The 114160-nt window shown below is 68.9% G+C and carries 108 protein-coding genes, 1 tRNA gene and 2 pseudogenes (1 of these 111 cut by a window edge); 68 read left to right on the top strand and 43 right to left on the bottom strand.

Translation table 11 applies throughout. The features are described 5' to 3' along the window. Together ABZ552_RS09935 and ABZ552_RS09930 are read left to right on the top strand one after the other, a co-directional pair. A protein-coding gene (locus tag ABZ552_RS09935; RefSeq protein ID WP_281917504.1) for an FAD-dependent oxidoreductase crosses the window boundary here: on the top strand, positions 1-829 show its 3' portion. Its footprint begins 431 nt before the window's first position; the window shows 829 of its 1260 coding nt (coding positions 432-1260); its start codon lies beyond the left edge, outside the window; it ends in the stop codon at positions 827-829. A 2-nt stretch (positions 830-831) separates the two neighbouring features. Beyond that, positions 832-1593, top strand: a complete 762-nt coding sequence (locus ABZ552_RS09930) for an alpha/beta fold hydrolase (protein WP_281917503.1) — start codon at positions 832-834, stop codon at positions 1591-1593. Between the two features lie 22 nt (positions 1594-1615). Here ABZ552_RS09930 and ABZ552_RS09925 read toward each other — a convergent pair whose 3' ends face one another. Beyond that, positions 1616-1990, bottom strand: a complete 375-nt coding sequence (locus tag ABZ552_RS09925; protein WP_281878051.1) for a helix-turn-helix domain-containing protein — start codon at positions 1988-1990, stop codon at positions 1616-1618. A gap of 104 nt (positions 1991-2094) precedes the next feature. Here ABZ552_RS09925 and ABZ552_RS09920 point away from each other — a divergent pair, with 104 nt between their 5' ends. Together ABZ552_RS09920 and ABZ552_RS09915 are read left to right on the top strand one after the other, a co-directional pair. After that, positions 2095-2589 carry a luciferase family protein gene (locus tag ABZ552_RS09920; protein WP_281917502.1) on the top strand — a complete coding sequence of 165 codons (495 nt, stop codon included), beginning with the start codon at positions 2095-2097 and terminating at the stop codon, positions 2587-2589. A 17-nt stretch (positions 2590-2606) separates the two neighbouring features. Beyond that, a complete protein-coding gene (locus tag ABZ552_RS09915; protein WP_281878049.1) occupies positions 2607-3041 on the top strand; it encodes a lipocalin-like domain-containing protein in 435 nt (144 codons plus the stop codon). Here ABZ552_RS09915 and ABZ552_RS09910 read toward each other — a convergent pair. Together ABZ552_RS09910 and ABZ552_RS09905 are read right to left on the bottom strand one after the other, a co-directional pair. Beyond that, the gene (locus ABZ552_RS09910) at positions 3002-3472 is read right to left on the bottom strand and encodes a biotin/lipoyl-containing protein (protein WP_281917501.1); all 471 of its coding nucleotides are present in this window, start codon (positions 3470-3472) and stop codon (positions 3002-3004) included. The two genes, ABZ552_RS09915 and ABZ552_RS09910, sit on opposite strands and share 40 nt — an antisense overlap. A 15-nt stretch (positions 3473-3487) precedes the next feature. Beyond that, positions 3488-4270, bottom strand: a complete 783-nt coding sequence (locus tag ABZ552_RS09905) for an SDR family NAD(P)-dependent oxidoreductase (protein WP_281878046.1) — start codon at positions 4268-4270, stop codon at positions 3488-3490. A gap of 171 nt (positions 4271-4441) precedes the next feature. Between ABZ552_RS09905 and ABZ552_RS09900 the strand changes: the two genes are divergently transcribed. The 4 genes from ABZ552_RS09900 to ABZ552_RS09885 all read left to right on the top strand — a co-directional run bounded on the left by ABZ552_RS09900 (position 4442) and on the right by ABZ552_RS09885 (position 9775). Then, positions 4442-4861, top strand: a complete 420-nt coding sequence (locus ABZ552_RS09900) for a nuclear transport factor 2 family protein (RefSeq protein WP_281878045.1) — start codon at positions 4442-4444, stop codon at positions 4859-4861. A gap of 111 nt (positions 4862-4972) precedes the next feature. Then, the gene (locus tag ABZ552_RS09895) at positions 4973-7114 is read left to right on the top strand and encodes a glycosyltransferase family 39 protein (RefSeq protein ID WP_281917500.1); all 2142 of its coding nucleotides are present in this window, start codon (positions 4973-4975) and stop codon (positions 7112-7114) included. Positions 7115-7520: 406 nt separating this feature from the next. Next, complete coding sequence (locus ABZ552_RS09890) at positions 7521-8237, top strand: response regulator transcription factor (RefSeq protein ID WP_281917499.1); 717 nt, start codon at positions 7521-7523, stop codon at positions 8235-8237. Next, positions 8234-9775, top strand: a complete 1542-nt coding sequence (locus tag ABZ552_RS09885; protein WP_281917498.1) for a HAMP domain-containing sensor histidine kinase — start codon at positions 8234-8236, stop codon at positions 9773-9775. Before ABZ552_RS09890 ends, ABZ552_RS09885 begins: the two co-directional genes overlap by 4 nt. A gap of 40 nt (positions 9776-9815) precedes the next feature. On the opposite strand, the gene ABZ552_RS09880 is transcribed toward ABZ552_RS09885, so the two are convergent. Together ABZ552_RS09880 and ABZ552_RS09875 are read right to left on the bottom strand one after the other, a co-directional pair. Next, entirely contained in the window at positions 9816-10616 is an 801-nt protein-coding gene (locus ABZ552_RS09880; protein WP_281917497.1) for a PIG-L family deacetylase, read from the bottom strand. 22 nt (positions 10617-10638) lie between these two features. Next, on the bottom strand, positions 10639-11034 hold the full coding sequence (locus tag ABZ552_RS09875) for a hypothetical protein (protein WP_281878040.1): 396 nt from the start codon (positions 11032-11034) through the stop codon (positions 10639-10641). 786 nt (positions 11035-11820) lie between these two features. Here ABZ552_RS09875 and ABZ552_RS09870 point away from each other — a divergent pair. Continuing rightward, the gene (locus tag ABZ552_RS09870) at positions 11821-12414 is read left to right on the top strand and encodes a hypothetical protein (RefSeq protein WP_281878037.1); all 594 of its coding nucleotides are present in this window, start codon (positions 11821-11823) and stop codon (positions 12412-12414) included. A 4-nt stretch (positions 12415-12418) separates the two neighbouring features. On the opposite strand, the gene ABZ552_RS09865 is transcribed toward ABZ552_RS09870, so the two are convergent. Further along, positions 12419-13744, bottom strand: coding sequence for a deoxyribodipyrimidine photo-lyase (locus tag ABZ552_RS09865; RefSeq protein WP_281917496.1), 1326 nt, complete (start codon positions 13742-13744; stop codon positions 12419-12421). A gap of 159 nt (positions 13745-13903) precedes the next feature. Then, positions 13904-14467, bottom strand: coding sequence for a lipocalin family protein (locus tag ABZ552_RS09860; RefSeq protein ID WP_281880793.1), 564 nt, complete (start codon positions 14465-14467; stop codon positions 13904-13906). Positions 14468-15065: 598 nt separating this feature from the next. Here ABZ552_RS09860 and ABZ552_RS09855 point away from each other — a divergent pair. Further along, a complete protein-coding gene (locus ABZ552_RS09855) occupies positions 15066-15911 on the top strand; it encodes a MerR family transcriptional regulator (protein ID WP_281917495.1) in 846 nt (281 codons plus the stop codon). A gap of 738 nt (positions 15912-16649) precedes the next feature. Here the strand turns inward: ABZ552_RS09855 and ABZ552_RS09850 are convergent. Next, complete coding sequence (locus ABZ552_RS09850) at positions 16650-17999, bottom strand: TIGR01777 family oxidoreductase (protein ID WP_281878033.1); 1350 nt, start codon at positions 17997-17999, stop codon at positions 16650-16652. A 168-nt stretch (positions 18000-18167) separates the two neighbouring features. Next, positions 18168-18959: a 3-oxo-5-alpha-steroid 4-dehydrogenase gene (locus tag ABZ552_RS09845; RefSeq protein WP_281878032.1), complete on the bottom strand. Its 792-nt coding sequence runs from the start codon at positions 18957-18959 to the stop codon at positions 18168-18170. Between the two features lie 114 nt (positions 18960-19073). Here ABZ552_RS09845 and ABZ552_RS09840 point away from each other — a divergent pair, with 114 nt between their 5' ends. Continuing rightward, the gene (locus ABZ552_RS09840; RefSeq protein WP_281878031.1) at positions 19074-19880 is read left to right on the top strand and encodes a nuclear transport factor 2 family protein; all 807 of its coding nucleotides are present in this window, start codon (positions 19074-19076) and stop codon (positions 19878-19880) included. A gap of 186 nt (positions 19881-20066) precedes the next feature. On the opposite strand, the gene ABZ552_RS09835 is transcribed toward ABZ552_RS09840, so the two are convergent. Next, positions 20067-20993 carry a sterol desaturase family protein gene (locus ABZ552_RS09835; protein ID WP_281917492.1) on the bottom strand — a complete coding sequence of 309 codons (927 nt, stop codon included), beginning with the start codon at positions 20991-20993 and terminating at the stop codon, positions 20067-20069. Between the two features lie 223 nt (positions 20994-21216). On the opposite strand from ABZ552_RS09835, the gene ABZ552_RS09830 reads away from it, so the two are divergent. Further along, positions 21217-22374, top strand: coding sequence for a histidine kinase (locus ABZ552_RS09830; RefSeq protein ID WP_281878029.1), 1158 nt, complete (start codon positions 21217-21219; stop codon positions 22372-22374). Continuing rightward, positions 22371-23042: a response regulator transcription factor gene (locus tag ABZ552_RS09825; RefSeq protein ID WP_281878028.1), complete on the top strand. Its 672-nt coding sequence runs from the start codon at positions 22371-22373 to the stop codon at positions 23040-23042. The genes ABZ552_RS09830 and ABZ552_RS09825 overlap by 4 nt, the downstream gene beginning before the upstream one ends. Positions 23043-23096: 54 nt before the next feature. Here the strand turns inward: ABZ552_RS09825 and ABZ552_RS09820 are convergent, their stop codons facing one another. After that, complete coding sequence (locus ABZ552_RS09820; RefSeq protein WP_281878027.1) at positions 23097-23903, bottom strand: VOC family protein; 807 nt, start codon at positions 23901-23903, stop codon at positions 23097-23099. A 635-nt stretch (positions 23904-24538) separates the two neighbouring features. Here ABZ552_RS09820 and ABZ552_RS09815 point away from each other — a divergent pair. From ABZ552_RS09815 to ABZ552_RS09800, 4 genes are read left to right on the top strand one after another with little or no spacing between them, the layout of a single operon-like run. Then, a complete protein-coding gene (locus ABZ552_RS09815) occupies positions 24539-24964 on the top strand; it encodes a hypothetical protein (RefSeq protein ID WP_350356368.1) in 426 nt (141 codons plus the stop codon). Then, complete coding sequence (locus tag ABZ552_RS09810) at positions 24961-25260, top strand: SH3-like domain-containing protein (RefSeq protein ID WP_350356367.1); 300 nt, start codon at positions 24961-24963, stop codon at positions 25258-25260. The genes ABZ552_RS09815 and ABZ552_RS09810 overlap by 4 nt, the downstream gene beginning before the upstream one ends. Then, entirely contained in the window at positions 25257-25967 is a 711-nt protein-coding gene (scnC, locus tag ABZ552_RS09805; protein ID WP_281878025.1) for a thiocyanate hydrolase subunit gamma, read from the top strand. The genes ABZ552_RS09810 and scnC overlap by 4 nt, the downstream gene beginning before the upstream one ends. Continuing rightward, the gene (locus ABZ552_RS09800) at positions 25964-26293 is read left to right on the top strand and encodes an SH3-like domain-containing protein (RefSeq protein WP_281878024.1); all 330 of its coding nucleotides are present in this window, start codon (positions 25964-25966) and stop codon (positions 26291-26293) included. Before scnC ends, ABZ552_RS09800 begins: the two co-directional genes overlap by 4 nt. A gap of 124 nt (positions 26294-26417) precedes the next feature. Here the strand turns inward: ABZ552_RS09800 and ABZ552_RS09795 are convergent. Then, positions 26418-26491, bottom strand: a tRNA-Met gene (locus tag ABZ552_RS09795). Between the two features lie 533 nt (positions 26492-27024). Between ABZ552_RS09795 and ABZ552_RS09790 the strand changes: the two genes are divergently transcribed. Continuing rightward, complete coding sequence (locus ABZ552_RS09790) at positions 27025-27570, top strand: transglycosylase family protein (RefSeq protein WP_281878023.1); 546 nt, start codon at positions 27025-27027, stop codon at positions 27568-27570. Positions 27571-27658: 88 nt separating this feature from the next. Here ABZ552_RS09790 and ABZ552_RS09785 read toward each other — a convergent pair whose 3' ends face one another. Next, positions 27659-30658 (bottom strand): UPF0182 family protein, encoded by a 3000-nt coding sequence (locus ABZ552_RS09785; RefSeq protein WP_281878022.1) that lies wholly within the window; start codon positions 30656-30658, stop codon positions 27659-27661. A gap of 210 nt (positions 30659-30868) precedes the next feature. Here ABZ552_RS09785 and ABZ552_RS09780 point away from each other — a divergent pair, with 210 nt between their 5' ends. Further along, positions 30869-31450, top strand: coding sequence for a PPA1309 family protein (locus ABZ552_RS09780; protein WP_281878021.1), 582 nt, complete (start codon positions 30869-30871; stop codon positions 31448-31450). Between the two features lie 152 nt (positions 31451-31602). On the opposite strand, the gene ABZ552_RS09775 is transcribed toward ABZ552_RS09780, so the two are convergent. After that, positions 31603-32628 (bottom strand): PDZ domain-containing protein, encoded by a 1026-nt coding sequence (locus ABZ552_RS09775; RefSeq protein ID WP_281878019.1) that lies wholly within the window; start codon positions 32626-32628, stop codon positions 31603-31605. A 127-nt stretch (positions 32629-32755) separates the two neighbouring features. Between ABZ552_RS09775 and ABZ552_RS09770 the strand changes: the two genes are divergently transcribed. The 3 genes from ABZ552_RS09770 to ABZ552_RS09760 all read left to right on the top strand — a co-directional run bounded on the left by ABZ552_RS09770 (position 32756) and on the right by ABZ552_RS09760 (position 36521). After that, positions 32756-34168, top strand: a complete 1413-nt coding sequence (locus ABZ552_RS09770; RefSeq protein ID WP_281878018.1) for a zinc-dependent metalloprotease — start codon at positions 32756-32758, stop codon at positions 34166-34168. A gap of 85 nt (positions 34169-34253) precedes the next feature. Further along, the gene (locus ABZ552_RS09765) at positions 34254-35129 is read left to right on the top strand and encodes a hypothetical protein (RefSeq protein ID WP_357436420.1); all 876 of its coding nucleotides are present in this window, start codon (positions 34254-34256) and stop codon (positions 35127-35129) included. A gap of 48 nt (positions 35130-35177) precedes the next feature. Then, positions 35178-36521, top strand: coding sequence for an AarF/UbiB family protein (locus tag ABZ552_RS09760; protein WP_281917486.1), 1344 nt, complete (start codon positions 35178-35180; stop codon positions 36519-36521). A gap of 367 nt (positions 36522-36888) precedes the next feature. Here ABZ552_RS09760 and ABZ552_RS09755 read toward each other — a convergent pair whose 3' ends face one another. From ABZ552_RS09755 to ABZ552_RS09735, 5 genes are all read right to left on the bottom strand, one after another. Beyond that, positions 36889-37173, bottom strand: a complete 285-nt coding sequence (locus ABZ552_RS09755) for a WhiB family transcriptional regulator (protein ID WP_281880792.1) — start codon at positions 37171-37173, stop codon at positions 36889-36891. Positions 37174-37800: 627 nt separating this feature from the next. After that, entirely contained in the window at positions 37801-39948 is a 2148-nt protein-coding gene (locus ABZ552_RS09750; RefSeq protein WP_281919512.1) for an ATP-dependent DNA helicase UvrD2, read from the bottom strand. Between the two features lie 255 nt (positions 39949-40203). Continuing rightward, the gene (locus ABZ552_RS09745; RefSeq protein WP_281917485.1) at positions 40204-40668 is read right to left on the bottom strand and encodes a MarR family transcriptional regulator; all 465 of its coding nucleotides are present in this window, start codon (positions 40666-40668) and stop codon (positions 40204-40206) included. A gap of 9 nt (positions 40669-40677) precedes the next feature. After that, entirely contained in the window at positions 40678-41088 is a 411-nt protein-coding gene (locus ABZ552_RS09740) for an EVE domain-containing protein (RefSeq protein ID WP_357436807.1), read from the bottom strand. 158 nt (positions 41089-41246) lie between these two features. Further along, positions 41247-41669: an SRPBCC family protein gene (locus tag ABZ552_RS09735; protein ID WP_281917483.1), complete on the bottom strand. Its 423-nt coding sequence runs from the start codon at positions 41667-41669 to the stop codon at positions 41247-41249. 87 nt (positions 41670-41756) lie between these two features. Between ABZ552_RS09735 and ABZ552_RS09730 the strand changes: the two genes are divergently transcribed. After that, the gene (locus ABZ552_RS09730; protein WP_063024381.1) at positions 41757-42020 is read left to right on the top strand and encodes a mycoredoxin; all 264 of its coding nucleotides are present in this window, start codon (positions 41757-41759) and stop codon (positions 42018-42020) included. 42 nt (positions 42021-42062) lie between these two features. On the opposite strand, the gene nudC is transcribed toward ABZ552_RS09730, so the two are convergent. Both nudC and ABZ552_RS09720 read right to left on the bottom strand, forming a co-directional pair. After that, positions 42063-42968, bottom strand: coding sequence for an NAD(+) diphosphatase (gene nudC, locus ABZ552_RS09725; protein ID WP_281878008.1), 906 nt, complete (start codon positions 42966-42968; stop codon positions 42063-42065). A gap of 47 nt (positions 42969-43015) precedes the next feature. After that, complete coding sequence (locus tag ABZ552_RS09720) at positions 43016-44071, bottom strand: potassium channel protein (RefSeq protein WP_281878006.1); 1056 nt, start codon at positions 44069-44071, stop codon at positions 43016-43018. 478 nt (positions 44072-44549) lie between these two features. On the opposite strand from ABZ552_RS09720, the gene ABZ552_RS09715 reads away from it, so the two are divergent. Continuing rightward, positions 44550-44963, top strand: coding sequence for a hypothetical protein (locus ABZ552_RS09715; protein ID WP_281878005.1), 414 nt, complete (start codon positions 44550-44552; stop codon positions 44961-44963). Here ABZ552_RS09715 and ABZ552_RS09710 read toward each other — a convergent pair. Continuing rightward, positions 44920-49146 (bottom strand): ATP-dependent DNA helicase, encoded by a 4227-nt coding sequence (locus ABZ552_RS09710; protein ID WP_357436415.1) that lies wholly within the window; start codon positions 49144-49146, stop codon positions 44920-44922. The genes ABZ552_RS09715 and ABZ552_RS09710 overlap by 44 nt on opposite strands. A gap of 43 nt (positions 49147-49189) precedes the next feature. Then, a complete protein-coding gene (locus ABZ552_RS09705) occupies positions 49190-52585 on the bottom strand; it encodes an ATP-dependent DNA helicase (RefSeq protein ID WP_357436413.1) in 3396 nt (1131 codons plus the stop codon). Positions 52586-52678: 93 nt separating this feature from the next. Between ABZ552_RS09705 and ABZ552_RS09700 the strand changes: the two genes are divergently transcribed. The 14 genes and pseudogenes from ABZ552_RS09700 to ABZ552_RS09635 all read left to right on the top strand — a co-directional run. Continuing rightward, positions 52679-53455: an alpha/beta fold hydrolase gene (locus ABZ552_RS09700; protein ID WP_281878000.1), complete on the top strand. Its 777-nt coding sequence runs from the start codon at positions 52679-52681 to the stop codon at positions 53453-53455. Between the two features lie 4 nt (positions 53456-53459). Then, on the top strand, positions 53460-53771 hold the full coding sequence (locus tag ABZ552_RS09695) for an MGMT family protein (RefSeq protein ID WP_281877999.1): 312 nt from the start codon (positions 53460-53462) through the stop codon (positions 53769-53771). Positions 53772-53825: 54 nt separating this feature from the next. Continuing rightward, on the top strand, positions 53826-54581 hold the full coding sequence (locus ABZ552_RS09690; protein ID WP_281917480.1) for a VOC family protein: 756 nt from the start codon (positions 53826-53828) through the stop codon (positions 54579-54581). An 82-nt stretch (positions 54582-54663) separates the two neighbouring features. Further along, positions 54664-56406, top strand: a complete 1743-nt coding sequence (locus ABZ552_RS09685; RefSeq protein ID WP_357436410.1) for an NTP transferase domain-containing protein — start codon at positions 54664-54666, stop codon at positions 56404-56406. A 488-nt stretch (positions 56407-56894) separates the two neighbouring features. Next, positions 56895-57065, top strand: a complete 171-nt coding sequence (locus tag ABZ552_RS09680) for a hypothetical protein (protein WP_281877996.1) — start codon at positions 56895-56897, stop codon at positions 57063-57065. A 171-nt stretch (positions 57066-57236) separates the two neighbouring features. Beyond that, complete coding sequence (locus ABZ552_RS09675; RefSeq protein WP_281877995.1) at positions 57237-57578, top strand: DUF1330 domain-containing protein; 342 nt, start codon at positions 57237-57239, stop codon at positions 57576-57578. A 75-nt stretch (positions 57579-57653) separates the two neighbouring features. Then, positions 57654-59351: an S-methyl-5-thioribose-1-phosphate isomerase gene (gene mtnA / locus ABZ552_RS09670; protein WP_357436408.1), complete on the top strand. Its 1698-nt coding sequence runs from the start codon at positions 57654-57656 to the stop codon at positions 59349-59351. Continuing rightward, positions 59348-59923, top strand: coding sequence for a cupin (locus tag ABZ552_RS09665; RefSeq protein ID WP_281877993.1), 576 nt, complete (start codon positions 59348-59350; stop codon positions 59921-59923). Before mtnA ends, ABZ552_RS09665 begins: the two co-directional genes overlap by 4 nt. Beyond that, a complete protein-coding gene (mtnC, locus tag ABZ552_RS09660; RefSeq protein ID WP_281917477.1) occupies positions 59920-60612 on the top strand; it encodes an acireductone synthase in 693 nt (230 codons plus the stop codon). The genes ABZ552_RS09665 and mtnC overlap by 4 nt, the downstream gene beginning before the upstream one ends. 203 nt (positions 60613-60815) lie before the next feature. Further along, positions 60816-61139, top strand: coding sequence for a WXG100 family type VII secretion target (locus ABZ552_RS09655; RefSeq protein ID WP_281917476.1), 324 nt, complete (start codon positions 60816-60818; stop codon positions 61137-61139). A gap of 8 nt (positions 61140-61147) precedes the next feature. Then, complete coding sequence (locus ABZ552_RS09650) at positions 61148-61450, top strand: WXG100 family type VII secretion target (protein WP_281917475.1); 303 nt, start codon at positions 61148-61150, stop codon at positions 61448-61450. An 8-nt stretch (positions 61451-61458) separates the two neighbouring features. Further along, positions 61459-62925 carry an ADP-ribosyltransferase gene (locus ABZ552_RS09645; RefSeq protein WP_281917474.1) on the top strand — a complete coding sequence of 489 codons (1467 nt, stop codon included), beginning with the start codon at positions 61459-61461 and terminating at the stop codon, positions 62923-62925. 9 nt (positions 62926-62934) lie between these two features. Continuing rightward, positions 62935-63138, top strand: coding sequence for a hypothetical protein (locus ABZ552_RS09640; protein WP_281917473.1), 204 nt, complete (start codon positions 62935-62937; stop codon positions 63136-63138). 181 nt (positions 63139-63319) lie between these two features. After that, positions 63320-63613: pseudogene (locus ABZ552_RS09635) on the top strand (class II aldolase/adducin family protein); the annotation flags it as partial. Here ABZ552_RS09635 and ABZ552_RS09630 read toward each other — a convergent pair. Continuing rightward, positions 63610-63945, bottom strand: a complete 336-nt coding sequence (locus ABZ552_RS09630) for a hypothetical protein (RefSeq protein ID WP_357436405.1) — start codon at positions 63943-63945, stop codon at positions 63610-63612. The pseudogene ABZ552_RS09635 and the gene ABZ552_RS09630 sit on opposite strands and share 4 nt — an antisense overlap. A 544-nt stretch (positions 63946-64489) precedes the next feature. On the opposite strand from ABZ552_RS09630, the gene ABZ552_RS09625 reads away from it, so the two are divergent. From ABZ552_RS09625 to narI, 4 genes are read left to right on the top strand one after another with little or no spacing between them, the layout of a single operon-like run. Then, positions 64490-68200, top strand: a complete 3711-nt coding sequence (locus ABZ552_RS09625) for a nitrate reductase subunit alpha (RefSeq protein WP_357436403.1) — start codon at positions 64490-64492, stop codon at positions 68198-68200. A gap of 10 nt (positions 68201-68210) precedes the next feature. Beyond that, positions 68211-69962, top strand: a complete 1752-nt coding sequence (gene narH, locus ABZ552_RS09620; RefSeq protein ID WP_281880790.1) for a nitrate reductase subunit beta — start codon at positions 68211-68213, stop codon at positions 69960-69962. Further along, on the top strand, positions 69959-70639 hold the full coding sequence (gene narJ, locus ABZ552_RS09615) for a nitrate reductase molybdenum cofactor assembly chaperone (RefSeq protein WP_281877981.1): 681 nt from the start codon (positions 69959-69961) through the stop codon (positions 70637-70639). The genes narH and narJ overlap by 4 nt, the downstream gene beginning before the upstream one ends. Further along, the gene (narI, locus tag ABZ552_RS09610; RefSeq protein ID WP_281877980.1) at positions 70636-71394 is read left to right on the top strand and encodes a respiratory nitrate reductase subunit gamma; all 759 of its coding nucleotides are present in this window, start codon (positions 70636-70638) and stop codon (positions 71392-71394) included. The genes narJ and narI overlap by 4 nt, the downstream gene beginning before the upstream one ends. Before the next feature lie 75 nt (positions 71395-71469). Here narI and ABZ552_RS09605 read toward each other — a convergent pair whose 3' ends face one another. Next, positions 71470-71925 (bottom strand): VOC family protein, encoded by a 456-nt coding sequence (locus tag ABZ552_RS09605; protein WP_281877979.1) that lies wholly within the window; start codon positions 71923-71925, stop codon positions 71470-71472. 320 nt (positions 71926-72245) lie between these two features. Between ABZ552_RS09605 and ABZ552_RS09600 the strand changes: the two genes are divergently transcribed. The 10 genes from ABZ552_RS09600 to ABZ552_RS09555 are packed head-to-tail and all read left to right on the top strand — an operon-like array spanning position 72246 to position 77661. Then, positions 72246-73022 (top strand): hypothetical protein, encoded by a 777-nt coding sequence (locus ABZ552_RS09600; RefSeq protein ID WP_281917468.1) that lies wholly within the window; start codon positions 72246-72248, stop codon positions 73020-73022. Between the two features lie 6 nt (positions 73023-73028). Then, positions 73029-74210: an SRPBCC family protein gene (locus tag ABZ552_RS09595; RefSeq protein ID WP_281877976.1), complete on the top strand. Its 1182-nt coding sequence runs from the start codon at positions 73029-73031 to the stop codon at positions 74208-74210. Further along, positions 74207-74614 (top strand): gas vesicle protein GvpJ, encoded by a 408-nt coding sequence (gvpJ, locus tag ABZ552_RS09590; RefSeq protein ID WP_281917467.1) that lies wholly within the window; start codon positions 74207-74209, stop codon positions 74612-74614. The genes ABZ552_RS09595 and gvpJ overlap by 4 nt, the downstream gene beginning before the upstream one ends. Then, complete coding sequence (locus tag ABZ552_RS09585; protein ID WP_281877973.1) at positions 74614-75375, top strand: GvpL/GvpF family gas vesicle protein; 762 nt, start codon at positions 74614-74616, stop codon at positions 75373-75375. Before gvpJ ends, ABZ552_RS09585 begins: the two co-directional genes overlap by 1 nt. 4 nt (positions 75376-75379) lie before the next feature. Next, positions 75380-75613 carry a gas vesicle protein GvpG gene (locus tag ABZ552_RS09580; RefSeq protein WP_281917466.1) on the top strand — a complete coding sequence of 78 codons (234 nt, stop codon included), beginning with the start codon at positions 75380-75382 and terminating at the stop codon, positions 75611-75613. A 28-nt stretch (positions 75614-75641) separates the two neighbouring features. After that, a complete protein-coding gene (gene gvpO / locus ABZ552_RS09575) occupies positions 75642-75974 on the top strand; it encodes a gas vesicle protein GvpO (protein WP_281877971.1) in 333 nt (110 codons plus the stop codon). After that, entirely contained in the window at positions 75971-76354 is a 384-nt protein-coding gene (locus ABZ552_RS09570; RefSeq protein WP_281877970.1) for a gas vesicle protein, read from the top strand. Before gvpO ends, ABZ552_RS09570 begins: the two co-directional genes overlap by 4 nt. Beyond that, the gene (locus tag ABZ552_RS09565; protein ID WP_281877969.1) at positions 76351-77142 is read left to right on the top strand and encodes a GvpL/GvpF family gas vesicle protein; all 792 of its coding nucleotides are present in this window, start codon (positions 76351-76353) and stop codon (positions 77140-77142) included. Before ABZ552_RS09570 ends, ABZ552_RS09565 begins: the two co-directional genes overlap by 4 nt. Further along, positions 77139-77369: a gas vesicle protein gene (locus tag ABZ552_RS09560; RefSeq protein ID WP_281877967.1), complete on the top strand. Its 231-nt coding sequence runs from the start codon at positions 77139-77141 to the stop codon at positions 77367-77369. Before ABZ552_RS09565 ends, ABZ552_RS09560 begins: the two co-directional genes overlap by 4 nt. Then, positions 77362-77661 carry a gas vesicle protein K gene (locus tag ABZ552_RS09555; RefSeq protein WP_281877966.1) on the top strand — a complete coding sequence of 100 codons (300 nt, stop codon included), beginning with the start codon at positions 77362-77364 and terminating at the stop codon, positions 77659-77661. Before ABZ552_RS09560 ends, ABZ552_RS09555 begins: the two co-directional genes overlap by 8 nt. Positions 77662-77701: 40 nt before the next feature. On the opposite strand, the gene ABZ552_RS09550 is transcribed toward ABZ552_RS09555, so the two are convergent. After that, a complete protein-coding gene (locus tag ABZ552_RS09550) occupies positions 77702-78124 on the bottom strand; it encodes a hypothetical protein (protein WP_357436398.1) in 423 nt (140 codons plus the stop codon). A gap of 234 nt (positions 78125-78358) precedes the next feature. On the opposite strand from ABZ552_RS09550, the gene ABZ552_RS09545 reads away from it, so the two are divergent. After that, a complete protein-coding gene (locus ABZ552_RS09545) occupies positions 78359-79093 on the top strand; it encodes a TVP38/TMEM64 family protein (protein ID WP_357436396.1) in 735 nt (244 codons plus the stop codon). Between the two features lie 31 nt (positions 79094-79124). Here ABZ552_RS09545 and gcvH read toward each other — a convergent pair whose 3' ends face one another. Beyond that, a complete protein-coding gene (gene gcvH / locus ABZ552_RS09540) occupies positions 79125-79517 on the bottom strand; it encodes a glycine cleavage system protein GcvH (RefSeq protein ID WP_281877962.1) in 393 nt (130 codons plus the stop codon). A 491-nt stretch (positions 79518-80008) separates the two neighbouring features. Further along, positions 80009-80455, bottom strand: a complete 447-nt coding sequence (locus ABZ552_RS09535; RefSeq protein WP_281877961.1) for a cupin domain-containing protein — start codon at positions 80453-80455, stop codon at positions 80009-80011. Positions 80456-80609: 154 nt separating this feature from the next. Between ABZ552_RS09535 and ABZ552_RS09530 the strand changes: the two genes are divergently transcribed. Together ABZ552_RS09530 and ABZ552_RS09525 are read left to right on the top strand one after the other, a co-directional pair. Then, on the top strand, positions 80610-81317 hold the full coding sequence (locus tag ABZ552_RS09530) for a TetR family transcriptional regulator (RefSeq protein ID WP_350356432.1): 708 nt from the start codon (positions 80610-80612) through the stop codon (positions 81315-81317). 339 nt (positions 81318-81656) lie between these two features. Continuing rightward, a complete protein-coding gene (locus ABZ552_RS09525) occupies positions 81657-83360 on the top strand; it encodes a metallophosphoesterase (protein ID WP_281917462.1) in 1704 nt (567 codons plus the stop codon). A 6-nt stretch (positions 83361-83366) separates the two neighbouring features. Here the strand turns inward: ABZ552_RS09525 and ABZ552_RS09520 are convergent, their stop codons facing one another. After that, the gene (locus ABZ552_RS09520; protein ID WP_281877957.1) at positions 83367-83702 is read right to left on the bottom strand and encodes a TfoX/Sxy family protein; all 336 of its coding nucleotides are present in this window, start codon (positions 83700-83702) and stop codon (positions 83367-83369) included. 379 nt (positions 83703-84081) lie between these two features. On the opposite strand from ABZ552_RS09520, the gene ABZ552_RS09515 reads away from it, so the two are divergent. Beyond that, complete coding sequence (locus ABZ552_RS09515; protein ID WP_281917461.1) at positions 84082-86403, top strand: hypothetical protein; 2322 nt, start codon at positions 84082-84084, stop codon at positions 86401-86403. A 55-nt stretch (positions 86404-86458) separates the two neighbouring features. Here ABZ552_RS09515 and ABZ552_RS09510 read toward each other — a convergent pair whose 3' ends face one another. Together ABZ552_RS09510 and ABZ552_RS09505 are read right to left on the bottom strand one after the other, a co-directional pair. After that, the gene (locus tag ABZ552_RS09510; protein ID WP_281917460.1) at positions 86459-87433 is read right to left on the bottom strand and encodes an alpha/beta hydrolase family protein; all 975 of its coding nucleotides are present in this window, start codon (positions 87431-87433) and stop codon (positions 86459-86461) included. 518 nt (positions 87434-87951) lie between these two features. After that, the gene (locus ABZ552_RS09505) at positions 87952-88863 is read right to left on the bottom strand and encodes an NAD-dependent epimerase/dehydratase family protein (RefSeq protein ID WP_357436392.1); all 912 of its coding nucleotides are present in this window, start codon (positions 88861-88863) and stop codon (positions 87952-87954) included. Between the two features lie 141 nt (positions 88864-89004). On the opposite strand from ABZ552_RS09505, the gene ABZ552_RS09500 reads away from it, so the two are divergent. Then, entirely contained in the window at positions 89005-90012 is a 1008-nt protein-coding gene (locus tag ABZ552_RS09500; protein WP_281877952.1) for a helix-turn-helix domain-containing protein, read from the top strand. A 36-nt stretch (positions 90013-90048) separates the two neighbouring features. On the opposite strand, the gene ABZ552_RS09495 is transcribed toward ABZ552_RS09500, so the two are convergent. Beyond that, the gene (locus tag ABZ552_RS09495; RefSeq protein WP_281877951.1) at positions 90049-92919 is read right to left on the bottom strand and encodes a TIR domain-containing protein; all 2871 of its coding nucleotides are present in this window, start codon (positions 92917-92919) and stop codon (positions 90049-90051) included. 446 nt (positions 92920-93365) lie between these two features. Between ABZ552_RS09495 and ABZ552_RS09490 the strand changes: the two genes are divergently transcribed. Next, the gene (locus ABZ552_RS09490) at positions 93366-94142 is read left to right on the top strand and encodes an SDR family oxidoreductase (protein ID WP_357436389.1); all 777 of its coding nucleotides are present in this window, start codon (positions 93366-93368) and stop codon (positions 94140-94142) included. Between the two features lie 141 nt (positions 94143-94283). On the opposite strand, the gene ABZ552_RS09485 is transcribed toward ABZ552_RS09490, so the two are convergent. The 6 genes from ABZ552_RS09485 to ABZ552_RS09460 all read right to left on the bottom strand — a co-directional run bounded on the left by ABZ552_RS09485 (position 94284) and on the right by ABZ552_RS09460 (position 102270). After that, positions 94284-95042 (bottom strand): sirohydrochlorin chelatase, encoded by a 759-nt coding sequence (locus tag ABZ552_RS09485; RefSeq protein WP_357436387.1) that lies wholly within the window; start codon positions 95040-95042, stop codon positions 94284-94286. Next, positions 95039-96280: a uroporphyrinogen-III synthase gene (locus ABZ552_RS09480; protein WP_357436385.1), complete on the bottom strand. Its 1242-nt coding sequence runs from the start codon at positions 96278-96280 to the stop codon at positions 95039-95041. Before ABZ552_RS09480 ends, ABZ552_RS09485 begins: the two co-directional genes overlap by 4 nt. Positions 96281-96286: 6 nt before the next feature. Then, a complete protein-coding gene (nirD, locus tag ABZ552_RS09475) occupies positions 96287-96688 on the bottom strand; it encodes a nitrite reductase small subunit NirD (protein ID WP_159849573.1) in 402 nt (133 codons plus the stop codon). Between the two features lie 64 nt (positions 96689-96752). Continuing rightward, positions 96753-99278: a nitrite reductase large subunit NirB gene (gene nirB, locus ABZ552_RS09470; RefSeq protein ID WP_357436383.1), complete on the bottom strand. Its 2526-nt coding sequence runs from the start codon at positions 99276-99278 to the stop codon at positions 96753-96755. Between the two features lie 29 nt (positions 99279-99307). Continuing rightward, positions 99308-100771, bottom strand: a complete 1464-nt coding sequence (locus ABZ552_RS09465; protein ID WP_357436804.1) for a nitrate/nitrite transporter — start codon at positions 100769-100771, stop codon at positions 99308-99310. Between the two features lie 350 nt (positions 100772-101121). Next, positions 101122-102270 (bottom strand): MFS transporter, encoded by a 1149-nt coding sequence (locus ABZ552_RS09460; protein WP_350356401.1) that lies wholly within the window; start codon positions 102268-102270, stop codon positions 101122-101124. Between the two features lie 173 nt (positions 102271-102443). Between ABZ552_RS09460 and ABZ552_RS09455 the strand changes: the two genes are divergently transcribed. The 3 genes from ABZ552_RS09455 (at position 102444) to ABZ552_RS09445 (ending at position 105376) form a co-directional block, all read left to right on the top strand. Continuing rightward, the gene (locus tag ABZ552_RS09455) at positions 102444-103115 is read left to right on the top strand and encodes a FadR/GntR family transcriptional regulator (protein WP_281877945.1); all 672 of its coding nucleotides are present in this window, start codon (positions 102444-102446) and stop codon (positions 103113-103115) included. A gap of 191 nt (positions 103116-103306) precedes the next feature. Continuing rightward, positions 103307-104788 (top strand): MFS transporter, encoded by a 1482-nt coding sequence (locus ABZ552_RS09450; protein ID WP_281877944.1) that lies wholly within the window; start codon positions 103307-103309, stop codon positions 104786-104788. A gap of 231 nt (positions 104789-105019) precedes the next feature. Next, positions 105020-105376, top strand: coding sequence for a nuclear transport factor 2 family protein (locus tag ABZ552_RS09445; RefSeq protein WP_281877943.1), 357 nt, complete (start codon positions 105020-105022; stop codon positions 105374-105376). A 66-nt stretch (positions 105377-105442) separates the two neighbouring features. Here ABZ552_RS09445 and ABZ552_RS09440 read toward each other — a convergent pair whose 3' ends face one another. Both ABZ552_RS09440 and ABZ552_RS09435 read right to left on the bottom strand, forming a co-directional pair. Next, positions 105443-106216 carry an ESX secretion-associated protein EspG gene (locus ABZ552_RS09440; RefSeq protein ID WP_281877942.1) on the bottom strand — a complete coding sequence of 258 codons (774 nt, stop codon included), beginning with the start codon at positions 106214-106216 and terminating at the stop codon, positions 105443-105445. Between the two features lie 11 nt (positions 106217-106227). Beyond that, positions 106228-106389, bottom strand: a complete 162-nt coding sequence (locus tag ABZ552_RS09435) for a hypothetical protein (RefSeq protein WP_281877940.1) — start codon at positions 106387-106389, stop codon at positions 106228-106230. Here ABZ552_RS09435 and ABZ552_RS09430 point away from each other — a divergent pair. Then, positions 106388-106906 carry a hypothetical protein gene (locus tag ABZ552_RS09430; protein WP_281877939.1) on the top strand — a complete coding sequence of 173 codons (519 nt, stop codon included), beginning with the start codon at positions 106388-106390 and terminating at the stop codon, positions 106904-106906. The genes ABZ552_RS09435 and ABZ552_RS09430 overlap by 2 nt on opposite strands. 38 nt (positions 106907-106944) lie before the next feature. Next, positions 106945-107862, top strand: coding sequence for a hypothetical protein (locus ABZ552_RS09425; protein WP_281877937.1), 918 nt, complete (start codon positions 106945-106947; stop codon positions 107860-107862). 89 nt (positions 107863-107951) lie between these two features. Here ABZ552_RS09425 and ABZ552_RS09420 read toward each other — a convergent pair whose 3' ends face one another. Then, positions 107952-108464 (bottom strand): DUF3558 domain-containing protein, encoded by a 513-nt coding sequence (locus ABZ552_RS09420; protein WP_281877936.1) that lies wholly within the window; start codon positions 108462-108464, stop codon positions 107952-107954. Between the two features lie 261 nt (positions 108465-108725). Between ABZ552_RS09420 and ABZ552_RS09415 the strand changes: the two genes are divergently transcribed. Beyond that, positions 108726-109148 (top strand): hypothetical protein, encoded by a 423-nt coding sequence (locus tag ABZ552_RS09415; RefSeq protein ID WP_281917445.1) that lies wholly within the window; start codon positions 108726-108728, stop codon positions 109146-109148. 109 nt (positions 109149-109257) lie between these two features. Here ABZ552_RS09415 and ABZ552_RS09410 read toward each other — a convergent pair whose 3' ends face one another. Then, the gene (locus tag ABZ552_RS09410; RefSeq protein ID WP_281877932.1) at positions 109258-109473 is read right to left on the bottom strand and encodes a DUF397 domain-containing protein; all 216 of its coding nucleotides are present in this window, start codon (positions 109471-109473) and stop codon (positions 109258-109260) included. Beyond that, a complete protein-coding gene (locus tag ABZ552_RS09405) occupies positions 109470-110711 on the bottom strand; it encodes a helix-turn-helix transcriptional regulator (protein ID WP_357436378.1) in 1242 nt (413 codons plus the stop codon). The genes ABZ552_RS09410 and ABZ552_RS09405 overlap by 4 nt, the downstream gene beginning before the upstream one ends. A 245-nt stretch (positions 110712-110956) precedes the next feature. Here ABZ552_RS09405 and ABZ552_RS09400 point away from each other — a divergent pair, with 245 nt between their 5' ends. The 4 genes and pseudogenes from ABZ552_RS09400 to ABZ552_RS09385 form a co-directional block, all read left to right on the top strand. Next, positions 110957-111286, top strand: a complete 330-nt coding sequence (locus ABZ552_RS09400; RefSeq protein ID WP_281877929.1) for a hypothetical protein — start codon at positions 110957-110959, stop codon at positions 111284-111286. Between the two features lie 127 nt (positions 111287-111413). Further along, the gene (locus ABZ552_RS09395; RefSeq protein ID WP_281877928.1) at positions 111414-111968 is read left to right on the top strand and encodes a hypothetical protein; all 555 of its coding nucleotides are present in this window, start codon (positions 111414-111416) and stop codon (positions 111966-111968) included. Positions 111969-112251: 283 nt separating this feature from the next. Beyond that, positions 112252-113442, top strand: coding sequence for a Cmx/CmrA family chloramphenicol efflux MFS transporter (locus ABZ552_RS09390; protein ID WP_357436376.1), 1191 nt, complete (start codon positions 112252-112254; stop codon positions 113440-113442). A gap of 326 nt (positions 113443-113768) precedes the next feature. Further along, a pseudogene (locus ABZ552_RS09385) lies at positions 113769-114160 on the top strand (DNA-directed RNA polymerase subunit beta); the annotation flags it as partial.

Raw genomic sequence — 114160 nt, 5'->3', positions numbered from 1 at the left:
GACCGGCGTCCGCGCCACGACGGCCGGCGGACCGCTGGAGGTCACCGCCGACCTGGTCATCGCGGCCGACGGGCGGCATTCGATCGTGCGCCGGTCGGGGCTGCTCGAGGTCGCCGCCAGCGCGGCGCCGATGGACGTGCTCTGGTTCCGGGTCGGCAAGCCGGAGGGCGAACGGCTGCCCACCGTGCGCAGCGGGAAGGGGTTCTTCATCGTCTGCATCGACCGCGGAGACTATCTCCAGGTCGCGTACATGATCCCGAAGGGTGGCTTCGCGACGATCCGGGAGGCGGGGCCCGCACGGTTCCGCGCGGATCTGGCCGCCATCTATCCCGTGCTCGCGCCGTATCTGGAGGCGGAGATCCTGGGCTGGGACGACGTGAAGCCGCTCGACGTCCGGGTGGACCGGCTGCGCCGCTGGTACCGGCCGGGGCTGGTGGCGATCGGGGACGCGGCGCACGCGATGTCCCCGGCGGGCGGGGTCGGGATCAATCTGGCGGTGCAGGATGCGATCGCCGCCGCCCGGCTGCTCGCGCCGATCCTCACCGCGGGCGCGACGCCGACCACGGCCCAGCTGCGCGCCATCCAGCGCCGCCGCGAGTTCCCTATGCGCGTGGTGCAATTCGCGCAATTGCGCCTGCTGGCCGACCTCTACCCCAGCGCGGGACGCCCGGGGACCGACAACCCGCTGCTGGTCCGGCTGCTCCGCCGTTTCCCGCGGCTGCCCCGCCTGGTCGCCCGGGTGATCGGCGTCGGCATCCGCCCCGAACCCGTGCCGCCCGCCGCGTCGAACCAAACCGGCACGGCACTGACGAAACTCAGGGAGAACTGATCGTGTCGACCTACCTGCTCATCCACGGCGCCTTCCACGGCGGCTGGGTCTGGCAGCGGGTGACCCCGCTGCTGGAAGACGCGGGCCACCGCGTCCTGGCTCCTTCGCTGGTCGGCCTCGGCGACCGCGCGCATCTACTGACCGCCGACGTGGGCCTCGACACCCATGTCCAGGATCTGGTCGACCTGGTCACCGCCGAGGACCTGACCGACATCGTCCTGGTGGGTCACAGCTATGCGGGCATCGTCGTCACCGCCCTGGCCGACGCCGTGCCGGAGCGCATCGCCGGCCTCGTCTACCTCGACACCTTCGTGCCGCGTGACGGCGAGGCGGTGGCCGACATCATGCCGGGCATGGTCCAGGCGTTCGCCGCCGCGGCGGCCGCCACCGGCGACGGCTGGCGGGTGCCGCCGCAAACCGAACCGACCGGCGACGGCGGACTGTACGGCGTCACCGAGGAACCCGATCTCAGCTGGCTGGCGTCCATGCAGACGCCGCAATCGCTGAAGACCTTCCAGCAGCCCGTGCGATTGACGAATCCGGAAGCGCTGGAGGCGATTCCGGTGACGCACGTGCACTGCAGCGAAGGCGGCGAGGACTTCAAGGCGATGCGCGCGGCCATGCCGCGCACCCTGCCGCCCGCGGACCTGCCCGCCGACCGCCTCCACGTGCTACCCACCGGGCACGACTGCATGATCACGATGCCGCGCGAGCTGGCCGGATGCCTGATCACGTCGGCGTCGCATCCAGCGTCCGCCCGATGATCTCGGGTCCCGTGGCCACGGGTCAGCTCGCGCGCTCCCCCGCGTCGTAGGCGGCGCGGGCCGCGAGAACCTCGCCGAGGTGTTCGGCGGACCAGTCCACGATGCTGCCGAACACCGGCGTCAGCGTCCTGGCCAGCGCGGTCGCCTCGTATTCGACCCGGGGCGGCACCTCTGGGTGGTAGGTGCGCGCGACCAGGCCGTCGCGTTCCAGCTGACGCAGGCGCTGGGTGAGGACCTTGGGCGTCAGGCCGGGGATGCGCTGTTGCAGTTCGGTGAACCGAAGCCGGCCGTCGTGGGTGAGCACCCAGAGCACCTGGGTGGACCAGCGGCCGAACACCAGGTCGATGACCGGCGTGATCGGACAGGGATCGATGGGCGTCTCGGGCCCGGCGGTCATACATCCTCCCGGGTAAGTCACTTTCCCCTTGGTTACTACTATACTTTGGAAAGTAACGTGGTCCCAAGGGTCGCCAGAATGCGAAATCCGAAGGGAGCACAGTCATGACGACGACAACACCGGACGGGCGCCTGGAGCTGCCGCCTCGCTCCGGCGACCGGCCGCGCACCCGGGAACACAATCCGCACCAGCAGCTCAGCCAGACCGCGCCACCCGAGCTGCAAGAGGAACTGTGGTCGCGGATGACCACGCTCGACGGCGTCCTGCCCGGTCGCAGCGGGGTGTCTGTGCCCGACACCCGCGCCCTGCACCTGCGGCCGACGATCGCCCACGGGCCCGCCGAGGCGTATCTCGTCGGCACCGAATTCGCCCACCTGCACGGGCACGGCGACGGCAGTCTGCACATGTGCCTGCCGAAAGGCGTTGTCGCCGAGGCCGTCCGGCAGGGCTGGGCGGAACCGCATCCGATGGCTCGGCAGGGGTACCTGCCCGGGACGCTGGTGATGATCTACGGGCCGCGCGATCACGCGGAGCTGGACATCGTCTGGCGACTGGTGCGGGTCAGTCACCGGTTCGCCCGGCAACCGGCTACAGCGTGATCAGAGCGGCGGCCGCCATGAACGCAAGCGATCTCGTGGGTACTTGGGAACTGGTGTCCTACTACGACCTCGATGAGCAGAACGGCACCAGCCAGGGCCCGCTCGGCGACGCCCCCCGCGGCCTGCTGATCTACGGCGCGCACGGCTACATGTCGGTGAGCATGATGCGCACGGACAGCGCCGCGGGAGCCAACCCGTTCATGGGTTACGCGGGCACCTGGCGATTGACCGGCGCGGAGGTGGTGCACGCGATCAGCGTGTGCTCCAACCCGGCGTGGGCGCAGACCGAGCAGGTGCGGCGAATGTCGCTGGACGGAGACGTGCTGACGCTGATCGGCGCCGCACAGGTCGGCGGGCGGACGCAACGCCGGGTGCTCACCTGGCGCCGCAGCCGCCCGCCCCAACCGAACCGTCATTCCGGGGAGTACGAGAACAACGGCTCGTCGAACTGAACCGGCTCACCGTCTTCTTTGAGAATCCCGGTGATCACGCCCGCCTGGGCCGTCACCGGGATCATCAGCTTCATCGCCTCGACGATGCCGACCTGCTGCCCGGCGCTCACGCGGTCGCCTACCTCCACGAACGGGTCCGCGCCCGGCTCGGGGCATCGATAGAACACGCCGACGCTGGGAGCGCGCACCACGGCGCCGAGCGCCGGAACCTCCGGCGCGGCAACGCCTTCCACCGGAGCAGCCGCGTGCGCGGCCGGGGCGGCTGCTTGCCACTCGGCCTCGACGGTCACCTCCCCCACCTGGAAGCGCAACGCGCTCGGCTGCTGCGGGAACCCCGCGAGCAACTGCAGCGCACCGGTCTGGATCGCTTCCAGCACCCGGAGATAGTCCTCGTGCCCGGTGGCGGGGGCATTTTCCTCTACTGCGGTCATCGCCGTCCCTCCTCGTCAGTAGTTGCCCAGTCCGCCACAGACGTTCAGCGCCTGCGCGGTGACCGCCCCCGCCCCGGGGCCGATCAGGTAGTCGACCATCGCCGCCACCTCGAACGGCTGCACGTAGCGGCCGATGGGCACCCGCGCGCTGACCCTGGCGTGCACCTCGTCGGTGTCCACGCCCCACAGCCCGGAATACACCTCGCGGACCCGCTCGGCCATCGGCGTCTCCACGAATCCGGGGCAGACGGCGTTCACGGTGATTCCCGTCTTGGCCAGTTCGAGGCCCAGCGCCTTGGTGAAACCCACGACGCCGTGCTTGGACGCGGAGTACGGAGCGCCGTGCACCACGCCCTGTTTGCCGCCGGTGGAGGCGATGTTGACGATGCGGCCGCTGCCGCGTTCCAGCATGCCGCCCGCGTTCAGCACCGCCTTCGTCATCAGGAACACGCTGTTGAGGTTGGTGTTGATCACGTCGAACCACAGGTCGTCGGGCACCTGCGCGGTGACGCCGCCGCCGCTGCGGCCCGCGTTGTTGATCAGGATGTCGATGGGGCCGTAGCGCCGCACACCCGCGTCGACGTACTCGCGCACCTGCGCGGCGTCGGCGACGTCGCAGACGGTGCCGTCCACCTCGTGACCGTCGTCCTGCAGGCTCTTCACCGTGTCGGTCACCCGCTGCTGATCGCGAGCGCACAGGAACACCGCGATTCCCTGCGCGGCAAGGTTTTTCGTGATCTCCAGGCCCATTCCACTGGTCGCTCCGGTGACCAGCGCGACGCGCCGATTCTCCGCCATGACTCCTCCATCGGTCGAACTTCCGAACTCGCCCTTCTCGACCACCAGGGTCGACCCGCGTCCTATAGATCCGGTCAACCGCCGGTCGCCGGATTCGGCTCGACCGAAGCTCTAGCGGCGTCGGTCAACCTGGCGTGCGACCCGAACCCCGCCGCGACCACAGGAGCAACCATGACGACCGTCGCCAGCCGCACCGAGTTGTACGCCGAGGTCCAGCAGTTCTACGCCGAGCAGATGCAGCGCCTGGACAACCGCGACATTCCCGGTTACGCCGCGACTTTCACCGAAGACGCGGAATTCGAGCACACCCCCGGCATCCCGCCCGCCCGCACCAGGGCGGGCATCATCGCCGACCTGGTCGAGTTCCACAAGCGTTTCGAGCACGACCCGATGCAGCGCAGGCACTGGTTCAACATGATCAACCTGCAGCCGCAGGACGACGGGACCATCGTGTCCACCGCCTACTGCCTGGTGGTGAAGATCCGCCCGAACAGCAAGCCGGAGATCGCGCCGAGCTGCGTCGTGCACGACGTGCTCATCCGCGCCGACGGCGCGTTGCTGACCCGCTCGCGGCGCGTCGTCCACGACTGAGCCGAGGCCCGCCCGGCCCGCACAGCGCACTCCCAGCTTTGCCCCAGGTTGTGGGCAGCCGGCCTTCCTAGCCTTCGAAAGAGGTGCACACGAGAAGGAAGGCGAACATCCATGGCGTCGATTACGACCGTCCCGCCGGGCGTGGAGGCCGTCGCGAGACCCGTCGGCGCCCATCGCGCCCCGGCCTCCCGGCGATCCCGGGCGGATCGCGTGTTCTTCGGGCCGTCGACCCAACCGCGGTGGGCGCGTCCGGCGTTGCTCGCGCTGCTCGTCGCGACCGCGGTGCTGTATCTGTGGAATCTGACGGTATCCGGGTGGGCGAACGAGTATTACGCCGCCGCGGCGCAGGCGGGCACGCAGAGCTGGAAGGCACTGCTGTTCGGCGCGCACGACGCGGGCAACGCGATCACGGTGGACAAGCCGCCCGCGGCCCTGTGGGTGATGGGGCTGTCGGGGCGGCTGTTCGGCTTCGGCTCGTGGTCGCTGCTGGCGCCCCAAGCCTTGATAGGCGTCGGCTCGGTGGCCCTGCTGTATGCCGCGGTGCGGCGATGGAGCGGGCCCGGCGCGGGCCTGCTGGCCGGTGCGGCATTGGCGGCGACTCCCGTCGCCGCGTTGATGTTCCGCTTCGACAACCCGGACGCGCTGCTGACAGTGCTGCTGGTCGCGGCGGCGTACTGCACGGTGCGAGCGATCGACGCGCCCGGCCCGCGCTTGCGGGCGGCGAGTACCGGCTGGCTGGCGCTGGCCGGTGTCGCCATCGGTTTCGCGTTCCTGACCAAGATGATGCAGGCGTTCCTTGTCCTCCCCGCGCTCGGGTTGGTGTTCCTGGTCGCCGGGGCGGGGGGCTTCTGGTCCCGGATCGTCAAATTGGTCACCGCCTGCGCGGCCATGGTGGTGGCGGGCGGGTGGTATGTGCTGCTGGTCGAACTGTGGCCCGCGGATTCGCGCCCCTACATCGGCGGGTCGACCGACAACAGCCTGTGGGAACTGGCACTCGGCTACAACGGCATGGGCCGCTTGCTGGGCGGCAGCGGCAACCCGAGCGGTGGATCCGGCGGACCGGGCGGCGGCGGCATGGGCGGCGCGTTCGGCGGCGACACCGGGTTGGCCCGGCTGTTCAGCGGCACCATGGCCACCGAGGTGTCCTGGCTGCTGCCGGTGGCGCTGATCGGCTTGGTCGCCGGGCTCTGGCTCAGTGGACGCGCGCCGCGCACCGATCGAGTGCGGGCGGCGATGATCCTCTGGGGTGGCTGGCTGCTCGGCACCGGCCTGGTCTTCAGCTACATGAGCGGCATCATCCACCCGTACTACACGGTGGCCTTGGCGCCGGCCGTCGCCGGTGTCGCCGCGGTCGCGGTGACGCAGTTGTGGCGGCGGCGCGGGCACGTGGCGGCCCGGCTCACCTTGGCGCTGCTGTCGGCGGCCACCGGCGCGTGGGCTTTCGTCCTGCTGCATCGCACGCCGGACTGGCTGCCCTGGCTGCGCTGGACCGTGCTGATCGTGACCGCGATCGCCGCGATCGCGCTGGTCATCGGCGCGCATCGGTCGCGCCGGATCGCCGTCGTGATCGCGGCCACGGCGTTGGTGGCCGGGTTCGCCGGATCGACGGCCTACGCGGTCGAAACGGTCACGCACGCGCACAGCGGCGGCATCCCGGCCTCCGGACCCGCGCAGGCGGGTTCTATGGGCGGCCCCGGCGCGGGCGGGCGCGGTGGACCCGGCCAGGGCGCGGCGGCGGACGACGGCCGCGCCGACGCCGCCGACGGAGCGTCCGGCACAACCGGAGACGCGGCTACCACCGGCACCGAACCGCTGACCAGCGATGCGGCTCCCACCGGCACCGAACCGCCCACCGAAGACGGAGTTCCTGCGGGTGGCGCTCCCGGCGGCGGACCGGGCGGCAGCGCGGACAACGCCGAACTGGACGCCCTGCTGGAGAACACCGACAGCCGGTGGTCGGCGGCGAGCATCGGCTCCGGCACCGCGTCGAGCCTGGAATTGCGCACCGGCACGTCGGTGATCGCGATCGGCGGTTTCAGCGGCGGCGACGACGCGCCGACGCTGGCTCAGTTCCAGCGATATGTGGCGAATGGCGAGGTGCACTACTTCATCGCGCAGGGGCAGGGCATGCGGCCCGGCTCCGGTGGCGAGAGGTCGGCGGCGGACGAGATCACCGAGTGGGTCAAGGCCCACTACACCGCGAAGACGGTCGGCAACGTCACGGTCTACGACCTGACCGCGCCGATCAGCTGACCGATCCGGTCCGCGATATCGCCGCGTCCCACGACGCGGCGATATCGCGTGCGCGGTTCGGGGACCGTGCGGCGTCACGACCGCTCAACAATGCCGCTGGCAGGAACGTCGGCACACGGCCACCGTCCGGGGCATGGCCTGCGACGCCGACACCCATCGACGCTCCGCTGGGGGCCGCCCTGACGCCGAGCACCGACATCCGCCGGGGCATTGCTGTCGGTCTGTGACCGAGCCGTTCAGACGGACCACCCCGCTCGGCGCGCGTAGCCGGTTGTGCATCATGGGTGGCAGCGGCAGCAGCAAGCCGCGCTGCCCGGGCCGCAGCACACGCGACGGTCGACGCGTTCACAGGAAACATCCAGCTTGCTCGCAGATTGCTCAGGGCTCGCAGCGTAACCATGGGTGCATGACCGGTACCGAACCCGAAGCCCGCGTCCTCATCGTGGACGACGAACCCATGATCATCGAACTGCTCGCGGTCAGCCTGCGGTTCCAGGGATTCGAAGTGGCCACGGCGCTCAGCGGAACCGAGGCGCTGGACCGGGTGCGCGGATTCCGGCCGGACGCGCTGATCGTGGACGTGATGATGCCCGGCATGGACGGATTCGGGATGCTGCGGCGGCTGCGCGCCGACGGGGTCACCGCGCCCGTGCTGTTCCTCACCGCCCGCGACGACGTCGACGACAAGCTCACCGGGCTCACCCTCGGTGCGGACGACTACGTCACCAAGCCGTTCAGCCTGGAGGAGGTCATCGCGCGCCTGCGGGTCATCTTGCGCCGCAGCGGAAGACAGTCCGCCGAGGCGGGCGTCAACCGGATGACGGTCGGCGATCTGGTGCTCGACGACGACAGCCACGAGGTGTGGAAGGCGGGCGTGCCGGTGTCGCTGTCGCCGACCGAGTTCACCCTGCTGCGGTACTTCATGGTCAACGCGGGCAAGGTGCTGAGTAAGCCGAAGATCCTCGACCACGTGTGGCGCTACGACTTCGGCGGCGACGCGGGCGTCGTCGAGTCGTACGTGTCGTATCTGCGGCGCAAGGTCGACACCACCGAACCGAAACTGCTGCACACGCTCCGCGGCGTGGGATACGTGCTGCGTGAACCACAGGCGAGCCGGGCGTGAGCGTACGGGAGAAACTCGCGCGGCGGATCTCGGCGGTCCCGCTGCGGGTAGGGCTGGTGATCGTGCTGCTGCTGCTGACGACAGCGGCGCTGTTCGCGTCGGGCGCGGCGGTGACCTCGGCGCTGAGCCGGTCGCTGACCCAACGCACCGACGAGCAACTCTACGACGCGGCCCGGTCCTGGGCGGAGCCGCGGCCGATGCGGCAGGTGACGACCAGTGACGGCCGCACGCAATGGATTCCGGCCGATTTGCCGGCCGCGCCCGTACCGCCGAGGTCGCCGGGCGAGCAGCCGCGCCGGTTCTTCGAACTGCGCACCGGAGCCGACGGGCAGGTGTATCAAGACCTACCCGGCGCCGGCAGCGCGGCGGGGACCCCGGATCTCGACGGCGCGAACGCGCATACCCCGCGCACGGTGGATTCCTCGGACGGTTCCCCGGTGCGCTGGCGCGTTTTGACCACCACCAACCAGTACGGTTCCACCACGGTCGGCCTGCCGCTGACCGACAACCAGGAGACGGTCTCGCGGCTGATCTTCTTCGAGATCGGCACCGGAGCCGCGGCTCTGCTGGCCCTGGGCGCCATCGGCTACCTGGTGATCCGGCGCAGCCTGCGGCCGCTGCGCGAGGTGGAGCAGACCGCCGCGGCGATCGCGGGCGGCGATCTGCACCGGCGGGTCCCGGTGCGCGGCGTCGACACCGAGGTCGACCATCTGGCGCGGTCGCTGAACGAGATGCTCGCGCAGATCCAGCACGGCGTCGCGGCGACCGAGGCCTCGGAGGAGGCGGCCCGCCGTTCGGAGGCGCGGATGCGCCGCTTCGTCGCCGATGCCAGCCATGAGCTGCGCACGCCGCTGACCACTATCCGCGGGTTCGCCGAGCTGTACCGGCAGGGCGCCAGCACCGACGCGGGAATGGTGGTGGGCCGGATCGAGGCCGAGGCCGAGCGGATGGGCCTGCTGGTCGAAGATCTGCTGCTGCTCGCGCGACTGGACGAGAAGCGGCCGCTGGAGCGCAGACCCGTCGACCTGCTCGCGCTCGCCGGTGACGCCGTGCACAACGCCCGGGCCATCGCCGCCCGCCAGAAACCCGCACCCGACGCGCCGGACCGGCCGATCACGCTGGTGGTGGGCGACGGCTCGGGCACCATGGACGTCGTCGGCGACGAGGCCCGCCTGCGCCAGGTGCTGGGCAACCTGCTCGGCAACGCCCTCACCCACACCCCACGCGAAGCGGCGATCACCGTGCGACTCACACCCGCGCCCGATCGCGTCCGCATCGATGTCATCGACGCGGGACCCGGCCTGTCACCCGAGGCCGCCGCCCGGGTGTTCGAACGCTTCTATCGCGCGGACGCCTCCCGCACCCGGGCCAGCGGCGGTACCGGCCTCGGCCTGTCCATCGTCCAAGCGCTGGTCACCGCCCACGGCGGACGGGTATCGGTCGACAGCGAACCCGGGAGTGGGGCGACCTTCACGGTGGTGTTGCCGCGCGAGCGCGCCGATCCGCAGCCCCGGGTCGACCGAACACCATCCGGGTAGCCGGTGTATCCGGCCATCGCCGACCCAGCGGCGGAACCGCTCAACGGGACGCGGGCCGGAAGATGTCGTCGAGCGGGACCGCCGGTGCGGAAATGACGCCTTCTTCGGCATACCATTCCCAGCGCATCACCCGGGCGAGAAGTGGGGTGGGCATGCGCAGGAGCACCTTCGCGATGGTGGCGAAGCGGCTGGAGCCCTCGAGGATCGAGCGGTGCGCCGCCAGTGCGGTCTTCCGTTGCGCGGCGTGAGCGCCGACGTCGACGCGGTGCGTGATCGCCGAGCGTGGGCTGTACAGCGAGTCGAGGACCGACGGGTCGTAGTTCACCGGGACCCGCAACCGCCGCGACAGATGAACCAGGCGCGTATAACCCTCACGCGGCAGGGTCGCGTCCAGGACGCGCGACACTCCTGCGAGTTCGGCCGCGCGCTTGCCCACTTCGTGCACGCGGACGTGGTCGCGGTGCCCGTACCCGCCGTTGCGGTCGTAGCTGAGCAGAATCTCGGCGCGCTCCTCGCGCAGGATCGCGGCCAACCGCCGAGCCGCCTCCTCCGGGTCCGCGCGGGCGAACCGCATCCGGTCCGGCGGGTCGGCGTACAGCACCGCACCGTGTCCGCTGTCGGCGTAGCCGAGGTGCACCACTCGGTGCACGCCGAGCGCTGCCGCGCTCGCCTCCAGCTCGCTGAGCCGCAGCGGTTCGCGGCCGTCCAGATCGGCCATGTGGCCGTCGGTGGCCACCACGATCACGGTCCGGTGCCCGGCGGCGGACAGCCTCGCCAGCGTCCCGCCGGTCAGCAGCGTCTCGTCGTCGGGGTGCGCGTGGAATGCCACAACGGTCGCCATCGCACCAGTGTGCCAAAGACTTTCACCACAGGTCCGTGGCCAGCCGGGTCGCGCCGACGAGCATGTAACCGCCGGTCAGAGCGACCAGCGCGACGGCGGTCGGCCGGGGGACGTCGCTGCGCAGGATCCGCACCCCGCCGTGTGTGGTGTCCAGGATGTCCACCAGCAACGCCAGGCGCTGCCAGCGCGGCAGCTCCTCGGCCGGCGCCGTCAGATATCCCAGGCCCAGCGCGATCGCCCGCGCGCCGAAGATCCGGGTCATGTACTCGAGTTCGGGTGTGGGGCGCACACCCAATCTTTTGCTCAACGTTCGCGGGGCCAGGACAGCGGCCGACCCCAGCGCGATCCGTCCGACCGCGAGGCCGCGCAGCGCACCAGCCAAGGGGGAGCGGGTTTGCCGCATGTTGTTCGTCGCCATGCCCCGAGCCTCGCCCAGAACGCCGCTCAGGTCGATTACCTGCGAGGTAATCGACCTGACAGCGGTGTGCCCGGGAAGACACCTGCATACCTGCCTTCATCCGGCCCGTCGGGCCCTCGGCCGCACTTCGACCGCGGAAACGATCCTCGACGCGGGATCTCGAGACAGCCCGATACCCTGCTGGGAAACTCCTGGCAACTGAATCGGTATCCGTATCGGCACGTGCTACTCCAACCGGCAGGTGCTCGATACCGCGCGGGAAATCACCGGCCACGACTTCCCGTGCACTACGGCTCGCGCAGGCGGGGGATCCGGCCGCGAGCGGCAAGGCGGGCAGCAGGCTCGGCTGGAAGACGCGGCGCCCGGGCTTGGCCGACACCGTCTCCGACGCAGGGGAATTCCACCGGTCGGTGTCCGGCGACTGATCGACCGAAGAATAATTCGAGGTATTCGGTGATTCTCGGGCAACCTTCGTCAGGGCGCCCGGCTTCCCGAGTCGATCAGAGAATGAGCAGGATCAGCGCCTTCTGCAGCGTGTCCACGATGCGGCCGATGGTGATCGCGATTTCGACGGTGCCCATGACAGGCCCCTTTCCTCGGGCGTGGCAGATCCTCGACATATCAATTCAAGCGCGCCCGAACGGGATTCGGAAGCTCACGCCCGGGTGGATCCACGAGATTTCATCCGCGGTGTCTCGCTCTTCGAATCATCTGTGTCGCGGCGCCGGTCGCGGCCGTGGAATCCCCACACCACGCAGACATCTCGATCCACCGTCAGGAGTATCTGTGGCGTCATCGCAACCGTTGATCCGGGAGGACTCGCACGACTGTTTCCGGTCCGTGGCGGGCACGGTCGGGCAAGCCGCGGCGATACTCGGCATGCTGTGTCGCGACCCCGCAGACCTCGCGGCGGCGCACGCGCGGCTCGTGGTGGTCGCCGATCGCAGCGACGCACTCGTGTGCGAACTGTTCGGCGTGCCGGATGCGGCTGGCCGGTGCGCGCTCGGCCGGGCGTTGCACAGCGTCGTCGTCCACCTGCGCACGGCGGCCGAGCGCGCGAGCGGGCACCGCGCGACGACGCTCGTGGACGAACTCACCGAGGTGATCGGCATCGTCGAGGAATGCGGGCAGCACACGGCCCGGTCACTGACTGCCCCGCTGAATTCCATCGAGGCGCAGAGATATCGAGCGGAGATCCGGCGGCTGGCGGACGACGCCGACGACGCTTTCCGCCGCCTGTTCGCGCGATGGTACTTCGACACCGACGACCTCATGGCGGTCGCCGAGATGCGTGACCTCGGCGACGAACTGGAGAACGTGGTGCAGGCCTTCGAGTCGGTCGCCGACGCAATGCTCGTCACGGACCGTCGACCCGGGTGAACCGCTACATTCCGACGAAGTCGATGATCGGCGCCGGATAGTCCGCCGGACCGACGTGTTCGCGCCACGGCCGGTGGATACGTCCGCCGGGCAGGTGCGCCAGCTCGGGAACCCAGCGCCGGACGTACTCGCCGTCCGGGTCGTAACGCTCCGCTTGGCGCAGCGGGTTGAGCACCCGATTCGGCCTGGTGTCGGTCCCCGTGCCGGCCACCCACTGCCAGTTGAGCTGGTTGTTCGCCAGGTCGCCGTCCACCAGCCAGCGCAAGAAGTGCTCCGCCCCCACCCGCCAGTCGACGCGCAGCGACTTGGTGAGGAAGCTGGCCGTGATCAGCCGCGCGCGGTTGTGCATCCACCCCTCCGCGCGCAACTGCCGCATACCGGCGTCCACGATCGGATGCCCCGTGCGGCCTTCGCGCCAGGCGTCGACGGCCCGCTCGTCGTCACGCGGGCGAACCGAGCGGGGCCGATAGTCCGACCAGGCCGACGACGGGCGGGCGGCCAGCAACTGGTGGTGGAAGTCGCGCCAGGCCAGCTGGCGGGCGAACGCGTGCCCGCCCGCGGTGGACAGGTCGAGCCGGTGCACCAGCTCCACCGGCGACACGCAACCGAAATGCAGATACGGCGACAGCCGCGAGGTGTCGTCGGCGGCGAGGTCGTCGTTGTCGCGCGCGTACTGCTCGACCGGCCCGGACAGCCGATCGCGCACGATTTCTCGCCCGGTCGTCTCACCGCCCACGGCAAGCTGCGGCGACGTCGGTCCCGGGCACAGCTCGCCCGCGTCCGGCAGAGGCAGGCTCGGCACCCGCGGCACCATGAGGCTGCGCGGTTTGCCCAGCGGCTTGCGCTGCGGCGCGTCGGACCAACGCCGGAAATACGGGCTGAAGACCGCGAAGTGGTCACGCCCGGTTGCGGGCAGCAGCGTCGCCGGATCGGCGACGGTGACGGTGGCGGAATGGGTGTGCAGCAGGCAGCCGCGCCGCGCGAGACGCTCCCGCAGCGCCCGTTCGCGCCGCCGGCTGTAGCCACTGACGTCGGCCGCCACGTGCACGCTCTCGGCGTGCACCTGCGCGGCCACGCGGTCGACCTCCGCGGCCACGTCGCCGCGGCGCAGCACCAGGCCGCCTCCGAGGGCGCGCAGTTCGACGTCGAGTTCGGCGAGGGCGGCGACGAGGAACCGGGCGCGGTTCGGCGCGGCGAAGCGCCCGGAGAGGATGGCATCGTCGAGCACGAACAACGGCAACACCGCGGCGCCTTCCCGGTGGGCGGCGGTCAGCACCGGGTTGTCTCGCACCCGCAGGTCCCGGGTGAACAGAGCGATCGTGACGGTCATCGCGCACGCTCAGGCTGTGTGGCAGTGACAGTCATCGAGCCTCCTTGTCGAACGAGCGCGGTCGTGCTCGGCGCCCGTGAGGGTTCGCGCCGGCGCGGCGTCGGGCGGCTCAGCCCCACCGCCGCCGACGCGACACTCGCGAGCGCCGAACATGCCGGATCACCCCGCGCACAGCGGGACGATGCGCGACTCACCGCCCGTCGTCGGCGAGGTCAGGTACAGGCACGGGTTCTGGCCCGCCGCGACGATCGCGGCGCGCACCTGCTGCCAGGCATTCGCGTCCAATGACGCGGCGCGCGCCAGGACGAATCCGGATATCCGGCTCGGGTCGGTGACCACCGCCCACGAATAGTCCGGGCCGAGCGCCGTGACGATGTAGTTGGTCGGCCCGTCCAGGCGATCCTGGGTCGGCACGCCGGGGAAGCTGACGTGCAGCTGGGCGCCGGTCTCCCGGTCGTTGACCGTCGCGGTGCCGTTGATCTCGTTCTGCGTGCCGGTCCACGTGGTGCAGGTGTTGCGCACCGCGATGTCGCCCGCCGCGTCGAGTGCGTAATTCGCCTGGGTATCACGCGCGCAGGCGAGGTTGAAGTACTGCGGGACGGCCGCGAGCTGACGCCACGTCCCCGTGTACCGCTCCAGTTCCAGCCGCGGCACCGGCGCGGGGCCGCCGAGCGGGTTCGGAGCCGCGGAGGCGCCACCCGCCGCCAGAGCGGTCGCGGACAGCGCCGACACCAGCCCGGCGAGCAGGCGGGTCGACGTACGCAGCAAGTTGCGACGGTGCACGCTAACTCCTCGGAAATCGGCGATGCCGACCACTCTAGCATAGAACGATGCACAATTGATGCAACGCATTCGCATCCCGGAGGAGCAATGACGCGGAGGACAGCGCCGAGCATCGAGGGCCCCACGCCTGCCGGAAACCGGTTCGCACACGCCCCGGGAACCAGCTGCGCGCCCGGCCGCACGACACCCACCCCGGCGCTGCCGCAGCATCACGCTTTCCAGAACTCGCACCGATGAGCCCACACACGCGAGCAGCCCTGGCGGTCGGCCGACGCGAGAGGCCGCCCAGCCGGCGGATCGCCCCTCTGCCCGTGGCAGTGGGGCCGTGCGGATGGGCCAGGCCGTCGCACCGGCCCGCCGCCGCTGCTCACCCTCCCGAACGGCGGCGGCCGACCTGCACGCGTCCGGGCAAGCACCGCCGGGGTGGCCCGCATGAACGCCCCGGCACGAAATCGACGGTGACCTGATGCCGCCGCGCGGACCCACCGATCAGCCGGGTGGAGCGGATCCCGTCGGCGGCGGCGGGCAGAATGGGGCGATGCCCACCGGTCCCGTCCCCGTGTCCGACGCGGCGGGATACACGGTGCGCGCGGTCGCCGAGCGTCTCGGTATCCCGACCGCCACGCTGCGCAGCTGGAACCGCCGCTACGACATCGGCCCGCCGCAGCACCGCCCGGGTCGGCACCGCCTGTACACCGAGGCCGACATCGCCATGCTCGAACGGATGCTGGCGCTGATCCGCGCGGGCGCGAGCCCGGCGGGCGCGGCGGCCGCGGTGCGCGGGCCCGCGCCCACGCTCGGCCGCCGGGAGGCGCTGCTGGCCGCGGCCTTCGCGCTGGACACCACCGCGGTGTCGAACCAGATCGAAGCGCACGTCCGCGCGTTCGGCGTGGTGGACACCTGGAATCTGCTGTGCCGCCCCGCGTTCGCCGACATCGTCGATCGGCAGCTCGGCGGCGAGGGATGCATCGATGTGGAGCACTTGCTTTCCTGGTGCGTCGTCTCGGTGCTGCACCGGACGAACCCGCCGCCGGTCCCGGACGGCATGGCGCCGGTGGTGCTCGCCTGCACCAGCGGGGAGACGCACTCGCTGCCGCTGGAGGTGCTGCGCGCGGCACTCGCCGAACGCGGCGCCGGGGCGCGGATGCTGGGCGCCGACGTGCCCGCCGCCGCGCTCGCCGACACCCTCGCCCGGTTCGACCGCCCCGCCGCCGTACTGCTGTGGTCGCAGCAGGAGTCCACGGCGTTGACCTCCGCGGTGCGCGCCTGCCTCGGCGCGGGCGCCCGCGTGCTGGTCGGCGGCCCGGGGTGGGAGGCGGTCTTCCTCCCCGAGGACGTGGAACGGGTCGAGAGCCTGGTCGACGCCGCCGACCGGCTCGCCTGAGCACCCCCGGGCGAATCCCGCCGAACCGCCCCTATCAACGGACACGCCGCGATCCCGCGTCGGCACACCGTCCCGGCTCGGATCGGCGACCCGCAGCCGCCACGACCTTGGGGTCTACCAGGCCGGTCGGCCGGACGCCTTCGGGCCGGGCGAGTACGCGCTGAGCGAACTGGCCGTCATGGAACTCGACAAACCCCGAGGCGGCGATGGCCGCCCTCGGGGGTTCATTTCCGGGCACAGCGAAGGCGGCGTGGCGCGACTTCACACTGTGCCGTCACGTCCGTTCAGCGCGGTGGGCTGGGGGCCGACCACCTCGGTTGGCCACCCTTTCCACCCAGTCGGCAGTACGATGCAAAATCGATGCATCATGGGATCTCGGCACCGGCGCATCAGCAACGCCCAGCGGTAGCGGACCTCGTCGTGCGGCAAAGCTCCGCACCGGTCACCGGTGAGCGCTGTGCACACACCGCGCCTGCGATTCTCCGGCCGCACCGACCATGCCGCCCCGGCTCGGCCGGGTTCGATCATCCGGCGGGCGGCGGCATCTCGCGCACGCCGATTCAGCGGCTGCCCGTGCCTGACAGATCCTTCCGCGCTCGGGCCGCATCCTGGCACAGCGTGCAGCCGGATCGCTGCGTCGCGGGCGCGGACCGCCGGCCGCATCGATCGGGCCCCACGCGAGCACACGCCGCCGGACTCGGCACGCCCGTTCGCCCACCGAAGCACACGCCCCCGGGCTCAGTCCGCGAGCCTGCCGAGCAGGTGCCGTAACGCCGGTTCCAGGGCGGGGGTGCGGAACTGATGCCCGGCCTCCGCCAGCCGCGCGGGAACGACGCGTTGGTTCGCGGACGCCACCTCCCGATTGCCTTCGCGGCCCAGTAGCAGAGCGGGACCGAATGCGGGCACCGGGAACAGGGTGGGCCTGTGCAGCACGCTCGCGAGGATCTTGGTGTATTCCGCGTTCCGGACCGGTTGCGGCGCAACGGCATTGACCGCGCCGGACAGGCCCGCATCCCAGAGCGCCCGGTGATAGATGTCGATCAGGTCATCGATCCCGATCCACGACAGCCATTGCCTGCCGTTGCCGATGCGCCCGCCCAGCCCGGCGGTGAACAGCGGGCGCAACAACCGCAGCGTGCCGCCGCGCGGGGACTGCACGATGCCCGTACGCACGCGCACCACTCGCACACCGGCTTCGGCGGCGGGAGCCGTCGCGTCCTCCCACTCCTCGACCACATCGGCGAGGAAACCGGCACCGCGCATCGACCGCTCGGTCAGCGCCTCGTCGCCGCGATCGGCGCCGTAGTAGCCGATCGCGGAGGCGCACACGAAGACCGGCACCGCCGCGCGCGCCGCCACCTCGGCGAGTTTCCGGGTCGGCCCGATCCGGCTGCCCGCGATCGCGCGCTTGTGCCCCTCGGTGAACCGGCCTGCGATGGAGGCCCCCGCCAGATGCACTACGGCGTCCACACCGTCCAGCAGGTCCGGCGCGGGGTCGGCGGTGTCCCAGAGCCTTTCGTCGGCGGCGCGCGGCGCGTGCCGGACCAGCCGCACGACACGGTGCCCGCCGGTGGACAGGAACGCGGTCAGCGCCGAACCGACCAGGCCGGACGCTCCGGTCACCGCGACGGTCCTGGACACGAAGCCCGCTCCGGCCGCCCGCGCATGGGCCGCGAGATCGTCGGCGAGCTGCCGGTGCCGGTAGGCGAACATGGGGCGCAGCACCGTGGCGGGAACCGGCGCGTCCACCCGGTCCACCACCCGCGTACGCGTCTCGTCGACGACCTCGAAGTCGTGGGTGTGCCGCCACGGCAGCAGTCCGGCAGGCAGCGAGCCGATTCCGTCGACGGTGACCGCGTCCACGAACCGGCGCGGCGGGTCGTACTCGCCCGGATCGTGCCGCGCCACCCAGCGCAGGCCACCGGGCAGTCCGAGCACCGCCTGCCCGTCGCAGAGCGAGTCCGATTCGGCGCGGGGCGACACCGGCTGCCAGGGCGGCGCCAGGCGGGCCAGCGCGCCGGGGCGACCGTGCCAGGCGAACACCTCGGACCGGGGTAGATCGATGACGCTCGCGTACTCGATACCCATGACCCGACTCTAGTCCGAAACCGACGGAGTGCATCGGTTATGCATCGGTCATTGGCACACAGTTTCAAACACCAGATATTTGCCTGCTACTAGTAGTTATTCCGATGCAAATCGATGACTCGATCGTTGGGCAATCGATGGATAGACGACCCCGGTTCGGCAAGGAGGTCAGACCACGAACGGAATCAACGCCTTCCGGTCCACGGGATAGTCGGCGAACTTCTCCCGGTACCACTTGTGCGTGGCGAGGGCACGCGGCACAAGATTGCCCGCCGTGATCAGGAAGATGACCACGCCGGCCAACGACCAGGTCGCCAGCGCGAAGCCCGCCCACGCGATCAGCTCGCCCAGATAGGCCGGGCTGCTGACGAACCGGAATCCCGCGCCGTAGGGGATCCGATACTCGGCCGCACCCGGATCCGCCTTGTCCCGCAGGTTGCGCACGATGGATTCGGAGCGCACCAGCAGAGCGAAGCCACTCAGATAGACCACGAGCCCGAGCAGGAACCGCGGATCGGTCAGCCATTCCGGCCCGTACTGATCGAGGTAGTCGTGACTGAACAGGGAGCCGTTGAGATAGCCGTGCAGCGCCGTGACGAACATACCGGCGGCGAGCACCGAGACATTGAAGCTGCCCCGCTTGCCGGGCACCTGCCGGATGGCCAGCGGGAAGAACCAGCCACGGTTGCCGTAGTGCAGCACCCAGATGGCCGCGAGGGCGAGCGCCGTGGGTTCCAAGCGGTTCGGGCCCGCGAGATAGCAGAGGGCGAACACCACCGTCGCCGGGATCTCCATCAACCACCACCCCAGACGGGGATTGAGATTGAAACCGACCTTGCCGGAGGCGAAGCGGCCGTAGGGACTCTGCGCGAACAAGCCGCCGACCACGACGAACGCCGCGAACGCGAAGCCGATCGTCAGTACTGTGTCGTACACGGTGTTGCCGGTATACCAGTCCATCGAGTTCCCTTGTCCTGCGGACGCGACCGGCGGGACACCGGAACGCGACGCCAAAATTAGAACTTGTTCTACCATGTGTCCAGTCCGGCTCGCGTCTACGGAGGTTCTGTCATCATGCCGCTGGATCCCTCGGCCGCAGCGCTGCTGACGGCCGTCGAGGCGTCACCGCGCGCGGTCGCGGCACACGACAAGTCCGCGTGGGTGGGTCTGTTCGCCGCCGGGGCGGAGGTCAACGACCCGGTGGGGTCCCGCCCGCACGTGGGCCGCGCCGCCATCGAACGGTTCTACGACACCTTCATCGGGCCGAACACCATCGCGTTCCGGGTAGACCGCGACCTGGTCCATCCGCCGACGGTGCTGCGCGATCTGACTGTCGTCACCACGATGTCGACCGGCGCCACCGTCCTCGTCCCGATGCACCTGCGCTACCGGCTGGTCGAGCAGGACGGCGTCTGGAAGATCGCCTCTCTCGCCGCGCACTGGGAACTGGCGAACATGATCTGGCAACTGCTGCGCACCGGGCTGCCCGGGATCGCCGCGGCGCTGAAGCTCGGGCCGCAGCTGATCGTCAACCAGGGCGTCGGTGGCGCGCTGGGCATGATGCGGGCGCTCGGTGGCGTGGGCCGCCGCGGAAAACGAGCTACCACAAGGCTTTTCGCCGCCGCGGCGAGCACCGATCTGAGCCGGGCGCGCGAGCTGCTCGGGTCTCGGGCGGAGATCGAATTGCCCGCGGGCACGCCGGTGTCGGTGGAGGAATTCACCAATCGGGTGCGGAACATGCGCTGGAGCAAGGTGATCGCCGCCGGCCACACCGTCACGGCGAGCGTCCGGCTCGGCGCGGTATTCGGAGTCGCCGTCGTGGAGTTCGCGAGCAGCGGGGAAGGCATCGCGCGCGTGACGTTCTATCTCGACGGCGACTGACCCGGCGAATCGCCCGCCGCGGAGTCGTCGCCATCGGCCGATGCCCGCGCCCCCGTGGTCGCCTGCCCGGACCGTCACGCGTCAGTTCGGCGCCTCCGAGCACGCGCGTCGGTAGCCGGATGCACCGAAGCACCCGGCTACCGGATTCAAGGCAAGCTCAGATCGGTGAACGAACTCCGCACCCGGTCACGACGCGAGCTGTCCGGCGTGTTCCCGGGCCCGCCCCGACACCGGAGTTTCGACCGGCTCGGGCACCGGCACGGCATGCTCGGTCCAGCCGGGCGGGCCGAAGATGTATCCGAGCCGCCCCCGCCAGGTGCTCGCGCCGCGCACGTCGCGGATCAGCGCCGCCAATTCGTGATAGTTGACCTTCAGCGGGTTGTCGGTGCCGATGTTCTTGGTGAGGCCGTAGCGGACCGGTTCGGATTCGGCGGCGAAGCTGCCGAACAGGCGATCCCAGATGATGAAAATGCCGCCGTAGTTCTTGTCGATGTAGGGCTGGTTCGAGCCGTGGTGGACACGGTGGTGCGAGGGCGTGTTGAACAGGAACTCGATCGGACGCGGAAGCGTCTCGACGCGCTGGGTGTGAATCGGGAACTGGTAGAGCAGCCCGATGCCCTGCAACAAGAAGATCATCCACGCGGGGAAGCCCAGCAGCGCCGCGGGCACCCACGCCAGCCCGCGCAGGATATTCGGGATCGGATGCAGCCAGGAGAGGCGCAGCGCGGTGGAGAGGTTGAAGTGCTGGCTGGAGTGGTGCACGTTGTGCGCGGTCCACATCAGCCGGACCCGGTGGTCGGCACGGTGCGCCCAGTAGTAGCACAGATCCGTGACGATCAAGCCGAGCACCCAGACCCACCAGGATCGCGGCGACAGGTGCAGCGGCGTGATCGCCGCGGCCACGACCACGGCCGAGAACGGCACCAGATGCTGCATCAGCGGCTTGACCAGCCTGCCCACCGTGAACGTCGTCAGGTTGGAAGCGGTGTCACGGGCCGATCCGCCGTTGCCGGACCGGTCGGGATCGCGCCGGTAGGCGATCCACTCCACCAGCATGAGCACCGCGAACGCCGGAATGGCGTAGGTCAGCAACTCGAACTCCACACGACCCATGAGTTCTCCTTCTTCCTCTGGCCTCGGCCTTCGACGCTACGTGCCCGGGCCTGGGGAAACATCGCGCCGGCGAGGGACTTCGCGTCCCCCGCACGGGGGACGCGAGCGCGCCCGCGCGCGGGCAGAGTTGTCGTCCGTGCGGCGTCTCCGATCAGCCGGATCACTAGGATCGCCCCAGGACCCGGCACCGGAACCGGACGGAGGCGGTGACGAACTGTTGGACGTGAGCAGATCGCTGGCCCGCCAGTCGGTGGTGGTCGCCGTGGTGGCCGCCGTCATCGACGCGGTGGTGCTGGGTCTGTGCGGCGTCTTCGCGGTGGCGCCGTGGCAGACGGTCGCCGCTGTCACGGCCATCGTCGCCGCCGATCTCGCCTTGGCCGCCCCGCCCCGGACCGCAGGCGTGGTCGCGGTGGCGCAAGTGCTCGTGCGACTGCTGGCCGCGCTGCTGCTGTATCGGCACGGATTCCCGGTGCGGTTCGCCGACGTGGGGTTCCTGGTGGCCGGATACCGCGCGGGGGCGTGGCTCGCCGGACCGAGTTCGGTGCTGACCATGTTGTCGCTGTGCGCCGGAGTCGCCGGGGCGCACCTGGTCACCGACACCGCCGCGGCGCAGGACTGGCGGCTGCTGCTGGCCGCGACCGTCTCCGCGGGCTGCGTCCCGTGGCTCGTCGGCCGCTACACCGCGGCGCGGGGCGCCTACATCGCCGATCTGGAGCAGCGTGCCCGCCTGCGGCAGCAGGAGCACCGGACGGCGTTGGAGCGCGCGGTCACCGAGGAACGGGCGGCCATCGCCCGCGACCTGCACGACGTGATCTCCCACCACGTCAGTGCGATCGGCATCCACGCGGGCGCGGCGCGGCTGGCCCTGGGCGGCACGGCGAACGCGGCCGCCGCCCGATCGTTGTCGGCGGTGGAATCCAGCAGCCGGGCCGCGATGGTGGATCTGCGCCGCCAGCTCGACCTGCTGCACGGACGGGAGGACGAGGGGCAGCGCCAGCCGGGACTAGCCGACATCGACGGGCTGATCGAACATGTCCGCGCGGCCGGGCTGCAGGTCGAGACGACCGTGCGCGGTGACGCCGTCACACTGCCGGACTCGCTGAATCTCACCCTGTACCGCATCGTGCAGGAGATGCTGACCAACGCGCTCCGGCACGGCGACGGCACGCACGTCCGCCTGGACGTGGAGTACCTGCCGAAGCGAGTGGTGCTGAGCGCGACCAATCCCCTCCCCCGTGAGCCGGTCTCCGCCGACCCCTCGATCCAGCGCGGCCTGAACGGAATCCGCCGCCGCGCCGAGCTGTTCGACGGCGCGGTGGACTACGGCCGTGACGCCACGCACTGGCACACCACGGTGTCTGTGCCGATCGGAGGATCGTGAACCCGCCCATCCGCGTCCTGATCGCCGACGACCACAGCGTGTTCCGCTCCGGCCTGCGCGCCGTCGTGGACAGCCAGCCGGACCTCGATTGCGTCGCCGAGGTGAGCGACGGCCGCGCAGCGATCACGGAGACCGCCCGGCTGCGACCGGATGTCGCGATCCTCGACGTCCGCATGCCGAAACTCGACGGCTTGGCCGCCACCGCCGCGATCGTCGGCGCGGGCGGCACGCATGTCCTGGTGCTCACCACCTACGACAGCGACGCCAACCTGTATCGCGCCTTGCAGGCGGGCGCGAGCGGGTTCCTGCTGAAGAGCCTGCCGCCCGAAGAACTCGTCACGGCGATCCGGATCGCGGCACGCGGCGACGCGCTGATCGACCCGTCGATGACCCGCCGCCTGGTCTCCCGCTTCGCGAGCACGCTCGCGCCGCCGCGCATCCCGCCGGAAGTCCAGCAGCTCACCGCGCGCGAACTGGAGGTGCTGCTCCTGCTGGCCGACGCGCGCAGCAACGCCGAGATCGCCGCACAGCTGGGTGTCGGCGAGGAGACGGTGAAGACGCACGTCTCCCGCATCCTCGCCAAACTCGGCGTGCGCGATCGCATCCACGCCGTCGTCTACGCCCATCAGCACGGTCTGGCGTCGCCCGAATCGGCACGCCCCGACTGACCCCACGCGGCAGCGACAACCGAGCGCGGTGGCTCGGTTGTCGCTGCCGATGGCTCACCCGCCGGTCGGCGGTTCCCCGACGGTCGTCGTCGGATCGATGATGCCGAAGACCTCGCCCTGCGGGCCCTGGACGATGCCCATGCGGCCGAAGGGGCTGTCGTCGGGGCCCGACATGACGGTCGCGCCGAGTTCGCCCGCCTTGGCGAGCGCGTCGTCGGTGTTGTCGACCTGGAACCAGGCCAGCCAATACGACGGGTTGTCACCCGGCATCTTCGTCGAGTCGTTCACGCCGCCGACGGCGTCGCCGTCCTGCGCCAGGCTGAACGTGGAGTACACGAAGTGCTCGCCGTCGCCGATCTCGGTGTAGTGCCAGCCGAACACGTCGGCGTAGAACTGTTGCGCCTGCTTGTAGTCGCTGGTGTGCAGCTCGTTCCAGCAGTAGGCGCCGTGCTCGTTGTAGATGCCAGCGCCGGCGTGTGCCTTGGCCTCCCAGACCCCGAATACCGCTCCGGTGGGATCGGCGCCGACGACCATGCGGCCGACGTCGAGCACGTCGAACGGTTGCATCATCAGCGAGCCACCCGCGGCGCCGACCTTCTGCGCGACGGCGTCGGCGCTGTCGGCGGCGAGATAGGTGGTCCACACCGACGGCATCGGCATGCCTTCCGGCTTGGGTCCGATGCCGGCGGCCGGGCGGCCGTTGCGCATCGCCATCAGATATCCCCCCGCCTCGGGCGGGCTGTCCTCGATCTCCCAGCCGAAGAGAGCGCCGTAGAATTCGCGGGCGCGCGCCGGGTCGTCGACCTGGCAGTCGACCCAGCACGGCGTTCCCTGCGGCCAGCTTCCGTCATGAGTGGGCATTGCGGGTGCCTCCTGACATGGGTTGCCGATGTGCGGGCCGAGACAGCCGGCACACGGCTAGTCAACCATCAGCATTCCGTTGGAGTGAGCCGATTCGGCCGGAGCGCCGCGTCGCGCTCGCGCGCCTGGAACCCAGGTGAAAAACCCCCTACACAGATCAGTCCCCGGTAGTCTCGTCGAAACCGTGAGCCTCAGTCGTCGCTGAATACTCCGGTATTTCGGCTGGCTTGCCGGGGGCCTAGCCGGATCCTGGGTCGGTTGCCTTCACTGCCTGCCGACGTCTCAGCTGGCAGTGCGCTCACCTACCGGTGTTCCGGTGTAATGACTAGTCTCCTCCACATTTCCGGCTAGTCAAGAGCCTGATCCGAGAGGATGCGCGCCGTCGCCCCGCGCCGCAGTCATCCTTCAGCAAATCGATCTTGACGTGTACCCTTGGCTTCCGAACCATGTGATTGTGACTGGGGTCACACCCCCCCGCCTGACTGCACCCGCCTGCCCGATGGCCGGGCCGGCCGTCCCGCTGGAGTCCCCATGGCGCTCGTTTCCACTCCCGCCTCGATGAGTGGCGGCGCGTGCCCATACACCCGCCGCGAACGCCGCGCCGGAGACACCGGATCCGTCACTTCGGAGACATCATGAGCGCACCGAACCGATTCGACGAGTTGCAGCATCGCGTCGCGGACCTCGCACCGGTCTTCCGCGAACCGCTGGACTCCCCCTACGAGATCTCCAACGAATTGTTCGCCGCCCTCCGGCACGTGCTGCACGACGTGGGCGGACAGCCGGACATCCCGGTCGAATACCGGGAGAAGGAGGAACAGCCCTGGGAGATGAGCACCTACGTCACCTGCGAATGCCTCGGCTGGCGCGGCGTGTGGAATTCCGAAGAACGCAGGCGAGCGGAGAACGACCTGGGCGCGACGTTGTACTTCGGTCTCCCCTACTACGCGCGCTGGGCGACCGTCGCCGCGAAGACCTTGGTCGCCAAGGGTCTGATCACCCCCGACGAACTGTCGGCCAAGCTGGACGAAGTACGCGCCCGACTGGAGGCGCGCGCATGAGCAGGAAGTACCGAATCGGCGATCGTGTGCGGGTCCGCGACGCCACGTCGATGTTCCACACCCGCACCCAGGCCTACACCCGGGGGCACACCGGGGTCGTCGTCGAGCACCGCCCGGAGTGGATCATCCCGGAGGACGAGGCGTGGGGACGCGAGGACGGTCGCGTCGAACCGTTCTACGTCGTGCGATTCCGTCAGAGAGATTTGTGGCCCACATACACCGGCTTCGACGTCGACACCCTGGAGACGGAGGTCTCCGAGCGCTGGCTCGAGCCCGCGGAGGAGGATGCCCAGTGAGCCGGACCCACGATCACGACGCGCACGCGCCGATCCGGACGAGCGAGGAGATCAGCGAGTTCGAAGTGCTCGAGACGGCGGTCCGGGAACTCGCCATCGAGAAGGGCCTGTTCTCCCAGGAGGACCACCGCCGGTTCAGCGAGTGGGCCGAATCGGTCGGGCCGCACGGCGGGTCGAAACTCGTGGCCAAGGCGTGGACCGATCCCGAGTTCAAGGCGCGCCTGCTCGCCGACGGGACCGAGACGTGCAAGGAGGTCGGCATCGACTGGCGCGATCCGACCGGGTCCGGGACACCGAGCGACTACACCTACTTCTACGTACTGGAGAACACGCCGCAGGTGCACAACGTCATCGTGTGCACGCTGTGCTCGTGCTATCCGCGGCCGGTGCTGGGGATGTCCCCGGATTGGTATCGCACGCCCAACTACCGTCGCCGCATGGTGCGCCGGCCCCGCGAGGTGCTCGCCGAATTCGGCTTGCATTTCCCGCCCGACGTGGAGATCCGGGTGCACGATTCGAACCAGAAGTCGCGGTTCATGGTGCTGCCGATGCGCCCCGAGGGCACCGAGGGCTGGACCGAGGAGCAGCTGGCCGCCATCGTCACCCGGGACACCATGATCGGTGTGGCGCTGCCCCAGGTCGATTGGACCGCGCAGCAGCCACCGAACCGAGTCGAGTCCGCCACGAGGAAGGAGGGACGCCGGTGACGAGCGGTCCGTACGAAGTCCTGCTGAGCGCCTTGGATCCCGCGGCGCGCCGGGAGAGTGCGCTGCCCGAACTCGATCGCGCACCCGACCCGTGGGAGTCGAGCATGCAGGCCACCTGCGAATGCCTCTCTTGGCGCGGCGCCCTGGACAACCTGGAACGCCGTCATGCCGAGGACGCCCTGGGCGAGACGATCTATCAGGATTTCCCGGTACGCAGTCGCTCGGTGGTCGTCACCGCGCACACGCTGATGGAGCGCGGCGTGATCACGCCGGAGGAGCTCCGCGCCCGCATGGACGCCGTGCGGGAGCGCTTGCACCGGCAATAGCCGCAACCGGGACCAGCGGGAGGGTCGGAGCCGCATGTCGGCCGACTCCTCGATGGCCACCCGCTGGGGCATCGAACGCAAACGAAACGGCCCGGAACCTCGTGGTTCCGGGCCGTTTCGCTAGTAGCGGGGACAGGATTTGAACCTGCGACCTCTGGGTTATGAGCCCAGCGAGCTACCGAGCTGCTCCACCCCGCGTCGGTGAACACAACATTACACACGCGTTCGCTGAGACTGCAAATCGCCAGCTCAGGTGCGGTTTCGGGAAGGTGAACAGGCCGCGGAACGCCGGCCAGGAGCCGACGCCGGCGCCCCGGAAATACCAGGCCGCAACCGCGGCCCGGAAGACACGCCCCGACGCCGCGCCCCACAAGATTTGCCACGAGATAACCACTTCAAACGTGATGTACTTCACTATATCGCAGTGATCTCACTCACATAACGATGCGATAACGTACGATCACCACAGCGTGTTGATGACGTTTCCCACCAGGAAAAACGGGGATATTCGGGTTATTCGCTTCATGCAATTCCGACGTTATCCAGATGTGATCTGCTGAGATTTCTTCGTTACCGTCACTCCACGGCCCGGATCATCCGAGACGGGCTCGAACTCGAACCGCCGAACACCGGTGACCCTGTCCCGCGGTTCGAGGATCCCCGACGACCTGGGGACAGGGACACGGCAGTAATTCGTCGCCGTGCCGGCGGGCGCAGGGAGGGAAACGACCATGACTGAGAACCGGAAGATCAGCACCCGCGCCTTCGGCCTCGCCGCCATCACCGGCGCACTTGTTGCCGTCCCGTTCGCATTCTCCACCGCTTCCGCCTCCGCGGCGACCCACGACTGGGACGGCGTCGCGCAGTGTGAGAGCGGTGGCAACTGGGGGATCAACACCGGAAACGGCTACTACGGCGGCCTGCAGTTCTCGCAGAGCACCTGGGCGGCCAACGGTGGCAAGGGCTCGGCCCACACCGCGAGCAAGGAAGAGCAGATCCGCGTAGCGGAGAACGTGCTCGCCACCCAGGGCCCCGGCGCCTGGCCGTCCTGCGGCAAGTACCTGCGCCCGGGCACCTCCGCGCCCGAGCCGCTCGTCGAGGCGGAGGAACTCCCCGCCGTGCCCGAACCCGCCCAGCCCGCCGTGAGCGCCGCGCAGTCGGTGATCGAGCAGGCCGAGTCCGCCGCGGCCGACCTCGCCGAGCAGTACGGCGTGCGGGACCAGCTCCAGCAGATCCTCAGCCAGAACAGCGCGCTGATCGACTCGCTCGGTCGCTGACGTCTCCCGCGTCACGAATACGAAGACGCCGCCATCGGCACGATGGCGGCGTCTTTCGTATCAGTGCCTCTCCGACCGGTGTCGCCGGTCAGCGACCCGCGTCCTGATACGCCTTGACGGCGGCTTCCAGCTCGTCCAGCGCCCGGCCGAAGTCCTGGAAGTTCCCGCTGCGCATGGCGTTTCGCACGTTCTCGATCTTGCGGTTGAGCTCGGCCGCCGCGGCGTCCTTGGCCGAGGACGATCCCGGCGCGGGCGGCGGCACCGACGCGGGCGGCGGGGTCGACGCGGCGCCGGTCCCGTTGTTGCCCTCGGCGGGCGCCGGAGCGGTGCCCGGCTTCGGCCTGGTGCCCGAGTCACCGCCGAACGGTGTCGCCAGCGTGCCCGCGCCCGGGATGACCTGGTTCAGCGCGTCCGTCAAGGTCGAGGCGTAGCCCACCTTGACGTTGCCCGCCTCGTCCCGATAGCTCACCAGCACCCGCAGCAGCTGCGGGAAGGTCGCCGTGTTCGGCCCGGTGTTGCGTTCGTTGTAGAACGGCTCCACGTAGAGAATGCCGCCGTCGGCGACCGGCAAGGTCAGCAGATTGCCATATTTGATTTTGTTCGAATTCGACAGCAGCGTCTTCTCGCGTGACACATCCGGCGAGGTCGTCATCCGGTTCTGCGTCTGCTGCGGACCCAATGTCTGTGTGTCCGTGGGCAATCGGAGAATCGTGAATTTGCCGTACCCGTCCGGGTCGGAGCGCACCGAGATATAGGCGGCGAGATAAGGCCGGTTGTAGCCGGTCATCGCGCTGGTCAAATTGAACGTCGGCTTGTTGGTTTTCGGGTCGCCGAGCAGCACGTAATACGGCGGCTGGTTGGCGGTGGTGCCGCCCTCGGTGGTCGGATCGGCGGGCACCGACCAGAAGGCGTTGTTGGTGAAGAACTCTCGGGGATCGTCCACGTGATACTTCGACAGCATCTCGCGCTGCACCTTGAACAGATCCTCCGGGTAGCGGAAGTGCGCCCGCAGTTCCGGCGAGATCTCGCTCTCCGGCTTCACCGCGCCCGGGAACACTCCGCGCCAGGCCTTCAGCACCGGGTCCGACGAGTCCACCTCGTAGAGCGTGACGCTGCCGTCGTACGCGTCGACCGTCGCTTTCACCGAGTTGCGGATGTAGCTGACCTCCTTGCGCGGCAGCAACCGCCCGGTCTTCTTGTCGATGCTGTCCTCCAGCGCGCCCTCCAGCGAGGTGGTCTGCGCGTACGGGTAGTTGTCCAGTGTGGTGTAGGCGTCCACGATCCAGACGATCCGCCCGTCGACAACCGCGGGATAGGCGTTCCCGTCGGTGGTCAGCCATGGCGCGACCTTCTGCACCCGTTCGCGCGGGCTGCGGTTGAAGATGATCTTCGAGTCCTCGGCGATGGCGGAGGAGAACAGGATGTTGCGCTCGGCGTACTTGGCCGCGAAGGCGAGGCGGTTGAACCAGTTGCCGATCGGCACGCCGCCCTTGCCGGTGTAGGTGTATTGCGCGACGTCCGAGTCGTATTCGCGCGGACGCTGGCCGTCCGTCGCGCCGACGATCGCGTAGTCCGGGTTGGCCTGCGAGATCAGCTCCCCGAAATACACCCGCGGCTGGTCCACCTTGATCCGCTGCTTGTCCGCGGGCGTGAACAGGTCGCTCACCATGAAGATCGGGTAACCGCCGTCGCCGCTGCCGCCCGCGGCGTTCGGATCGTCCGACGGCGGCTTGTTCACCCGGTTGGCGGGAGCGGCGACGAAGCCGTTGCCGTGGGTGTACACGGTGTGCCGGTTGATCCAGTCGGTCTGGTTGCCGCTCAGCGCCGCGGGCGAGAGCTCCCGGGCGGCGACGATGTAGTCCTGCACGTCACCGTCGAGGTTGTAGCGGTCGATGTCCAGCGACTCCGGGAAGCCGTAGAAGTTCTTCAGCTGGCGCAGCTGCGTGAAGGTGGGCGAGAGGATGTTCGGGTCCAGCAGCCTGGCGTTGCCGATGGTCGCGGCGTCCACCGGTACCTCGAGCGGGCTCTTGCTGCTCTCGCCCTTGTAGTCCTTGTAATCGATCCGGTCGTTGGTGATGCCGAACGCCTGCCTGGTGGCGGCGATGTTGCGTTCGATGTACTCGCTCTCCTTGTCCGCGGCGTTGGGCCGCACGGAGAACTGTTCGACCACCAGCGGCCACACCGCGCCGACCAGGATCGAGGACAGCACCAGCAGCGCGGCGGCCATCGCGGGCACCCGCAGATCGCGCAGCACGATGCCGGCGAAGAAGGCCAGCGCGCAGATCACCGCGATGGACAGCAGGATGAGCTTGGCGGGCAGCACCGCGTTGATGTCGGTGAACGAACCGCCGGTGAAGGTGGGTTCCTTCCGGCTGCTGGAGAGCAGTTCGTATCGGTCGAACCAGTACGCGATCGCCTTGAGCAGCACGAAGGTTCCGGCCAGCAGCGCCAGCTGGATCCGCGCGGCGCGGGTGAGCGTGCCCTCGCGGCCGGTCAGGCGCAGCCCGCCGAAGACGTAGTGGGTGACCAGGCTGGCGAAGAACGCGATGACCACCGCGACGAACAGCCAGTTCAGCACCATGCGGTAGAAGGGCAGGTCGAAGGCGTAGAACCCGACGTCGAGGCCGAATTCCGGGTCCTTCTCGCCGAACGATCCGCCGTTGAGGAACAGCTGCACCGTCACCCAGTTCGACTGCGCCACCAGACCCGACAGGAGGCCGAGCAGCACCGGGATGCCGACGCCGAACAGCCGCAGCCTGCTCATCACCGTGGTGCGGTAGCGCGCGATGGGATCGTTCGGGCCCGCCACCGGCACGAACACCGGCCTGGACCGGTAGGCCAGCAGCAGCGCCAGCCAGACCACCAGCCCGACGAAGGCCGCCACGGCCAGGAATAGCAGGACCCGGGTCCGCAACACCGTGAGGTACACGTTGCGGAAGCCGACCTCGCCGAACCACAGCCAATTCGTGTAGGTGTCCGTCAGCCGCGGCCCGAGCAGCAGCAACGCCGCGAGGACGATGGCCGCCACCAGCAGCACACGGCTGCGTCGGGACAGCGAAGGTAAGCCGGTGGGGGGCCGCATGCCCACGATGCCACTCTCCAAGGTCCGGCGACGCTCGCACCGATACGCCCGGCCGATGCGTCGCAGTCCGATGTTGCGGGTGGTCCTTCCGGACCGTCCCGGCCCACTCTACGGAAATCGGACACCATCCAGCTGGCAGGGTTGCGCTTGCCGCGCCGGGGAACCGATCGTCCGGGTTTCCGGCGGCTCCGGCGGGCGGTTTGATTGGATATTCGCGTGACCCCAGACCTGCACGCCGAACTCGTCCTTGCCCGATCCGTCCGGGAGGTGGCGGAATTCGTCGACGCCGAGGGGTGGGGCCGTCCCCCGCAGATGTTCGCCCTGGTGCCGACCGCGGACCTGGTCGCGGCGCAGCCGGAACTGGAGGACCAGCTCGACGGCGGCGACGAGCTGACGCCGGTCGCCCAGGAGGCTTTCCCGGACGACATCACCGGCGGCTCGATCGCGTTGGACGAATTCCTGGCCACCACCAGCTGGCCGCCCGCGGTCCGGGGTTGCGTGCTGGTGCAGGAGATCGTGGTGCTGCCGCCGGACGCCGAATCGACGCTCGACGACGCGCTCGCCCCGTTGCTGGCCGACCATGACGCGGCCGACGCGGCCGCGCGCGCCGCCGCCGAAGCGCACCCGGAGCGCCGGGAGGCCCGGTTGTTCGCCGCCGTGCTGCGCGACGGCGCGTCGCTGTGCCTGTTGCAGCTGCGCCCCGAGGACGACGCCGACGATTTCGGCGATCTCGACCTGCGCACCTACCCCAACCTGGCACCGAATCTGGTCGAGGCGCTGCACCATACGCTCGAGTGAACTACTGCCCGGTGCCGGTCGGGCGCGCCGCGGCACCGGCTGCGCCGGGCGAGTGCGCGCGACCTGCACCTGCGGTGCGGCCCACACTCTTGCGGGTGACTACCCGGTCGCCCCGAGCGCCTGGAGCGGGTCACCGACCGCACGGTGCCGCATCAGCCGCAGCTGACCGGCTCCTTGCCCGCGCTGATCTCATTGAGCGACTGCACGGCGCCGGTGAGGTTCTCGACGCGCACCAGCCGCAGGCCGTCCGGGGTCCGCTGCTTGGCTTCGTTGCAGTTGGCGGCGGGAACCAGGAAGGTCTCCGCACCGGCCTCCCGCGCGGCCATCATCTTGTACTGGATGCCGCCGATCGGGCCGACCTTGCCGTCCTGATCAATGGTCCCGGTGCCCGCCACGAATTTGCCGCTGTCCAGCTCGCCGGGGGTGAGCTTGTCGATCAGGGCCAGGCTGAACATCAGGCCCGCCGAGGGTCCTCCGATGTCGGCGAGGTTGAAGGCCACCTGCATCGGCGGGCGGGCGCCCTCGCCCGGCGTCACGCCGAGGTAGCCCTTGGCCGGGTCGCCGGGGCGGGCGCCGAGGACGATCGTCGCGGTCTGCTCGGCGTTGTCGCGCCGGTACACCACGGTCAGCGTGCTGCCGGGCGCCTGGGCCCCGACCGCGGTGACGACGTCCTTGGGCGTCGCGACCGGGGTGCCGTTGATGCTGACCAGTTCGTCACCGGCACGCAGCGCGTCATGGGCGGGCCCGTCGTCGGCCACCTTGCGCAGCAGCACGACCGTGGGCAGGTTCAGGTAGTGCAGGGCGGCGACCTCGGCGTTGCCCTCGGAGTCCTTGAAGTCCTCCTGGTTGGACTTGTCGATCTCCTCGCGGGACACGCCCGGCGGGTAGACCTCCGAGCGCGGCACCAGGCCGTGCTTGCCGCTGGCCCAGAAGCCGAACGCCTCGAAGATGCTCAGCCCGTCCCGCACCGACACCGTGGTCATGTTGAGATGGCCCGTGGTCGGATCGACCTCGGTGCCCCGGACGTCGACGACTTCCTTGCCGTCCACTTGGCCGAGGGTGTTGAAGGTGGGCCCGGGACCGAGTGCGACGTACGGCACAGTCAGCACACTGCCGGCGACACCGAGCACGAGCACCGGGATCAGAGCGGCGACCAGGGTGAGGATCCGACGATTCACCCGGACCACAGTAATGACAACCGGCGGCGCGAGGCACCGGAGGCGGTCATTTCACCCGGGCGCGCCGCCACCGGTTTCGCGCCGCGCGAACACGGGGACGCTGTGCTACGCGCGTAACGTGAAGGGCATGAACGACCTCCCCTTCGGATTCTCGAACCGCGACGACGACGATCGCAAGCGCGGTGACGAGCCGAGCGGTCCCGGCCCGAACGATCCGTTCGGGTTCGGTATCGGTGGGTCCGGCGCGGGCGGATTCGACCCGGCGCAGCTCGGGCAGATGCTGACCTCGCTCGGCCAGATGCTCAGCGGCATGGGTCAGCCGGGCTCCGCGCAGGCCGGGCCGGTGAACTACGACGTCGCCAAGCGGCTGGCCCGTCAACAGCTCGGCTCGGCCGTCGCCCCGGTGACCGCGGGCGCCGCGAGCGCCGTGGCCGACGCCGCGCACCTCGCCGAACTCTGGCTCGACAGCGCGACCACCCTCCCCGCCGGTGCAGGCAAGACCGTGGCGTGGACCGCCAACGATTGGATCGAGCAGACTCTGTCCACCTGGCAGCGCCTGTGCGACCCGGTCGCCGAGCAGATCTCGGGGATGTGGACCGCGGCGCTGCCGGAGGAGGCCAGGCAGTTCGCCGCGCCGATGGTCGGCATGCTGGGCCAGATGGGCGGTCTGGCGTTCGGTTCGCAGCTCGGCCAGGCGCTCGGGCAACTCGCCAAAGAGGTGCTGACCTCCACCGACATCGGCCTCCCGCTCGGGCCCACCGGCACCGCGGCGCTGCTGCCCGCGGCGATCTCGGAATTCAGCGCGGGGCTGGAACAGCCGGAGAGCGAGATCCTGGTCTTCCTCGCCGCGCGAGAAGCCGCTCACCAGCGCCTGTTCGCGCACGTGCCGTGGCTGCGCCAGCAGGTGCTCGGCGCGGTCGAGGACTACGCGCGCGGCATCCGGATGGACTTCTCCGCGATGGAGCAGGCCGCGCAGGGCATCGACCCGATGTCGCTGACCGATCCCGCGAAGCTCGAGGAGATCCTGGCGCAGGGCACCTTCGAGCCGCAGACCACACCCGAGCAGAAGCAGGCGCTGGAACGCCTGGAGACGCTGCTGGCGCTCATCGAGGGCTGGGTGCAGGTAGTGGTGGCCGACGCCGTCGGCGATCGGTTGCCCGGCGCGGGCGCGCTGGCCGAGACGCTGCGCAGGCGGCGGGCCACCGGCGGCCCCGCGGAGCAGACCTTCGCGACGCTGGTCGGCCTGGAATTGCGTCCGCGCAAGCTGCGTGAGGCGGCCGCGTTGTGGCGCAGGCTCACCGACGACGCGGGCATGACCGCGCGCGACCGCGTGTGGGCGCACCCGGACCTCCTGCCGGATTCCGACGATCTGGACTCCCCCGCGGGCTTCATCGACTCGGTGATCGGCGGCGGCGCGGCCGTGTTCGACGATCCGCTCGCGCAACTAGCCGAAACCGAGGCCCGCGAGCAGGCCGCGCGCGAACGCAAGGACGACGACGGCGGCACCGACCTGGGCGAAGAGGGCGGCGCATCGTCCTGATCCACACTGTGGATGAAGCGAAACCCTGTGGATAACTACGGGTTTCGGTGTAGGTCGGCCGCCACGCGGTCCGCATACTGATGACATGACAACGATGTGTCGCGGTCCGCGATTGCGGCCGAGGGTGACCGTGCTGGTCCGCCCGAGTGGTGTCGTGCAACTCGGGTGCGATCCGGAAACCGCGGTGGTGCTCGATCCGGAAGGCATGGACGCCGAGACCGTCGTCACGTTCCTGCGCCTGCTCGACGGTCTGCGTACCAAGCCGCAGATCGTCTGGCGAGCCGGCGAATGCGGGATCGAGGCCGAACGCGCCGTGGCATTGCTCACGCTGGTCGACGAAGCCGGCCTGCTGGACCATCCAGAGGATCGCGCCGCGCAGGTGCGGGCGGTGCGGGTGCACGGGCTCGGTCCGCTGTCGGACGCGGTGTCGGCCGGGTTGCGCGCGCTCGGCTTGCGGCCGAGCCGTTCTCGCGACTACCCCTCCGGCACGGCCACGGTACGGTCCTGGGGAGCGGACCTCGTGGTGCTCGCCGACACACTGATGCCCGATCCACGGCTGGTGAGCGATCTGGTGCTGCACCGGATCCCGCACCTGCAACTGCGCATCCGCGACAACAAGGGCGTCATCGGGCCCTTGGTACTCCCCGGCGTCACCAGCTGCCTGCGCTGCGCGGACCTGATCCGCGCGCAGAACGACGCCGAATGGCCGCATCTGGCGGCGCAGCTGCTGGGCCGCGTCGGACACGCGTCCCCCGCCGGGATCGCGGCGACCGCGGCCGTCGCGCTGAGCGAGTTGGAGGCGATCATCGACTGCTCGCCGCGACGCGCTCCGGCTACGTTGGACGCCACGCTGGAACTGGATCTGGATTCACACGTCCTCGATCGGCGCGAGTGGGACCGCCATCCCACATGCGCGTGTGTGCACGTTTCCGCAGGACACAGCCTCGGAAGCCGACCGTGATCAAGATTGCGATGGCCGATCGGCCGGTCTGTCCGCCATGATGGGTACGTGTCTGAGATCGTGCGCCGTCGCTCGTCCCGTAACGCCAAGTTGGCCAAGATTCCGCTCGGCATCGCCGGTCGGGCGGCCGTGGGGTTCGGCAAGAAGCTCGCCGGAGGCGACAAGTCCGAGATCAACGCGCAGCTCAATCAGAAGGCCGCCGAGCAGCTGTTCACGGTCCTGGGTGAGCTGAAGGGCGGCGCGATGAAGTTCGGGCAGGCACTCAGCGTGATGGAGGCCGCGGTACCGGAGGAGTTCGGCGAGCACTACCGGGAGGCACTCACCAAACTGCAGGCCGCCGCGCCGCCGATGCCGGCCGCCACCGTCCACCGGGTGCTCGACCAGCAGCTCGGCACCCAATGGCGTACCCGCTTCCGCGAGTTCGACGACAGCCCGGCGGCGTCGGCCAGCATCGGGCAGGTGCACCGGGCGGTGTGGTCGGACGGGCGCACCGTCGCGGTGAAGGTGCAGTACCCCGGCGCCGACGAGGCGCTGCGCGCGGACCTCAAAACGTTGTCCCGGATGTCCGGTCTGGTCGCGTCCGTGATCCCCGGGGCGGACGTCAAGCCGATCCTCGCCGAGATCACCGAACGCACCGAGGAAGAGTTGGACTACCGCAACGAAGCGGCCAACCAGCGCGCCTTCGCCAAGGGCTTCGACGGGCACGGCGAGATCGTGGTGCCGAAGGTGGTGGCGAGCGCGCCGAAGGTGATCGTCACCGAATGGCTGGACGGTGTCGCCGTCTCCTCGATCATCAAGCAGGGCGCCGAGGATCCCGCGGGCACCCTCGCGCTGCGCAACCGTGTCGCGGGACTGATGGGCCGGTTCCACTTCTCGTCCCCCGAGGTCATCGGGCTCCTGCATGCCGACCCACACCCGGGCAATTTCATGATGCTGCCCGACGGCAGGCTCGCGGTGATCGATTTCGGCGCCTGCGCGCCGATGCCCGACGGCTTTCCGCCGGTGTTGGGCCGGATGCTGGCCCTCGCAGTCGAGGAGCGCTTCGCCGAACTCACCGAACTGCTGTACGACCACGGCTGGGTGATCCCCGGCCGGGTGGTCACCCACCAGGAGATCGCCGACTACCTGCGGCCGTTCACCGACCCGATCCAGACCGACTCGTTCCACTTCACCCGCAGATGGATGCAGCGGGTGGCGGGCAAGGCTTCGGAGTTGTCCAGCCCGGAAATGAAAACCGCACGGGCACTGCAACTTCCGGCCGAGTACGTGATGATCTTCCGCGTGCTCGGCGGCTCCGTAGGCATCCTGGCGCAACTCGACGCCGAGCTGCCGTTCATGCAACTCGTCCGCACCTGGATGCCCGGCTTCCGCGAGGAGCGCAATTCCGCTTGAGCGCGGCCCGGCACATGTCGGCCGGTCGGAAGCGTCCGGCGACTGAGGGGCCGACCAACCCCGAGCAGTTCGACGCCTCCTCAGACACTCGAGGGACCGAGCAGAAGCTCACGGCGTCGCGGCGGTCTTTGTAGCGCCGCGTCCTCGAACGCAATCTCGACTTCGAGCCTCCGAAATCCGCGACTGAGCACGGTCGCTTCGACCACTCGTCCACGCCGCGATGGTGCCACCGCGACGAGGAACGCAGAGCAGCCGCCCACCTGGCGACGGTGGGCGGCTGGTCTGCTTTCTCGTTCGTTGGCTCGGCCCGTGCCGGGACCGACCGAATCGAGCACATCGACCGGAGGGAGGGAAATCACTCCCCGGCTCATGCCGGGACCGCGACCTTGCGCGGACGACCACGGGGACGCTTGCGGGCGATCACGACACCCTGGTCGAAGATCTCCCCGCCCCAAACACCCCACGGCTCACGACGATCCATGGCGGCGCTCAGGCAGCCCTTGCGGATCGGGCAGGTCGCGCACAGCGCCTTGGCCTGCTCCAACTGGACCGGGCTCTCGGCGAACCAGAGGTCCGGATCTCCAGCACGGCAGGGCAGGACCTTGGCGATCTCCTGGGTCCGAGTAGTCGACGCCACGGTTCGGCATGTCACGTCAGTAGTGGCCTGCGGCCAACCCTGTGCGGTGAACACGTCGTTCTCCTTCAGCTCGTTTGCAGCGGTTCGTGTGTTGTGGCGAAACCGGTGCCGGTCGGCTGAAGGGCCGGAGAATACTGGCCACGGTTTCGCTGTCGTGCGATCCGTGGCCAGGAGGTCGGGGAGGAGTTCCCTACCTAGGTCGACATCTCTGTCGAGTCCTGTTCACGGTCGCTGGGTGTGCGGTGCGGAGGCGTGCTGCCCGCGGATCCGCCGGCTCGAAGCCGGCTTCATCCGCGAAGACACCGACTGCTGCCTCGGCAGCCGTCGGGTGCCAGCCCGCGCTGGGCTTGCCCTGAATCCGGGTACGGACAGAGGTGTGCATCGCAGCGGAATTCGCTTGCGAGACGCACGTGCCGAACGCACCGATTCCGGACAGACCGATCCCCTGCAAGGCGAGGATCCCCCGGGAGGCCGCCATGGGCGCATAGACCGCAACGCCACTGGCGCCGAAGTTCATGATGTTGTCCACTGCTCTGCCTCCCTCCTGTACTCGTTGTGTGTCGGTAACTGTGCGCGCCGAGATGCCCTCCCGGTGCGTGGAATCCACCATAGGCAAGATCGTCGAGCGCGACAACCTATTTTCTACCTGCGGTTTTGTGATGTGGATCGAATCCGGGACGCGACGATGGCCAGTACGTCGGCGCCGAACTGGTCGATCTTCTTCGCGCCGATGCCCGCGATCGCGGCCAAGGCGGCGTCGTCGGCGGGCAGTTGTTCGGCGATCGCGGTGAGCGTGGTGTCGGTGAACACGACGAATTCGCGGACCCGCAGCGCCTCCGCCTTCTCCGCACGCCAATCACGCAGTGCCGCAAGCAATTCGGCGTCCAGTTCGGCCGGGCAGCGACGGCAGCGCCCGAGCATGGTCGCGTACGTGCCGATCAGCGGTTTCGCGCAGACCCGGCAGGTCGGGCGGACGCCGTTCGCGGCCTTCGGCGGGGCCGCGATCCGCGACGCGGGCGAATCGTCGGGGACGAGGCCGCTGAGGAACCGGGAACGGCGCCGGGTGCGCCTACCGCCTTCGTTCCTGGCCAGCGCCCAGGACAGCCGCAGATGTTCGCGCGCCCTGGTGACTCCTACGTAGAGCAGCCGCCGTTCCTCCTCGAGCGCCGCCGCGTCGGCGACCGAGCCGTCGTCGGCGAGGACGTGCGCGATCGGCATGGTGCCGTCGGAGAGGCCGACGAGAAACACCGCGTCCCACTCCAGGCCCTTGGCGGCGTGCAGCGAGGCCAGCGTGACCCCCTGCACGGTGGGTGGATGCCTCGCCTCGGCGCGGGTCGCGAGCTCGCGCAGCAGCCCGGGCAGGTCGAGCCGGTCGTCGTGGCCGACCAGCTCCTCGGTCAGCCGCACCAGCGCCACCAGCGAGGCCCAGCGTTCGCGCGCCTGGGCGCCCGCGGGCTCGGTGGCGGTGAGACCGAGCGGGGCGAGCACCGCGCGAACCAGGGTGACCAGGGCACTGCCGCTGCGCGACTGGTCGGGCAGATCGTCGCGGGACGCGGCCTGCCGCAACGCCTGCACGGCCTGCCTCACCTCGGCACGCGCGAAGAAGCCCTCGCCGCCGCGCACCTGGTAGGGAATGCCACGTTCGGTGAGCGCCTGCTCGTAACTCTCCGACTGCGCGTTGATCCGATAGAGCACGGCGATCTCGGCGGCCGGTGTGCCCGCCTGGATGAGCCGGCCGATCGCCTCCGCCACTGCCGCGGCCTCTGCGGGCACGTCGTCGTATTCGGCGAAAACCGGCTCCGGTCCGTCGGCTCGCTGGCCGATCAATTGCAGCCTGGTACCCGCGATGCGCCCGCGCGCCGCTCCGATCACCCGATTGGCCAGCGACACCACCTGCGGGGTCGAGCGATAGTCGCGTTCCAGACGGACCACCGTGGCCTCGGGGAAGCGACGGGAGAAGTCGAGCAGATAGCTCGGCGTGGCGCCGGTGAACGAATAGATCGTCTGGTTGGCGTCGCCGACGACGGTCAGGTCGTCGCGGTCGCCGAGCCACGCGTCGAGCACGCGCTGTTGCAGCGGCGTGACGTCCTGATACTCGTCGACGACGAAGCTGCGGTAGCGGCCGCGGAACTCGTCGGCCACGGCCGGGTAGTCCTCCAAGGCGGCCGCCGTATGCAGCAGCAGGTCGTCGAAATCCAGCAGCAACCCGTCCGGCGTCGCCTTGAGCTTCTCGTAACCCGCGTAGACATCGGCGACACGCAATGCCTCATAGGGTGTCTCGCGCCGCTGCTTCGCGACCGCCGCCACGTAGTCCTCCGGCGCGATGAGCGAGCCCTTCGCCCACTCGATTTCGCTCAGCAGGTCGCGGACGCTGTCGGTGGCCGTGGACAGCCCGGCCCGGTGCGCCGCCTGCGCGACGATCGGGAACTTGGCGTCGATCAGCCGCCAAGGCACGTCACCGACGATCTGCGGCCAGAAATACTTCAGCTGCCGCAACGCCGCCGCGTGGAACGTCCGTGCCTGCACCTGGGTCGCTTCGCCGCCGAGGCCGAGTGCCCGTAGCCGGGTGCGCAACTCCCCCGCCGCCCGCGCGGTGAACGTCACCGCGAGCACCTGGTCCGCCTTGACCTGCCCCTGCGCGATCAGATGCGCGATGCGATAGGTGATGGTCCTGGTCTTGCCGGTACCCGCGCCCGCGAGCACGCACACCGGACCGCGCGGGGCGCGCACGGCGGCGGCCTGCTCGGGATCGAGGTCTGCGAGGTCGAGAGCGGGCACGCGGTCCATCATGACAGCGCCCACCGACACGCACGGCGGCGCCTTCGCGACCTCGCGGTCGGCTCGCCGCCGTATCGCCTCGTGTGTGCTCGACTTGTTGCGCGTGCCCCATCAGAGGCTTCCAGGATGGCGTGTTCTGCCGAGAATTCGCACCGACCCGCGCACGGGGTCGCGGGGTCGCGCTTGCCGATGCGCCGATCACTCGGGATCCGCGGTCCCTCGCGCGCGGGGAGCACGAACGGTCGGGACTTAGCGGGCACGGACGGATCAGCGGTCGCGCAGCAACCGTAGGGAACGCACGAAGGCGCTCGTCCGATCGTCGAGCGGGCCGAAGAACTTCGCGTCACACGCCTCGACCGCGACGATGGCCCGGTTGACCAGCGCGACGCCGGCTTCGGTGGCAACCAGGGCCTTGGCCCGGCGATCGGTCGGGTGGTCGCGGCGTTCGATCAATTTCTTCTGCGCCAGCGCGCGCAGTACCTGGGAGGTCATCATCGGGTCGGTGGCGGCGTAGTCGGCCAGGTCACGTTGCCGGACCGGATCCGTGCGGCCCGCCGCGAGATAGGTGAGCGAAGCCAGCAGCACGAATTGCACGTGGGTCAGGTCGAAAGGGGCGAGCGCCGCCCGCTGCGCGGCCTGCCAGCGATTGGTCACCTGCCACAGCAGCAGGCCGGGGCTTTCCTCGGCTGTGCGGAATCTGGAGCGCAGCATTCCGTCCCCCACTTCGTGCATCGGCCTCCCTCACTCGTCCGTCATCGCCCGCGCGATCAGCGTGTAGTCGTGCGGGCTGAGTTCTATCAGGCCGCGGCGCAGGATCATTCCCCAGTTCGGCGCGCTGGTGAATTCCAGGGCCTCGCGCAGCGCCTCGATCGGAATCTCGCGCGCGCCGGCTCGGTAGCTCACCCCGCGACGCCAGGGCTGGAAGCAACCGCCGTCCTGCGGGTCGGCCTGCCAGGCCGGACGGTCGTCGATGGTGCCGATCGCGGTGAACGAGCGCACCGGCGCTCCCGCGCGCATGCCCTCCCGCGCCGAGTAGTAGACCAATCCGTCGCCCGGCCGCATACGTTCCACCGCCGCGCGCTTGCCATGGTTGGCCTGGGCGATGCCTAGCTCTACACCGCGCCGGACATGTTCCCTGGACACGACCGCCAGCCAATACCTCGCGCTCGAGCCGGGGCAGCCGCGGTCGGCGGTCGGATCCCCGCGCCGCTCCCGAGCCCCCGCCTCGAGGCGACCGGCCCCGCTCCGCCGCGCCTCGCTGACGCGGGAATCCGCCCCGGGGACGGCGGCGTTCTTCCCGCGCATGCCGCTCACGCCGCGACCCCCTCGGCGACGGCGACCAGTGCGTCGAGGTCGGGTTGCACGGATTCCGCCAGGCCCGCGCCCAGGATTCTGGTCCACAGCCGGCGCAATGGTCCGTCGATCGAGACGGTCACCGTGATCGTGGTGCCGCTCTCGGCGACGGTGACCTCGTGGGCGAAGGTGAGCCGCGCGCCGAGCAACCGGGAGACGTCGACGAACTCGCGGTCGGTGAGGCGTGCGACGACGAACCGGATGTTCGGACCGCCCTTCGGCCGCAACGTCCCGGTGGCGCCCTCGGCGAACGGTCCGTCCAGGCGCACCCACTCGGTGTCGGTGTTCCATTCCGGCCAGGTGGCCATGTCCGCCCAGCGAGCGAAGAAGGCGGTCGGCGGAGCATCGGAGGTGGCGTATGCAGTGGCGATGATCGTCATACATTTAGTATGCGCACATACTAAATGGAGTGCAAGACCATCCGAGACGATCCGAGTCGGAACAGTGCGCGGCCCTCCGGTGTTGCAGTGTCCGTGACTGACGCGAACCCCACCCTGACGATGTACTCGACCACCTGGTGCGGCTACTGCCGCAGGCTCAAGAAGCAGCTGGACGAGGCGGGCATCACCTATGTCGAGATCGACATCGAGGACGACCCGGCGTCGGCCGAGTTCGTCGGCAGCGTGAACGGGGGCAACCACGTCGTGCCCACCGTGAAGTTCGCCGACGGCTCCACCGCGACGAACCCGTCGCTGGCGACCGTCAAGCAGGTCCTCGCCGGACTGTCCTGATCAGCCGACGCGCGCGGGTCGCGCTGCCCGCGCGCGGGTGCGCTAGTCGAGCGCGGCCCAGGATTCGATGATGGTGCGAGCGATCGAGATCGAACCGGGCAGCAGCAGCTGGGCGCCCTCGCCCCGCTTCGACCAGTCGCCCACCGCCAGCGCTTCGCGCACCTGCGCGCGCGTGAACCAGGCGGCCTCGGCGATCTCCCCGTCGGAGAAGACGAGCGGCTGTTCCGGATCGGCGACCGCCGCGAAGCCCAGCATGAGCGAGCGCGGGAACGGCCACGGCTGGCTGCCCAAGTAGCTGATCTCGCGCACGTCGAGACCGACTTCCTCGCGCATCTCCCGCTCCACGCAGCGCTCCAGCGACTCGCCCGCCTCGACGAATCCCGCCAGCAGCGAGAACAGCGATTCCGGCCAGGCGTGCTGGCGGGCGAGCAGCGCCCGGTCGCCGCCGTCGTGGATCAAGCAGATCACCGCCGGATCGATGCGCGGGAACTCCTCGTAGCCGCTCTCGGTGACGCGCGACCAACCGCCCTTCGCCGAGGTGGTCACTGTGCCGTCCGCACCGTGGAATCCGGCCTTGTCGTGCCAGTTCAACAGCGCGATCGCGGTGGACAGCAACCCGGCGGTGCGGTCGTCGACGGCGCCGCCCGCCAGCGCGCGCAAGTCGGTGAGCGTGCCCTCGAGCTCCGGATCGCGCACCGCCCAGAGATGGATGCCGTCCTCGACCCCGAGGAACACCGCGGCCGGGCTCGGCTCCGCGGACAACTCCAGGGCCGGTTCCAGGAGCAGGACACCGTCCTCCAAGCGCACCTGCCCGCGGCGATTGACACGCAAGAGTTTGGCGTCGGCCCAGCCCTCCTTCAGAGCCTGCGCGTCACCTCGAATCGGCTCGGCTCGATCGATCACGGAACGAGACAGCAGCGGAACACCATTGAGCTGAAAAGCCGACACGCTTCGAGACTATCGCGCCCGAGCTACCGCTCAGCTCGCGGCGTGTGTCACTTGCCCGCCCGGCGGATGTACAGCAGCTTGTCGCCGGCGTCGACCGCGTCGACTTCCGGCTCGCCCACCCGGTAGAGCACCCCGTCGCGCACCACGCCGAGGACGATGTCGCTGAGATGCCGTGGCGAACCGCCGATCTCGGACGACTCCACCTCGCGTTCCGCGACGGCGAAACCCTCCTCCGGGGTGAGCAGGTCTTCCATCATCTCCACGACCGTGGGCGTGGTGGTCGCGATGCCGAGCAACCGGCCCGCCGTCTCCGACGACACCACCACCGAGTTCGCGCCGGACTGCCGCACCAGGTGGGTGTTCTCCGCCTCCCGGATCGACACCACGATCTTGGCGGCCTTGTTCAGTTCCCGGGCGGTCAGGGTGACCAGCACGGCGGTGTCATCCCGATTGGTGGCGACCACCACCGAGTCGGCGTGCTGCACACCGGCCAGCCGGAGCACATCGGATTGGGAAGCCGACCCGTGCACCGTGACCAGGCCGGCGTTGGCGGCCGCCTCCAAAGCGACCACGTCGGTGTCGACCACGACGATGTCGGCGGGCTGCACCCCGTCGCCGAGCATGGCGTCGATCGCCGTCCGCCCCTTCGTGCCGTATCCGACGACCACGGTGTGATTGCGCACGGTGTGCCTCCATCGCTGAATCTTGAAAGCCTGCCGGGAACGTTCGGTCAGCACGCCCAGTGTGGTTCCGACCAGGACGATCAGGAACAGGATGCGCAGCGGGGTGATGACGACGATGTTCGCCAGCCGCGCCTCGGGCGTCACCGGATGGATGTCGCCGTATCCGGTGGTCGACAGCGACACCGTCGCGTAGTAGAACGCGTCCAGGAACGACAGTTCATTACCCGAGTTGTCGTGGTAGCCCTCGCGCCCGAGATACACCACCAGCGCGGCCAGGAACAGCAGCGCCGTAGCGAACAGCACCCGCCTGGTCAGCGAGATCCACGGGCTGCTCTGCACTTCCGGGATGCGCAGCACACCGACCAGGGCGAAATCGGGACGGCTGGCCAGCCCCAGGCCGCGCGCTCGCTCACCGAACACCGGACGCACCCGTCATCTCGTCGCTCGTGTCGGTCATCCCCGGTATTCCTTGTCCCTCCGGCACAGCAGGGGAGCCTACTGTGTTTGTTTTTCCAGCGCCTGCGGCGCTGGGTGTTCGCGGCCCACTTCTGGCTCGCGAACGGCGGATGCTCGGTCTCGCTTCGCTCGAAAGACGTGGTTGCGGTGTACTGAGCTCGTCGGCATTCGAGCTCGAGACTCGTGTTGCGTGGCGGTGTCGGCTATTGAGTCGAGCGGTCCTTGGGTCGCGCGATGGGCGAGTGCTCGAACGCGAACCGAGGCTTGCGAACGGCATACGCGGGGTCTCGCTTCGCTCGGGCGTGGTTGCGGTGTGCTGGGCGCGTCGGTGTTCGAGCTCGGGATTCGGTGTGCGTGGCTCGGCGTGTGCCGGTCGGCGGGGCCCTCGCGGCGGCGGGCGGCCCGGGCTCGACGCGGAGCGGTGTAGATGTAAGGGTGCCTCATGGCTGAAAATACGCTGACATCCGTGCCCGACGGCGCGCGGCGGCCTGCGCTGGCTCTCGCCGCCCTGCTGTTCGGGGCCGGAGTGTTGCATTTCGTCTGGCCGAAACCGTTCGATTCGATCGTGCCGCGCTTCCTGCCCGGCAAGGCTCGTGACTACACCTACGCTTCCGGCGTGGCCGAGATCGGCGTCGCCGCCGCCCTCGCGATCCCGCGTACCCGCAGCTTCGGCGGACGGATCGCGGCGCTGCTGTTCATCGCGGTGTTCCCGGCCAACGTGCAGTTCACCGCGGACATGCTGGCCAGCGAGAAGGCGCCGCGGCTGCTCAAGGCCGGCTCGGCCCTGCGGCTGCCGCTGCAGATCCCGCTGATCACTCAGGCGCTGGCGGTGAGCCGGCGGGCGCGGCGTTCCTGATCAGTTCGGCCAATTCCTCCGGACCGGCCAGGTTCACCGGCGCGATGGTCCGTCCGGTGCGCACGTAGTGGAACGCGGCGCCGATCCGGTGCAGCATCTCGTGCTCCGGCCGTCCCTCCCGGGCGGCCATCAACCGTGCCCAGGCCAGGCGATAGACGGCCAGCTGCATGGCGACCGCCGGTTCCTCGGCGGCGCTGGGTTCGGCGCCGGTCTTCCAGTCGACGACGATCCAGCGCCCGCCCGGTTCGGCGAACACCGCGTCCATCCGTCCGCGGATCACGGTGCCCGCGATCGAGGTCTCGAACGGAATCTCGACCTCGATCGGGCTGCGATCGGCCCAGCGGGAATTCAGGAAGGCCTGCTGCATCGCGGTCAGCTCGGCGTCCAGCCCCGCGTCGGCCGCGCCGCTGTCGGCCGCACCCGGCAATTCGTCCAGACCCAGCAGGCGCGTGGAACCGAACCACCGCTGCACCCACGCGTGGAAGGCGGTGCCGCGACGGGCCAGCGGGTTCGGCGGGTAGGGCAACGGGCGACGCAGGCGAGCGGCCAGTCGCGCCGGGTCGGCACGCAGCTCGACCAGGGCGGTCGCGGCGATCTGCCCGGGGAGCTCGACCTCCCCGGCGGCCGTCGCGGCGTCCTGGTGCTCGGCCAGCAGGGCGTCGACGTCGGCGGCCCAGCCTTCGGGATCGTCGGGATCCGGGTCGGGCTGGATGTGCGCTGGCCGGTAGGGGTCCTCGGGTGGCGGTGGCGCGAAGCCGGTCGCGGCGAATGCCCGGTCGTCGGACAAGTACTCCTCCACCGGGTCGGGTCCCGGGCCGAAGTAGGGCTCGATGTCCGCGTAGGGGTCGGCGTATTCGGTTGCCGCGAAGTCCGCGAAATCGTCGGGCGGGTAGTCGTCGTCGGGCGGGTAGTAGAACGGTTCATCCGCGGGCTTCGGCGCGTCGGGCGACGGGTACGAAGGCGGTTCGTCCAGGAAGCCCGGCTCATAGTCAGCGGGTGCAGAACGGCTTCGGGTCCGGCGGTTCGGGCCCGCACCGGGCTCCCGATCATCGCGTCCGGCATCGGCGGGACGGGTGCGGAGGTCGGCCAGTGCGACGCGGACCAGCGCGGCGCCTTGTTCGATCGGGTCGCGGCGGGTGCTGAGCGGGTCGCGGGGCCACTCGGCGGTCGCGGGGTTGTCGGTGAACGGGTTGACGGCGTCGGCGGCGGGCGGGTCGTCCCAGCGGTCGATCGTGAGAACGCCGTGGGCCGGGCTGCCGGTGTCGTCGTTCGCGTGCTTCAGTTCCAGCAGGAAGTCCGAGGGACCCTTCGGGGAACTGCCGGTCTCCGCCCAGTAGTGCGCCGAAACCAGCAGCGCGCGTTCGGTTCTGGTGAGCGCGACGTAGAACAGGCGGCGTTCCTCATCGATCCGGCGGCGCTCCAGCGCTTCCTTGTGCGCCTTGATCGCGCGATCGAGGTCCGCCCGGTCGTACAGGTCGGTGAGATCGAGCACCGGCACGCCCTCGGCCGCGTCCTCCTGCTGACGGTCACCCCGCAGCGAGGTCGGCAGCTCCGCGAGCGCGCCCAGCCACGTGCCGGAACCGACCTTGGACGGGAACACGCCCTCGACCACGTGCGGGACCGCCACGATCTCCCATTCCAAACCTTTGGCCGCGTGCACGGTCAACACCTGCACCCGGTCCTTGGCGACCTCGACCTCGCCGGGCTCCAGTCCGTTCTCGACCTCCTCCGCGGCGGCGAGGAACGCGAGCAACCCGCCGAGCGAGGCGCCGGTGTCCGCGGCGTACCCGGCCACCACCTCGGCGAACGCGTCCAGATGCTCGCGCCCGGCTCCGGCGCCCGCCATGGCTCGCCGGGTCTGGGTCTCCACCCCCACGCCGATGGTGCGCTCGACGTCGGCGACCAGCTCCGCCAGCGGCTGCCCGCTGCGTTCGCGCAACGCGGCCAGCTCCCGGCCCAGCGCCTCGATACGGGCGAAGCCGGCGGGCGAATAGTTCTCCGCCGGGCCGGGATCCGCGATCGCGTCGGCCAGCCCGGCCTGTTCGGCGGGTTCCGGAGCCACTTCGCGCAACGCCTCGTCCAGCGCGGCGCCGTCGGTGATCTCGGCCGGGCCTTCCGACCCGGGACGCCGGATGGACAGGTCCCTGGCGCGGCGGGCGAGCGCGGCGATGTCGGCGACTCCGATGCGCCAGCGCGCGCCGGTCAGCACGCGCATGCCCGCGCTGCCCGACCCGGGTTCGGCGATCAACCGCAGGGTGGCGACGATGTCGGCGACCTCCGGTGTGGCGAGCAAGCCGCCGAGCCCGACGATCTCCACCGGAAGACCTTGGCCGCGCAGCGCTTCCGCGAGCGGCGCGGCATCGGCATTGCGACGCACCAGTACCGCCGACGTGGGCGGCTGCTGTTGCGCCGCCCGCCGGGCTGCCCACTCCGCGGCGATCCGCTCGGCCACCCACTCGCGTTCGGCGGCCACGGTCTCGGTCAACGCCAGCGCGACCACTCCCGGCCCGGCGTCGGGTTTGGCGCGCAACGCGTCGACCGTGACGCCGCCGCCCTCGAGCGCCTTGCGCCGCAATGGGTCGGCGACGAGATTGGCCAGCGCCAGCGCTTCGGGCGGATTGCGCCAGCTGGTCAGCAACGCCAGCGTCGGGGCGGGCACGCCTGGCGCACTGGGGAAGTCGGTGGCGAACCGGGGCAGATTCGCCGCCGAAGCGCCACGCCAGCCGTAGATCGACTGCATCGGGTCGCCGACGGCGGTCACGGCAAGGCGCTGGGCTTGGTGCGGCGGCGGGGTCTGGTCGCGTCGCCGAAGTGCGGCGTGCGGATCGTGCGCACCGGCGAACCTCGGTTGCCCTTCGCTATCCGTATCGCCGTCGGGGCCGCGCTGCGGAGTGTCACCAGCGCGAGTGTCGGCAGTCCGCGAGAACGAGGTGGCCGGTGGCACATTCGGATCGCGCTTGCCCTCGACCGGCTGCTGTGCCCGGCTATCCGGCGCGAGCCGGTCGGTGGCCGGAGCCCGAGCGTCGTCCGAGGACCACAGTTGCCCCGTGGACGGCTCGAGATGCGCCTTTTGCGCACCGGAGCGTGCGGAAGTGCTTGCGGTCGACGCATCCGAGCCGTTGGCGGCGCCGCGCGACTCACGCTCGCCGCCGTGCGCGCCGGGGTGCGTCGACCGCCGGACATCGGCGGAAACGTCTGCGTCAGCCGAGTCTCGCCCTCCGGCAGCAGCGAGATCGCCGTGCGTGGCTTGCGTCGAGGCCGCCGGGTCCGGCGCACCCCCGAACAGGGCGGCGAGCAGAACTCGCTGCGCGTGGCCGGTGTCCTGGTACTCGTCGAGCAGGACCAGGCGGAAGCGGGCGCGTTCGGCGGCGGCGACCTCGGGATGCTCGGCGGCCAGGCGGGCGGCGAGGGACATCTGCGCGCCGAAGTCCAGGGCGCCCCGGCGGCGCAGCGCCTCGGCGAGTTCCTGAACCAGGGGAAGCAGCGCTACCCGTTCCCGCTGCACCTGCACGATGTTCAGCAGCGTCTGGCTCGGCCCGCCCCGCTGCCGCGGACCGGCGGGCAACGTGTACACCAGCTTCGCCAGCTCGGTGTGCGCCTCGGCCAGATCCTCGGGTTCGACCAGATGCTCGGCCAGCTGCCCGGACAACGCGAGCACCGCCTCGGTGACCGACACCGGGGTGCGCTCGGTCTCCAGGTCGCCGTCCCAGGTGCGGACCACCTGGTGGGCGAGCTGCCAGAGCTGGGTCTCGGTGAGCAGGGTCGCCGAGGGCTCCACCGGAAGGAGCAGTCCGTGTTCGGTGAGCAACCTGCCCGCGTACGAGTGGTACGTGCTGATCTCCGGTTCCGCGCCGGTCAGCTGGGCGCGCAAGCGGCCGCTCGGGTCGAGTTCGCGCAGCAGCGGCGCGCCGGCGAGCCGGGCCAGCCTGGTCCGGATGCGGGCGGTCAGCTGCTGCGCGGCTTTGCGCGTGAAGGTCAGTCCGAGCACTTCGTCCGGCAGGACGAGCCCGTTCGCGACCATCCACACCACACGCGCGGCCATCGTCTCGGTCTTGCCCGCACCCGCGCCCGCCACCACCAGGGTCGGGCCGGGCGGCGCGGCGATCACGGCGGCCTGTTCCTCGGTAGGCGGTGGCAGTCCCAGCGCCTGTGCCAGCTGCTGCGGCGTCACCCGCCCGGTCACGGCGGCGCCCCGGCGACCGGCCGCGGCGAGACCGACGGCGCGCTCACTCGTCGGTCACCTGCCTCCCGCGGTCCTGCACGGGGCAGCTGCCCGTCACCGGGCAGTGGCGGCATCCGTCGTTGCGCATGGCGAGGTAACTGGGGCCCTGAGTGGACGCGGCCGCCTGATGGATGGTGTCGCGCCAGTGTTCGAGCGCCTCAGCGTCCAGCGGCGGCTGCATGCGCTGGGTAGCGCCCTCCGCCTTGCTCGGCTTCGCGACGTACACCAACCGCGCACCACCGGGTTCGCCGGTGCCTGCTTCCGCGTCGGCGGAGCCGGATTCCGCCGGTGCGTCGAGAGCGCCCGCGGCGGCCGCCACCTGATAGGTGGCCAGCTGCGCGTGATCGACGGCGGCCTGCTTGGTGATCGGGGATTTGCCGGTCTTCACGTCGACGATCACGAATCGGCCTTGCGCGTCGCGCTCCAGCCGGTCGATGCGGCCGCGGATCCGCACGGCGCGTTCGTCTTCGGTGCGCCCGGGCAGCACACAGTCCACCGGCACCTCGACGCCGGCCTGGGTGAGTTCGCCGCGGGTGTTGCGGACCCAGGCCAGGAAGGTCTCCAGCATCGCCTCGGTGCGGCGCAGCTCCTGGCGGGAATGCCAGCCGGTCCCGGGATCCACCGCCCGCCAGGCGCGATCCAGCGCCGCGTGCACCTGATCCTCGGGCACCTTGCCCGCCAGCGCCTGCACCAGCGTGTGCACCAGGTTGCCTTTGACGGCGTGCGGATTGTCGCCGTCGGTGCCGCCGTGGCGTTCCAGCGCCCAACGCAGCGGACAGGTGCGCAGCAGTTCGACGGTGGAGGGCGACAGCGCCACCGCGCCGTCGTCCTCGGTCCACAGCGGACGCCCGGAGCTGAGTTCGGCGGTGCCGTACCAGTCGTCGGGGTGGGTGCCGCGCACGCCAGCGTCCGCCAGGCGCGCGAGCTGATGCGCGGCGCGCCGCCTGCGCTCCGGGTCGGCCTCGGGATCGCAGACGACGCCGCGCAATTCGGCGACGAGCGAGTGCATCACCAGGGCGCGGCCGGGATCGACCACCGGAAGCGCACCGGGCTCGCCGTCGTCGTCGTGGCCGAGCAGTTCGGCGAGAAAACGCGAGGGCACCAGATCGCGTTCGCCCGAGACCGACTCCACGGCGGTGACCAGCAGCGATCGCCGGGCCCGGCTGCACGCGACGAACAGCAACCTGCGCTCCTCGGCGAGGATCGGCGCGGCACGGCTCACCCACTCCCCCGCATCGGACACGCCGGCGGTGAGATCGATCAAATCCTCGGTGTGCAGCAGGGTGCCGCGAGCACGCGGGTTGGGCCAGATGCCCTCCTGGACGGCGGCGACGGCGACCACATCCCATTCCCGCCCGGCGGCGGCGTGCGCACTCAGCAGCGCCACCGCCTCGCCCGGCAGCGTGCGCGGGGCCGCGTCCTGCGGAATCTCCTGCTGGGAGAGGTATTCGACGAATCCTTCGATGCTCGCGCGCGGCAGCCGGTCGACATAAGCGGCGGCCGCGTCGAACAACGCGACCGCGGCGTCCAGATCGCGATCGGCCTGCATGCCGACCGCGCCGCCGCGCTCCGACTGCGCCACCCAGCGCCGCTCCAGCCGGGAACCGGTCCACAGCGCCCACAGCACGTCTTCCAGACCCGCACCGCGCCCGCGCGCCTTGCGGGCCCGGTGCAGTGCGTCCAGCACCCGGCGCAGCGGCGCGGCCTCGACCTCGGTGAGCCGGTTCAGAATCCCCGGTTCGCCGGTTCCGATCAGCAGGTCACGCAGGATCACCGCGGAGGGGCGGTCGAGGTCCGCGTCGCGGTCCGGATCGTCGTCGGTCTCCCCGCTTCTCGCCCCGGCGCGCACCGCTTCCAGCACCGCCCGCCGGATGCCGCGCCGCAGCCGGCGCAAGGCGATCTGGTCGGCGCCGCCCAGCGGTCCGGACAGCAGGTCGAGGGCGTCCTCGGGTTCGAACGCGGGCTGGGCGCCCTGCTGCGCCGCCTCGCCCGCCAGGACCGCGCGCAGCGACAGCAGCATCCAGGCCGCGCCCCGCCTGCGCGCCAGCGGTGTGTCCAGCGCGGGCTGCTGCACGGGCACGCCCGCGGCGAGCAAGGCGCGCCGCAGCGGGGCCAGCGACAGCGGCACCGACCGGACGATCACCGCCATCCGCGACCACGGCACCCCGCCGGTGAGATGCGCGCGGCGCAAATGGTCGGCGATGAGCGCGGCCTCCTTCGCGGGCGTGGCCAGCACGCGCACCCGCACCTCGGTGCCATCCTCCCGCGGATCGGCGTGTTCGGGGACGGGAATGCGCTGCGGCGCACTGCCCGGCAGCCGTGCCGCGATCCGCGCGACCGCCAGCTCCACCTGACCGCTGAACCGATGACTGTCGCGCAGCACGATGCGCCGCTCGTGTGGCACGTCGAGCTCGGCGACGAACCGCGCGTCCGCCCCGCGGAAGGCGAAGACGGCTTGATCGGGATCGCCCGCGATCACCGTGGTCCGCGCGCTGTGCCCGATGGCTTTGATCAGGATCGCCGCCTGCGGGTCCAGGTGCTGCGCGTCGTCGACCAGCAAGTATCTGATCCTCGCGCGTTCGGCGGCAAGTAGATTCGGATCGGCGGCCAGCGCGTCCAGCGCCGCGCCGACCAGTTCGGCGGCGTCCAGCGCGGGCGCGGTGGCCTCCGGCGCCTCGACCCCGACCGACCAGCGCAGCAGCATCGTCTGCTCGTAGCGGATGGCGAACCGGCCCGCCGCCACCCACTCCGGCTTGTCGTGTTCACGGCCGAGCCGCACCAGGTCTTCCGGCCCGATGCCGCGTTCGGTGGCGCGGAGCATGAGATCGCGCAACTGCTCGGCGAACCCGCCGAGCGCGAGCGCGGGCCGCAGTCGCTCCGGCCACAATCCGCGCGCGCCGTCGGCAATGTCGGCGAGATCGCCGCGCAGCATCTCGCGCAGCACCGCGTCCTGTTCGGCCCCGGTGAGCAGACGCGGCGGCGGGTTGCCGTGCGCCGTGGCATGTCGGCGCAGCACGGCGAAGGCGTAGGAGTGCAGGGTGCGCACCAACGGTTCTCGTGTGGCGCCGGGCACACCGCCCTCGGCGCCGGGCTCGGGTCCGCTCAGCCGCGTGGTGATGGCGTCGCGCACGGCACTCGCCGCCTGCTTCGAATGGGCCAGTACCAGCACGGATTCCGGGTCGGCTCCGGCCGCGATGCGCTCGGCGGCGAGATCGACCAGCAGGGCGGTCTTGCCCGTGCCGGGCCCGCCGAGCACTTGCCAGGGCCGCCACCCGGGACGTGCGGGACCGGCCTCGGCCGCGGCGTCCAGCAGCGCGCGAACGTCGGCGCCCCAGTCTCGCGGCCGGGGCGCCACCACGTTCCGGCGAACCAGTCGCACCGCGCCATCCGATCGCACCACGCGGGCTATTGCAACAGACACGACCGACACGCCGGTACACGCCTCCGCCCGACCAGCGCTGCGGCCGATCGCGGCGCAGGTCAGAATGGACCGGTGTCTGTCTTGAATGTCCATCGGTTCGGTCCGACGACGGGACCGGTGGTGCTCGCCCTGCACGGTGTGACCGGTCACGGCAAACGCTGGGAAGACCTGGCCACCCGGCACCTGCCCGACGTCCGGGTCCTCGCACCCGATCTGCGCGGGCACGGGCGCTCCACCTCGCTGCCGCCGTGGAACTTCGAAACCATCGTCGAGGACCTGGTCGAGCTGGTCACCGCGGAGGCCGACGGCCCGGTGGTGGTGGTCGCGCACTCCTTCGGCGGCGCGTGCGCGCTGCACCTGGCGCATCGGCATCCCGACCTGGTGCGCAAGCTGGTGCTGCTGGATCCGGCCATCGCGCTGGAACCGGAATGGCTCAACGAGATCGCGCTGTCCACCCTGGTCTCGGCCGACTACGACAGCGTCGAGCACGCGCGCCAGGACAAACTGGACACCGGCTGGGGCGATGTCGAGCCGCGGTTGCTCGAAGCCGAACTCGACGAACATCTGATGCCCACGGCGGACGGGCGCTTCGGCTGGCGGATGAGCTTGCCCGCGGTCAACTCCTACTGGGGCCAGCTGGCCCGGCACTGGGTGCTGCCGCCCGCCGATCTGCCGACCGTGCTGGTGCAGGCGATGAAAGTGCACCCGCCGTTCGTCACGCCGGAGTTCCGCGCGGCGCTCACCGAGCACATGGGCGCCAACCTGACCGTGCTCGAATGGAACTGCGATCACATGGTCGCCCAGGCGTATCCGGCGCAGACCGGTGAGCTGGTGCGCTCGGTGCTCTGAGCCGATGCCGACCACCGACGCCCAGATCGAGCAGGTGCGCGCCCTGGTGGCGGCGGTGCCGCCCGGCCGGGTGGTCACCTACGGCGACATCGCCGCGGCCGCCGGGCTGTCCACACCACGCACGGTGGGCTGGATCATGCGCACCGACTCGGCCGACCTGCCCTGGCATCGCGTGCTCGGCGCGAGCGGCAGACCCGCCGCGCACCTGGCCCATCGCCAGTTGCGCCTGCTCGCCGAGGAGGGCGTGCCGATCCGGGACGGACGTGTCGACCTGCGCGCCGCGCGCTTCCCGTTGCCCGATCTCCCGGGTGCGTGAGCGCCCGTTACCGAAATTCCTCCCTGCCGCAATGGCGGCCAGTACCGTTGATCCATGCCCACCCGCCTGGCATGCGTCGTGTTCGATGCCGACCGGCCGCGTCCGGTCGCGGATTTCTGGGCCGAACTGCTCGGCTGGAGCGTGACCCTGGACCGCCCCGACGAGGTGAACGTCGCGTCCCCCGACGCCGACGGCGGCGAACTGGCGCTCACCTTCCTGCCCGCGATGCGGGCCAAGGTCGGCAAGAACCGCCTGCACCTCGATCTGGCCACCCGCTCGCTGGACCACCAGCGCACCCAGGTGGACCGGGCGCTCGCCCTGGGCGCGCGATCGGTGAACATCGGCCAAGGCACGGTGCCGTGGGCCGTGCTCGCCGACCCGGAGGGCAACGAGTTCTGCGTGCTCGAACCCAGGGAGGAGTACGTGGACACCGGAGCCGTCGCCGCGGTCGTGGTCGACACGCGCGACCCGCAGCGCCTCGCCGAGTTCTGGTCGGCCGCCACCGGCTGGCCGGCCACCCGGCGCGGCGAGCGGCTGGCCGGGCTGCGTTCACCGACCGGCCTGGGCTCCTGGCTGGAGTTCGTGCGCACCCCCGACGCGGGGTCCGGCCGGACCAGACTGCGCCTGGATCTCACTTCGTTCCCGGCCGACGACCGGGCCGCCGAGGTGGCCCGGCTGCACGCCGCGGGCGCGACGACGGTCGACCGGGGCGCCCCGGCGCCGGAGCGGGACACCGATCTGGTCCTCGCCGACCCGGAACGCAACGAGTTCCGGCTGCTGCCACCGGCCCGCTTCTGGTCGAACGCCTGATCGAGGCCGTCCGCTGCCCGGCTTCCGGGCGATGACGAATTAGCATGGCCGCCATGGTGTACCTAGCTCGAGGTCGTGGCGTGTGACCGCCGCCGACGCGATCGTGCTCGCGGGCGGCCGGGCCAGCCGGATGGGCGGCGTGGACAAACCGGCCATCGTCATCGGCGGCCGATCCATGCTCGAGGTGGCGCTCGCCGCCGTGGCCTCGTGCGAGCAGACGGCGGTGGTGGGACCGCACCGGCCCGAGCTGGCGCCGGAGATCATCCAGGTCCGCGAGGTGCCGCCCGGTTCGGGTCCGGTGGCGGCGATCGAGACCGGCCTGCGGGCGCTCGGGTCCGCCGCCCCGCTGGTGGTGGTGCTCGCCGCCGACCTGCCGTTCCTGTCGCCGTGGGCGGTGACCGAGCTGATCCGGCATGCCACCGAATCCGGCGCCGACGCGGTGTTCGCGGCCGACGAGTCGGGGCGGCCGCAGTACCTGATCGGGGTATGGCGGCGCTCCGCGCTGGCCGCGGCGCTGGACGAACTCGGCGCGCTGGTCAATCAGCCGATGAAGGCGCTGATACCGGCCGCAGCCGCGATCATTCCGCTCTCCGGCGTGGGCGACTGCGACACCGAGGAGCAGGTGCGGCAGGCCAGGGCGGCGGTCGACGCGCCCCGGCAGCAGCCGCCGCTGGATCTCGCCGAGGCGCGAGCCATGCTGCGCGACAGGCTTTCCCGGCTCACCGCGTACGAAGCCGATCTGCGTTCGGTGCTCGGCGCCGCGCTCGCGGGCCCGCTGACGGCCGCCGGTCCGCTGCCCCGTTTCGACGTCTCGGCGATGGACGGCTACGCGATAGCGGGCGATGGGCCGTGGCGCCTGCGCCGCGACATCGGTTTCGCGGGCGGGCGGCGACCGGTGGGGTTGCTGCCCGGCGAGGCGGTGCGCATCGCCACGGGCGCGCACGTCCCCGACGGCACCACAAGCGTGCTGCGCGACGAATTCGCGCATGTCGCCGACGACACGCTCTACCGCCTGCCGGACACCCCGCTGCGCGACGACATCCGCCGCCGCGGCGAGGACCGGGAGGCCGGTGATCCGGTCGCGCCGGAAGGCACGCCGGTGACGGCGGCGCTGATCTCCGCGGCCGCCAGCGTCGAGGTCACCGCAGCGCCGGTGCGCGGCCCGGTACGCGCGCGCATCGTCATGACGGGTGACGAGATCCGCAGCGAGGGACCGCTGCAGGCGGGGCAGACGCGCGACTCGATCGGCCCTATCCTCCCGGATCTGTTGTCCTGGTGCGGTATTCGCACCACCGATCGGGTGCACCTGCGCGACACCCCGCACGGCTTCGACGAGGTTCTGACCGTCGCGCCGGATTGCGACCTGCTGACGATCGTCGGCGCGACCGGCGGCGGGGCGGCCGACCAGCTCCGCGCCGCCTTGGCCCGCGCCGGAGCCGAGATCGTGGTGCCACGACTGCGGCTGCGCCCCGGCGGTTCCACCGTCGTCGCCCAGCTCCGCTCCGGCACCACGGTGCTCGGCCTGCCCGGCAACCCCTTCGCCGCGGTCGCGACGCTGCTGGCGCTCGCGCCCGCGATCGTCGAGGGCCGCACCGGCGCCTCCCCCGCCCGCCCGCTGCGCGGGCCGCTGCACAACGCCGCGGAGATCGCCGCACCGGTGCCGCGCATCGTTCCGGCTCGCGCCGCCGACGAAGGCGGCTGGATCGGCGACCCGGCGATCCGTACGGCACATCTGGGGGGCCTCGTCGACCGCGACGGCCTGGTCGTCGTTCCGCCCGGCGCCGAGGACGGCAAGATCGTCGAATTCCTGCCGCTGCACCACTGAGCCCTCGTAGCAGCAGGACAGCGGAATGAATTGCGCCACTTGATCTTACAGCGACCACGGCGCGCACAGGGCATGCGCTACCTGTGCGGACACATCGCCGACGTGCAGCGAAACTCGTGTTATCGCAGCGTGTTTCGTTCGTCACGGTAGTGCCGCTTCCATCGCATGCCCGGCCCCGCGACAGCAGAATTGAATTCGACGCAGGATATGCCGACAGTGCCCGATCAAGCGATATCGAACTAACGTCCACCCGTCCGCCGAGTTTGTTCCGAGCCTTGACACAGGCCGTAGCAGGAAACTCCTACGCAAGGTAGATCCGAGTCTTATTTGTTATTAAAATCCAGGTCCATAAGTGCCCCTACCTGGGCATATATCCCGAGCTGGCCGCTCATAGCCATATTTTTCAATTCCCCTTCCGGAGGTCATACCCGCTCGCTATCGTATGTTCGTTAGGCGAATATCAATCCCCCGGAAAGGACCGTGTGGAGATGACTGAAAAGTCGAAGAAAACGCCTAAGAAAATGCCGAAGCAGATGCCGAGGCAGCAGCAGCAACAGCGCCAAGAGCAGGACATGCGCGAGGGCACGGACATGGAAGGCCGTCGGGGCATGAAGAACGATATGCCCGACCGGCGCGGCGAGCAGGAGCGCCGCCGCTAATTCATCTGCGCCACCCGCGCCGCCGGCCCCACCTCCTCCCGGGACCGGCGGCTGCGGTCGTTTCCAGACCGGCGTGCTTACCCCCGAGGTAATTGTCACCCCGCACGAGGCGGACCTACCGTCGATTCGACGCCATTCCCGGTGTCATCGAACGAAGGAATGCCAAACGCCATGCCCGCCTATGGCTTCGCCCACCTCCGCAGTCGCAGGCCCCACCCCGACATCCTCGAATACCTGGAACGCATCCAGGCCACCTTGGATCCGTTCGGCGGTCGCTTCGTCATCCACGGTCCTCCGGCCGAGGTCGTCGAGGGCAGCTGGCCCGGCAGCATGGTGCTGATCGAGTTCCCCGGGATGACCGAAGCCCGGGAGTGGTACCACTCGCCCGCCTATCAGGAGATCCTGCCGTTGCGCGCCGAGCACATCGACGGCGACCTCCTGCTCATCGAGGGCGTCGGCCCCGGCTACGACCCGCGCGAACGCGCCGCCAAGCTGCGAGCCGCTGCCGGCTGACGCGATTTCGGCGCGCCGTCCCCGTCCGATACCGTTGACCAGGCACGACACGGCTCGACGGGATAAGGACGCCTGATGGACGACAGCTCTCTGGTCTGGGACGACGGCGCGCTCGTCACCATCGACCAGCGCGGACTGCCGCACGAGGTGCGCCGGCTGCGGCTGAGCACCGTCGACCAGGTCATCGACGCGATCAAGACGCTGGCCATTCGCGGCGCGCCCGCCATCGGCATCGCCGGCGCGTTCGGCGTCGTCCTCGCCACCGCCGCATACACCGCGGACGGTGTGGTCGACGAGGCGGCGGCGCAGGCCGAGGCGGACCGGATCGCCGCGGCGCGGCCGACCGCGGTCAACCTGGCCTGGGCCGTGCGAAGGGTCAGGGCGAAGGTGGGCCAGGGCGCCGACGCGGTCCTGGCCGAGACGCTGGAAATGCTCGCCGAGGACGGCCGGGTCAACCGGGCCGCCGCCACCAACGCCGCCGACCTGGTGCTGAGCCTGTGCCCGGACCGGCCGCTGCGGGTGCTCACCCACTGCAACACCGGTCGCCTCGCGACCAGCGCGTTCGGCACCGCCATCGGCACGCTGCGGGTGCTGTCCGAGCGCGGCGCGCTCGAGCAGGTGCTGGTGGACGAGACGCGCCCGCTGCTGCAAGGCGCACGGCTGACCACGTGGGAACTCGCCGAGGCGGGCATCCCGCACCGGCTGACCATCGATTCCGCCGCCGCCTGGGCGATGGCGACGGGGCAGGTCGATTGCGTGCTGGTCGGCGCCGACCGGGTCACCGCCAACGGCGACGTCGCCAACAAGATCGGCACCTACGGTCTCGCGCTGGCCGCCCGCCACCACGGCATCCCGTTCGTCGTGGTGGCCCCGGAGTCCACCCGCGACCTCTCGATGGCCACCGGCGGGGAGATCGTCGTGGAGGAACGCGCGGCGGCCGAGGTGACCGGATTCGGCGGTGTGGCAACGGCTCCCGCGGACACCGAGGTCTTCAACCCGGCGTTCGACGTGACGCCGGGTGCACTGGTGACCGCGGTGGTCACCGAGAACGGCGTGGTGCACCGCAGCGATCCGTCACGCGGCGCCGCGACCGCGAGCACCACCCCAGAGCTCGCATCCGATCCGTCGCCCGGCGCGGCCATCGCCGACCTCGCCCGCGAGCTGTACCGGCGCGGCTGGATGCCGGGCACCGCGGGCAACATCTCGGTGCGCACCGGTGCTGCCGCCGTCGTCACCGGAAGCGGTTTGTCCAAGGGCGAACTCACCGCGGCCGATATGGTCACCGTGCGCGTGGCGGACTCCACGCCCGTCGCCGACCACGGACGCAGACCTTCCGCGGAGACGACGATCCACACCGCCGTCTACCGGACCCGCCCGGCCCAGGCGGTCGTCCACATCCATCCGCCGTTCGCGACGGCACTGGCCACCCGCTCGGCGGTCCCCGGCGCGCTCGGCATGCTGCGGATCACCGACTACGAGCTGATCAAAGGACTCGGCGGCGACGATCCGGCCGTAGCCGAGATCCCGGTCTTCCCGAACTGGCCCGAGGTGCCGCGCATCGGAGCGGACATCGAGCGCTACCTGCTCGACCATCCCGGCGCCCTGCCGGTCCTGATCATCGCCGGGCACGGGATCACCTCGTGGGGTGCCGATCTCGCCCAGGCGCGCGATCGCGCCGAATGCCTGGAAGCATTGTGTGAGCTGGTGTCCCGCACCGGCAGTCCGGCCGCCTTCGGCCCGCGCGACGATTTTCTCGAGATTGGACTGACATGACCCTCCTGCAGGTGATGGCCGCCGGGGACGCGGCCGACGTGCGCGTTCGCACCAGCGACGACGAGGTGATCGGCACCGAACTGGCCAGGCACGGCATCACCTTCGGCCGCTGGCCGGTGGTCGAGAACGCCGCGTCGGTGCCGTCGGAGGAATTGCTCGCGCACTACGAGAAGAACGTCGCGGAACTGAACGAGTCCGGGCGCTACAAGCACATCGACATCGCCCGCATCCACCCCGACGACAGCGACCCGAAGTGGCCGGAGACCGCCAAGGGGGCGCGCGGCAAGTTCCTCGACGAGCACCGGCACGCCGAGGACGAGGTGCGCTTCTTCGCCGCCGGGCGCGGCTGCTTCTACCTGCACCTGGGCGAGGAGGTCCTCGCGGTGGTGTGCGAGGGCGGAGACCTGCTGTCGGTGCCCGCGGGCACGCTGCACTGGTTCGACATGGGCGAGCGCCCGGATTTCATCGCCATCCGCTTCTTCGAAGAAGAGGACGGCTGGGTCGGCGATTTCACCGGCGACAAGATCAGCGCGGGCTTCCCCACCCTCGACGAGCTACTGACCGCGCCGTGATCCAGGCCGTCGTCGTCGACATCGAGGGCACCACCAGCCCCACCGCCGCGGTCCGGGAAGACCTGTACGGCTATACCCGGGAGCGGCTTCCGGAGTGGCTGGCCGAGAACAGCTCCGCGGCCGCGAGGCCGGTGCTGACCGCGACCAGGGAACTGGCCGGGCGTCCGGACGCGGACCCGGAGGAGGTCGCGGCGATCCTGCGCGAATGGCTCGACACCGACGTCAAGGCCGAGCCGCTCAAGACCGCGCAGGGTCTCATCTGCGCGGAAGGCTTCCGCGGCGGCGCGCTGCACGGCGAGTTCTTCCCGGACGTGCCACCGGCGCTCGCCGCGTGGCGCGAGGCCGGGCTCGCGCTGTACGTCTACTCGTCGGGATCGGTTCGCAACCAGCAAGATTGGTTCGCCTTCGCACGCGGCGGCAGCCTGTCCCCGCTGATCAGCGGATACTTCGATCTGTCGACGGCAGGCGGCAAACGCGAATCGTCCTCCTACGACAAGATCGCGGGCTCGATCGGCGCGCCCGCCGAGCGCATCCTGTTCCTGTCCGACCACCCCGACGAACTCGATGCCGCCGTCGCCGCCGGATGGCGGGTCGTCGGCCTGGCGCGCCCCGGTGAGCCCAATCCCCCTCGGCCGCCGCACCATTGGGTCGACACCTTCGCCGACATCGATCCCGCCGACCCGGACTGACCGCGCTTCCTACAACGACCGTGCATGTGCGCGAAGCAAGTTCAGCTGCGACCCGAACCGCGACGCCGCCGACCTGACTCGATTACCGAGCAGGGCCGTGACCCGGTAGGATTGCCGCGTTCCGCCCACTGGGCACAGGCCGGACCTTGCCCAAAGCGAGACACGGTGGGCGTGCCTTGTGAAGGCGAACGAAGGGGGCGTTGTTGTCGGAGTCTGACAGTGCGGCAACGGATTTCGCGGTCGTACCCGCTGAAGTGACAGATGTCGGCCGGTTCGTACAACTCACCGCTGAGTCGTTGGTCAACGGCCTACGGTCGCTGGATACCGACGTCAACGGTTTGCTCGAATCGTGGAAAGGTACATCCGCAGACGTATTCAGGGCTGGCTGGGACGAGACCAAGCACGGCGCGGACACGGTGTTGGGCGCGCTGTCGAAGATGGCCGAACTGCTCGGGGTGACCAGCCAGGTGCTCGAGGAGCAGGACAAAGCACGAGCAAGGACGACAAGTTCGCTCGATTTGCCATAGGGGGCGACATGGACAACACACAGCCTTTCCAAGTCAAGCTGGCCGAGCTTGAACAGATCAAGTCCCGACTGGATGCGTTCGTCGGTTTTCTTTCCGACAGCATTTCTGGTTTGCAGCAGCGGATCGATCATGTACAGCAGAACTGGAACGGCGCGGCGGCCGAGGCACAGGCTGACGCATTCCGTCAGTGGATGACCGGGGCAACTGATGTTTCCGAGGGCATCACGGCGATGAAGCAGGCTGCCGCGGATGCCCACGATAGATATAGTTCCGCTGCGGCCACGAATCTTCGCATGCTCGGCCGCGGATAGGTGTCGGTGTGACCGAATTCAATGTCGATCCACTGATCTATGTCACAACTGCGAGCAACCTCAATACCTATGCTGTGGATTTCCACAAAGCATTCTCAAACGCGATGGGACAGCTGTCCGATAGCAGAGAGATGGGTGGCACTGTCGGAGCGTGTAAGGAGTGGGCGAGCTCCTATGACGCCACCGCCATAGACGCGTACGTCTTGTCGAGCAATCTGGTCCAGGCGATCGACAACTACGCCGATATCTTGCAGGAGGCTGGTTACAACTATGCCCTCGCCGACTATCAGAAAGGCACTGGCCGCCCGGAGCCAGGGAAACCGACACCGCTCCCGTTTGCGTGGAGCACCTGCCCGCAACCGCCGCCTTCGGCGGGAGGCCCCGGCAATGGACTGGTCGACGATGGATTCGAGCTCGCCAGCAAGGCGGGGGTGCCGATTCCCGACGGCGACCCTGACAAGCTTCTTACTGCCGCTGACGTATGGGACACGTTGGCGAAGAGTGGTGCCGTAGCCGGGTTGGCAGCCAAGCTCGAAGGGGCCGCGAAGAGCTTCGAGGCGGTGACCGCACCAGAGGCGTCGTTCATCGATGAAGACATTCGCGAGATGAAGGCGGCCGCAGAGGATGTCGCCTCCATTTTCTCTGACATTGCCCAGTCCTGTCGTGATCAGAAGGCCGCCATTGACGAGATGCGTGCCAAGTTGGTCTCGCTGCTGGAAGATCTCGCCGAGGACATAGCGACCGAAGTTGCGGTCACCCTGGTCTGCTCTGCGGTCGCGGGGGCGCTATCCGCAGGGTTCGGTGCAGCCGCAGTGGCTGCGCTCCGTGCGGGCAAGATCGCGGAAAAGGTCATGAAGTATGCGGGCAAGATCAAGGACATCATCGACGCCGCCAAGCTTGCAGTCAAGGTCAAGACCAATAAGGTGATCTCGACCATTCGCGAGAAGCTGGACCGCATCATAAATCTCGTCAAGGGGCGTGCAGATGATGCCGCCCGCAGGGTTCCTAAGAAAGTGACGCTTACGCAGAAGGACCTAGACGCGCTCGCCGACTACACTGGACCCGGTTACGCAGATCTCAATAGGGCGCTGAGGGAGGGAACCATGGACGCATCGCAGAAGGCTCGGATCGATGCAATCAACGAAGCACTCGCCAAGCTCCCCGACCACAACGGCGTGGTTTACCGAGGTACCACGCTTCCACAGAGCGTTATCGACGATTACAAGGTTGGCGAGGTTGTAACCGAGAAAGCATTTACCAGCACTTCATCGTCGGCTTCAACGGCATTTCCCGGTAATGTCGAGTTCACGATCGTGTCGAAGACCGGCAAAGATGTCGCGCCCTATTCCACTGTTGAGGCCATGGGGGTCAAGGAGAATGAAATCCTCTTCAGGAGTGGAACGAATTTTGAGATCTTGACAAAAACTGTTGATCCCGTGACCGGAAAAACCTTGATTCAGATGATCGAAAGATAGGAACGTGTAATGAGTAAGGAAATTGCCGGAAAAGTCTTCTCGACGCGAGAAGATCTGGGTTTATCCCCGCTCAGCGACGAGGAACGTGAACAAGCGCTGAGAATGCTGGCCGAGGCTAAAGCTCAGCGCGATGCCATTCCCACCGAGGAGAGGACCATGGCGTCACCGAAATTCTATGACGATGCCGCTGGCACTGAATTCGAAGGACAGTAACCGCGAATCTGTGAAGGTGGCCCTGATCAGAACGCGCACACCTATCGTCAAGGTGGAGCAACCACTTCTTTGGACGCAAAGCGCCCAAAAGCGGTTCTGCAAAGAACCCATGTCTACGGCTCCTCTTCGACGCCCCCCATGGTAGGAGTCGAGCCACTGCGAGCCGTCAGGTGAGTTCAGCGCGCGCGATATGGTCATCGTGCGCGTGGCGGACTCCACGCCCGTCGCCGACCACGGGCGCAGACCTTCCGCGGAAACGACGATCCACACCGCCGTCTACCGGACCCGCCCGGCCCAGGCGGTCGTGCACATCCATCCGCCGTTCGCGACGGCACTGGCCACCCGCTCGGCGGTCCCCGGCGCACTCGGCATGCTGCGGATCACCGACTACGAGCTGATCAAAGGACTCGGCGGCGACGATCCGGCCGTAGCCGAGATCCCGGCTGGATATCAAGCTTCGCTTTCTCTGCGCTAGGCGATGCAATCCACAGTGATCACCCCAGGAGAGACGACCTCGATTACGAGCACGGTGTCGGGAGCGATCGGCTTCGCCGGCCACTTGCCGCCGGCATCCTCGATACAGCGATCCACGATGGCGTAGGCACGTCGAAAGCTGAACGGCACTTCGGAGACCAGCATGTCCAGCTCGCCACTGGCACGCAGGCACGGCTCATGCTGCGGGCGAGCTCGGACCGCGTCCACGTAGTGCTCGCTGAAGATGGGTTGGTCGGGATGTGGTTGGAGTAGGCGATTCGGCGCAAGCATGCCGTCTCCGACCTCGATCGCCCGGGCGAGGTCCACAGGCATCGCGAGGTACATCCCATGTCGATGACCGGATGGCGGTACGCATCCACGACCAGTCGGATGCCTCACTCGCGCTGGTCAGGGTGAGTGTCCACCGCGACACTCCATCGACGGACGACCCCCGCCAGGGGCACACCGGAATTGATGCGACGTCGGGCGAAATTCCAGCGAATTGTGATTACGCTTACAATGCATTGCCAGGAAACCGCGAGCGAAACTCGCCGGGACGGATAAAACACACTCCGCCGACGACCGATCCGATGTGTTAACAAATGTAAAGCACTGGAGAACCAGCGGTTTCCAAAGCATCACCGACGCACCCGTGAGCCGACCCCTCGGATCCGGATCAGACCAGTTCAGAGCGTTTTTCCTCTGGTCGACGCACCGGATGCCACGCGGAAACCGCGCGTTACCGTGACCGTGACGTTGCGCCGATCTCACAACTCACCACACCCCCGAATGGGCTGTGAGAAAGAGGTTTGGCCAGCCGTGCACGCCTCTTTACAGTCGGAACATCAACCCGATCGCACAGCTCGAAGGGGACGTCGTGGTTAATTCGCGTACCCAGGGTCACGTACCCTCCGCTCCGGCCACCGACGCCGGAGACGCGCTCCTGCGGCTGGGGAAATATTTCCACCGGGGCGAAGTGTCGTCCGATCACCGGACGCTGCACAAGGTCGGCGGGCGCAGCGCCGACGAGTTCTACCGCGACCGCTGGTCGCACGACAAGGTGGTGCGCTCCACGCACGGCGTGAACTGCACCGGGTCGTGCTCGTGGAAGATTTACGTGAAAGACGGTGTGATCACCTGGGAGTCGCAGCAGACCGACTACCCGTCGGTGGGCGCCGACAAGCCGGAGTACGAGCCGCGCGGCTGTCCCCGCGGCGCGTCGTTCTCCTGGTACACCTACTCGCCCGCCCGGGTGCGCTATCCCTACGTGCGCGGCACGTTGCTCGAGCTGTACCGGGAGGCCAAGTCCCGGCTCAAGGATCCGGTGCTGGCCTGGGCCGATGTCGTCGAGGACCCGGAGAAGGCGCGCAGCTACAAGGCCGCCCGCGGCAAGGGCGGATTCGTGCGCGCCGAGTGGTGGGAGGCGGCCGAGATCGCCGCCGCGGCACACGTCTACACGATCAAGCAGTACGGCCCGGACCGGGTGGCGGGGTTCTCGCCGATCCCGGCCATGTCCATGGTCAGCCACGCCGTGGGCGCGCGGTTCATCTCGCTGCTCGGCGGTTCCATGCTGTCGTTCTACGACTGGTACGCCGACCTGCCGGTGGCCTCGCCGCAGGTGTTCGGCGACCAGACCGACGTGCCGGAGTCCGCGGACTGGTTCGACGCCGGGTACCTCATCATGTGGGGCTCGAACGTGCCGGTCACCCGGACGCCGGACGCGCACTACATGACCGAGGCCCGCTACCGGGGCCAGAAGGTCGTCGTGGTCTCCCCCGACTACGCCGACAACACCAAGTTCGCCGACGAGTGGGTGCCCGCCCGTCCAGGCACCGACGCGGCCCTGGCCATGGCGATGGGCCACGTCGTGCTGAAGGAGTTCTTCGTCGAGAAGACCACGCCGCGCTTCCTCGACTACATCAAACGCTTCACCGATCTGCCGTTCCTGATCACGCTGGACGAGCACGACGGGGCCTACGTCCCCGGGAAGTTCCTCACCGCCGCCGACCTCGGCCGAACCGGTGAGGGCGTGGAGTTCCAGACGGTCCTGCTGGACGCGCAGGCACAGCCGGTGGTGCCCAACGGGTCGCTCGGCCATCGGTTCGGTGAAGCGGGAACCGGGCGCTGGAACCTCGATCTCGGGGACGTCGATCCCCTCCTGAGTCTGTACGGCCGCACCGACGACGCTGCGGCCGTACGGATTCCCCGCTTCGACAGCGACACCCCCGGCGTGCTCACCCGCGGCGTGCCGACCACGACCGTCGCGGGCAGGCGCGTCACCACGGTCTTCGATCTGCTGCTGGCGCAGTACGGCGTCGGCCGCGACGGCCTGCCCGGCACATGGCCCAGCGGCTACGACGACGCGGCGGAGCCGTACACCCCGGCCTGGCAGGAGGCCATCACCGGCGTGCCCGCCGTGCAGGCCCAGCGCATCGCGCGGGAGTTCGCCGACAACGCCGACCGTTCCGGCGGCCGCTCGATGATCCTCATGGGCGCCGGGACCAATCACTGGTTCCACTCCGATCAGATCTACCGCGCGTTCTTCACCTTAACCCTGCTGACCGGCTGCCAGGGCGTCAACGGCGGCGGCTGGGCGCACTACGTCGGACAGGAGAAGTGCCGTCCGGTCACCGGCTGGTCCACCCTGGCCTTCGGCCTGGACTGGCAGCGGCCGCCGCGGCAGATGCAGGGCACGGTGTTCTGGTACCTGACCAACGATCAGTGGCGGTACGACCCGTTCACCGCGGAGTCGTTCGCCTCGCCGCTCGGCGCGGGCAAGTTCGCCGGCCGCACGGCCGCCGACAACATCGCGCTGGCCAGCCGCCTGGGCTGGATGCCGAGCTACCCCACCTTCGACCGCAATCCGCTCGACCTGGTGGACGAGGCCGAGGCCGCGGGCAAGACCGCGCCCGAGCACGTGGTGGACGGGCTGAAGTCCGGCGATCTGAAGTTCGCCTGCGAGGACCCGGACGCGCCGGAGAACTTCCCGCGCTGCCTGACCGTGTGGCGGGCGAACCTGCTCGGCTCCTCGGGCAAGGGCAACGAGTACTTCCAGCGCCACCTGCTCGGCGCCGACTCCAACCTGCAGACCACCGACGCCACCGGGGTGCGGCCGCAGGAGCTGAACTGGCGCGAGACCGCGGCCACCGGCAAGCTGGATCTGCTGCTGTCGCTGGACTTCCGGATGACCAGCACCACGCTGTTCTCCGATATCGTGCTGCCCGCCGCCACCTGGTACGAGAAGCACGACCTGTCCTCCACCGACATGCACCCGTTCGTGCACGCCTTCTCCCCGGCCATCTCGCCGCCGTGGGAGGCCAAGACCGACTTCGACGCGTTCCACCGGATCGCGCGCGGCTTCTCCTGGATGGCCGAGAAGCACCTGGGCAAGCGCAAGGACATCGTGGCCGTGCCGTTGCAGCACGACTCGCCGGACGCGACGGCGCAGGCGGGCGGGCGCGTGCTGGACTGGAAAGTCGGTGAGTGCGAACCGATTCCGGGCAAGACCATGCCGAAGCTGGTGGTCGTCGAACGCGACTACCCGAAGCTGGCGGAGAAGATGGCCGCGCTCGGGCCGCTGGTCGACACGCTCGGCGTCACCACCAAGGGCGTCACCACCTACCCCGACCAGGAGGTCGCATACCTCGCCGGGGTGAACGGCACGGTGGTGTCGGGCGTGGCGCAGGGCCGCCCGTCGCTGGCCAAGGACACACACGCGGCCGAGGCGATCCTCGCCCTGTCGGGCACCACGAACGGCCGCCTGGCGGTGGAGGGCTTCCACGCCCTCGAGCGCCGCACCGGCACCCAGCTGGCCGACCTGGCCGCCGAGCACGAGGGCAAACGGATCACCTTCGCCGACACCCAGGCCCGTCCGGTGCCGGTGATCACCTCGCCGGAGTGGTCGGGCAGCGAGACCGGCGGCCGCAGGTACTCGCCGTTCACCATCAACACCGAGCGGCTCAAGCCATGGCACACGCTGACCGGGCGGCAGCACTTCTACCTCGATCACGACTGGATGATCGAGCTCGGTGAGCAGCTGCCGATCTTCCGTCCGCCGCTGGACATGACCGCGCTGTTCCGTGAGCCCACGATCGGCGAGGTCGGCGACAAGGGCGTCACCGTGCGGTACCTGACCCCGCACTCGAAGTGGTCGATCCACTCCGCCTACCAGGACAACCTGCACATGCTGACGCTCTCGCGCGGCGGGCAGACGATCTGGATGTCCGATCGCGACGCGGCGAAGATCGGGGTGGCCGACAACGACTGGATCGAGGCGATCAACCGCAACGGCATCGTGGTGGCGCGCGCCATCGTCAGCCACCGGATGCCGGAGGGCACGGTCTTCATGTACCACGCCCAGGACCGCGCGGTCGACGTGCCGCGCATCGAGGGTCTCGGCGAGGACACCAAAGGCCGGGGCAAGCGCGGCGGCATCCACAACGCGCTCACCCGCATCATGATCAAGCCCTCGCATCTCATCGGCGGCTACGCGCAGCAGTCCTTCGCGCTGAACTACCACGGCCCCACCGGAAACCAGCGCGACGAAGTCACGACGATCCGCAAACGGTCGCAGGAAGTGGAGTACTGACATGCGCGTCATGGCACAGCTGGCCATGGTGATGAACCTGGACAAGTGCATCGGCTGCCACACCTGCTCGGTCACCTGCAAGCAGGCGTGGACCAACCGCGGCGGCACCGAATACGTCTGGTTCAACAACGTGGAAACCCGTCCGGGACAGGGCTATCCGCGCCAGTACCAGGATCAGGAGAAGTGGAAGGGCGGCTGGACGCTGAACAAGCGCGGCAAGCTCACCCTCGAGTCCGGGTCCCGGTTGAAGCGGCTGCTGAACATCTTCGCGAATCCGGATCTGCCCACGGTCGAGGACTACTACGAGCCGTGGAGCTACGACTACGACAACCTGCTGTCCTCACCGCCGGTCGACACGACGCCGGTCGCACGGCCCAAATCGCTGATCACCGGCGAGGACACGAAGGTCACCTGGGGCGCCAACTGGGACGACGACCTGGGTTCGGGTCCGGAGCAGGTCGGCAAGGACCCGCTGCTGGCGAAGCTGTCCGATCAGGTGAAACTGGAGTTCGAAGAGACCTTCATGTTCTACCTGCCGCGCATCTGCGAGCACTGCCTCAATCCGTCGTGCGCTGCTTCCTGCCCCTCCGGCGCGATCTACAAGCGCGCCGAGGACGGCATCGTGCTGGTGGACCAGGACAAGTGCCGCGGCTGGCGGCAGTGCGTATCGGGCTGCCCGTACAAGAAGATCTACTTCAACCACAAGACGGGCAAAGCGGAGAAGTGCACCTTCTGCTACCCGCGCGTGGAGGTCGGCATCCCGACGGTGTGCTCGGAAACCTGCGTAGGGCGGCTGCGCTACATCGGCGTCATGCTCTACGACGCCGACGCCGTGCTGGAGGCCGCGTCGGTCACCGAGGACAAGGATCTCTACCCGTCCCAGCTCGGTGTGTTCCTCAACCCGCACGACCCCCGGGTGGTCGCGGAGGCGGAGCGTGCCGGGATCTCGCCGGAATGGATTCAGGCAGCTCAGGATTCGCCGGTCTACAAGCTGATCGTCGACTATCAGATCGCGCTTCCGTTGCATCCGGAGTACCGCACCATGCCGATGGTCTGGTACGTACCGCCGCTGTCGCCGGTGGTGGATGTGCTCACCGAGACCGGCCACGACGGCGAGAACGTGTCCAACCTGTTCGGCGCCATCGACGCGCTGCGCATTCCGGTGGAGTACCTGGCCGAGCTGTTCACCGCGGGCGATGTGGGGCCGGTGCGCGCGGCGTTGCAGCGTCTGGCGGCGATGCGCTCGTTCATGCGGTCGGTGAACCTCGGTGAGGAGCCCGATCCCACGATCGCGCCGTCGGTGCGGCTGGAGCCGGAGGAGATCGAGGCGATGTACCGGCTGCTGGCCATCGCCAAATACGAGCACCGCTACGTCATCCCGACCGGCGCGGGAGCCCGTGCGCACGAACTGGACTCGCTGGCCACCGGATGCAGCCTGGACACCGACGGCGGACCGGGTATGACGGCGTTCGACCAGATGGTGGAGAAGTTCCACCTCACCGACAGCAATGGGGCAGCGCCGCAGGAGAAGTCGTCTCGCATCAATCTGCTGAACTGGGACGGCAAGAGCACCCAGGGCTTGGTGCCTGCCGGTGCCGCGGCGAACGGCAACGGCAAGAGCGCTACCAACGGCCATGCGAACGGCACGGCCGACGGGCACGAGAACAGCGGCGCGAACGGGCGTACGAACGGTACGGCCGACGGCAACGGCAACGCGGCCGTGACCGAAGACCCGGCCGCTCGGACCGGAGCAGGGCGATGAGCCTGCTGAAACTGCGCCGCCGCCCGGAACCGGCGGTGGAGCTCGCACAACGCGACCGCCAATTGGTCTGGCGGATCGCCGCGCTGCTGCTGGACTACCCGACCGAGCAGACGCTGGCCATGATCGACCAATTGACCACGGCCGCGGCCGTGTTGCCGGATGAGGTGCGCGCCCACCTGAGCGGATGTCTCGATCACCTGCGGACGACCCCGCCGCTGGAGCTCGCCGCGGACTACGTCGCGACCTTCGACATGCGCCGCCGCGCCAGCCTGCACCTGACCTTCTACGCCTACGGCGACACTCGCAAGCGCGGGATGGCGTTGCTGCGGTTCAAGCACGCCTACCGGCACGCCGGCGTCGAACTAGGCGACGAGGAACTGCCCGACCATCTGCCGGTGCTGCTGGAGTTCGCCGCCACCGTGGATCCGATCGGCGGCGAACGGCTACTCGGGGAGCATGTGCCGGTGCTGGAACTGCTGCGTCTTTCCTTGTCGGACAACGGCTCGCCCTACGCCGGAGTGCTCGCGGCGGTCGGGGCGACCCTGCCGCCGCCGACCACCGCGGACCGCAGGCGCATCGCCGAACTCGCCGCGCAGGGCCCGCCCGAGGAGGAAGTCGGGCTGGAACCCTTCGCGATGGACCCCTCCCTGTTCGACGGATCGGAAGGCCGACGATGAACGCAACGCCGCATCTGCCCACCTCGCTGTGGCTGATCCTGCCGTACGTCGCGTTCACGTCCTTCGTGCTCGGGCACCTGTGGCGCTACCGCAACGACCAGTTCGGCTGGACGACCCGTTCCTCGCAGATCTACGAGAGCCGTCTGCTGCGGCTGGGCAGCCCGCTGTTCCACTTCGGCATGCTGGGGGTGTTCGGCGGTCACGTGCTCGGCGTCCTGATCCCGGAGTCGTGGACCTCCGCGGTCGGCATCTCCGAGCACGTCTACCACGTGATCGCCGTTTCGGCCGGGTCGGTGGCCGGCCTCGCCGTGCTGGCCGGCGTCGGCATCCTGCTCTACCGTCGTTTCACCGTCCCCGCCGTCCGCAAGGCGACGACCGGCAACGACAAGCTGATGTACGTGCTGCTGGCCGCCGCGCTGGTCACCGGCCTGCTCAACACCTGGGGCAGCAACCTGCTGTGGGGCACCTACAACTACCGCGAGACGGTCTCGCCGTGGTTCCGCAGTCTGTTCACCCTCGCGCCCCGGCCCGAGCTCATGGTGGATACCCCGTGGACGTTCCAACTGCACGGGCTGGTCGTGCTCGCGTTGATCGGCCTGTGGCCCTACACCCGGCTGGTGCACATGTTCAGCGCCCCGATCGGCTATCTGGTGCGGCCGTACGTGGTCTACCGCAGCAAGGAGTACAACGCTGCCGACAAACGCCGTTACGCCCGTGCGTGGGACGCGCCCGTGACACCCGAACGCTGGCGCTGACGACGCCGTCGCGCGAGAGCTCGCCCGGACAACGGCGTCCGAGCGGGCTCTTCGGCGCTCACGGTGCCGGACCGATCAGGCGTTGTCGTAGGCGTCCTGGAGAACCGCGAGATCGAGCTTCGACATCGACCGCAAAGCGGTGCCGACGGCGATGGTCTTGGCGGGATCGTCACCGCTCATCAGTTTCGGCAGCGCCGAAGGCACCACCTGCCAGGACAAGCCGTAACGGTCTTTCAGCCAGCCGCACGGCCCGGGCTCGCCGCCGTTCGCGGTGAGGGCCTCCCACAGGCGGTCGACCTCGTCCTGACCGTCCACGATCACCTGCAGCGACGCGGCATCGGTGAGCGGATGGTCCGGGCCGCCGTTCATCAGCGTGACCGCATGACCGTCCAAGTCCAGGGCCACGATGAACGCCGAGCCGTCGGAGTTGCGGGAGACCTCGACCACTCGCGAGTTCGGGATCACCGAGGCGTAGAACGCGGCGGCTTCCTCGGCGGCGTTGTCGAACCAGAAGAAGGTGTTGACGGACATGATGTGCTCCTCTGCTGTGGTGTGACCTGCTGTCACCTACTGGTCGGAGCCGGCGGTTCGTCTTCGACGTAGTTGGCGAAGTTTCCCGAGATTTTTTTCCCGCTGCGCCGACTCCTACGGGCCAGGTGATCGCTGGGAGCGTTCCGACCGCCCGGTCTTTCAGGTCTTCTCGCAGGCAGAACCCATCGACCCATTCGTTAACCAGGAATACGCTGATGTTTGGCCACTGCGATGTGGTCTACCCCACTTCTGAGGACGTCAAGTCTCGGCGCCCCGGCTCCGCCGGTGGGGTTGCCGTCGAGGCGAGCAAGGAGTGAGCAATGAAAGGTGGAGGAAGAATTGCGTTAGGGGTGGGCATCGGATACTTCCTGGGCCGCACGCGCAAGATGCGCTTCGCGATGTCGCTGGCGGGCGCCGCGATGGCCAGGCGATCCGCCGGAGCGCCCGGTGGCCTGCTGGAGCGCGGGACGGAGCTGCTCAGATCGACACCGGAGTTGACCCGGATCACCGACACCGTGCGCGACGAGCTGGTCGGCGCGGTGCGCTCGGCCGCGGTCACCGCGGCCAGCAACCGCATCGACGCGCTCAGCGACCGGTTGCAGCAGGGTGCGACGGCCTTGACCGACCAGGGCCGGCGGGGCGCGCGGGCGACGGATTCGGATGAGGACGAGTACGAAGACGAGTCCTCCGAGTACGACGAGGAGGCGCCGGAGGACGAGGACGAGGATCAAGCGCCCGAGGACGAGTACGAAGACGAGGACCAGGCGCCCGAGGACGAAGCCGAAGACGAGGACCAAGGGCCCGAGGACGAAGCCGAGGAGCGAACGCCCGACAACGAGCTCGAAGACGAGTACGAGGACGAAGATCAGATGCCCGACGACGAGGAAGACGCCGACCAGGGTGCGGCGGAGGACGACACCGAGCGTCCCGCCGCGCGGACGCGCACTCGCCGGTCGAGCACGGCTGCCAGGCGCGCGGCGAGCTCGCGTGCGGCGGACCGTTCGTCCGACTCCGCGGATCGCAAGCCGTCCGGGACCGGTGGCCGCCGTAGTCGCGCCGAGGCCGGTCAAGCGCCGGTGCGTCGGACGAGGAGGTGACCGGCGATGGCGAAGATATTGCGCGACGCGACCGCAGGAGTCGGCAAGGTGGCCGCCGATACAGCGGGCCGGGCCACCAAAGCCGCGACGGGGGCGGGATCCTCCGCCAGAAAGGCCGGATCGTCCGCCACGAAGGCGGGATCGTCCGCCAAGAAGAAGGCGCCACCGCCCACGCCGACCGGCATCTTGCAGCAGTCGGTGCAGACCCTCACGGGAGCGCTCGCCGAACGCGCGGTGGCCGGGTTGACCAACCAGGTGTCGAAGACCGCGGACCGGTTGAACGACTACGCCGCTGGTAATCGCGGGAATCTGCTGTCGGCGCTGACCGGCGTGGAGAAGCTCGCCGGTGGCGCGTCGCCGTTCAGCGCGGCCATGAGCATGGGCAAGACCAAGATCGGCGCCACACTGCGCGACCAGTTCGAGACGGTGAAGGAATCGCTCACCGGCGGCAAGGGCAAGGGCGGCGGCAAGAAGATCAAGCTGACCAATATCGTCGAGCACGTCGACGTGGGCGTTCCGGTCGACCTGGCTTACGACCAGTGGACCCAGTTCGCGGATTTCCCGAAGTTCACCAAGAAGCTCGAGCAGGTCGAACAGGTCGCCGACGAAAAACTCAGCTGGACCGGCAAAGTGTTCTGGTCCCGGCGCACCTGGGAGTCCACGATTCTCGAGCAGGTCCCGTTCGAGCGGATCGTCTGGCGTTCCAAAGGCCACAAGGGCTACATCGACGGCGCGGTGACCTTCCACGAACTCTCACCGGGCTACACCCGCATTCTCGTTGTGCTGGAGTACCACCCGAAGGGCTTCTTCGAGAAGACCGCCAATATGTGGCGCGCGGCCGGTCGGCGCTGCCGCCTGGAACTGAAGCACTTCCAGCGGCACGTCATGACCGAGGCCGTGTTGCATCCCGACGACATCGTCGGCTGGCACGGCGAAATCCACGACAGCAAGGTCGTCAAGGACGACGAGACCGCTCGTCGCGAAGAAGAGGAGAACAGCGAAGAAGACCACGCGGACGCAGAGGAACGAGAGCCGGACGACCAGGAGCCGGACGAGGAAGAAGACGAAACCGACGAGCAAGAGACGGACGAGCGAGACGAGGATCGACGTCCTCGCCGGCGACCGGCCGCCCGCCGCCGTCGCACGGCGACCCGCCGGTCGCCTGAGAAGCGAGGAGCACACGCATGACCATCGAACCCGCAGGAGGCGGCGGCGGTGGCGGAGCGGGCACGATGGCGCGCCCGAATTCCTCCAGCCTGGCCGACGTGATCGACACGATTCTGGACAAAGGCCTGGTCATCGACGCGTTCGCGCGCGTGTCACTGGTCGGCATCGAACTGGTGACCATCGACGCCCGCGTCGTGGTGGCCAGTGTGGACACCTATTTGCGTTTCGCCGAGGCCGTCAACCGGCTGGAGATCTCCACCCAGCCGAAGGGGCTGACCGACCTCGTCGGCGAGGGCACCCAGGGCTTGGCGAAGCACAAGACGCAAGGCGCGCTGGAGGCGGCGGGCGAGAAGGTCGTGGACTTTCTCGGCGACGTGCAGGACAAGCGCCAGACGGCGAACAGGCCCAAACGTAGGGAGGGCTGATGACCACCGGTCAAGCCGCCGTATATGTGTACGGCATTGTGCCCGCCGACGTGGAGCCCGAGCCGCACGCCAGCGGTGTCGGCGACCCTCCGGGTGAGGTGTCGGTGGTGCGGCACGGCGAGATCGCCGCGCTGGTCAGCACGCTCGCGTCGGATCGGCCGCTGGGTACGCCCGACGACCTCACCGCCCACGCGGAGTTGCTGGACGGGTCCGCCGCCGTCGCCCCGGTGCTGCCGCTGCGGTTCGGCGCGGTCATGACCGACGCGGAGGCGGTGGAGAACGAATTGCTCGGGGCCAACGAAGACGAGTTCCGCTCCGCGCTGGAGCAACTCGAAGGCCGCGCGCAGTTCGTGATCAGGGGACGCTACGTCGAGGACGCCATCCTGCGCGAACTCCTCGACGAGAACGCCGAGGCCGCCCGGCTGCGCGACGCGATCCGCGACAAACCGGAGGACGCCACCCGCAACGAGCGGATCGCGCTGGGCGAGCTGATCAATCAGGCCATCGAGGCCAAACGAGCCGAGGACACCCGCCGGGTGGTCACCGAACTCGAAGCGTTGGACCCGCTCGTCAACCAGCGCGACCCCACCGACGAGGAGGACGCCGTCCACGTCGCGGTGCTGGTCGAGCTGGCTCGGCAGAACGAGCTGGAGGACACGTTGCGCCGGCTCGGCGAGGACTGGGACGGGCGCGTGGAGCTGAATCTGCTCGGTCCCATGGCGGCCTACGACTTCGTGACGAAGCGCGCACCCGAGGAGTAAGGGAATGTTCGGTGTCGTCACGTCGATCCTGACGTTGCCCGTCGCGCCGGTGCGCGGGGTGATCTGGTTGGGGGAATTGATCCAGGACCAGGTGGAGCAGAAGATGCGAGATCCCGCCCTCATGCGGCGGCAACTCGAGGAGATCGATGCGGCCGCGGCAGCCGGTCGCTTGTCGGAGGAGGAGCGGAAACAAGCGCAGCAGGCGATCCTGGATCGCATGACCGGTCGGCGGGCGTGACCGCGACCGACCGGAAGGAGTGAGGCGCGTGGCACGCAAGACCACTTCGGAAGACACCGAGGGCGTGCGCTCGGCCTCGGACGAACCGCCTGGGCTCACCGCGGCCCAGGCGATCGCGGCGGCCACCGCGAATCTGGTGGAGCTGACCTCGAAGCAAGTGGAGGGGGTCACGTCGATGGAACCGACGGAGGACGGCTGGCTGGTGGAGATCGAGGTGCTCGAGGACCGCCGCATCCCGTCGTCGGCGGACATCCTCGCACTCTACGAGGTGGAGATCGATCTCGACGGAAATCTGCTGGCCTACCACCGGACCAGACGCTACGGCCGCGGCAGCACCGACATCGGAAGGGCTCGGTCATGACGGTGGTCGGCGGCGGGTCGTCCGCACCGCAGCCCTTCGGCGGTGGGCATTCGACGAACCTCGCCGACATCCTCGAGCGGGTGCTCGACAAGGGTTTGGTGATCGCGGGCGACATCCAGGTGAACCTGCTCGACATCGAATTGCTCACGATCAAGCTGCGGCTGGTGATCGCGTCGTTGGAGACGGCCAAGTCGGTGGGCATCGATTGGTGGGAGACCGACCCCTGGCTCAACAGCAAAGCCCGCACGCTGGAGCGGCAGGACCGCGATCTCGAACTCGAGAACAAGAAGCTCCGCGACCGGATCGCCCAACTGGAGGCCGCGAACGAACAGCCTCGGCCCGTCGAGCGTCGCCGCGCCCCCAGGGAAGAGCGATCGTGACCGAGGATCTCGGCGTCTGGCTGTACGCGGTGACGCCCAGCCTGGGCGACGCGGCGGACCTCGGCGAGCTGACCGGCGTCGCGGGCGAGCCGGTGCGCGCCGTGGTCTCGGACGACCTGACCGCTCTCGTCGGATCGGTGCCGCTGGAGGTGTTCGGGGAGCAACCGCTGCGCAGGCATCTGGAGGATCTCGATTGGCTGGAGGGCACGGCCCGGGCGCATGACGCCGTCGTGTCGGCCGCGGTGCGCCGAGGTCCGGTCGTGCCGCTCCGGCTGGCCACCGTTTTCCTGGATGACGACCGGGTGCGCGACCTGCTCGACCAGCGGCGAGCCGACTTCACCGCAGCGCTCGCGCTGGTGAGCGGCCGCACCGAATGGGGGGTGAAGGCCTACGGTGACCGCGCCGCGCTCACCGCGGCCGTAGCCGAAGCCCGCGCGAGCGAAAACAGCGGGAAGGGCGCGGGCGCGGCGTATCTGGCCCGCCGCCGCGCGCAACTGTCCGCGCAGGAGACCGTGGAACGCGACGCGGCGCAGCGCGCGGACGAGATCCACACGCGTCTGGTTCGCCACGCGGCGGCCGGACGGCGTCAGGCGCTGACCGACCCGACCTTGAGCGGCCGCCGGGATTGGCTGGTGCTCAACGGGACCTACCTCGTGGACGACGACCGCACCGACGACTTCGCCACCACCGTCGCCGCGCTCGGCGACGAATTCCCTGGCATCCGGCTCGAACTCACCGGCCCTTGGCCGCCGTACTCGTTCGCCGGCGTGGAGCGGGAGTCGGCATGAGCCGGGCCACCCGGGAGGTCGACGACGAGCGGCGCGTCGCGCTGGTCGACCTGCTGGATCGGGTACTGGCCGGCGGGGTGGTGATCACCGGCGACATCAAACTCGCCATCGCGGACGTCGACCTGGTCCAGATCTCGTTACGGGCCCTCATCTCCTCGATCAGCACCCTGTCCGCGTCGCTCGGGCCCGCCGCGGAGCGCGCCCTGGAACCGCCCGCCGATGACTGAGTTCGGCGGCATCCCACCGCGTATCGACACCGAACCGGAATCCGTCGAGCGCGGACTGGTCAGCCTCGTCCTCACCCTGGTGGAACTGCTCCGCCAACTCATGGAGCGCCAAGCGATCCGCCGCGTCGACGCCGGCGACCTCACCGACGACCAGATCGAACGCATCGGCACCACCCTCATGCTCCTGGAACAACGCATGGAGGAACTCCGCGACCACTTCGGCCTCACCCCCGAAGACCTCAACATCGACCTCGGCCCCCTGGGCACCCTCCTCCCCCGCGACCCACCCTGAACATCGAGAACAACGGCACATCGCTGAGTGCCGGCCGCGTTCACCGATCGAAGCCGCGGAAAACACCGTCGTCGTCGACGCTGCCTGCGTAGTCCTCGAAGTCCATGTTGGCGAGGAGGAAGTTGGCCTCGACCTCGGCCATCGCGCTCGGCGCGATCCGGAACACCGCGTCGCCGTCCCCTCGGACATCCTCGTCGCTGGTATCGACCGCCAGCAGTGGGTGCTCGGGGTCGGTCATCGTGGTGGTGTCGGCGAGGAACACATAGGTCTGGCCATCGACCAGATCCCCCAGGTCGGCGGGGGTGAGCCCGTCGAAGGCCACGTCGTCGACGGGTGTCAGCTCTGTCATCGTGTCTTCGTCGTAGGACGCGATGACCGCCGCGAGGGTTTGCGCCCACGCCGCGTCGTCGGTGAAATCAGTACGCACCAGAAGCGATTCGCCCTCGGGCAGAGACCGTGCCATACGCCGATTGTGCACTACCGCAGCCGAACACCATGTGGGCATCAAGATCAACGGCACATGAGCGAGGAGTCCTCTCGGCGAACGCCACAGCCATGTGCGGTTGATCTTGGAGGCTTAGGGGTAGCGGTAGAACGCTCGGCCGGTGCTGGTAGCCGTAGACCTCGTCCCGACGGCGGGGCTCGCGTGCGCCTGGAGTCGAAGCGGTGGTCGGCGTGCGGCAGGATTGCGCTCATCATGACCGGCACCGAGCATTCCTTTCCCGTCGGACGTCGCAGGCACGTCGTGCGGCTCGCGCTGCTGGCCGGGGGGCTGGCAGTGATGTTCTATCTGGTCGCCGTCGCCCGAGTGATCGATGTCGAGGGTGCGCGCGATGTGGTCGCGGCGACGGGGCCCGCCGCACCGTTCGCCTACGTGGTGATGTCGGCCGTCCTCGGGGCCGTCTTCGTTCCCGGCCCGTTGCTGGCCGCGGCAAGCGGACTGCTGTTCGGGCCGCTGGTGGGGACGTTCGTGACGCTGGGTTCCGCGGTGGGCACGGCGATCAGCACCAGCTTCCTCGGGCGTCGGGCGGGCCGCGAGAGCGCACGCGGCTTGCTCGGCCCCGAGCGGGCCGAGCGCATCGACGCGCAGATCGAGCGGCGCGGCCTGTGGGCGGTCGTCGGGCAGCGCTTCGTTCCCGGCATCTCCGATGCGCTCGCGTCGTATGTGTTCGGCGCGTTCGGAGTTCCGTTGTGGCAGATGGCCGTCGGCGCGTTCATCGGATCCGCGCCGCGCGCGTTCGTCTACACCGCGCTCGGCGCGTCGATCGGCGACCTGTCGGCCCCTCTCGCCTACACCGCCATAGCGGTGTGGTGTGCCACCGCGATCATCGGAGCGTTCGCCGCACATCGCGGCTACCGGAGTTGGCGCGGCCGGGGTGCCCGTGCCGAGCGCGGCAGAGTGCCGGACCGCGACCCCGAGCTGGACGACTGAAGCCGAGCTTGCGCTGGGACGGCGTTCCCGGTTACGCGCCGAGATCCTCGAGCAACCGGCGGTAGGCGGCGGCGTCGAGCAACTCGTCATCCGAGGCCCCTTCCGCTCGCCTGATCTTGAACAGCCAGGCCGCGTACGGGTCGTTGTTCACCTGCTCGGGGTCATCCGCGATGGCCGGGTTGACCTCGACCACCACGCCGCGGGCCGGGCAGTACATCTCGGCGATGGCCGAGACCGCCTCCACGGCGCCGACGGCCTCGCCGGTGCCGACGAACATGCCCACCTGGGGCGTGGTGACGAAGAGGATCGTGCCCAAGTTCTGTTGCGCGTGGTCGGTGAGTCCGACCGCCAGCGTGCCATCACGCTCCTGCCGTGCCCACATGTGCGCATCGGTGTACTTCAATCCAGCAGGAATCATCGACATATCTGGTCTCCATCCGGAAGTCGATGCACCGCGTATCGCCCGCTGCGGACGATCACCACACAGCTTGCTACGCCGCCCGCGGCCGTGGACCCCGCACACGCCGACCCGAAGACAGCGTCGCCGAATCGTGCTCCTTCGTTCCCACGGCGCGAACGTACGCGCTCCAGCGCCGCCACCGTCACCGGTCCGTCCCCGGGCGGCCACCGCCACCAGTCCCTCCCCAGGCCACCACCAGTCCGTCCCTAGGCAACTACCAGTCCGTCCCCGGGCCGCCACCATCACCAGTCCCTCTCCAGGCAGCCACCCGCCACCAGTCCGTCGCGGTGCGGCCATCGTCACCGGTCCGTCGCCTGGGCATCGTCGTCTACCCGACCGGGCGATCGGGACAACCAGTTATCCGGCCGATCGATACCCCTGCGAACTGCCGGTACGCCGAGTCCGACCGCTCGGCGTACCGACTGCGGATTCGCTCGATCGAGGGACGGGGCTCCCTACGCGCAGGGCGGGGCGGGGGCGTCGATGAACAGGGGCTCGCCGGTGGGTGGGGCGTAGACGACGTCGAGGACGAGCGGTTCGGCGCCGAGGTTCAGGCCGACGTGGACGTTCCATTCGCCCGCGGGCTCGTAGATGAACTCGCCGGTGCGGTAGACCGGAGCGTCGCAATCGGGGCCGGGGTGGGTGAGCGTGCCCGATCGGATGAAGCCGAAGACCGGGCCGACGTGGTAATGCCAGCCGGTGGAGCCGCCGGGACCGATCGTGATCTCGCGGACCACCAGATCGGTGCCCGCGACGAAGGGCACCAGCCCGGCGGGAATCCGGGCCTGCCCGAGGGTGACGGCGGTGATGTCGCTGCCGGGCGTCGCGTCGGCGTGCGCCGCGCTCACCAGAGCGCCGGCGAGCACGACCGGCGCCACGGCGACGCGGAGAAAGAGCGTCATCCCCGCAGCTTAGCCACGGGCGTGCCGCGCCGGAACCTCGTTTCACCGAACCGGCCGGTCACGGCCATCGGCGATGCTCGCGCTGTCGGGAACCGGCAGCCACCCGCGGTCGTGGCGAGTATCCGCGACGGGAGCGCTGGATTACCGTACGTACGTGGTTCGGACAGACGAAGGAGATCCAGCGGCGAAGATCATCGACGTCGTCTTGTCGATGCTCGAGTCCGACGGTTACGACGCCGTCCAGCTGCGTGCGGTCGCCCGGGACGCGCACGTCTCCCTCGCCACGGTCTACAAGCGGTACCCCACCCGTGACGATCTGCTGCTCGCCGCGGTGGAGCGATGGATGGCTACCAACACCTACGCCACCCCCGCGCGGCCGATCGACGGCGAGCCGCTGACCGACGGCTTGATGCGCTTGCTGCGGTACGTGTTCGAACCGTGGGAACGGAATCCCCGGATGCTCGAGGCCTACTATCGCGCGCGCTCCGGTCCCGGCGGCCGGCGACTGGACGCGCAAGGCTTCGACGCCGTGCTGCCCGCCGCGAGCGCGCTGCTGGCCGGTGCCGATCCGGACTACATCGCCGACATCGCGCTCGTGCTGACCAACATGATCTACGCGCTGATCGGCCGCTTCGCGAGCGCCGACCTCGACATCGCCGAGATCCTGCCCGCCCTCGAACGGACGGTCCGCAGGCTCACCGCGAACAACGAACCGCTGGCAGCCGCCGCCGAATGCCCGCCGACAGGCACGCCGAGCTTCCCTTGGAGCGCTTCGCTCGTGTCCCCGTTCGCCCCCGGTCCGCCCTCCGAACGGGATCGGTCGCCGAATCCCTCGGCCACCACTGATCAGCCACCGGCGTGACCGGCCGTGCATGGCCGCCTCCCGTAGATGCACGGTTTGTAGACCGGTGAGCCGCACGGGGTTCGGTGAAGCCTGCCCGTCACCCGGCCTTGTCGATGCGGACCACACCTCGCGCGGTCCCGTCATCCGTCGCAATCGCAAGCGTGGAATGACTAGAGGGAGCGAGTAATTGCCGCAGGGAACGCGAGTCCCTACGAAATACGTTCAGCCATCGTACTTTTCCCGCATTTCCGGCAAATGCCCCAAATCGTAAGGCCGAAAGGGACTGTTCACGGGTATTCCCGCCCCCGGTGCGGTGTCGAGTTGCTCCGTGCGCCCGGCCGCGACAGCATCTGCGGTATGCCGTCCACACCGCTGAATCCAGCAGGCGACATTCCGGACACCGGAATTCCCGGCCAGCTCGCTGCCCACATGACCATGACCGAGCAGCACGAATGGCACCGTTCCTACATGCGCCGCCGTCCGGTGTCGCGGCGCAATATCCTGCGCGGCGCCGCGGCGGCCGCAGCGGTGGCCGCGGTCGGCACGACACCGTTCGGCAAGCGCGCCTACGCCGACGAGGCCCAGCTCGCGGTGGGCGGACGGCGCGTGGCCTTCGGCCAGGACGCGGCCAGCCAGTTGCGTTTCGCGGCGCAGCTGTCGCGGCGTCCGGCAGGCGCCACGGTGTACCTCGACCACGGACCGACACCGGCCCTGGGCGCGACGGTCGAGGCCGAGGTGCGCAACCTGCTGACCCAATTGCCCACGGCCGACGGCGGCGTGCTCGCGACCGAACAGTTCTACGCTCACGCCCCGGTGGACGGTCTTCCCGGCCGGGTTCCGCACTTCTACCGCTGGCGGACCTCCGACGGATTCGTCGGCGACATCCGCGCCGCCGCGCCCGCGATGCCCAGCGCACGACCGGCGGTCCTTCCGTTCCGCTTCACCATGATGGGCGACCAGGGCACCGACCAGACCCCGGCGCTGCCGGAGGGCGTCGCTCCCGGCGACTACGACGACAAGTACTACAAGGCCGACAACGATCCGGCCGCGCCGCACGCGAGCAACGTGCTGCGCCAGATTGCCGCCGCCCGGCCCGATTTCCACATCCTCGCAGGCGACATCGCCTATGCCGACCCTTCGGGTGCGGGCAAGCCGGGGCAGTTCGTCGCGCACGGCGCGCGATCGGCGAGCGGGTTCGACAAATACAATCCCTACGTCTGGGACGTCTACTTCAACGCGATCGAGACCAGCGCCGCCCAGACGCCGTGGATGTTCGCCACCGGCAACCACGACATGGAAGCGACCTACGGCGAGCACGGCTACGGCGGCCACCTGGCGCGGCTGGACTTCCCCGGCAACGGTCCGGCGGGCTGCCCGTCGGCGTACTCGTTCACCTACGGCAACCTCGCGGTGCTCTCCCTGGACGCCAACGACGTCTCCTACGAGATCCGCGCGAACAGTGGTTATTCCGGCGGGGCGCAGACGAGCTGGGTGGAACGCACCTTGGCGGCCTACCGCGCCGACCCCGATATCGACTTCATCGTCTGCTTCTTCCATCACTGCGCCTACTCGACCACCGAATCGCACGCCAGCGACGGCGGCGTGCGGGACGCGTGGGTGGGCCTGTTCGACCGCTACCAGGTGGATCTGGTGTTGCAGGGCCACAACCACGTCTACGAGCGCACCGATCCGCTCCGCGGCGGCCAGGCGACGAAGGTGGCGGGCGACAACTCGATCGTCTATCCGGAGACCGACGGCACCGTCTACTACACCGTGGGCGGCGGCGGACGCCCGCGCTACGAATTCCAGCCCGGGTCGCGAGAGACCTTCCGCGGCGACGAGCTGCCCGACACCTCGGTGCCGAACAGCTACGTCTGGACGCCGGGCGGCGGCAAGCAGGACGAAGCCGCACCGTGGTCGCGGGTCCGCTTCCGCAACTACTCGTTCCTGCGCGTCGACGTGCGTCCGGGCGTTTTCGCCAGCGAGATGGACGTGGTCGCGGTGGACGAGTACGGCCGCGAATTCGACCGCCTACTCTTCCGACGGCAAGTCCGCCCCTGAGCTGGGTCAGTTCTTGTTCTTCTTGGGTGGGAGGGTCCGAGCGTAGGCGACGCCGCGCTCGACCCATTCCCGCAGCACTTCGTCGTCGTCGACGGCGGCGACCCGCAGCCAGCCGACCATCTCACGCCCGCCCATGACCATGGGCTGCACGGCGTCACCGAGCAGCCGCTCCCCCTCGTCGGGGTCGACTCGCACCAGCAGACCGCCCTGTCCGCTGGCGGCCACCGCCATATTGCCGCCGATCAAGAAGGCGAGACCGCCGAACATCTTCCGCTCGGTGCGCTCGGGCCCGGGTGGGATCAGTTCCCGGATTCGCTCGGCCAACTCCTCGTCGTATGCCATAGCGGCATTGTTCACCTGCTGTACGACAAGTCGGGCGATCCGCGATCGAGAACGGCCGCGTGTCCCCTGCCGATAGCCGGCGAGGCAGAGGCGGTGGTCCAGCCACACGTCGATGACCCGGCATGCCTCGTCCGGTGACTTGCGACGCGAAAATCAGTGCAGCACATACCGTTTGCTGGGCAACCCAGGTAGCGGGTCGAGGTACTTACGTACACTCCCGAGCCGTCTGGATGTCATTGGACGTTCAAGCGGATGTTTCCGCACCTGTCTGTAATACAGGCGTGAGACGGGGCGGACAGTGCCATCGGCGTTCGCGCGCAACCCGTTTCGGAATTCGCAGTCGACTGCGCCCCCCAAAGACGGGACGAAGGACGCTTCCGTGCACATCCCAGCGGTGCGACCACGCACTGTCCGCCCGAGCTCATCTCCTCGGAGATCGCTTCCAGTTCTCGATATCCTCTCCGCCGCTGCACGCGCAGTCCGCGGTGACGCGCCGCACCGGTGGCCGCGTTCCGGGACAGGCGCTTGGCGGCGGCGGGCCCTCGGGATCGCCCTCTCCTTCTTCGCGCTGTTCGTCTTCCCCGGCTTCGTCGGCGCGCTGGCCGCCGCCCAGGACGCGGCGGGCGTCGCGTCGGGCACGTCCGGGATCGACGGGCTCAGCTGGATGAACATCCACGACTCGTCGGGAATCGCGCTGTCGGACTACCGCTTCGCGACCGGCGACGAAAGCTTGTTCAAGCCACGCGCCACCATCTTGTGGGCGATGCTGGGCTTGGAATTCATCGGCTACATAGCCATCGTGACGACGGCGATCTGGTTGATCGGCTACGCGTTGAGCTTCCGGTGGCTGGACATGTTCAGCTCCGCGCTGCACGGCGTGGCCGACGCGCTGACCGCGCAGATCGCGACCCCGATCATGCTGGTCACCGCCGCGACCATCGGCGCGTTCTGCGTCGGATGGTTCATGGTGCGCGGCTACCACGCGAAGGCAACCACGCAGGTGGTGACGATGGTGGGCGTGGCGTTGCTCGGCCCGCTGTTCCTGGCCGAGCCGTTGGCGGACGTGCTGTCCTCGCACGGCTTGCTGGCTCAGGGCCGCGACCTCGGCATCTCGGTGGCAGCCGGCCTGAACGGGAACTCCCACCCCAACCCCACCCAGTTGGTGGCGACGATGCAGAGCGATCTGGCCGACAATTTCGCCCGGCAACCGCTGCAGGTCTGGAATTTCGGGCACACGGTCGACCAGCGGCCCGCCTGCCGGTCGGCGTGGTCGGCGGGCGTGGCGGCAGGTGATGACAACCGGGTGATCAGCGGTTTGAAATCGTGCGGCGACGCCGCGGCGCACGCGAAGGCGGAAAACCCTTCCATGGGGCAGGTCGCGACCGGGCTCATGCTGTTGACCTGCGGCGGCATCCTGCTGGCCTTCGCGATGTATCTCGGACTGAAGGTCATCAAGGCGGCGCTGGACACGATCTATCACGGGTTCATGTCGATATTCGGCTTCGCCGCGGGCGGATTCGTCTACGGACCCACGCAGACGTTCTTGGTGCGCAATGTGGTCGACAGTTTCGTCGCGGCGGCACGAATGACGGCCTACACCATATTCCTCGGGGTGTACGTGCTGTTGATGGGCAACCTGTTCGCGCAAGCCCGCGGTCAGGTCATGGCGGTGATCATCATCGCGGGCACCGTCGAGATCATCGCCATATTCCAGCTCAAACGCCTCAGCAGCGGCCTCAGCCGCGGCAACGACTGGATCGCCAACCGATTCGGTCTGGCCATCCAGGGCAGCGGCAAGTCGGCGAGCAGCAGCGGCACCGCTCTCGGAATGGGCGGTGGCAGCGGCGGCGGTGGCGGGAAGTCCGCGCCGGGGATGGGCTTCGTGAGCACGCTCACCACGCTCAATGCCGTCAACTCCTCGCCGGTCACGGCATGGCTCGCCGGCGGCCGGGTGAATCCGTTGAACCCGCTGGCCGGCACTCGAAGGAGAATTGAACGCTCCACCAGGAGGATCCTGGCCAGTCGCGAAGAGGGATACATCGAGCATCAGCTGTCCCGCACGAACTGGCGGGGTGTCGCGGTCAACGCGGCCACATCGGTGGGCGGCATACACACCCAACTGGGTGTCACCCGCGCCCTGAAAGTACTGCGCGACAACAAGGTCCCCGATTCGCGGATCCACGCCGTCCTGCTCTCCTCCGGCGCCACCCACGAGCGGGTCACCAACGCGTTCACGGCGTACTCCGTCCAGGAATCGACGGCGTCGCAGAATCCGTACAGCTTCGCACCGTTGCAGAAGGCGATCGCGGCGGCGTGGGCGGTCGACAACCACGTCGGCCACGAGGCGCACGATGCGTTCGCCGCTCAGGCGGTCATCGCGGCGGACAGTTTCGTCCGGCACAGCAACGCGCCCGCTCCCGGCGCCAACATCGATCAAGCGTTCGTGCGGCGGGTCGAGCAGAACTGGCATTCGGACCGGGCGCTGCGCGCGGCGATCACGCCGGACGAGTGGGACAACGCGGGCCGCGACACCCGATGGGCGATCGGCCACCGGGTCGCGACCATGCACCAGCAGGCCGCCCGGGATTACTACGAGAATCCGAACGACATGACCAGAGAAGCCCTGATGCGATCGGCCAGACGCGTCGCCAACCTCGATCACCTCGATCCCGAAGGTGGACTCGACCCCTGGAATCCGTAGCGAACCACATTCGCCCGTGACCGGTCGGCCCGGCCTTGCCGCCGGGCCGACCGGGTCAGACGCCCAGCGCGCCGGCGAACAACGGCCAGGACTCGTGCACGTCGTCCTGCCAATACATCCAGGCGTGCGTGCCTGCGGGGCGGAGATTCGCCGTGAACGGGATGCCGAGGGCGCTCAACCGGTCCACGAACGCGCGGGTACAGCCGTTGATCACCGTCTCCATGGCCCCGCCGACCAGCAGCCGATCCACCAGCCGCGCGGGGTTGCCGTCGATGCTCGGATCAGTGAGCGCCTCATGGGCTCCCGGCGCACCGGTGCCCGCCGAGATGTAGAGCGCCACACCGCGCAGCCGGTCGGCTTGCACCATGGGGTCGTTCGCCACCCAGAGCGAGTCGCCCGGCGGACCCCACATGTTGGCCGGGTCCGCGCCGAACACACCCAACTGCGCTCGGACCATCGCCTGGCCCATCGGATCGCTGGTGCGCGGGCACCCGCTGTAGGCGCCGACCGCCCGATACAGGCCGGGCGCGCTGATCGCGAGATTCAACGCGGAGGTCGCCGACATCGACAGGCCCGCCACGGCATTGCGGCCGTTCATGCCGAACCTGGCGGCCAGCACCGGCGGCAGCTCCCTGGTCAGGAACGTGGTCCACTTGACGCGACCGAGCACGGGATCGTCACGCAGCCAATCGGTGTAGTAGCTGGCGCGTCCGCTCATCGGCACGATCACGTTGACCGGTTTGTCGGCGAAGAACGCCGCGACGTCGGTGCGCCGCGTCCACGGCCCGCCGTCCTCGCCGCCGTCCACGGCGTTGAGCAGGTACAGCGCGGGTGCGCCCGCACCCGGATGCGACACCCACAGTGTGATGGGGCGATCCATCGCCGCCGAGTGGACCACGACTTCGAACTCCCGTCCGCCCAGCGGGCGCACGTCGAGGATGCTCGCGCCGGGGTCGGCGGTGGTCGTGGCCGGGACGAAGGCGGCGCACACCGCGAGAAGAGGAACCAGGCATCGCAGGAGCCGGTACATGGAACGAGTTTCTACCATGCCCTTCTCAGCACTCCCGGCATTCAACGGGCGTGTTCGCTATCGCGCGGGAAATCGCTGGTAATCGGCGATGACATAGCGACATTGTCGACATCATGCGGACGATGGCAATCAACCAGCTAAAAGGTTGTCGACAGGTGCCGCAGACCCAGGCGACTCACCTCGGGTGCTTGTCCGGAGAGCCCGCAGCACCCGCCCACCACCTGTCGGTCGCGGATCTGCGCGCGAAGCCGAAGCGAGCGAGTAGCGCCAGTGGCGACGCCACCGTCTACGACGTCATAGGCGACGGCACGACGGCGCTGCGGCACCGAGCGGAAGCGGTGCACTGGACGCACGCCGAGTATTCGAGCCCGGTGCGCCGAGTGGTGGCGAACGACCCCGCGCACCCGCCCACCACCCCGGCCGAGCCGCGCGCACCACCTGGGCGAACGACTCCGCGCACCCCCGCCAAGCCGCGCGCACCTGGGCGAACGACCGCGCGCACCTGTCGCGCACCCCGGTCAGGCCGCGCCCACCACCTGGGCGAACACCTCGTCCGGATCGGACGCCTTCAGGCCGAACGTGTTGCGGACCGCCGAGTCGTCCACGGCGAAAGGCGCGTGCGACATGTGGTAGGTCTCGAACAACTCGGCCCAGAAGGGATCGGTGAGACCGAGCAACGTCAGCTCGCGGTCGCTCATGACCGCCAGCCGCGGCTCGGGCGCCCCGGCGGCCGCGGCGAACCGTCCCGCCAGCTCCCGCACGGTGGCGGTGATGACCGGGGCGTGCCACGGGCGGCCCCACGCGCGCTCGTCGCGGGCGGCGGCGACCACTGCCGCCGCAGCGTCACCGACCGCGGTGTACGCGTGCGGCAGGTCGAGTTCCTGCGGCAGCAGCGCCAACTCCCCGGCCAGGATCTTCGGCTGGGCGATGAGGGAGAACAGGGAGATCGCCCCAGGCCCGATGAATTGCCCGGCCCTGACCTCGGTGACGCGCACTCGTCCCGCCCGGTGCGCCTCCTCGGCTTCTCGCCACATTCGGGCGCGCACAAGCCCTTTCGGCCCGGTGGCGGCGAGCGGCGACTGCTCGGTCAGCGGGCCGTCGGCCGGACCATAGCCGTACAGATTGCCCAGCATCACCAAGTTCGCGCCGGTCCGCTCGGCGACGGAGCGAATGGAACCGAACAGCGGCGGGATGGTCTCCGGCCAGGTGTGATACGCGGGCATGGCCATGTTGAACAAGGTTTCGGCGCCCTCGGCCACGGCGGTCAGCGCGGCGGTATCCAGCGCGTCCAGTGCGATTCGCTCGATGTTCGGATGATCGGGTCCTGCGCCACTGCGGCTGACCACGCGCACCCGGTCGCCGGACCCGGCGAGTAGCTCCGCGGTGGCCGAAGCGGTGGCGCCACGTCCGACGATGACCTGCGTAGGCATGTGATTTCTCCTCTGCGGCAACGGAATACACACGATCGTCGGCACACGCCGTGCCGTTCGCCGATCGCGTGCCATTGAGCCTGCCGTGGCGCGAACGGGTAAGCTACTGGCCGGATTGCCAACTATCCCAAGGATCAGGCCATGCACACTGTCGCCGTCGTCGCGGTTCCCCCGGTGAAAGCTTTCGACCTGGCCATGCCGGAAACGGTGCTCGGCGCGGCGATCGTGGACGGTGCACCCGGCTATCGCATTCTGGTGTGCACCGCCGTGCCCGGCGTCCTGCCCGCCGGACTGGGCGGTTTCGACGTGGTCGTCTCCCGGGGACTCGAGGCGATCGAGGAGGCGGACATCGTCATCGTGCCGAGCACCGGCAGCCGCGCCGACGCCGATGCCGCCACGCTGGCCGCCCTGCGTCGCGCGATGGCCGCGGGCAAGCGCGTCACCTCGATCTGCAGCGGCGCCTTCGTTCTGGCGCAGGCGGGTCTGCTGTCCGGCCGCACCGCCACCACGCACTGGGGCCTGGCCGACGAACTGGCGGCGAACCATCCGGACGTGTCGGTTCGCAGCGACGCGCTGTTCATCGAGGACGGCCCGATCACCACGGCCGCCGGCGCGGCGGCCGGAATCGATCTGTGCCTGCATTTGATTCGCGCCGACTACGGCGCGACGGTAGCGAACGCCGCCGCCCGCAGCGCCGTCGTCACTCCGGTGCGGCCGGGCGGGCAGGCGCAGTTCGTGGACGCGCCCTTGCCCGCCGAGAACGGCCTGACGCTCGCGGACACCCGCGCCTGGGCGCTGCGACGACTGGACACACCGCTGTCGCTGGACGACCTGGCCGCCCACGCGCGCACCAGCGTCCGCACGCTGACCCGCCGCTTCCACGAGGAGACCGGGCTCACTCCGCAGAAATGGCTGCTGCACCAGCGCCTGCAACGCGCGAGGGAACTGCTGGAATCCACCACGCTGCCGATGGACCAGGTCGCCAGGCACAGCGGCATCGGCTCGGCGGAATCTCTACGCCAGCACATGATCCGCCATGTCGGGGTGCCTCCGAGCAGCTACCGCGCGTCGTTCACGCGCTCGCCCGAACGCCCGGGCCGCAACGCGAGGGCTGTCGGCGCAGGAGGACAGACCGCCGATCGCCGGTGAAGCAGCCGCCACACCCGTGGGCAAGCCGAACGCGCACTACGGACAGCGGGCTTGTGCGGGGCGCGCAACTCCCATCAGGGCGTTCCATTCGGAGTCGGTGAGGTCGGTACCGGTTTGCTCGCAGGCGGTCCGAATCAGGCCGTCCGGTGAAATGTCGCGTTCGATCAACGTTCCATCCGCGCCGCCGGAGAATGCGGGACCGGGATTCACCGTCACAAGGTACCGTCCGTCAGCGGATACGGCGACCGCAGATTCGACGTGCCAGACGGCATCCGGTTCCAGCTCTCCGAGATTCGTGCCGTCGGCGGCGAAGAGGGTCAATCGGCCTGTCTCGCCTTTCGCGACGACCACGGTCACGTCCGCGGCGGCGGCGATTTGCGGGTGCGCGACTCCAACGCCACGGAAGGGGATCGTCCGCTCACGAGTCGAGCCGGTCCGATCCCATATCTCGATGCTGTCCTTCCGCTGGAGCAGCAGATGCCGCCCCGCGAACTCGATTGCCTGCACGTCTTTGCCGTCGATATCGTGCGTGATCTCCCCTCGCGACAAGTCATAGACCGATATGTCGTCGGCATCGCGCATGACCAGGAATTCTCCGGCCGCATCGATCCGGGCATCGGGGAGTTGGTGGGTCTCGACCGCACCGCCCAGGGGGATGAATTCCGTATCAATACCACCGGTGGCCAAGTCGTGCATGTACACCCTTCCCCTGTCGTCCACAGACACAGCGGTTCCCGAAGTGGACACGCCAGCCGCCCTGACGGTGTGAGTGGGTGGCGGAGACGACAGCACCGCCACCTCGAAGGGCGTTTGCACCGATGGCCGGTGGGCGGATACGCGACGGTCGTAGCCGGAGACCGGATTCGCGGCGAGCACCAACATGCCGCTGTCCGCGCGCCACGCGAGGCTTGCGGACAAGCCTGGTATGGAGAATTGACGGGACGAGTCCGGCCGGAGCTGCTGGATGATCACGACGTCGCTGTTCAGCGCCGAACTTCCCGGGTCCTTGTGCTGGCCTGCGACCGCCGCGGTACGCCCGTCCGGGGACAGTGACAAGCTGGGCGGACAATCATTGCATCCCTTGACGATCGGCACCGGGATGGATTTCGCCAGCCGGTCGCGCTGCGCGAGATCCCACAGGGTGATCAGTCGCCCGGACGCCGAGACCAGTTGTGTTTCAGAGGTCCCTAGAAAGCGCAGTAGCTTCCGGTCGAAGTCGACAGCGGCACCGGTGATCAGTGGTGGCGGCTCCTGGGGTGTCATCTCGCCGGTCACGGGCGCTACGTAGAACCCGGCGTCCGCGCTGGGAACCGCCGCCGTGCGCGCCGAGCGGCTGAGCACGGCTGGAGCCGACCGGCTGGGCAGGACGACACCTACATATCCGGGCTCCGGACGGGCGGCGTCCGACGCCGGACGCGGCCGGAGAACCGGCACCGGAATTCCGGGCAGAACCGCGCATGTGAACGACGACCCGTCGGCCGACAATTCTCCGACGGCTTGGCCGGTGCCGCAGGCGTAGCCGGTATCGAGAGGTGAGAGGTCAACGGCGGCACCGTCTCGAAGCGAGATCTGTCGCACCCTGCCGTAGGTGTCGAGAAGACGCAAGGTCGCGTCATCGATGAACACCATGCTGGTCATCGTCCGCTCGGTCGGAAGCGATGCGATGACCTTCCCCGAGGCGGTGTCGATGATGTCGACCGCCCCTGCGGTGCCTTCTCTCGCATTGGTATCCGTGCGATCCACCGCGCCGAATCTGCCGGACGCGGATATGGCGACGACCTCGACTTTGCTCGCAGCGGGCACGCCGATATCCGGCCGACCGGAATCCCTGCCCCACAGTGTGATCGAGGCGCCGTCCGTGGCGAGAACCGTCCGGCCGTCCGCGGCGACGGCGACCGAGAGGACCGTGCCGGGCAGACGCGCGACCGAAGTCGTCGCCGGATCACCGGGCGCCCAGGTCACGACTTGCCCGTCGGCGAGTCCGGCCACCACCGTCCTTCCGTCGGCGCTGCTCTGCAAGACGGTGACCTCCGCCGGTGCGGCACCGTAACGGGCAACACTCGGACTGGCCAGATTCGCGCGCAGCAGGGCCGCATGGTGAGCAGGACTCGGGTCGAGACGATACGCCGCGACGGCCAGCAACAGCGCGGCGCGGACATCCGTGGCCATCCTGGTGTCGGCGACGGAAGCCATGAGCCGCGCCGTGGCGATTCTGGCCTGCTCCTCGGCGCGATTGCTCTGCACCCGGGCCACGACCGCCGCCACCAGCGCCACGACGAGCAAGAGGACCAATGCGCCGATCGCGGTTTTCGCCCAGCGCAAGTTCCGCCTGGTCTGCTGATAACCCTCGGATTTGACGTCCGCCTCGGAGACACCGCGAATCACCGCGGCGATTCCGACCGCGATGGCGTCGATGTCCGGACGAGGGACGCCATCCGCGTCCTCACGCCATTTGATCGTTTTGTATACGGGTTCGGCCGCGAAAACCCCGAACAGGCGAGGCGGCAGCGCGGTGGAGCGCGCGCGGTCCCAATCCCTGGCATCCTCGTCCCAAACCAGGGACCCGGCACTGAGAACCAGCAGTATCGTCTCGGGAGACCGATGCGCCAGCCACCACTCGATTTCGCGGTCGACCCACATGGACCCGGCAGCCTCGGGCGAAGCCACCACGACGAGCCACTTCGAACGCGACAGGCCCGCGACGATCTTGTCCCGGAGTTCCGGACCGATCGAGACACCGCTGTAGTCGAGGAAGACGCGCATGCGCGGGAAGCGGTACCACGGCCGTGGCAGCTTCTCGATCGCGTTCTGGACCAGCGGAAGCACCGCCCGGTCCCGGTCGCCGCTGTAGGACAGGAACGCGCCGTACCCGGTGTCCGCACGGGTGGTCCGACGCCTCGGCACCACACTCACAACCGTGCCTCGCGTCCTACTGCGTTCGCGTCGGCTGTCCCGCCGCCGAGACGTCGCCGAACACGCCGATCGACACGACTACTCGACCTGCCTGCGCCCTGACGACACAGCGTCTCCATACGCCCCGGCACGTCGGATACCGACGTGCCGAGGTCCCTCGCCGCCCACCATCGCGAACCGGCTTCCACACCTGCGACCGGCATCAGGCCCTCCTCCCCGACTGCCGAGGTTCCGGCACTCCGATTCAACCATCGCGCCGGTGTTCCGTACCGGAAACAGATCCATTTGTCCTGCAATCAATTTCGCTCGCGACGACCATCGGACACATCCGGCGGCACATCGGCGCGTCGTCGCCGGGCCGGTCGGACGATCGCTGTGCGACTCGCCACTGTGACGACGGGTTTTCGCGCGCCCGCCGGATTCATCGGTAGAAGTTGTCCATGACCAAGATTCTCGTCACGGGCGGAACCGGTGCGCTGGGCAGGCTCGTGGTCGAGCGGCTGCGCGAAGCGGGCGACGACGTACGGGTGCTGTCCCGTCGTCCAGGGGCGGGCACGCACGTGGGCGATCTGCGCACGGGCGCGGGTCTGGCGGAGGCCGTGGCGGACGCCGATGTCATCGTGCACGCGGCCACGGATGCCCGCCGGGTGGGCGGCTCGGACCTCGCCCAGACCGAGAGCTTGCTGCGGCACGCGCGAGGCGTCCGGCACCTGCTGTACGTGTCGATCGTCGGGATCGACCGCATCCCGTTCCGGTACTACCGCAACAAGCTGGCCTGCGAACAAGCTGTCATCGACAGCGGTGTGCCGCACACCGTCCTGCGAGCGACCCAATTCCACGAACTGATCGCGGCGGTGCTGCAGACGGTCGAGAAATGGCCGGTCGCGCCGCTGCCGAAGGACTTCCGTTTCCAGCCGGTCGCCGCCGCCGATGTGGCGCGGCGGATCGCCGAGCTGGCCGAGGGCGAGCCGCTCGGCCGAGCTCCCGACTTCGGGGGCCCGGAAGTACAGACGATGGCGCAGCTGGCGCAGGTCTGGCAAGCCGCCAGGCAACGCCCCCGCCGGATCGTCCCGCTGCCGGTGCCCGGCCGGATCGGGAGTGCGTTCCGGGCGGGGCTGAACACGTGCCCGGATCACCCGGACGGCGTGCAGACGTGGTCGCGGTTCGTCGCGTCGGGTCCTGCGAATCCCTATGCGGCCGACAGAAAGCGGCGATGATCGCGCATCCGCGACGAGACCGGCTCTGCACCGACTCGTCCGCACGCGCTCCGAGCCCGACACCAGCCCTGCCGGTATTCGGTCAACGGTACTGGGCATCCGCGCCGTCGGCCGTGCCTGAGTGACTTTCCCGCGGATCGCTCAGCGAGCCCGCGCTCGCACCAGCTCCCCTGCCGCGACCCGGTAGCGGTCGGCGATCAACCGGACCACCGCCGGGTGCACGCCGATGGGCTCGGCAACGCCGTCGGCGCCCGACTCGTGCAGGCGCTGCTGGAACAGGCCGTGCGCGAGCAGATACGAGGCCACGAAGACTCGGCTCGCCCCGCTCGCGCGCAGGTCCGCGACGACATCCGGGACGCGCGGCGCACCGGTGGCGACGTAGCCGATGCGGACTCCGCTGCCGAGGCGTTCGGCCAGCAGCGCGGCCGCGCGCCGGACGTCCTGGCGGGCACGGGCGTCCGAGGAGCCCGCCGCGGCGAAGACCACCGCGTCGCCCGGGGACCAGCCCGCCGCGCGCAGACGCATCGCCATGATCCTGGCCAGCGCCGGATCCGGCCCCATCGCGGGCGTGACCGTCACGGCGGGATGGTCGCTCTCGGCGACCTCTCGGGGTACGTCCTGATAGACGTGGTACCCCGAGGCCAGGAACGCCGGAACCACCACCGCGGGCACGGCTTCACCGGTGGGAGCCACCAGATCGCGCAGCACTTCCGAGGGCGACGGACCGAGCACATCCACGAACGCTGTACGCACTCGAGGGGTTTCCCCGGTCTCGGTGCCGGGCCCCGAAATCCCGGCACCGAGTTCCTTCGTCACGGCCTCGGCGAGCGCGGCGATCATCTGCACGCCCTTGGTGCTGCGGGTCCCGTGCGCCACCAGGACCAGGGCGGGCGCGTTCACCAGCTCCCCGCAGCCTGGATGTACCGAGGTGCCCGGGTCGGGATTCCGACGCCGGGCACCTGCGGTCCTCCTGTCGCGGTGGGCCGTGGATTGTTGTCGGTACATTCCGCCGGGTCCAGCGCGAGCCGGTAGCCGCGTTTGACCACCGTCTGAATCGCTTTCGGCGTGCCGAGTCCGGCGCGCAGCCGGGCGATGGCGGTCTCCACCGCGTGCGTGTCGTCCCCGCCGCCGGGCAGCGCGGCGAGCAGGTCCTCGCGCGAGACGACCCGGCCGGGCTGGCGGGCCAGCGAGCGCATCAGGGCCATCGGCGCGGGCGCCAGTTGACGCACCTGACCGTCGACCACCACGCACGCTCCGCGCACGCTGATGATGTGACCCGCGGCGTGGATCCGGTTGGCCCGTCGCGGCAGTTCCTCGGCGACGTGGCGGGCCAGCGCGCCGAGCCGGGCCCGGCCCGGCATCGAGGTGGGCACCCCGAGTTCCTCCAGCGGCGCGGCGGTGATCGGGCCGACGCAAGCGGGCAGCACCCGGCCACGCAGCGCGTACAGCAACCCTTCCAGCAGTCCGGTTTCCTTGGCGCGCATCAACATCGACGCCACGGCGGGAGCGCTGGTGAAGGTGACGCAGTCGATCCCGGAGGTGACGACGGCCTCGATGAGGTGATCCATCGGCCCCTGGTCGTCCGGCGGCACCCAGCGGTACACCGGCACCGGCACGACATCCGCGCCCGCGCAGCGCAGTACCTCGCAGAAGTCGGGCACCGGCTCCCACTCGGTGGTGGCCCCGTGCAGCTGCACGGCGATCCGGACGCCCTCCACACCCTCGGCGAGCAGGTGATCGAGCACTTCGGCGGAGGACTCGGAGGCGGGCGACCATTCCTCGCGCAACTCCGCGGCGCGGATGGCGCCCTTGGCCTTCGGGCCGCGGGCGAGCATGCGGGTGGTGCCCAGCGTCGCGCGCAGTTCCTCGGCGAGGCCCCAGCCCTCGGCCGCCTCCATCCACCCGCGGAAGCCGATTCCCGTGGTGGCTACGGTGATCTGCGGCGGATCGGCGACCAGCTGCCGGGTCACCCGCTCCAGCTCGTTGTCGTCGGCCAGCGGGATGATCCGGATGGCCGGCGCCGAAACGATGGTCGCGCCACGGCGTTCCAGCAGGGTGGCGAATTCCTCCGCCCGCCGGGCCGCCGTGATGCCCACCGTGAATCCGGCCAGGCTCGCGCCCGCTTCAACTGTTGTCATTGGCGTTCATCCATCCGAGGACGCGAGCGCGGACGTCACCGGCTCGTTGGAAATCGAGACGATGCCGTCGTCCACGCGCACCGCGTACACCGGCAGCATCGCCGATTCGTCGTCCAGGCAACGCCCGTCGACCAGGGAGAAGGCCTGCTTCAGCAGCGGCGAGGCCACGACCGGCACCCCGCCGCGATCGCCGACGATCCCGCGCGACATGACTGCCGCCCGGCCGATCGGATCGATATTGCCGACGGCGTACAACATGCCGTTCTCCAGCAGGAACAGGGCCGCTTGGCGGCCGCCTTTCAGCAACACCGCAACGCCGCGGCCGGGAATCAAGTAGTCGAGACGGCAAGCCTGCGTCCACCCCGTGGTGGTTGCTGCGGCGATGCCGGGGGTATCGATCACGGTCATCGGTGTCATCCTCCAAACGCCTTACTCATTGGTACCGACGTTCTGTTTCCAAGCGGTTAAGCGGTCATTTCCCCTGCGTGGCGACCGGGACTTCCGGCAGTCCGAGCAGGACGGGAACCTTCCGCTCCCCGGTTTCGTCGAAGGAAATCGTCGGATCGGCTTCCTCCGGGGCGTTGACGAACGACACGAAGCGAGAAAGCTTCTCTTCGTCCTCCAGCACCGCGGCCCATTCGTCGCGGTAGCCGGCGACGTGCTGGGCCATCGCCGCTTCCAAATCCTCGGCGATGCCGAGGCTGTCCTCGCAGATCACCTGCTTGAGGTAATCCATGCCGCCTTCCAGCGCCTCCTGCCAGGGAGCGGTGCGCTGCAAACGGTCGGCGGTGCGGATGTAGAACATCAGGTACCGGTCGATGTACTTGATCAGCGTCTCGTCGTCGAGTTCACCGGCCAGCAGCACCGCGTGCTTCGGGGTGAGACCGCCGTTGCCGCCGACGTAGAGGTTCCAGCCGTTCTCGGTGGCGATCACGCCGACGTCCTTGCCGCGCGCCTCGGCGCATTCGCGGGCGCAACCGGACACCGCCAGCTTCAGCTTGTGCGGCGAGCGCAGGCCGCGGTAGCGCTTCTCCAGCAGCACGGCCATGCCGACCGAGTCCTGCTGGCCGTAGCGGCACCAGGTGGAACCGACGCAGCTCTTCACGGTGCGCAGCGACTTGCCGTACGCGTGACCGGATTCCATACCCGCGTCGACCAGCCGCTTCCAGATCAGCGGCAGCTGCTCGACGCGCGCGCCGAACAGATCGATGCGCTGGCCGCCGGTGACCTTCACGTACAGGCCGAATTCCTTGGCCACCTCACCGATGGTGATCAGCTGCTCGGCGGTCACCTCGCCGCCGGGCATCCGGGGCACCACCGAGTAGGTGCCGTTCTTCTGCAGGTTGGCCAGGAAGTGGTCGTTGGTGTCCTGCAGCGCGGCCTGCTCACCGTCGAGGATGTGGTCGCTCGAGGTGGAGGCGAGGATGGACGCCACGGTCGGCTTGCAGATGTCGCAGCCCGCGCCCTTGCCGTACTTGGCGAGCAGCCCGGAGAAGGTGCGAATGCCGGTGACCTGCACGATCTGGAACAGCTCGGCGCGCGACTGCTCGAAGTGCTCGCACAGCGCCTTGGACATCTCCACGCCGGACTGCTCGAGCAGCTTCTTGAGCATGGGAACGCAACCGCCGCAGGAGGTTCCGGCGCTGGTGCAGCTCTTGATCGCCGGGACGTCGCAGGCGCCGTCGGCGATCGCGCCGCAGATCGCGCCCTTCGACACGTTGTTGCAGGAGCAGATCTGCGCGTCGTCCGGCAGCGCGTCGGCGCCCAGTTCGGCGCCCGCGGGCGAGATCAGCGCGGCCGGTTCGGCGGGCAGCGGGCGGCCGACCAGCGGGCGCAGCGCCGAGTAGGCGGTGGCGTCACCGACCAGGATGCCGCCCAGCAGCGTCTTCGCGTCATCGGAGACGACCAGCTTGGCGTAGGTGCCCTTGGCCGCGTCGTGCAGCACGACCGACAGCGCGCCCTCGGTGACGCCGTGCGCGTCACCGAAGCTGGCCACGTCGACGCCGAGCAGCTTGAGCTTGGTCGACATGTCCGCGCCCGGGAACTCGCCCGCGCCGCCCAACAGGCGGTCGGCGACGATTTCGGCGGTGCTGTAGCCCGGGGCGACCAGGCCGTAGCACACGCCTTCCACGGCGGCGCATTCGCCGATGGCCCAGATGTTCGGGTCGGAGGTCTGCAAACCGAGATCGGTGATGATGCCGCCGCGGGGGCCGACCTCGAGTCCCGCGTCGCGGGCGATCTGGTCGCGCGGGCGGACACCGGCGGAGAACACGACCAGCCCCGCATCGATCACGGTCTCGTCGGAGAGCGTGACCTTCACGCCCTGGCCTGCGGCCTCGATCGCGGAGGTGCCCACGCCGGTGTGCACGTGCAGGCCGAGGTCGGTGACCAGGCGTTCCAGGATCGCGCCGCCGCCCTCGTCGACCTGGGCGGGCATCAGCCGGGTGTTGTACTCCACCACGTGCGGGGTCAGCCCGAGCAGGCGCAGCGCGTTCGCGGCCTCCAGGCCGAGCAGACCGCCGCCGACCACCACGCCCACCGCGCCGGGGCCGGCGGCTTCGGCGGCGGCGCGGATGCCGTCGAGGTCGTCGATGGTGCGGTAGACGAAGCACTCCGGCCGGTCGTGGCCGGGCACCGGCGGCACGAACGGGTAGGAACCGGTGGCCAGCACCAGCGCGTCGTAGGCGAGGATGTCGCCGGAGGAGGTGGTCACCTTGCGCGCCGCCCGGTCGATGGACTCGGCGCTCTGGCCCAGCCGCAGCTCCACCAGTTCGTCACCGGTGTACTCGTTGCCGGGCAGCGCGAGCGCGCTCGCGTCCCAGGCGCCGACGTAGGACGAGAGGCCGACGCGGTCGTAGGCGGGCAGCTGCTCCTCGCTGAGGATGATCACCTGCCACCGGCCTTCGGTGTCGCGCGAGCGCAGCGCCTCGACGAACCGGTGCCCGACCATTCCGTGGCCGACGACCACCGCGGTCTTGCGAGCGACTGTGGGGTTCATCTGGGGGTCCTCCTGGACTGGATCGGGTGTCAGGCGCGGGCCGAGCCGGCGGACGGGGACTGGGACTGGGACCGACCGGCCTCGGCTTCGAGGACGAAGGTCTCGGCTTCGGTGACGACATCGGAGTCGGCGGGCAGGCCCCGCAGGCTGGGACGGCGCAGGAACACCGCCCAGACCACCAGGGCGCAGAGCACGTAGAAGGCCATGAACACCCAGAACGCGGTGGTGGCCGACTTGGTGGACGCGTAGGAGGAGCGCAGCACCAAGTTGATGCCCACGCCGCCGAGGGCGCCGATGGCGCCGACGAAACCGATCAGCGCGCCGGAGGTGTTCTGCGACCAGGCCGACCGTTCGGCGGGCGTGGCGTCCAGGCTCCTGGACTTCGCCTCGAACACCGACGGGATGATCTTGGTGACCGAGCCGTTGCCGATGCCGGAGAGCACGAACAGGGCGATGAAGCCGATGACCAGAGCGGTCATCACGCCGCCGCCGGCCACGCCGTTGTTGTTGTCGGCCATCGTGCTCGCCACAGTGACCAGCACCGCCGCCGCCATCATCGCGATGAACGTCAAAAGCGTCACTTTGCTGCCGCCGATGCGGTCGGCCCACTTGCCGCCGTAGGGCCGGGCCAGCGAGCCGAGCAGCGGACCGATGAACGCGATCTGCGCGGCGTGCAGCGTGGCCTGCGCGACGGTGTCGCCGCCCGCGCGGAAGCTGATCTGCAGGATCTGGCCGAAGGCGAAGCTGTAGCCGATGAACGAGCCGAAGGTGCCGATGTAGAGGAACGCGATCGCCCAGGACTGCGGCACCTTCAGCGCCGTGAGCATGTAGGACAGGTCGGCCTTCTGGTTGGGCAGGTTGTCCATGAACAGCGCGGCGCCGAGCCCCGCGATCGCGATGAGCACCAGGTAGACCGCGCAGATCAACGAGGCGTAGCCGTTGCCGAGGGTCGCGATGACCAGCAGGCCGATCAGCTGGATCACCGGAACGCCGATGTTGCCGCCGCCCGCGTTCAGGCCGAGCGCCCAGCCCTTGAGCCGCTGCGGGTAGAACGCGTTGATGTTGGTCATCGAGGAGGCGAAGTTGCCGCCGCCGAAGCCCGCGAACGCCGCGACCACGAGGAACGTCGTGTACGAGGTGCCGGGCTGGTTGACGAAGTACAGCGTGAGCAGCGTCGGGATCAGCAGCATCACCGCGCTGAAGACGGTCCAGTTGCGTCCGCCGAAGCGCGCGGTCGCCACGGTGTAGGGAATCCGCAGGAACGCGCCCACCAGGGTCGGCATGGCGACCAGGAAGAACTTGCCCGCCGGGTCGATGCCGAACTTGTCGGTCGGCATGAACAGCACCATCACCGACCAGATCGACCAGACGGAGAAGCCGACGTGCTCGGCGAAGACCGACCAGATCAGGTTGCGCCGGGCGATGTCCTTGCCGCCGGCTTCCCAGGCGGCGACGTCCTCGGCATCCCAGTGCTCGATCTGCTGCCTGCGGATCTTCGTCCGTCCCAGCGCTTCCAGACGGTTACGCGTCAGCGTGCTCAACGGGGCCTCCCAATGTCGGTTGGCTCCACGGTAGGAAAGGGGTATTGCCGAAATGCTGCGCGAAATGACCGTCAAATCAACGGTTGCTCACGATTACCCGCGATCCGGGGTGAGTTTCGCGCCAATGTTTCAGGCGTGTGACACAACGGTTTCCGTGCGTCACAAATGGGCCGATATCGAATTCGGCGCGCGGTGAGGTGTGACGCGCGCTACTTTCGCGAAAATCGTTGCGCCCATCCTTACTCCGTTCGCACAGCCGCGCAACCGGAGTTGTGAGTTTTCACGCCGACAAGCCGCCGGGCTCAATTCCAGGTGTCTTCGAGCAGGCGCGGCTTGCACGCCTGCCAGGCGCCCACGAGCAGCACCAGCACGGCCACGGCGAGCATCGCGAACGGGGCGAGCCAGCCACCCGTCGCCGTGTGCAGCACGCCGAACAGCAGCGGACCCACGCAGGCCACCGCGTAGCCGACACCCTGGGTGAAGCCCGACAGCGCGGCCGACCCGGCAGGGGTGCGGGTGCGCAAGTTGATCAGCGTCAGCGCCATCGGGAAGGTGCTCGGACCGAGACCGAGCACGACGACCCACAGGATCGGCGCGGCCATCGGCGCGAGGAGCAGCCCGGTGAACGCGATGAAGAACAGCACGGCGCAGCCCACCACGACGGGGAACGGATTGCGGAACCGGGCGACCACGGTCGGCGCGGTGAGCGCGGCGACCAAGCCGACCACGGCGAACAGACCGACCATGGCTCCGCCGTACGCGGCGCTCGCGCCGGCCTCACTCAGGATCTTCGGCAACCACGTGAACATGGCGTAGGTGGTGAGCGAGGTCATGCCGAACATGCCCGCCATCCCCCACGCGATCGGCGAGCGCCACACACGCCCGGAATGCGGCTCCTGCTGCGGCACCGCCGTCGTATCCGCACCGTCGCGTCCGCGCCTGCCGCGCAGCACCGTCAGCCACGGCACCGCCGCGGCGAAGCCGAGCAGGCCCCACACCCCCAGCGAGACGCGCCAGCCGTACGCGTCGGCGACCGGGACCGCGGTGAAGGCGGGCACGACCGTGCCGAGCTGCACCATCACGATGTACAGCGAGCTGATCACGGCGAGGCGATCCGGGAAGTAGCGCTTCACCAGCGGCGGGATCACCACGTTGCCGATGCCCATGCCCGCGAGGGCGAGCGCGGAGAAGACGAGCAGTTCGGCGGTGCCCGACATCAGCACGCGCAGCGCCATGCCCGCACCCGCCATCAGCATGGCCGTCAGCGCGGTGCGCTCCAATCCGAGCCGGACCGCCAAGACCGGGGTGAGCAGTCCGGACAGCGCGAACATGGCGGTGGGGATCATGCCGAAGACGCCGACAACGGCGGCGCCGTAACCGATTTCGGCGCCGATCCGCTCGGCCAGCGGGCTGAAGGCGGTGACGGCGACCCGCAGGGTGAGCGCCGACATCACGATGGCGGTGAGGACCAGCAGGCGACCCTCGGTCAGCGCGCGTCGACGGCGCTCGACCAGGACTGATTCCTGGCGAGCCTCGGTTTCGGGAAGGGTCGCAGTCACCGAGAAATCATAGGATGACCGGATGAAGACCGGCAACGATTTGTGATGGGCGGTACTCTGTCCAGGTGCAACCCGTCCGGCGCACCAGCCTCATCGCCCAGGTCACCGAACAGCTGCGTGCCGAGATCCGTTCCGGCCGTTGGCCGATCGGCGCCCGCATCCCGACCGAGCCGGAGCTCACCGAGCTCACCGGCACCGGCCGCAACACGGTGCGCGAGGCCGTCCAGGCGCTGGTGCACGCCGGCATGCTGGAGCGCCGCCAAGGGTCCGGAACCTATGTGATCGCCGCCTCCGACCTCGGCGGCACCCTGGGCAAGTACTTCGCCGACGCCGAGGAGCGCGACGTCCTCGAGCTGCGCCTCGCGCTGGACGTCACCGCCGCGGGCTTGGCCGCGCGCCGCCGCGACGACGCCGACATCGCGAATCTGTTGCGCCTGCTGTCCGAACGCGACAAGAAGTGGGACGAGGACCCCGCCGCCGCGATCGAGGCGGACGTCCAGTTGCACCGGGCCATCGTCGTCGCCAGTCACAACGCGGTGTACCTCGAGTTCTACGATTCGCTGCTGCCCATCATCGAACAGGTCATCCGCGCCCGCACCGCCAAGTCCGACGACTCCTACACCGAGGAGCACGCCGCATTGGTGCACGCCGTGATCGACGGTGATCCCGAACGGGCCGCCTCGGCGACGCGCTGCTTCCTGAATTCTCTCATCGCGGAATATCCCGACGCCCGCTGAATCGCGCCAGGTAACCGAGTGGTCACCATTCGAGGCCGCGCGATGTGAGTCGGATTTGCCGGGAACGTCATCGCGGGCCACGGGGACGCAACAAGCGGCTCATACCTTTGTCTCGACCGTAGCTAGCACTCGACAGCCGCCGGCGGCGCCGCCGCGATGAGGGCCGGTCGAGCCGAATCGAGAGGAAGCCGATGACCGCCGTAGCAGCCACCGGCCAGCAGTCGCAGACAACGACTTTCGAATATCAACGACGTGGACGCTGGCTCGACCACTGGGATCCGGACAACGCGAAGTTCTGGGAATCCGGTGGCGCGAAGACCGCGCGCAAGAATCTGATGTTCTCCGTGTTCGCCGAGAATCTCGGCTTCAGCATCTGGGTCATCTGGGGCACCGTCGTGACCAGCATGGGCGCCGCCGGATTCGACTTCCTCGCCGGTCTCGGCAAGGGCAATCCCACCGCGGTGAGCAACGCGCTGCTGCTGACCTCGACGCCCACCCTCGTCGGCGCCGCGCTGCGCATCCCGTACACCTTCGCCATCCCCCGCTTCGGTGGGCGAGCGTTCACCGTGTTCAGTGCCGCGATGCTGCTGATCCCCACGCTCGGCCTGGCCTACTTCGTCAACCAGCCGGGTACGCCGATGTGGGTGTTCCTGGTGCTGGCGGCGCTCGCGGGCGTCGGCGGCGGCAACTTCTCCTCCTCGATGGCCAACATCAACTTCTTCTTCCCCGAGGGCAAGAAGGGCGCCGCGCTGGGCATCAACGCCGCGGGCGGCAACCTCGGCGTCGCCCAGACCCAGCTGGTGCTGCCGCTGCTGATCACCCTCGGCACGCACATCATGGCCAAGGACCCGGGCGGCTACCGCTTCGGCATCACGCTGTCGGTGCTGGTCTGGGTGCCGTTCATCCTGGCCGCGGCGTTCGGCGCGTTGCGTTACATGGACAGCATCAGCACCGCCAAGTCGGACGGCAAGTCCTACCGGCTCGCGCTCACCAACCGGCACACCTGGGTGATGGCGGTCCTCTACATCGGCACCTTCGGCTCGTTCATCGGCTTCTCCTTCGCCTTCCCGACGCTGATCAAGGCCAACTTCCCGGATCTGGCCAAGATCGGCTGGATCACCACGCTCGGCAACCTCGCCTTCCTCGGCGCGCTGGTCGGGTCGTTCAGCCGGCCGTTCGGCGGCTGGGTGTCCGACAAGGTCGGCGGCGCGAAGATCACCCTGTACGTGTTCGGCGGTATGGCGATCGCGGTCGGGCTGATCATGGCCGGGCTGGAACTGAAGAGCTTCCCGCTCTACCTCGTCGCGTTCCTGCTGCTGTTCGTGCTCACCGGCATCGGCAACGGCTCGACCTACCGGATGATCCCGACCATCTTCAGCGCGGAGTCCAAGAAGTACGCCGCCGAGCACGGCCTCGACGCGGCCGAAGCCGCCGCGTCGGCCAAACGCCAGGCGGGCGCCGCGATCGGCGTCATCGGCGCGGTCGGCGCCTCCGGCGGCTGGCTGTTGCAGCAGGCGCTGCGGCTGTCGAACACCCACCTGCACAGCATGGCCCCCGCGTTCTGGGGCTACGCCGCGGCGTTCCTGGTCATGGCCGCCGTCACCTGGTGGTTCTACCTGCGGTCCTCCTTCGCCATCCAGCGCGTCCCCTCGCTGGCCTACGCGAACGTCTGACCGCCGACCTGTCCCGCGGTCCGGACCCCGCGGGACACGGGCGCGACAACCGCCGTCCCCCTCCGGCGGAACCGCCCTGCCGAACGTCCGCCCATCGCCCGCTCTCGGGTCCAGCAATGGGTTCCGGCCTGCACCGGGACGAGGGGCGGGCGTTCGGTTTCGCGGGTTCTACGACTTGATGCTGCAACGGCAGCCGGGTCGAGTGGCGAATCCGGCTGGGACAATGCGGGCATGGATTTTCGTGCTCATGCAGATGCGTGGCTGGCGGCGTGGAACGCGCACGACCTCGACGCCATCATGGCGTGCTACTCGGACGAGGTCGAGTTCGTCGCTTCGACCGTCGCGCGCCGGTGGGACCGTCCTGATGGGCGGTTGCATGGCAAGGCGGAGTTGCGCAAGCATTTCGAGCTCGGACTGTCTCTGGCGCCGGACCTCACCTTCACCGAGGAGGCGCTGCTGATTCGGCCGGGTGGGTATGCGTTGCTCTACCGCCGCGAGAACGGAAATCGTGTTCTGGATGTCGTCGAACTCGACCAGGACGGGCACGCCGGTCGCGTGGAAGCCTTCTATGAACACGAGCAGCGGTAGACCCCCGACCAGCTCCGACGCAGACTCACCAGCCTGCACCCGCGGCTCGGCCCGGGTCCTCCGATCTCAGTACGGTAGGTGTACTCCGTCGCGCACTTCCTTGACGGTCTTGGCGATCATTTGTTGCAGGGTGCCCGCGATGCGGTCGGCGGTGGTGGGTTTGATCGTGAGCAGGTCGGTGCCGAAGGTGACGTAGCGGCCGTCGTTTTCGACGTCATTGAGCTGAAAGTCTTTGCGACCCTCGATATGCCGATTGTCCACGCTTCCCATCGCGTAGACGCCGACGTGACCGATCAATGTCATCGCCCGGGTGAAGAACCGCTCGAACTCCTCTCGCGGCGTCGGGCGCCAGGCATCGCGGACCGGCGGACGTGGCCGCGCGAGTTCCTCTGCGGAAGCCTGCAATTGCTTTCCCGTTCCCGGGCCGCAGACCGGGAACACATCGACCACGGCCCGCGCCACCTCACCGGCGGACAGCAACGTCAACACCACGTCACCGCCGTGCTCCGGGTCCGGTCCCGGTTCCTGCACCGCGACCGCGCCGTGCTGGGAGTGCACTCCCGCATGCGCCCGCAGCTTGCGATCCCTGCGTTTGCCGGCGAATCCGGCCACTTCCACCCGAGCCTCCGGCGCCAGCAACACTTCCACCGCACGCAACAGATCGTCATCAATGCGCGGGTGCAACGACTGCGCCGCGGCCTGCCGCAATCGCAGACTCTCCGACCGGAACTCCGTCGTGTACTGGTGCTGCAAGGGATAGGGCAGCACATCCCGGCCGGTGGACTCCCACAACGTCCGGAATTCGAGCGCGGTGAACCGCCAGCTCTGCACCTCAGGCACGGGTGATGTCCTTACCGCTGGCTGTCACCGATGACCGGCGGTACCGTCCGGGGCAGATCGTCGAGCCCTGTGAGCTCATTGCCGTGTTCCTGGGTGATCAGGTAGTCCGGGATCCCCTTGGTGGATTCCTCGTCCGACTTGCCGCCCCGCGCACCGGGAGCCATCCCACCCATGCCGCTCGCACCGGCGCGGCCGGGCGACGCGCCGGTCCGCGCGGCAGCCGGAACCGCGGTGGGGTTGTTCGGTGTGCCTTTGGAGGGAACCGAGACACCCGGCGCGTTCGGAGCGGTGGGACTTCCAGGACTGCCGGGACTGCCCGGCGTGCTCAGGTGCGGGCTGCCGGGACTACTCGGTGAGGTGCTCGGCGTGGGCGTCGTCGAAGCAGGTGTCGTCGCGGAAGGCGTGGTGGAAGCCGGTGTGGTGGACTCCTCCGTAGTGGACGCCGTAGTCGACTCCGGCGTTTCGGAGCTGTTGTCTGAAGACTCGGTGCTCGACGGAGTCGTCGGATCGTCGATGGAATTCGACTCGGAGGGATTCGAGCCGGGCGATGACGTCCCCGACGGGTTTCCGCTGCCATTGTTCGTCCCGCGCGGAATGCTGCCGTCGTCGGAGCCGCTCGGATTCGTAGCCGACGCCGGACGGGGGATCACGGGGACGTTCGTGTCGGACTCCATGACGACCGGGGCGTAGACGGTGCTCAACACCCGCACCGCCTCGGCTTTCGCGTTATGTTGCGCCACATCGTCATTCCGCCAGGCACGCCCTGCGAAAAGACCGATCGCGTTCTCGAAACCACTGCGATGATCCGGAGCATGCGGGACCAATTCTTTCGTCGGCTCCAACCCGGTTTGCAATTCGGCCAGCTTGCTACTGGTCAGGCGCGCCGCGTTCGATACCTGTGCGCCCTGGGCGGCGTAGTCGCTGACAGCGCTGGCCGCCGCGTTACGCGCTTCACCGCGCCACACCCCTTCATCGGTGGCACGGGCCATTGCTTCGGTGAAGGTCCTCAGCGACTCTTGGTGTCGTTCCGCGATGGTGTTCCACGCTTCGACCAGGCCACTGACAGTCGCGAGATCGATCTGATCGACCTTGCTGCGCAGCGTGGCGACGTCGTACCGTTCGAACTCATCCGTCTCGAGGACTTCCCTTGGCCGAAATTCGCCCTGGAAGCCCAGACCGGCGGCCCGCGAGCGTACGTCGTCTCGCTGCTGGTTATATTTGTCCTGCACAGCGAAGGGGTCAGCATCCGGCTGGATGTCGAAGACCCAGTTGGAAACGTTGCGGAGCACCGTAGCTCCCACGTCCTTGACCGCTGGGTTACTGAACGGATTGACCATCAGCGCACCTGCTCGGTGGTACTCGCGATCTGCGTCGCGTTCTCGATGTCCTGCCCGGTGATCCGCTTGAACGAGATCGCCATGACCTCACGCATGTTCTTCACGGTCTCGATGTGTTCGAGGATGATCTGGTCGATCGAGTTGGAGTCACCCACCGCTTGCTTCAAGAACTTCTTGACCAGATCGTCGGCCATTTTGAAATCGCCGAAACCGGAGACGTTCTGTGCGTTACCCGCCAACCTGCGTAAGGATTCGAGCGCCGCGATTCGCGTGTCACATGCTTGCGCACAGAGAAGTGCGGCGTTCTGATCGTCTAGGTATAGTTCTCCGGCTTTGGCTTGACTAGCAAGCCGACCCCAAACCGATGCATTTTCCTCACTCATGCGTCCCCTCCCTGTTCAACGCGGTAGTGTGGGCACAATCGACTCGCCGACGCGATAGAGGACCGCGCACGGGTTCTCTAGATCATCACGACCTGCCCGGCCCTGAACCCTCAACTGCAAGACACCCTGTGTTGCGGGGAACAGAACGTCGCAATCGAGATTCTTGGAGGCACCTTCCACTCTGAATTGCCGACCCTGACGACCTGCGACCGTGACATCCTCGAAGTCGACATTCCCAGGCTTCCGCTCGAACTCCGCCACGGTGCGTCTTGTCGAGAACACCGTGACGAAGTACTTGGGCCCATCCCAGCTGCAGATTTCCCAGCCGGATTGCGGCACACCGGCGATTCCCGACTCCTCGGTCTTCGGATCGACCCCGGCTGCCCGCAACGCATCGTCGGGGATCCCCGTGCACGGGTTGAACAAAGCCTGGGCAGCAGTCGTACTGGACCTCGTCGTCGGTGTGCCGCTCGTGGTGTCCTCGCAGGCGACGACTCCGGCTGTCAGCGCACCGATGAGCAGTGCCAACGTGATTCGACGACTCATCCCCACCCTCTCGACCCGCGACGACTCAGGTGCGCCAACACTAGCAGACAGTCAGTTGGTGGCCGCCTGTCTGCGCTGGGTGACGAGACATGGCAGGCCGAGGGCTGACTCAGCGGTCGGGATTGGGCTCTCGGCGTTGTGGTGTCGCGGGTTTGGGCACGCATCTAGGGTGGCAGTGCAGTAACGGGTTGGGTGAGGGTTGGGACATACGGCTGGGTTGGACTGATTATTCGAGGAGTTGGAATGATGAAGTTGGGCAAGATCTTGGCTGGGTTTGCGCTTGCTGTTGCGGCGAGCTCTGTTGTTCCCGCGGTTGCCTCCGCTGAGGATCCGGAGTTTCCGCGCAACGGTGTCATCCCGCCGGGGACCTATCACATCGGGCGGGGGCCTTCCAATGTGATCGGGTCGCCTCTCGAGAACTGTGACTTGCAAGTGTTTGTGGACGGGAAGACGGTGGTGCTGGTCTGTGGCGGTTCCAGCCGGGGTGGGCATCAGACGCCGGTCGGGCCGGACGAGACGTATGTTTCGTTCGACTTCGTTCCGTTCGGGCTCGACCTGCATGACATCGACCCCCGGCAGGGACTCTGGTCGGGAACGGTGAACATCGCCGGGACCCCGATCATCGCTCCGTACCCACTGGCAGCAGTCTGGCTCAGCCGCCGTTGAGGTGGACGCGTCGGCAACGCCGTTACGCGGCGTGAGCCCGTCAGAAGTCGAGACAACGACGGCCCGGACGACGGCTGCGAAGCCGAAGCCCGGGCCGTTCGTCGCGATGTCACAGATCGGAACGCGGATCGAACGCACCAGCCGTAATGCAGGCGGTGAAAGAGCTCCATTGACCCGGTGTGAAGATCAACGCCGGACCGGCTGGGTTCTTCGAATCACGGACACCGACGTGACCAGCCCCGAGCCACGCGATTTCGACGCACTGATCGGCCTCACCACTGTGGACAGACTTGAACCACTTCGCTCCGGATAGGTCGATGATCATTGTTCGTATCTCCTTGCCATATTCCTGAGCAAGTCTCTCGATCGTTGCTCTTCCAATGCAGCGCCCTTGACGGCTTCGTGAATCACCCGGAAGCGGTTCACATCGTCTTCCTCCTCGAAAATCATTGTCCCTATGGCACCTTCCGTGTAGACAACAGACGGCTCGTTAGGTGGGAAGTCGATGATGATGTACGGCGGTACCGCCACCCCTCCAGGGAATCCGGCAGTGAAGGGGACGACGCGGATCGAGACGTTCTCCCGCGTCCCCATGTCAGCGAGATGACGGTATTGCGAAGACATGATTCGCGTAGAACCGACAACAGTACGCAGAGCGGACTCATGCACCAGGAACTCGGCCTGCATCGGTTTGTGCTTGCGGGTGAGTATCGCTGATCGCCGTATCCTCCGTTCCACTACCCAGTCGGTCTCTTCGGATGTGCCCATCGACGCAGATGGTCGCACATTGCGGGCATAGTCAGGAGTCTGCAGTAGACCCGGTATGATGAGCGTCTGGAAAAAGTGCAATCCTGTTGCCGCAGCCTCTAATTGAACATAAGTATTGAACCCGGGCCGCACCAGATCCCGGAAGTCCTCCCACCACGGTTTCACCCGCGCCTGCTCGGCCAGCGATTTCAGGTACCCGGTGCGCTCCTCCGGTAGCCCGTAGTACTGGCAGATGAACTCGATGTCGCGAACCTTGACCTTCTCGTTCTGCCCCAACTCCAGCCGTCCGAGTGACGATCGGCTGATCTCCAGGACTTCGGCTACCTGCTCGAGGGTGTAGCCGTTGGCCTGACGCGCGTCGCGCAGTGCGCGGCCCAACTGGCGACGCGGCAGCGTCGTCCGGCTGATGTCCGACTTGCTACCGACCATTTCCGCTGTGTCCTCCCCTGCTCTCCCACGGTGTGACGTGTTTTTTCCCACGGCGAGAATCGATGTGCGCCCAACTCGGGAATCGTTCGGCGCGTATGCGCCGTTTGTCGCGCGCCTGCCGTTTCGAGCCTCCCGTCGTGAGCACGCCCGCAGCATATGCACATGACCGAACACCACGGAACAGAACTCGATTTCGTCACGAATTTCCGCGCGTCGGACCCGAATACGCGCGATTTCCGGCCGCCGACGCACGGCACCGGGTCGCACCGGCACGGCGGTCGTGGAGCACCGGATGGCTTGCTCGTCCCGCCCGAGATCTGCCGCCACGCGGACGTCCCGCTGGCGCACGAGCAGATGCGGGCTCACCTGACCTGCCGAATCGAGCGGTGTGCGTGGAAGGCGGCGGCGTACCGCACGCTTGTGTTCGCGGGACGGCTGATACCGCAGGCGGTGAGTCACCGGGAACGCGCCGCCGCACGTGGCATGCGGTTCCCGTCACATGACGAAGGTCGTAGGGCCGATCACCTCCACGATGTGCCCACGATTCAGGCTGTGCTGGAACGGCTGTCGGCGTTGGCGACGCCGCCGGAATCCGCGCGAGGGTGACCCGATTGCATCGCACCACCGCGGGAACCGCGCAGGCCGGATGGCGGATAGTGGGGACCCGCATCGAAGTCGTGTTCCTGCGTGACGACGCCGATCCGACCCCTGCCTATCGGCTGCGCAACAACGGCGACACCGTGCCGATTCCGTTGGGCCAGAGCGGGTTCGTCGCATTCGACGAGCGCGCACTCCCGGACCTGGCACAGGTTCGCGAATGGTTCCCGCGCCACTTCCGGCTGTGGGACGCGGTACGCGCCCAGTTCTGGGAGGTTCTGCTGTCCGCGAGCCGGGCGCGAACACCGGATCCGTCCCCACCCCGGCCGGGCGATCTCGCCTGACCCAGTCCATCACTCCGTGCGAGCAACCGAGAGGGACATGTCCAAGCGACGAAACCGTCCGCGCCCCGAGCCGCGGAAGCCCACGAATTCCACCATCCGATACCCACCCCGCGCCACGATCGATTCGATGCTCGCGGCAATGATGACCGAGCGCCGCGCAGACACCCCCGACACCGACACCGTGCACTTCTGGGGATTCGCCCGCACCGAAAGCATCACCGCACACGACGCGGCCCACATCCCGATAGTGCTCGACCCCGATGCCGAGCGCTCTCCCATCCTTGATTCGGCCGAATGGCTGATCCGGAGATTCACCGGTCGTCTGTGGGGTTTCGGCCTCGCCTACCTGACGGTGGGCGAGATGTTCACCGGGGCCGACGGCGTTCCCCCGGACGCGATCCAGGCCGCGGAGACAGGCCGACTCAGCGAACGCGCCACGTCCGACCCGGTATGCGCCGCAACGATTTTCGATGCGCGCGGACGCGCCTACACCTCGTTGACGTACACCCACCTGCCCGAACTCGGACCGACGCCCACCTGGGTGACCGACACCCGCGAGTCCACCGACACCTGGGTCACCCTCTTCGACCAGCGCGCCGTCGCGGCACACGTCTGGGCGGCGGCCATAACTCTGGATCCCGACGCGAACCACCTCGCCATATCTCGTCTGCGGTCGCACTGAATACCGGGCTTTAGGCAGGATGAATAATGCGTTGGGCCGACAGAGGTGCGTTGTTATGGTGTGGGCGTGAATTCTCCGGAGGCGTCCAGACGATAGCCGCCCGGCATATGTGCTGGGCGGCGTTGCGGGTCCAGAACTGCCGGTCGTAGTGCGATCGGCGGGTTTTTCGCAACGCCGGACGATGTCGGTTTCTCCGCGGTCGGGCGACGTTCGCCCGAATTCCGCGACCATCCCGGGCGCCGCGCCGTGTCTGCGTGGCGCCCTGTATCCGGGGAGTTCTCCTATGCCCATTGTGGTGTTCGTGCTGGCTGTCGCGGTGTTCGCGCAGGGCACGTCCGAATTCATGGTGTCCGGGTTGCTGGAGCGGATCGCCGTCGACCTCGGCGTCTCGCTCGGTACCGCCGGTCTGCTGACCTCGCTGTTCGCGGCGGGCATGGTGCTCGGGGCGCCGGTGATGGCGATGGCGGCGGGCCGATTGCCGGTCCGGCAGTCGCTGGCCGCCTTCTTGGCGCTGTTCTGTGTGACCCATGTCGCCGGTGCGATGACCAGCGATTTCGCGGTACTGCTGACGACCCGGGTCGTCGCGGCGGTCACCAACGCCGGGTTCCTCGCTCTCGCGCTGGCGGCCCTGCCGCGCTTGGTCGACCCCGCTATGGTCGGGCGCGCCACCTCGGTGGTGGTATCCGGGGTGACGGTGGCCTGCATCGCCGGTGTACCGGCCGGGACGCTGCTGGGGCAGGCCTGGGACTGGCGGGCCGCGTTCTGGGCCGTCGCCGTCATCAGCGGTGCGGCGGTGATCCCGGTGTGGACGATGGCGGCCCGTGCCGTGGAAGCCGGTGATCGGCCGACAACGCAGCTTCGGAACGAGTGGGCGGTGCTCGGCACACGCCCGGTTCGCATCGCGGTTCTAGTCGCGATCCTGGTCAACGCGGCGACCTTCGCGGGATTCACGTTCCTCGGCTCGATCACCGCCGGGCTCGGCGAGGCCGGTGGCCGCTGGGTTCCGGGCGTGCTGGCTTTGTTCGGCCTCGGTTCGTTCGCCGGCGTGACGTTCACCGGCCGCTACAGCGACCGCCATCGCGAGCGGCTCGTCACGCTGGGCACGAGCGGTCTCGTCGTCGTGTGGCTGCTGGCCGCCCTCACCGCGCATACCCTGCCCGGGGTGGCGATCATGGCGGCGGTGTCCGGGGCGGTCGCGTTCGGCGTTGGATCCACGCTGATCACCACGATCGTGCAGACCGCCGCGCCCACGGCACCGCGAATCGCCGGCGCGCTGGCCACCACCGCCTTCAATATCGGCGCTGTTGTCGGCCCCGCCGTCGCCGCTGTGGTCGTCGACCACGCAGGTGAGCCCGCGAAGGCGCTGTGGTGCGGCACGGTCTTCACGATTGCCGCGGTGACCGTCGTCCGCGTATCCGGACGGCCCGTCCCGTCTCCGGCTGCCGCAGCCACGACAGGAGACCCGGTCGAGTGAATTTGGCGAATTACCGCCAATAGACTTGACGGAGCCCATATCGAGATGCCACTATAAACATGGGAAGACACAAGAAATCATGTGTCTATTTTTTGATGTCCTCGACATCGGTCTCATTTGGGTGTAATTTAGGGCTTCGCGCCGGGTCGCGTGCTGTCCAACTCTCGAAATACGAATCGACCGTGGAAAGTGGCACTGTCTGCGTGTCACCTTCTACCCGTTGTTGTCGAGGCATGTTCGGGCACAGTCCAGCACGGTGCGTGATGAATACCGCCCACAGGACAAGCAGATACGTGCCGGCCACGCGAACGCGTGGGCGGTACCAGGTGCTGGAAGGACGCATCTTGACAGTCTCGACTCAGGCCGATGTCGATGCCGCAATGCCTGCCGATGCCGGTTTCTCCCGGGCCTCGAACCGACTCTCGTTCGCGAAAATCCGTGAGCCACTGGATGTCCCGGGGTTGCTGGAGATCCAGCTCGATTCGTTCGAATGGTTGATCGGTGCGCCTACCTGGCGCGAGCGGGCGGCGCACGGCGGGAGCGCGGGCGGACTGGCGGACGTGCTCGCGGAAATCAGTCCTATCGAGGATTTCGCCGGGACGATGTCGCTGACGCTCTCCGAGCCGCGCTTCGAGGAGGTCAAGGCCTCGATCGACGAGTGCAAAGACAAGGACATGACGTATGCGGCTCCGCTGTTCGTGACGGCGGAGTTCATCAA

Source organism: Nocardia sp. NPDC019219 (assembly GCF_040632645.1).
Classification (GTDB): domain Bacteria; phylum Actinomycetota; class Actinomycetes; order Mycobacteriales; family Mycobacteriaceae; genus Nocardia; species Nocardia sputorum.
This window is presented reverse-complemented; position numbering and strand designations above follow the sequence as displayed.

Excerpts from the sequence above, each read along its gene's own strand:
- ABZ552_RS09925 (WP_281878051.1), bottom strand. The coding sequence starts at position 1,990 with ATGACCGCCGGGCCCGAGACGCCCATCGATCCCTGTCCGATCACGCCG.
- ABZ552_RS09920 (WP_281917502.1), top strand. The coding sequence starts at position 2,095 with ATGACGACGACAACACCGGACGGGCGCCTGGAGCTGCCGCCTCGCTCC.
- ABZ552_RS09915 (WP_281878049.1), top strand. The coding sequence starts at position 2,607 with ATGAACGCAAGCGATCTCGTGGGTACTTGGGAACTGGTGTCCTACTAC.
- ABZ552_RS09910 (WP_281917501.1), bottom strand. The coding sequence starts at position 3,472 with ATGACCGCAGTAGAGGAAAATGCCCCCGCCACCGGGCACGAGGACTAT.
- ABZ552_RS09905 (WP_281878046.1), bottom strand. The coding sequence starts at position 4,270 with ATGGCGGAGAATCGGCGCGTCGCGCTGGTCACCGGAGCGACCAGTGGA.
- ABZ552_RS09900 (WP_281878045.1), top strand. The coding sequence starts at position 4,442 with ATGACGACCGTCGCCAGCCGCACCGAGTTGTACGCCGAGGTCCAGCAG.
- ABZ552_RS09895 (WP_281917500.1), top strand. The coding sequence starts at position 4,973 with ATGGCGTCGATTACGACCGTCCCGCCGGGCGTGGAGGCCGTCGCGAGA.
- ABZ552_RS09890 (WP_281917499.1), top strand. The coding sequence starts at position 7,521 with ATGACCGGTACCGAACCCGAAGCCCGCGTCCTCATCGTGGACGACGAA.
- ABZ552_RS09880 (WP_281917497.1), bottom strand. The coding sequence starts at position 10,616 with ATGGCGACCGTTGTGGCATTCCACGCGCACCCCGACGACGAGACGCTG.
- ABZ552_RS09875 (WP_281878040.1), bottom strand. The coding sequence starts at position 11,034 with ATGGCGACGAACAACATGCGGCAAACCCGCTCCCCCTTGGCTGGTGCG.
- ABZ552_RS09865 (WP_281917496.1), bottom strand. The coding sequence starts at position 13,744 with ATGACCGTCACGATCGCTCTGTTCACCCGGGACCTGCGGGTGCGAGAC.
- ABZ552_RS09855 (WP_281917495.1), top strand. The coding sequence starts at position 15,066 with ATGCCCACCGGTCCCGTCCCCGTGTCCGACGCGGCGGGATACACGGTG.
- ABZ552_RS09850 (WP_281878033.1), bottom strand. The coding sequence starts at position 17,999 with ATGGGTATCGAGTACGCGAGCGTCATCGATCTACCCCGGTCCGAGGTG.
- ABZ552_RS09845 (WP_281878032.1), bottom strand. The coding sequence starts at position 18,959 with ATGGACTGGTATACCGGCAACACCGTGTACGACACAGTACTGACGATC.
- ABZ552_RS09840 (WP_281878031.1), top strand. The coding sequence starts at position 19,074 with ATGCCGCTGGATCCCTCGGCCGCAGCGCTGCTGACGGCCGTCGAGGCG.
- ABZ552_RS09835 (WP_281917492.1), bottom strand. The coding sequence starts at position 20,993 with ATGGGTCGTGTGGAGTTCGAGTTGCTGACCTACGCCATTCCGGCGTTC.
- ABZ552_RS09820 (WP_281878027.1), bottom strand. The coding sequence starts at position 23,903 with ATGCCCACTCATGACGGAAGCTGGCCGCAGGGAACGCCGTGCTGGGTC.
- ABZ552_RS09815 (WP_350356368.1), top strand. The coding sequence starts at position 24,539 with ATGAGCGCACCGAACCGATTCGACGAGTTGCAGCATCGCGTCGCGGAC.
- ABZ552_RS09810 (WP_350356367.1), top strand. The coding sequence starts at position 24,961 with ATGAGCAGGAAGTACCGAATCGGCGATCGTGTGCGGGTCCGCGACGCC.
- ABZ552_RS09790 (WP_281878023.1), top strand. The coding sequence starts at position 27,025 with ATGACTGAGAACCGGAAGATCAGCACCCGCGCCTTCGGCCTCGCCGCC.
- ABZ552_RS09770 (WP_281878018.1), top strand. The coding sequence starts at position 32,756 with ATGAACGACCTCCCCTTCGGATTCTCGAACCGCGACGACGACGATCGC.
- ABZ552_RS09765 (WP_357436420.1), top strand. The coding sequence starts at position 34,254 with ATGACAACGATGTGTCGCGGTCCGCGATTGCGGCCGAGGGTGACCGTG.
- ABZ552_RS09750 (WP_281919512.1), bottom strand. The coding sequence starts at position 39,948 with ATGATGGACCGCGTGCCCGCTCTCGACCTCGCAGACCTCGATCCCGAG.
- ABZ552_RS09745 (WP_281917485.1), bottom strand. The coding sequence starts at position 40,668 with ATGCACGAAGTGGGGGACGGAATGCTGCGCTCCAGATTCCGCACAGCC.
- ABZ552_RS09735 (WP_281917483.1), bottom strand. The coding sequence starts at position 41,669 with ATGACGATCATCGCCACTGCATACGCCACCTCCGATGCTCCGCCGACC.
- ABZ552_RS09715 (WP_281878005.1), top strand. The coding sequence starts at position 44,550 with ATGGCTGAAAATACGCTGACATCCGTGCCCGACGGCGCGCGGCGGCCT.
- ABZ552_RS09695 (WP_281877999.1), top strand. The coding sequence starts at position 53,460 with ATGCCGACCACCGACGCCCAGATCGAGCAGGTGCGCGCCCTGGTGGCG.
- ABZ552_RS09690 (WP_281917480.1), top strand. The coding sequence starts at position 53,826 with ATGCCCACCCGCCTGGCATGCGTCGTGTTCGATGCCGACCGGCCGCGT.
- ABZ552_RS09680 (WP_281877996.1), top strand. The coding sequence starts at position 56,895 with ATGACTGAAAAGTCGAAGAAAACGCCTAAGAAAATGCCGAAGCAGATG.
- ABZ552_RS09675 (WP_281877995.1), top strand. The coding sequence starts at position 57,237 with ATGCCCGCCTATGGCTTCGCCCACCTCCGCAGTCGCAGGCCCCACCCC.
- mtnA (WP_357436408.1), top strand. The coding sequence starts at position 57,654 with ATGGACGACAGCTCTCTGGTCTGGGACGACGGCGCGCTCGTCACCATC.
- ABZ552_RS09665 (WP_281877993.1), top strand. The coding sequence starts at position 59,348 with ATGACCCTCCTGCAGGTGATGGCCGCCGGGGACGCGGCCGACGTGCGC.
- ABZ552_RS09650 (WP_281917475.1), top strand. The coding sequence starts at position 61,148 with ATGGACAACACACAGCCTTTCCAAGTCAAGCTGGCCGAGCTTGAACAG.
- ABZ552_RS09640 (WP_281917473.1), top strand. The coding sequence starts at position 62,935 with ATGAGTAAGGAAATTGCCGGAAAAGTCTTCTCGACGCGAGAAGATCTG.
- ABZ552_RS09630 (WP_357436405.1), bottom strand. The coding sequence starts at position 63,945 with ATGCCTGTGGACCTCGCCCGGGCGATCGAGGTCGGAGACGGCATGCTT.
- narH (WP_281880790.1), top strand. The coding sequence starts at position 68,211 with ATGGCACAGCTGGCCATGGTGATGAACCTGGACAAGTGCATCGGCTGC.
- narJ (WP_281877981.1), top strand. The coding sequence starts at position 69,959 with ATGAGCCTGCTGAAACTGCGCCGCCGCCCGGAACCGGCGGTGGAGCTC.
- narI (WP_281877980.1), top strand. The coding sequence starts at position 70,636 with ATGAACGCAACGCCGCATCTGCCCACCTCGCTGTGGCTGATCCTGCCG.
- ABZ552_RS09605 (WP_281877979.1), bottom strand. The coding sequence starts at position 71,925 with ATGTCCGTCAACACCTTCTTCTGGTTCGACAACGCCGCCGAGGAAGCC.
- ABZ552_RS09600 (WP_281917468.1), top strand. The coding sequence starts at position 72,246 with ATGAAAGGTGGAGGAAGAATTGCGTTAGGGGTGGGCATCGGATACTTC.
- ABZ552_RS09595 (WP_281877976.1), top strand. The coding sequence starts at position 73,029 with ATGGCGAAGATATTGCGCGACGCGACCGCAGGAGTCGGCAAGGTGGCC.
- gvpJ (WP_281917467.1), top strand. The coding sequence starts at position 74,207 with ATGACCATCGAACCCGCAGGAGGCGGCGGCGGTGGCGGAGCGGGCACG.
- ABZ552_RS09585 (WP_281877973.1), top strand. The coding sequence starts at position 74,614 with ATGACCACCGGTCAAGCCGCCGTATATGTGTACGGCATTGTGCCCGCC.
- ABZ552_RS09580 (WP_281917466.1), top strand. The coding sequence starts at position 75,380 with ATGTTCGGTGTCGTCACGTCGATCCTGACGTTGCCCGTCGCGCCGGTG.
- ABZ552_RS09570 (WP_281877970.1), top strand. The coding sequence starts at position 75,971 with ATGACGGTGGTCGGCGGCGGGTCGTCCGCACCGCAGCCCTTCGGCGGT.
- ABZ552_RS09560 (WP_281877967.1), top strand. The coding sequence starts at position 77,139 with ATGAGCCGGGCCACCCGGGAGGTCGACGACGAGCGGCGCGTCGCGCTG.
- ABZ552_RS09555 (WP_281877966.1), top strand. The coding sequence starts at position 77,362 with ATGACTGAGTTCGGCGGCATCCCACCGCGTATCGACACCGAACCGGAA.
- ABZ552_RS09550 (WP_357436398.1), bottom strand. The coding sequence starts at position 78,124 with ATGGCACGGTCTCTGCCCGAGGGCGAATCGCTTCTGGTGCGTACTGAT.
- ABZ552_RS09545 (WP_357436396.1), top strand. The coding sequence starts at position 78,359 with ATGACCGGCACCGAGCATTCCTTTCCCGTCGGACGTCGCAGGCACGTC.
- gcvH (WP_281877962.1), bottom strand. The coding sequence starts at position 79,517 with ATGTCGATGATTCCTGCTGGATTGAAGTACACCGATGCGCACATGTGG.
- ABZ552_RS09535 (WP_281877961.1), bottom strand. The coding sequence starts at position 80,455 with ATGACGCTCTTTCTCCGCGTCGCCGTGGCGCCGGTCGTGCTCGCCGGC.
- ABZ552_RS09525 (WP_281917462.1), top strand. The coding sequence starts at position 81,657 with ATGCCGTCCACACCGCTGAATCCAGCAGGCGACATTCCGGACACCGGA.
- ABZ552_RS09520 (WP_281877957.1), bottom strand. The coding sequence starts at position 83,702 with ATGGCATACGACGAGGAGTTGGCCGAGCGAATCCGGGAACTGATCCCA.
- ABZ552_RS09510 (WP_281917460.1), bottom strand. The coding sequence starts at position 87,433 with ATGTACCGGCTCCTGCGATGCCTGGTTCCTCTTCTCGCGGTGTGCGCC.
- ABZ552_RS09505 (WP_357436392.1), bottom strand. The coding sequence starts at position 88,863 with ATGCCTACGCAGGTCATCGTCGGACGTGGCGCCACCGCTTCGGCCACC.
- ABZ552_RS09500 (WP_281877952.1), top strand. The coding sequence starts at position 89,005 with ATGCACACTGTCGCCGTCGTCGCGGTTCCCCCGGTGAAAGCTTTCGAC.
- ABZ552_RS09490 (WP_357436389.1), top strand. The coding sequence starts at position 93,366 with ATGACCAAGATTCTCGTCACGGGCGGAACCGGTGCGCTGGGCAGGCTC.
- ABZ552_RS09480 (WP_357436385.1), bottom strand. The coding sequence starts at position 96,280 with ATGACAACAGTTGAAGCGGGCGCGAGCCTGGCCGGATTCACGGTGGGC.
- nirD (WP_159849573.1), bottom strand. The coding sequence starts at position 96,688 with ATGACCGTGATCGATACCCCCGGCATCGCCGCAGCAACCACCACGGGG.
- nirB (WP_357436383.1), bottom strand. The coding sequence starts at position 99,278 with ATGAACCCCACAGTCGCTCGCAAGACCGCGGTGGTCGTCGGCCACGGA.
- ABZ552_RS09460 (WP_350356401.1), bottom strand. The coding sequence starts at position 102,270 with ATGTCGGCGCTCACCCTGCGGGTCGCCGTCACCGCCTTCAGCCCGCTG.
- ABZ552_RS09450 (WP_281877944.1), top strand. The coding sequence starts at position 103,307 with ATGACCGCCGTAGCAGCCACCGGCCAGCAGTCGCAGACAACGACTTTC.
- ABZ552_RS09445 (WP_281877943.1), top strand. The coding sequence starts at position 105,020 with ATGGATTTTCGTGCTCATGCAGATGCGTGGCTGGCGGCGTGGAACGCG.
- ABZ552_RS09430 (WP_281877939.1), top strand. The coding sequence starts at position 106,388 with ATGCCGCTCGCACCGGCGCGGCCGGGCGACGCGCCGGTCCGCGCGGCA.
- ABZ552_RS09435 (WP_281877940.1), bottom strand. The coding sequence starts at position 106,389 with ATGGGTGGGATGGCTCCCGGTGCGCGGGGCGGCAAGTCGGACGAGGAA.
- ABZ552_RS09425 (WP_281877937.1), top strand. The coding sequence starts at position 106,945 with ATGTTGCGCCACATCGTCATTCCGCCAGGCACGCCCTGCGAAAAGACC.
- ABZ552_RS09415 (WP_281917445.1), top strand. The coding sequence starts at position 108,726 with ATGATGAAGTTGGGCAAGATCTTGGCTGGGTTTGCGCTTGCTGTTGCG.
- ABZ552_RS09410 (WP_281877932.1), bottom strand. The coding sequence starts at position 109,473 with ATGATCATCGACCTATCCGGAGCGAAGTGGTTCAAGTCTGTCCACAGT.
- ABZ552_RS09395 (WP_281877928.1), top strand. The coding sequence starts at position 111,414 with ATGCTCGCGGCAATGATGACCGAGCGCCGCGCAGACACCCCCGACACC.
- ABZ552_RS09390 (WP_357436376.1), top strand. The coding sequence starts at position 112,252 with ATGCCCATTGTGGTGTTCGTGCTGGCTGTCGCGGTGTTCGCGCAGGGC.